Below are 115,343 nucleotides of genomic sequence, written 5' to 3' on the forward strand. Positions count from 1 at the left end.
GGAATTGCTGGCGCACCTTGTCCAGCGTATCGAGGTCGGCCGGCACGCTTTTTGGATTGGCCACTAACAATGCGGCGACGTGGACGCTCATGTCGCCGCTTTCCGACAAGGCCTTATAGGCCGGCAGCACGCCGACGGTTTTCTCGGTGGGCTTGAGCGCAAAAACCGCTTCGCCCGGTGCGGCGTTGGCGGCGGGGTCCATCCACGCCGTGATGCCGAGGCTGTTATTGAAACGTACGGCGGACTGTGCGGCTTTGAGCATGTCGGCGGCACTCGGCACCGGCATTTTCGAGGCGACCCGATCCCAACCGGCATCGACCACAAAGCCGTTGGCGTCGCCGCTGGCCAGTTTGCCGATGGTGTCTTTTTCCGCGTCGGGCAGGGTTTTCAGCAGCGCGGCGTCGATGCCGGCGCGCTTGAGCATGACGTTGTTGGCCCACGCGGTGTGGTGGTCACTGCCAATGAACACCACCGGCACGTTGGCCCATTCGCCACTGTTGAAGGTTTTGCCCAAGGCTTCGGCTTGTGCCCAGTACCTCGAACTCATGCCCGCGATGCTCAAGACATCGCCGTGTCTGGCCGTACCGTCGTCACGCCAGGTGCGCAGGTTGTTTTCCAGCTCATCGAGGGCGACGACTTCGTCTTCCATATTCGCCGAGACCATTTCCAGTCCACCGAAAATCGCGTGGGAATGGCTGTCGATCAGGCCGGGCATCAGTGCTTTGCCTTTGAGGTCGATCACTTGGGTACCGGGTTCGATCAGCGCTTTGATCTGCGCATCGCTGCCGACTTTCAGCACCTTGCCATTCTCCACGGCCAGTGCCTGAACCTTGGGTTGAGTGCGGTCAGCAGTGAAAATCTTGCCGTTGAGCAGCACCAGATCGGTAGCGGCCATGGCTTCCATCGAGGCAAAACTTACGGCGGCAGCCAACAGGCTCGGGATGAATCTTTTCATTGAAGATTTCCTTGTTATTGCGTCTGATGGCCAGATTAGTGGCTGGCAACGGCCAACAGAACGCCTCCCTCACGAAAAACGTTTTTGCCTGAATGGAAAAAGCATGGACAAGTTGGGTGCATTGAAAATGTTTGTGGTCACGGCGCAGCTTGGCAGTTTCAGTCGCGCCGCCGAGCAACTCGGCAAGACCCCGTCGGCCCTGACCAAAGCGGTCAATCACCTCGAAACGGAACTCGGCGCGCGGCTGTTCGAACGCAGCACGCGGCGGATACTGCTGACCGAGATCGGCCGGGTGTATCTGGAAACCGCACGGTTGGTGTTGCAGCGGCTGGAGGAGGCCAGCGAGGAAATCGAACAACTGCAACATGGTTTGCGCGGCAGCTTGAAAATCACTGCGCCGCTGGCGTATGGACGGGCGTTTCTCGATCAGGTGTGCGACGGTTTCTTGCAGCAATATCCGCAGATCAGCCTGCAAGTGGATCTGTGCGACGCGTTCGTCAATCTACTCGAAAGCGGTTATGACCTGGCCTTGCGCGAAGGCCACGATGACCTGCCGGGGCTGATTGCGCGGGTGGTCGGCAGCAATCGTCTGGCCCTGTGTGGCAGCCCGGAATATCTGGCGCGCAAGGGTTTGCCGGTGAACCCGCAAACCCTCGATCAGCATGAATGGCTGCTGTACCGGCATCCGTTGCTCAGCCGTGAATTCTGGTGGGCCGAGCGCGATGGCCAGCGCTTGAGCCTGGCACAACCTGCAACACCGTTATTACGCAGTGACAATTACGACCTGTTGCTGGCCAGCGCCCTGGCCGGGCGCGGTTTGCTGCACACGCCGCTGTGGAGCGCCGCGCCGTACATTGCCGACGGGCGTCTGGTGCGGGTCATGGCCGACTACGACATCGACCCGGATACCTTCGGCCCGCACATTCTGGCGGTGTACCCGAGCCATCGGCGGGCCACGGCGAAAGTCGTGGCGTTCATCGATTACATCGGCGCATTCCTCGCCGAACGCGGCCTCAACTGACACCCAGTCCTTGATCGTTCCTACGCTCTGCGTGGGAATGCCTCTGGGGACGCTCTGCGTCCAGTGACGCGGAGCGTCACGGGCTGCATTCCCACGCGGAGCGTGGGAACGATCAAGGGGTAGGCCGACCTGTGGCGCTTGTCAGGAAAATCCTACAGGAGTACAAATGTACTCCATGACGAACCTGACTCCCCGCCGTACCGCCATCCTGACCTTTATCCGCGAACGCATCGCCGAACACGGTCAGCCCCCAAGCCTCGCTGAAATCAGCGAGGCTTTTGGTTTTGCCTCCCGTAGCGTGGCGCGCAAGCATGTGCTGGCGCTCACCGAAGCCGGGTTTATCGAGGTCAATCCGCATCAGGCCCGGGGCATTCGTTTGCTCGGGCAACCGCCACGTCCGGAATTGCTCGACATCCCGGTGCTCGGTCGGGTGGCCGCCGGTGCACCGATTGGTGCCGATGCCGATATCCATAGCCGCTTGATGCTCGACCCGGCGCTGTTCTCCCGCACACCCGATTACATGCTGCGAGTGCAGGGCGACTCGATGATCGAGGACGGCATTCTCGACGGCGATCTGGTCGGCGTGCGGCGTAATCCCGAGGCGTTGAACGGCCAGATCGTCGTGGCGCGGCTCGACGGAGAAGTCACCATCAAACGTTTCGAACGTGTCGGCGACACGGTGCGGCTGTTGCCACGCAACCCGGCGTATCAGCCGATTGTCGTGGGCGATGATCAGGATCTGGCCATCGAAGGGGTGTTCTGCGGTCTGGTGAGGCAAGGCTGATGGGCGCCGTTGTTGCGTTGGATACGCTGTTCAATGGCGGCCAGGTCTGGAAGGGCCGGCCTGCGCCTCCGGCGGCCAGTCCACAACCCACCGGCCATGCTGCGCTGGACGCGGCATTGCCCAGCGGTGGCTGGCCGGAGGCGGCACTGAGCGAAATTCTGCTGGCCGGCCCCGGTGTCGGCGAACTGCAACTGGTCTGGCCGACGCTGGCGCGACTCTCGGCGGCAGGCGAGCGCATCGTGCTGGTGGCGCCACCGTTTGTGCCGTACCCGCAGGCATGGGAAAACGCCGGGGTCGATCTGCGCCAGTTGTCGGTGATTCAGGCCAGTGAACGCGATGCCTTGTGGGCCGCGGAACAATGCCTGCGCTCGGGCAGTTGCGGCGCGGTGCTGTGCTGGCCGCACAAGGCTGACGACCGCGCATTGCGGCGCTTGCAGGTGGCGGCGGAAACCGGCCAGACCCTGGCATTCGCCTGGCGACCGTTGAGCGAAGCGGTCAACCCATCTCCGGCAGCACTGCGTATCGCCATCGACGCCAAACCTGCGCAACTGCGCGTGCTCAAGTGCCGTGGCGGACTGGCGCGTACAGCGCCGATTGCCTTTGCCGTGGGGCATTGAGGTCGTCATGCGCTGGGTGTGTATTGTTTTTCCGCAATTGGCCCTCGACGCCGTGCTGCGTCAGCGGCCCGATCCCGCTGAGCCGTTGGTGCTGCTCAGCGGTCCGGCCCAGCGTCGGGTGTTGCAAGCGGTCAACCCGGCGGCACGCCAACTCGGCTTGCGCCCCGGCCAGTCGATGACGGCCGCGCAGGCCATGAGCAAAGGTTTCGCCACCGCCGATTACGAGGTGGCCGAGGTTGAACACTGGCAGCGGTTTCTCGCCGCGTGGGCCTACGGTTTCAGTGCGCAAGTCAGCGTGCATTACCCACGCACCGTGGTGTTCGAGATCGAATCCAGCCTGGGCCTGTTCGGTTCCTGGGCGCAGTTCGAAGCACGACTGCGCAAGGAACTGACCGATCTGGGTTTCCGTCATCGCATTGTCGCGGCGCCCAACCCGGCGGCCGCGCGCATTCTCGCCAACGCTTATGACGGGCTGGTGGTGCCGGACGGCGAGGCCTTGCAGCATCACCTCGGCCAGTTGCCGATCGACCGCGTCGGTCTGGAGCCGGGCGTGGCCACGGCGTTGTCGCGCATGGGCCTGCGCAATCTGAGTCAGGTGCAGAGCCTGCCCCGCCAGGCGCTGGCCCGGCGTTTCGAGGCGCCGATGCTCAAACACCTCGACACCTTATTCGGTGCGCGGCCATTGGCGCTGGAGTTTTACTTGCCGCCGGATCGTTTCGATGTGCGCATCGAACTGAATTTCGACGTGCAATCCCATCAGGCCTTGTTATTCCCGTTACGGCGTCTGACCGGTGATCTGTCGGCGTTCCTGTGCGGGCGTGACAGCGGCGTGCAGCGCTTTGATCTGCATCTGGAACACGCCGGGCTGCCGGACACCGTGATCAAGGTCGGTCTGCTCAGCGCCGAACGCGATCCGGCGATGCTCTTCGAACTGGCCCGTGGTCGGCTGGAGCAGGTGCAGGTCGAGGCACCGGTGCGTGGCTTCCGTTTGCGCGCCGAAGATCTGCCGAGTTTCGTGCCGCAGTTTCAGGAGCTGTTCGACGACCGTCCGCAGCAGACCTTGCCCTGGGAGCAATTGCGCGAACGCCTGCGCGCACGGCTGGGCGATGACGCGGTGCAAGGCCTGCGCTTTCAGGCGGATCACCGGCCGGAGTGCGCCTGGCAAAACGGCGTCGATAAACAACCGTGCTCAGGCTTGCCCAGTGTCCACCGCCCGGGCTGGTTGCTCGGCGAGCCGCAGAGCGTGCCGCAAGGTTCGGCGCGGATCCTCATGGGCCCCGAGCGCATCGAATCCGGCTGGTGGGATGGTGACGATGTGCGTCGCGATTACTACCTGATCCAGAACCGCGCCGGTCAGCAAGGCTGGGCCTATCGGGTGGTGGGCGAGGACGGTCCGTTGTGGCTGCAGGGCTGGTTTGCATGAACGCTGGCTACGCCGAACTGCACTGCCTGTCGAACTTCAGTTTTCAGCGCGGTGCGTCCAGTGCGCTGGAACTGTTTCAGCGGGCGAAAAAGCACGGCTATCAGGCGCTGGCGATCACCGACGAATGCACCCTGGCCGGGATCGTTCGCGCCTGGCAAGCGGCGAAATCCGTTGAGCTGCCGCTGATCATCGGCAGCGAGATCCGTATCGACAACGGCCCGAAACTGGTGCTGCTGGTCGAGAACCTTGAGGGTTATCAGGCGCTGTGCGGCTTGATCACCCGTGCCCGGCGGCGTACGCAGAAAGGCCAGTATCAAGTGCTGCGCGAGGACTTCAGCGCAGCGCTGCCCGGGTTGTTGGTGTTGTGGGTGCCGGACACTGTGGAGGATGTGGAGGAGGGCCGTTGGCTGAAACAGACCTTCGGCGAACGGCTGTGGCTGGCGGTACAACTGCATCGCGGGCAGGACGATCAGCGACGGTTGGCGATGCTGCTGAGTCTGGCCGCCGAGTTGCAGATTCCCGCCGTGGCCAGTGGCGATGTGCATATGCACGCCCGGGGCCGGCGTGCCTTGCAGGACACCATGACCGCGATCCGCCATCACGTCCCGGTGGCCGAGGCCGGATTGCGTTTACATCCCAATGGCGAGCGGCATTTGCGTAGCGTTGAGGTAGTGCGCGAGCTGTATCCGTCGGCATTGCTGGAGGCATCAGTGAAGCTGGCCCGACGCTGCACCTTCGATCTCGGCCAGTTGCGTTATCAATACCCCAAGGAGTTGGTGCCGGAGGGGCATACCGGCAGTTCCTGGTTGCGGCATTTGACCGAAGAAGGCATCGCCTGGCGCTGGCCGCAAGGGCCACAGGCCAAAGTGCTCAAGCAGATCGACGATGAGCTGAAACTGATCGCCGAGCTCGGCTACGAAAGCTACTTTCTCACCGTACACGACGTGGTGAGCTTCGCTCGCAAGCAGCACATCCTCTGTCAGGGGCGGGGTTCGGCGGCCAACTCGGCGGTGTGTTTTGCCTTGGGTATCACCGAAATCGACCCGGATCGCACGACGTTGCTGTTCGAGCGTTTCATGTCCAAAGAGCGCAACGAGCCACCGGACATCGATGTCGACTTCGAACACGAACGCCGCGAAGAAGTCCTGCAATACGTGTTCCGTCGTTATGGCCGTCATCGCGCGGCGCTGACGGCGGTGGTCAGCACCTATCACGCCGCCGGGGCCGTGCGCGATGTGGCCAAGGCGCTGGGGTTGCCGCCGGATCAGATCAACGCATTGGCCGATTGCTGCGGCCACTGGAGCGATGAAACGCCGCCAGTGGCGCGCTTGCTCGAAGGCGGGTTCGACCCCGACAGCCCGGTGCTGCGCCGGGTGTTGAGCCTGACCGGGCAACTGATCGGCTTCCCCCGGCACCTGTCGCAACACCCCGGCGGTTTCGTGATTTCCGAGCAGCCGCTGGACACGCTGGTGCCGGTGGAAAACGCCGCGATGGCCGACCGCACGATCATTCAGTGGGACAAGGACGATCTCGACGCAGTCGGGCTGCTCAAGGTCGATATCCTCGCGCTGGGCATGCTCAGCGCGATCCGCCGCTGTTTCGACTTGCTGCGCCGCCATCGCAATATGGATCTGAGCCTGGCGAACATCCCGGCCGAAGACAAACCGACCTACGAGATGATCAGCCGCGCCGACACCATCGGCGTGTTCCAGATCGAATCGCGGGCACAGATGTCGATGCTGCCGCGCCTGAAACCGGCGAAGTTCTATGATCTGGTGATCGAAGTGGCCATCGTCCGGCCGGGGCCGATTCAGGGCGGGATGGTGCATCCGTATCTGCGCCGGCGGAACAAGGAAGAAGAGGAAACCTATCCGTCGCCAGAACTCAAGGTGGTGCTGGAAAGAACCCTCGGCGTACCGCTGTTTCAGGAACAGGTGATGCAGATCGCCATTGTCGCCGCCGATTACAGCCCCGGTGAGGCCGATCAGTTGCGCCGCTCCATGGCCGCGTGGAAACGTCACGGCGGTCTGGAGCCGCACAAGGCACGTCTGGCCGCCGGCATGAAAAAAAACGGCTACACGGAAGAGTTCGCCGCGCAGATCTTCGAGCAGATCAAGGGATTCGGCAGTTACGGCTTTCCTGAGTCACACGCCGCCAGTTTCGCCTTGTTGACCTACGCCAGTTGCTGGCTCAAGTGCCACGAACCGGCGGCCTTCGCCTGTGCGCTGATCAACAGTTGGCCGATGGGTTTCTACAGCCCCGATCAGATTCTCCAGGACGCCCGGCGGCATCAGTTGCAGATTCGTCCAGTGGACGTGCGCGCCAGTGACTGGGATTGCAGCCTGGAACCGATCAGCGGCGCGCAACCGGCGATTCGCATGGGCCTGCGCATGATCAAGGGTTTTCGCGAAGACGATGCCCAGCGCATTGAAGCGGCGCGTGCGCGTGGGGCGTTTGCCGACGTTGCCGATCTGGGCGAGCGGGCTGCGCTCGACAGTCGGGCGCAGGCGTTGCTGGCGGATTCCGGAGCATTACGCGGCCTGGCCGGGCATCGTCACCGGGCGCGCTGGGAAGTCGCCGGGGTGCAGAAACAACTTGGGTTGTTTGCCGGATTGCCGAGCCAGGAAGAGCCTGATGTGGTGCTGCCAAAACCCAGCGTCGGCGAGGATCTGCACGCCGATTACACGACGGTGGGCACCACGCTGGGGCCGCATCCGCTGGCGCTGTTGCGGGGCGAATTGAAGGCGCTGCGCTGCCGCAGTTCGCAAGAGTTGCTCGATGTTGAACACGGGCGGCCGGTGAGCATTGCCGGTCTGGTCACGGGCCGGCAACGACCGGGCACCGCCAGCGGCGTGACCTTTGTCACCCTGGAAGACGAGTTCGGCAACGTCAACGTGGTGGTCTGGCGCGATCTGGCCGAGCGTCAGCGCCAGGTGCTTGTCGGCTCGCAACTGCTCAGGGTCGACGGGCGCTGGGAACGCGAAGGCGAAGTGCGCCACCTCATCGCCGGACGCTTGAGCGACCTGAGCCCGCTGCTCAACGGCATCCGTGTGCAGAGCCGCGACTTCCACTGATTCTTCCACCTCAGGCCAAACACAAAACCCCCTGTCTGATCGTTCCCACGCTCTGCGTGGTAACGCCTCCCGTGACGTTCCGCGTCACAGCGGACGCGGAGCGTCCGTGGCTGCATTCCCACGCAGAGCGTGGGAACGATTAATACACCGCTTTCGCGAGCAGGCTCGCTCCCACAGTGGATTTGTGTACGACCAAGCCAGCCAATTAACTGACGTCAAAAAAATCTGTCTTCAGTGATGGCACTTTGTCATAATGCCGGCCCTTTTCCGCTGCCCAGCGCTTTATCACGCCGGGACATACCGTTTTTCAAGAAGGAATACCCAGTGAGAATGATCTCCCGGATGTTGGTCTCGGGCGTTGCCATCGCCGTGCTTGGCACGCTGGCCACCACGCTCTCCGGCTGCGCCACCGAAAGCTCCCGCGCGTTGCCAGTGGCTAAAGTTGAAAGCGCCACGCAAGTCTGGACCGGTGTTCGCGTGCCAATGGCGGTGGGCAAGTTCGATAACCGCTCCAGCTACATGCGCGGGATCTTCTCCGATGGCGTCGATCGTCTAGGCGGTCAGGCCAAGACCATCCTGATCACCCACTTGCAGCAGACCAATCGCTTCAGCGTGCTGGATCGCGACAACATGGGCGAAATCCAACAGGAAGCGGCGATCAAGGGCCAGGCCCAGCGTCTCAAAGGCGCCGATTACGTGGTCACCGGTGACGTCACCGAGTTCGGCCGCAAAGAGACGGGCGATCACCAGTTGTTCGGCATTCTCGGTCGCGGCAAGACCCAGGTTGCCTACGCCAAGGTCAACCTGAATATCGTCAATATCAGCACGTCCGAAGTGGTGTATTCGACCCAGGGCGCCGGCGAGTACGCCTTGTCCAACCGCGAAATCGTCGGCTTCGGCGGCACCGCTGCCTACGACTCGACCCTCAACGGCAAAGTTCTCGATCTGGCCATGCGCGAGGCGATCAATCGTCTGGTCGATGGCATGAACGCCGGTGCCTGGAAACCGGGCAACTGAAAGCCCCCATTTGCAAGGAACAACACACCATGAATTCGATTCTGTCGCGGCCGCTGATGGCCCTGACGCTGGCCGCCAGCGCCTTGCTGGCCGGTTGCAGCAGTCCGCAAACCCTGTACCAGTGGGAAGGCTACCAGCCGCAGGTCTACGAATACTTCAAAAGCGAAACGCCGAAAGAAGCCCAGGCCGAAGCGCTGGAAGCCGATCTGCAAAAGATCCGCGCCAGTGGCAAAGCCGTTCCGCCGGGTTACCACGCACATCTCGGTCTGCTGTACCTGAGCATGGGCAAGGACGATCAGATGGTGCAGCAGTTGCGCACCGAGAAGACCCTGTTTCCCGAGTCCGGGACTTACATGGACTTTCTGCTAAAAAACGCCAAGACCGGTGAAGCCCAATGATCTCGCGCGTAGTAAAACTGTTGGGCGCAGCGCTGGCGTTGACCGTGCTCGGTGGCTGCGTCGCTCCCAAGTCCGTGGACTATTCGGCGTACAAGCAAGCCCGGCCGAAAAGCATTCTGGTGCTGCCGCCGCTGAACACCTCGCCGGACGTCAAGGCGTCGTACAGCCTGCTGTCGCAGGTGACGTTCCCGCTGGCCGAGGCCGGTTACTACGTGTTGCCGATCACGTTGGTCGACGAGACATTCCGCCAGAACGGCCTGACCACCCCGGATGACATCCATCAGGCACCACCGGCCAAGCTGAAGGAAATCTTCGGCGCCGACGCGGCGCTGTACATCACCGTGACCGAGTACGGTACGCGTTACATGGTGATCAGCAGCGAAACGGCGGTGACGGCGACGGCGAAACTGGTTGATCTGAAAACCGGCACGACGCTGTGGACCGGCTCGGCGCGGGCGTCGAGCGAAGAGGGCGGCAACAACAGTGGCGGCGGTCTGATCGGCATGCTGATCACGGCGGCGGTGAAGCAGATCATCAACAGCTCCACCGATGCCGGTTATCCGATTGCCGGTGTGGCGAGCAATCGCCTGCTGTCGGCCGGGCATCCGGCGGGCCTGCTGTACGGGCCGCGTTCGCCGAAATACGGCACCGACTAAGCCTTGAAACACTGATGCCTTTGTGGCGAGGGAGCAATCGTCCTCGCCACATCTGTTGACCCCTCGCACTGGACTCCTCTGTCCAGGTCGCCCCCCGCACTCGCACGACCGCGCTCTCATTCAACTCTTGATCAAGAACCTGCATCTTCACGCTGAAGGCGATATTCTGCGCGGCAGTTCATGCGCCCGGCTGCGCTGCCAGCATTGAAGGAGCTTTCGAATGACCGAAAAGAAACCGGAAACCACGGTCGACCGCGTCTACCAAGGGGTTTACGAGGCGATCAGCAAGCGCTCGTTGCGCCCTGGCATGAAGCTGGGCGAGGCCTCGTTGGCGGAGTTATTCAATGTCAGCCGCACGTCGGTGCGTGCCGCGCTCAAGCAATTGGAGGCCGATGGACTGGTCACTACCGAGCCCAATAAGGGTGCATCGGTGTCGTTGCCGAGCAACGAAGAGATCCGTTCGCTGTTCGAAACCCGGCGCCTGATCGAGATCGGCATCGTCACCGAACTGTGCCGGCGCAAGGACACGGCAGCGATGCAGGATCTGCGCGAGCACCTGCTGTTGGAAGACCAAGCGCACGCGGCGGGGGATCACCAACGGCTGATTCACCTGCTCGGCGAGTTCCACATCAAACTGGCGCGCAGCCTCAACAACCCGGTGCTGCTCGACTGGTTCCAGAAGCTGATTTCCCGCGCATCGCTGTACGCCGCCGCGCTGGATGACGACAGCCACGAAGCCTGCCGCGACGATGAACACTTGCGCCTGATCGAATACATTGAGGCCGGTAATCAGAGCGCCGCCATCGAGTTGACCTGCGTGCATCTCAATGGCATCGAGAAGGCGATTCTGGACGTCGCCGCGAAGATGAAAACTGGCTACCATCCGCTCAAGCACTTGATCGGGGTCTGAGTTCCGGGTAGAGCGAAATCGGCTATACCTCTAATGAAACCAATGCGTTCGGCGACGCTCGAAACACACGGGCGTTGCGTTGTATTGGGCGTCGCGGATTATCGGGCAACCACCACAGGACACTGAGTCAGTCGATGCAGTTTTTATCGGATAGCCACGGCTGTGGCGGCTGGAAAGGCGAAATGGCCGGACGCATTTGTGCGTTTGACTGGAGCGCCACTGAATTAGGTCCGTTGCAGGACTGGCCGGCCAGCCTGTGCAGCACGGTGCAGATGATGCTCGCTTCGCCGCTGCCGATGGTGATGCTCTGGGGGCATGCCGGTTACATGATCTACAACGATGCCTACTCCGAATTCGCCGGTGGCCGCCATCCGTACCTGCTGGGCTCTCCGGTGGAGCTGGGCTGGCCGGAGGTCGCCGAGTTCAACCGGCATGTGGTGGACACCTGTCTGGCCGGCGGCACCTTGTCGTATCGCAACAAGGAACTGGTGCTGCTGCGCAACGGCGTGCCCGAAGATGTCTGGATGGATCTCTATTACAGCCCCGTGGCTGACGACGAAGGACGCCCGTCCGGGGTGATGGCGATGGTGGTGGAAACCACCGAATTCATTCGTTCCGAGCGTTTGCGCCAGGCCGCCGAGGAAGCCTATCGCGCTGACAACGAGCGGGTGCGGTTGGCGCTGAATGCCGGGGCCTTGCTCGGTTCTTTCGTCTGGGACGTGAAGAACAATGTGCTGTCGGCCGATGAGCGTTTTGCCCGCACGTTTTCCTATCCGCCGGAGCATGACCTGAGCAATCTGGCGCAGCACATTGCCGAATCACGTATTCACCCCGATGACCGTGCCTGGGTACAGGAACGCGTCGCCCATTGCGTGCAGACCGGCGAGCCGTATAACGCCGAATACCGGGTGTTGCGCAGCGATGGCAGTTACCTGTGGGTTCTGGCCAGCGGCGGCTGCGAGTTCAACGAGCGCGGCCAGGCCTTGCGTTTCCCCGGCGTCCTGATCGATATCCATGAACGCAAGACCGCCGAAGAATCGCTGCTGAAATTCACCCGTAACCTTGAGCAGCGTGTGGCCGATGAAGTCGAGGCGCGCCTGACCGCCGAAGAACAATTGCGTCAGTCGCAGAAGCTCGAAGCGATTGGCGGACTCACCGGTGGCGTCGCCCATGACTTCAATAACCTGTTGCAAGTGATCGCCGGCAACCTGCATTTGCTGGCGCGCCATGAGCCGGACAACGCCAACGTACAACGGCGGGTCAGCGCCTCGCTGGCAGCGGTCGAGCGTGGCGCCAAGCTGTCGTCGCAATTGCTCGCGTTCGCCCGCCGTCAACCGCTGTCACCCGCAGTGTGCAATCCGCGGAAAATTTTCGAAGGGGTGGGTGAGTTACTGCAACGGGCGCTGGGCGAAACCATCCAGATCGACGTGCAGTTGCCGCACGAGCCGTGGCACATCAACGTCGACCGCAATCAACTGGAAAACGCCATTCTCAACCTGGCCATCAATGCCCGCGATGCGATGAAGGGCGAGGGCACCATTGAACTCAGCGCGTCCAACGTAAGGCTTGAGCGCGAGTTCTGCATCGGTAAAGGCATTCTCCCGGGGGAGTTTGTCCGCGTAGCGGTCAGCGATACCGGCGTGGGCATCCCGCCGCAGATACTCGAGCAGGTCTTCGAGCCGTTCTTCACCACCAAGGCCGACGGCCAGGGCACCGGGCTCGGCCTGAGCATGGTGTTCGGCTTCGTCAAGCAGAGCGGCGGGCATGTCGAGATCGACAGCACCGTGGGCGAGGGGACGCGGGTGCAGTTGTACTTTCCGCGCAGCCTGCGCACGATCGTTGATGAGTCGCCGAGCATCGACCCGCAGCAGCACGGGGGGCACGAGACGATTCTGGTGGTCGAGGACAACGACGCAGTGCGCGCCTCGGCGATGGAATTGCTGCGCGAGGAAGGCTATCGCGTGCTGACTGCCGCCAATGGCGATGTGGCGATGCAAATGCTGCTGGAGGGCGCCGACATCGACCTGATTTTCACCGACGTGGTCATGCCGGGGCTGATCAAGAGCTCCGACCTGGCGGCGTGGGCCAAGGTGCAGTCGCCGCCGGTGGCGGTGCTGTTCACCTCCGGGCACACTCGCGACATCATTTCGCGCAATCACCAACTCAGCCCCGACACACATTTGTTAGGTAAACCTTATGGCCCCGAAGCGCTGTTGCAGATGATTCGTTCGGTGCTCGGTGCCTGACCTGCGACAGAAGTGTTTTCAGGGGCAGGTGATTATTTGTGGTGAGGGGATTTATCCCCGATGGAGTGCGCAGCGCTCCCAAGCCGTTTTCCAGATGAACCGCCTTATCAGTATCTATGACTGCTGCGCAGCCAATCGGGGATAAATCCCCTCCCCACAAAGGTTTCACTTGCCACAAAGATCTCGGCAATTACGGAGATTGCAACTTTTCAGAAAAGGCCCGCCAATGACCTCCAAACGTTCTTCCAAAGCACCCGACGGCATGGTTCGGGTGCGCGGCGCCCGTGAGCACAACCTGAAGAATGTCGACGTCGACATCCCCCGCGATGCCCTGGTGGTGTTCACCGGGGTGTCCGGGTCGGGCAAGTCGTCGCTGGCGTTCTCGACCTTGTATGCCGAAGCGCAACGGCGCTATTTCGAATCGGTGGCGCCGTATGCGCGACGGCTGATCGATCAGGTCGGTGTGCCGGATGTCGACTCCATCGAAGGCCTGCCGCCAGCCGTGGCGCTGCAACAGCAACGCGGGACACCGAGCACGCGCTCGTCGGTGGGTAGCGTCACCACGCTGTCGAGTCTGATCCGCATGCTTTATTCCCGCGCCGGCAGTTACCCGCCGGGGCAGACGATGTTGTACGCCGAGGATTTTTCGCCGAACACGCCACAGGGCGCCTGCCCCCAATGTCATGGTCTGGGCCGGGTGTATGAAGTCACCGAAGCGCTGATGGTGCCCGATCCGAACCTGACCATTCGCCAACGCGCCGTCGCCTCCTGGCCGCTGGCATGGCAGGGGCAGAACCTGCGCGACATCCTCGTGACCATGGGCATCGACGTCGACATCCCGTGGCGCAAGTTGCCGAAGAAACAGCGCGACTGGATTCTCTTCACCGAAGAAACCCCGACCGTGCCGGTGTACGCCGGGCTGACCCCGGAAGAAACCCGCGTGGCCCTCAAGCGCAAGATGGAGCCGAGTTATCAGGGCACTTTCACTGGCGCGCGCCGCTACATCCTGCACACGTTCACGCATTCGCAAAGTGCGCTGATGAAGAAGCGCGTTGCGCAGTTCATGCTTGGCAGCCCTTGCCCGTTGTGCGGGGGCAAACGTCTGAAGCGTGAGGCGTTGTCGGTGACGTTTGCCGGGTACGACATTGGTGAGCTGTCGCAAATGCCGCTGCTGCAAGTCGCCGAAGTGTTGCGGCCGGTGGCGGCGACGAGTTACCTGGATCATGCCGAGGAAACCGGCGAGACCTTGAGCCATGCGCAGACCCGTGCAGCGCGTCAGCAACGTGTCGCCCAGGGTGCCAGTGGCCACGCCAGCGCGCCGGATGTGCGCCACACGCCGAACCTGTCACTGGAAAAGCGTCTGGCCGCGCAACGGATTGCCGAGGATCTGCTGGAGCGGGTCAGTACCCTGACCGATCTGGGTCTGGGCTATCTGGCACTGGAGCGCAGCACGCCGACATTGTCGTCCGGTGAGTTGCAGCGGTTGCGTCTGGCCACGCAATTGGGCTCGCAGTTGTTCGGGGTGATCTACGTGCTCGACGAGCCTTCTGCCGGTCTGCATCCCGCCGATGGCGAGGCGCTGTTCGAGGCTTTGCAGCGCTTGAAGGCCGAGGGCAATACGCTGTTTGTCGTCGAGCATGATCTGGAAACCATGCGCCGCGCCGACTGGCTGATCGATGTCGGGCCAGCGGCGGGCGAGAAGGGCGGGCGGGTGTTGTACAGCGGCCCGCCTGCCGGGCTGGCCGAGGTTGAAGAGTCGCAGACCCGCGCCTATCTGTTCGCCGACCAGCAGCGCCCGACACGGGCGGCGCGCAAGCCAACGGGCTGGCTGAAACTGGCGGGCATCAGCCGCAATAACCTGAGCAACCTCAGCGCCGAATTTCCCTTGGGCTGTTTCACTTCGGTGACGGGTGTGTCCGGTTCCGGCAAGTCGAGTCTGGTCAGTCAGGCGTTGCTGGAACTGGTCGGTGCGCAACTGGGACGTCCGCCTGTCGAGACTGAAACTGAAGAACCCAGTCTTGAAGACGATGCGCCGCAGGTCAGCAGCGGCCAGGTCATTGCCGGTCTGGAGTCGATCAAACGGCTGGTGCAGGTCGATCAGAAACCTATCGGCCGCACACCACGCTCCAATCTGGCGACGTACACCGGGCTGTTCGACAACGTGCGCAAGCTGTTCGCCGCGACGCCCGAAGCGCGGGCGGCGGGGTATGACGCCGGGCAGTTTTCCTTCAACGTCGCCAAGGGCCGTTGCGCGACGTGCGAAGGTGAAGGGTTTGTCAGTGTCGAGTTGCTGTTCATGCCCAGCGTGTATGCACCTTGCACGACCTGTCATGGCGCACGGTACAACCCGCAGACTTTGGCAGTTTTATGGGAAGGCTTGAGCATCGCGCAGGTGTTGCAACTGACTGTCGATGAAGCGCTGGCGGTGTTTGCCGGGCAGCCGGGTATTCGCCGTTCGCTGGAGGTGTTGCACGATATCGGCCTGGGTTATCTGCGGCTCGGCCAACCGGCTACGGAATTGTCCGGGGGCGAGGCGCAACGGATCAAACTGGCCACCGAGTTGCAGCGCAATCAGCGTGGCGCAACCTTGTATGTACTGGATGAACCGACCACCGGCCTGCATCCGCGCGATGTCGATCGGCTGTTGGAGCAACTGGATACGCTGGTGACAGCGGGGCACACGGTGATTGTGGTCGAGCATGAAATGCGTGTGGTGGCGCAGAGTGACTGGGTGATCGACATCGGCCCGGGGGCAGGGGATCAGGGTGGCAAGATCGTTGTCGCCGGCACCCCGCAGAAAGTCGCCGCCAGCAAGAAGAGCCGGACTGCGCCGTTCCTCACCCGCGCCTTGAGCCGATAACAGCGCCGACCGTTCCGCCCTCATCGCTGGCAAGCCAGCTCCCACAGTGACCGGTGTGTACTGGTATTCCAGGTACACCCAAACTGTGGGATCTGGTTTGTACTGATATTTCAGGTACACCCCAAACTGTGGGTCTGGTGTGTACTGATATTCCAGGTACACCGCAAAACCTGTGGGATCTGGTGTGTACTGATATTCCAGGTACACCGCAAAACCTGTGGGATCTGGTGTGTATTGATATTCCAGGTACACCGCAAAACCTGTGGGAGCTGGCTTGCCAGCGATAGCGGTGGGTCAGGCGCCGTCAATCGTGCGGCGAACCTTGTCGAGCAGTTCGCTGATCTGGAACGGTTTGATCAGCAGCTCCATGCCCTCGCCGAGGAATACCTGGCGATTGATCGCCGTTTCGGTGTAGCCGGTCATGAACAGGATCGGCAGTCCCTCGCGCCAGCCCCGGGCAATGTCTGCCAGTTCGCGGCCGCTCATGCGCGGCAAGCCGACGTCGCTCAGCAGCAGGTTGATCGACGGGTCATTTTGCAGACGCTCCAGCGCGGTTTCGATGTCAGCCGCCTGGGTGCAGCGATAGCCGGCATCCTCCAGCACTTCAGTGACGAACATGCGCACCGACGGCATGTCTTCGACAATCAACACATGCTCGCCGGTGCCTTGCGGATTGACCGTTACCGCTGGAATATCGACTCCGGTCGGGTCGCTGGTGGCCGGCAGCATGATCGTCACTTCGGTGCCGCGCCGGGCCACGCTGCGGATGTGCGCATCGCCGCCGGACTGGCGGGCAAAACCATAAATCGTCGACAACCCCAATCCGGTGCCCTGACCCAGGGGTTTGGTGGTGAAAAACGGATCGAACACCTTGTCGATCACGTTGTGGTCAATGCCGGTGCCGTCATCGCGCACCGACAACGCCACATAAGCGCCATCGGCCAGATTCGGATCGCCGTGGGAATACGCCGCGTAGGTACTGACCCAGATGTTGCCGCCCTGAGGCAGCGCGTCGCGGGCATTGATCACCAGGTTGAGCATTGCGCTTTCCAACTGACTCGGATCGACCAGGGCAATTGCCGGTTTGTTGGTCAGCTCAAGCTTGAGGGCAATCCGTTCACCGATGGTGCGCACCAACAGTTCTTCAAGTGAACGCACGTGTTCGTTGATATCCACTGGCCGCGTGTCCAGCGGTTGCTGGCGAGCGAACGCCAGCAGACGATGGGTGAGGGCGGCCGCGCTCATCGCTGAATTCAGCGCCGCCTCAGCGTACAGCTTGACCTTGTCCGGTCGGTCATCGGCGATGCGTTTCTGGATCAACTCAAGGCTGGTGATGATGCCGGTGAGCAGGTTGTTGAAGTCGTGGGCGATGCCGCCGGTGAGCTTGCCCAGCGCATCCATTTTCTGCACTTGCAGCAGCTGCGATTCGGCACGCGCCAGTTGCGTGGTGGTGTCGTCCAGGCGGGCCAGATGCGAACGTTCGCGATGGCGGTGTTCGGTGACGTCCTCGACGAACACCAAGCTCAGTTGTGGCGTGCGATATGGCGAAATCTGCCACTCGGTTTCGCGAATTTCACCCTGCACGCGCATGTTCAGCGTGCCTTTCCAGCGCTCGCCATCAACCAGGCGCAAACGCAGTTCATTGAGAATGGCGCCTTGTTCGTCGGCAAAACATTCGCTCAGGGTTTGTGAACCCTGGTTATCCAGAATCAGTTGGTTGAATGCGTGGTTGCACTCATGCACCTTGAGATTGGCGTCGAGCACCGCAATCGGCGCGGAAACATTGGCGAAAATCTCGCGAAACCGCGCCTCGCTTTCGCGCAGGGCATTTTCCGTGTCGCGCACCCGCAGCAGCGTGCGCAACGTCGCCAGCAGCACGTCCGGGTCGACCGGATGAATCAGGTAGGCATCGGCCCCGGCGTCGAGGCCAGTGATGATGTCGCCGGTCTGGATCGACGCGGCCGAGACGTGAATCACCGGCAGCAAAGCGGTGCGCGTGTCGGCCCGCAGGATACGGACAATGTCGAAGCCGCTCATGTCCGGCAGGTTGACGTCGAGAATCAGTGCATCGAGCGGTTCGCGCTCGATCAACGCCAGACCATCGGTACCGGTGCCAGCCTCCAGCACCTCATAGCCGTGGCGTTCCAGACGCTTGCGCAAGGCGTAGCGGGTGGCGACGTTGTCATCGACGATCAACAGGCGCATGTCACGTTTCATCGACGTTCTCCTGAGCGATCGCCAACGGAATGATCACGAAAAAGGTCGAACCGACCCCCGGTGCGCTGTCCATGCCGACCTCGCCACCCAACAGTGCGGCGAAGCGTTTGCACAACGACAGGCCCAGACCGGTGCCGCGCAGGCGTTTCTGCAAAGGCGAGTCGACCTGGGAAAAGTCCTCGAACAATGCGCCATGCAACTCGGCGGCGATACCTATTCCAGTGTCGCTGACGGCGAAGCGCACCTTATCTGCACCTTCAAGCCGCGCCGAGACCCGCACTTCGCCACGGGTGGTGAACTTCAGCGAGTTGGAAATGAAGTTGCGCAGGATCTGCGCGAGTTTCTTGTCGTCGGTGTACAGGCGCGGCAGGCCGACCGGTTCTTCGAAGATCAGGTCCACTGCCGTCGCATCGACAATCGGCCGGAACATCCCACGCAGGGCGGAGAACAGGTCGAACATGTCGAACCACGCCGGAGAAATGCTGATGCGCCCGGCCTCGATTTTCGCCAGATCGAGCAAGTCATCGACCATGTCGCTGAGTTCACGGGCAGCACTGCTGACGAACGCCACCTGTTTGTGCTGTTCGGGGCTCAGCGGCCCGTCCAGCTCGTCGGCCAGCAAGCTGTTGACGCTGAGGATCGAACCCAGCGGGGTGCGAAATTCGTGGCTCATGTACGACAGAAAGCGGCTTTTCAGATCCGAGGCCTGACGCAGTTCTTCGGCCTGAGTGTCGAGTTCGGCGTACAGCGCCAGCACGCCCTGGTTGGTTTCGTCGAGTTCTTCACGCAGGGCCGCCGTTTCGCTTTGCAGTTGCGCGATCAGCGCGGCCTGTTCGGCATTGCTCAAGTCGGGCGACTCAGCCATGGGCGGCCTCCAAGGCAACGACCAACACCGTTACATCGTCGCGCCCGCGACAGAAATCGCGGTGCAGGACGCTGGCTATCACGGCGGGATGGCGGTGCACCAGACCGGGGTAGTCTTGAAGATTCCAACGGGACTGCAAGCCGTCGCTGTACATGATCAATAAATGTCCGTTCACGTGAGCATAGTCAAAGGGCTGGGCTTTTCGGTATTGGCCGCCAACGATGCCGGGATGTGAGGCCAGACCGCGCGATTTGTCAGCGGCAATCAGACTGGCGCCGATGTTGCCGACCCCGGCAAACGTCAGGCTGGCGCGGTCGGCGCGAAACTGTGCAAACGCCACGGCGCCGCCACGGGTGCCGATCATCTCGCGGTGCATGTCTTCCATCAGCACCACCGGGGAGCTGAATGGCGCGTCGGCGAAGGCTTGCTCTCCGGCCCGACCGGCGCGCTCGGCGTCCTCGCCGTGACCGAGACCGTCAACGATCAGTGCACTGATGTCGCCACCGTGATACGCCAGATGCCAGACATCGCCGCAGGCTGGATCGTTATGCAGTGAGTGCTGGCTGACGCCGTACAGCAGATCCGCCTGGCGGTCGCTGCGCGGATACAACCGGGCGAGCAGCACGGCGCCGCGATGGTCGGCATACACGTCAAACACGTCGGCCTGGCGTGACACCGCACCCAAGCCAATGCCCTGAGTGCCACCGGTGGAAAAGCCATCGGCCAGACACGACTGCAGATCGAAACCCTTGGCCCGGTCTACCGCGATCAACTCGATACCGGCGTCGCCCTGTCGCGGCAACAACCGCAGGTGCAGTTCGCCGTGACCGGCATGCTTGAGCAGATTGCTCGCCAGCTCGGTGGCTATGAGTGCCACGCGCCCCGCATCGCTTTCACCAAAACCATGTTGTTCGGCGAGGTGTTGTGCGCTACGGCGGGCATGACCGATCTGGCTGTTGTCTTCGATCAGTAATACCTGGGTCAGTGACCCGCTGATGTTCATGTCCATCGGGTAATCGTTATGCGAGTGCCTTTACCAGGCTCGGTGTCCAGTTCGAACTCTTCGACCAGGCGTTTGGCGCCGGTCAGGCCCAGCCCCATGCCGCTGCCGGAGGTCCAGCCATCGGTCATGGCCAGTTTGATGTCGGCAATGCCCGGACCCTCGTCGCGAAAGGTCAGGCGCAAACCGACCTTGTGATCGTCATCGAGGATCTGCCAGTCCATATCGCCGCCGCCACCATAAACCATGGTGTTGCGCGCCAGTTCACTGACCGCCGTGACCATTTTGGTCAGGTCGATCAGGCGCATGCCGCACTCGGTCGCCAGTTTGCGTGCAGTCTGGCGCGCCAGCACCACGTCCTGCTCGATATGGATGGGTTGAGTTCCGCTGCTGCGCACGATCATTGCGCGAGTACTCGTTCTCGCAGCAGTTTCATCCCCCGCTCGACGTTCAGCGCCGTGCTGACGCCGGGCAGGGTCAGGCCGAGTTCGACCAGGGTGATCGCTACCGCCGGTTGCATGCCGACCAGCATGGTTTCGGCGTCCATGATTTTCGACAGCCCGGAGATCGTACTGATCATCCGGCCAATGAACGAATCGACCATGTCCAGCGCCGAGATGTCGATCAACACCCCGCGCGCCGAGGTTTTGCTGATGCGTTCGGACAGATCGTCCTGCAGGGTCAGGGCGAGTTGGTCATGCATGTCGACCTGGATGGTCACCAGCAGGAAGTCGCCCATTTGAAGAATCGGAATACGTTCCATGCTTAACCCGTCTTGACGAGGCTGACACCCAGGCGGGTCAGGGCCAGTTTCAGCGCGTCGGCCAGATTGGCCTTGGTGACCACACCTTGCAGGTCGAGGCCGAGGTGAACGATGGTTTGCGCGATCTGCGGGCGCACGCCACTGATGATGCAATCGGCCCCCATCAGGCGGATCGCCGTCACGGTTTTCAGCAGATGCTGGGCGACCAGGGTGTCGACGGTCGGCACGCCGGTGATGTCGATGATGGCGATTTCCGAACCGGTGTCGACGATGCGTTGCAGCAGCGATTCCATCACCACCTGGGTGCGTTGCGAATCAAGGGTGCCGATCATCGGCAGGGCCAACACACCGTCCCACAGCTTGACCACGGGGGTGGACAGCTCCAGCAGTTCTTCCTGCTGACGCTTGATCACCGCTTCACGGGATTTCTGGAAGGTGCGGATGGTGTGCAGGCCGAACGCGTCGAGCAGCTCGGAGACTTCCCACAGCTGTTCGGCGAGCAGCGCCGGTTGTTCTTTGTAGTGATTCTGCAGCAGGGCAAACAGCGGTCCCTTGAGCGAGAAAATGAAACTGGCGGTCTGTTGCGAATCCTGACCGAGCAGGGCGCGGCTATGCGAAAGCTTTTCGAGGAACTGCCGAGTGGCGTCCCAGCCCGGCGCATTGATGTTGGTGCCGTTGTCGCTCTCAAGACCGCTGACCACCAATTGCAGGAATTCGCTGGTCTGTTGCTGTAGGTCCTGACCTTTCAGATTGCGCGTGCCGCCGCTGGATTCCAGGCTATTGATCCATTCGCCCAGCAGCTGTGCCTGTTTGTTTTTCATCGCATCGAGTGTGCTGTTCTGCAGTGCTGCCATGTGCCTGTTGCTCCGTAGCGAATGAGGGGCCGATTTCGCAAAATTGATCGGCGCGAAGTCAATGACCGTTGCCGTTCGAAATAGTTGTTCGGTCTTGCGAGGATATTTTTGCCCGGGCGCAAGAAACGTCCCGGTAACTCTAGTCGGCATGCCAGCAAGGCGCGATGTTTTGAACGATGGCGCGGTGCCGGATTCGAATCTTCAAGGCCCGGCTGGTTTCAGTCGTGCTGGCCAAGACTTACGAGGTGCTTATGAACGAGCAACAGCAAAATCAGGCCGGGGAGCCGATCAATCGCAATGATCCGGCAATCGACCCGCAAGTGCCGGGGCAACCGGCGCCGACGCAACCTGCGAAACAGCAGGGCGACACTGACCAGGCGCAAAGTGCTGATCCGGCAGTGGATCAGAAGAATCAGCATACCGATAACGACAATGAGTTCAGTCCGGGTTTCAAGCCGAAGCCGGATCGCCCGCAACCGGGTGAGGAGACGGATGCGGATATTGATACTGATGGGGGTTAGTCGGGGTTGAAATGCCAAATGCCGCATTTTTGGATGCGGCATTTTTTTGTTCGGGTTTTGTAGTGCCAATGAAACCCAGCCCCTCACCCCAGCCCTCTCCCAATGGGAGAGGGGGAAAGGGAGCCGATTGGGGGCTTTTCAAAACCGGATTCACCTCGGTGGTTCACTTTAGTGTGCCCGCAGGAACAACGCGGTCAGTTCCCTCTCCCAATGGGAGAGGGTTAAAGGGAGCCGATTGCAGGCTTTTCGAAACCGGATTCACCTCGGTGGTTCACGTCGGTGTATTTCGAAAATACAACCCGGTCAGTCCCCTCTACCTCTGGGAGAGGGTTAGGGTGAGGGCAGGCTTTTTACTTGCTCGGATGCTTGGCCTGCAGCTCTTTTGCCGCGGCCAGGTGTTTTTCCAGCGCCGGCAACATTTTCTGCGCGAACGCCTTCAATTCAGGGGCACCCTTGACCTTGTCGTCGGTCACGGTATTGGCTTCTTTCTTGAACAGCTCGATGGTTTCTTCGTGGGCCTTGACCTGGTTGTTGGCGTAGGCCGCATCGAAGGATTCATCACGCACTTCTAGAATTTTCTCTTTGGCCTGTTTGACCAATGTGGTGGTGTCCGGTACTTCGATGTCGTGAGCCTTGGCAATCGTCGCCAGTTCGTCATTCGCCTTGCTGTGATCGGTGATCATCATTTCGGCAAACTTCTTGATGTCGGCCGACTGGCTTTTTTCCAGGGCGAGGCGGCTGGTTTCTATTTCGGCGATGCCACCGGCAGCGGCGTTATCGACGAAGTCATTGTCGGTGGCCGCGAAGGCGCTGCTCATGCCGGTGCTTAAAGCGACAGCCAGTGCCAGGTGACGCAGGTTGAATCCGTCCATTGTGTTTCTCCACGCAGTTTGTTGTGAGCGTTATGCAATGGAGGCGAGGCGACGGACAAAGGTTTTATCGCATTTGCGACAGGGCGACGAACGGACACCGCTGGTCTGACAGGTGGTCGACAGAACGGCCCGACCGAGGCCATTCTGATAACTGGTCAGCGCAATCGGTCGCGCTGGCCACCCGATCAACTGACGGAGGTGTTCCATGCCGGTTCCCCATGACCTGTTTCAGGACTTGAGCTGCACGAAGGAAGAGATCCAGCAAAAACGCACCCAGGATCCGCGACTGGATTCACTGATCAACAAGTATTCCCAGGCTGATGCCGATGTGGTCAAGGCCGAAACCGCCACCTCGGATGCTCCCAGCGACGACACACTGAAGAAACTCAAAGAGAAACGTCTGAAGGTCAAGGACGAAATCGTCAGCCATTTGCAGACCCCGACCTGACCCCATTCTGATCCGCCGACCTACGGTTGCGGATTGACTGGAACGACAGGCCCGACCGGCACCTCGAATGTTCAGAGTCCTCAATTATCGACTCTTTGCGAGGTGCCTTATGAACGATCCCAAATTTCCCAGTGAAGAGCAGGGCGCATTTGACCCCGTGCCCACCCATCCCGAACCCAACAGCCCGGCGCATACCACCGCCAATCCTGAAGAACCGGACAAGGATCTTCCCGAAGACGAAGACCCCGAAAAGTTCGACAAGTCCAGCAACTGACAGACCGCTATCGCTGGCAAGCCAGCTCCCACAAGGATCGCTGTCGTTAACAGATATTGCGAACGATCCGGTACCTGTGGGAGCTGGCTTGCCAGCGATGGCGTCAGCCAGACCAGCACATATCCGGCGGACTCACTTCAGTGCTTCAACCAACGGCAACCGCGCCATATGTGTCGCCTTCAACGAGCCGAAATACAACCAGTCCCCGTACTCGCGAACCGTGGTAATCGGCGAATAATTGCCGCTGCTGGCGTCCTGCAAATTGGCAATCACCTTGCCCTGCAGATCCAGCCCCAATACAAACCCGCGCTTCTCCACCGGTTTCGGCAGCACGGTCAGCGCTCGGACAATCATCTTGCGGACGAACGGATGGTCGGCTGTGCCATCGAGCAAGGCGTTGCGCGGCGCATACAGCGCTACCCAGAAGCGGTCGCGACCGTTGAACGCGAGGTTGTCCGGCAGTCCCGGCAGGTTGTCGATGAACAGGTCGTGGGTACCTGCCTTGGGCCCGGTCAGCCAGAAGCGGCTGATGCGATAGGCACCGGTTTCGTTGACCAGCACATAGGCGTCATCGGGGCCGAGGGTCACGCCGTTGGCGAACTCCAGTTTGTCCAGCAATACGCTGGTCTTGCCGGTCTGGAAGTCATAGCGCAACAAGCGTCCGTCACCGCCGTGTTCGATAATTGCCTCGCCGTCATGGCCATAGCCCCAACGGCTGGAGGCATCGCTGAAATAGGCGTAGTGCCCGGATTTGTCGATTGCCACGTCATCGGTAAAACCGAATGCCACGCCATTGGCGGCGGTGGTCAGGGCAATCAACTGGCCCTGAGCATCGAGTGACAGCAAGCCCTTGACCCCGTCAGCAATCACCAGCAAACCGTTGGGATGCCGCGCCAGGCCCAGCGGCCGCCCGCCGGTATCGGCCAGCACTTTGCGTTGCTGGCCATCGAGGCTGCTGCGGATCAGTCGGCCGTCATGCAGGCCGGTGATCAAAAAGTCATTTTCCAACAGTAACGCTTCCGGGCCCTCGATGTCGCTCGGCCCGACCTGCGCTGTGTTCTTCAGACGTTGATTTTCTGCATAAACGCCCTCCTTGAGCGAGGGCGCCGGTGACGGTTGCCAGGCGACCGGCTCAACCCGGGTGGGCATCAGCAGTAAAAACGCGATAACCACGGCAATCAGCAGAAATAGCACCCGCTGCCACTTCATGCGCTGGCCCTCACTGACGCCAGATACTGCGCAGCCCTGTCCCGCAACGCGAGCATTGAGGCGCAGGATTCGCGCTCGATGCGTCGTTGCAGCAACAGTCGATTGGCGATGCGCATGCCCAGGCCGTCAAAGCGATAGTCCAGGGTGCGCACGAATCTTGTGCCGTCACCTTCGGCCGCGCATTCATACGTCAGCTCCAGCGACAGGCCGTGATCACCCCGAGCCCGTGCGCACCAGCGCCGGCCCGGCAGGTATTCGGTCACTTGCCAGCGAAGATGACCTGCCCGGCCGCCGGCATGAATGTCTTCTTCAAAACCCGAGCCCGCATGCAGCGGCCCCTGCGGGCCGTCGATTTTCAGCGACGACGGGTGCCACTCGGGCCAACGGCTGACCGTGGCGGCATAGGCGAGTACGGCAATCGGTTCGCCGGCAATGTCGATCGTGTGCTGTTGACGGGTCATGGGCATTCTCGAATAACTCAAAGGGGCGACTTCCGGCTCCCAGTACAGGGTGCCGAACAGGTAGTCCATCAGCGGCAGAACGATGTTGAAATTGCGCTCCTGCATGCGCTCGCGGCGGTGATGCAGTTCGTGCAGACGGCGCATCTGCCGGATCCACGGCAGGCGCGTGAGGGGATTGGCCGGTGGCAGGTGTTCGGCGGCGTGAAACACTTCGTAGGTCAGATAGCCGAGGACCATACAGCCACCGAACAGTCCGGCGACGTTGGCGTTGACCTGCGCGATCAGCCACCACAAGGGCAGGGTAATCAGCAGCGTATGGATCACGATCAGCCACGCCGGAAACAGAATCACCCGCCAGTCGCGGGCGCTGTCGTAGGTCATGTGGCCGGGGGTGAAGAAGCTGTGATGGTCGCCGGCGTGGCGGGCGTAGAACAGTTTCGCAAAGGCTTTTTTATGGTGGCCGAGATGGCGATGGACCATGTACACGCCAAAGTTGAAGAACAACAGCGTCAGTGGCACGGTCAGCCATTCCAGCCAATGGACCTGGTCGACGCTGCTCCAGAATGCGCCGATGGCCAGCACACCGAACAGCAGCACGAAGGCGCCGTGCAGCCACGGGTTGTAGAACGGATGGATCGCCGCACGATAGCGGCTGCGAAATGCCTCGGTGGTCTGCCTCACTGCGTTCACCCGTAGGTATTGTTGTTATACCCGGCAGATTAGCCGATCCGGCCATTTGTGCAGGCCGGACCTTGAGGTCACATGCGCCATGATCCGGTGTAAAACGGCGGATTCAGCTCAATGGATTCCAGCGTTGCGACCAGTCGTCATCGGCCTCGATCACTTTGCGCAGCAGGTCGAAGGCCTGTTGCAGCGTCGCCGAGTCGCGGTCGCGGGAGTACACCAGATAGGTCGGATAGCTGAATTCAGGGGCTTTGGTCACCGGTTCCAAGGCACCGCTTTCCAGATAGGTGCGCACCACGCGGGTGCGGAAATAACCGCTGCCGCCGTGTTCAAGGATGTATTGCAGAGCCAGCGGGCCGAGGTTGAAGCTCAGCGCGGCTTTGGCTTTTTCCGGCAGGGCGGCATCGTGCTGGCGACGGAAGTCCGGGCCCCAGTCGATGTAGACGTAAGGGTCGGCGCGCTCCGGTGTGCGCACCAGAATCAGTTTCTCTTCCAGCACTTGCTCGACTTGCAGGCCGGGCCAGTATTCCGGCTGATAGACCAGCGCTGCGTCGAGCACACCGAGTTCGAGTTGGCGCAGCAGGTTTTCGCCGTCGCGGATTTCCATGCGCAGGGCATGGCCGGGAATCTTTTCACGCAGCTCCGCAGCCCAACTGAGCATCAGCGGATTGCACAGGCTGACTTCGCCGCCGATGTGCAGCACGTTGTGATAGCCCTCGGGCAGCGGCAAGTCGCGACGCGCGGCCTCCCACGTCTGCACCAGTTGATTGGCGTAGACCACGAACGCTTCGCCGTTCGGCGTCAATTTCGCTCCGGCGCGGTTGCGCACGAACAGGGTGCTGCCCAATTGGCTTTCGAGTTTCTGCACCCGGGCGGTGATCGCTGTTTGCGTGACGAAGAGCTTTTGCGCGGCGGCGGCGAGACTGCCGTGGCGGACGATTTCGAGGAAGGTACGGGCGAGGTCGATGTCCATGGGCGGGCCGGTGTTTGAGGTGCACGCATTGTAAGTGCAGCCTGACACCGCGTCATCGTTCATCGCTGGCAAGCCAGGCTCCCACAGGTTTTGCGGTGTACATAGAATCTGGGTACGCCACGGACACTGTGGGAGCTGGCTTGCCAGCGATGGGGCCCTCGTAGACGCTGAAGATCAGTCGGTCAGTTCAATCTCTTGCACCCGCGCCCAATCCTCGACCAACCGCGCCGGCGTGCCACACGCCTTGCGCTTGTACACAAAGTGCCGGCACTTTTCGGCGAAGCTGTTGCGGTTGTAAAGCATGTCTTCCTGCATTTCCTGCAACTCGCTTTCGCGGCATTGCAGGATCAGCACCTGATCAACCCGCGACTTGCGTTCACGCACCGCCGCATAGGTCGGGTCACTCAGCGTGCTGTTGGCCCGTTGCAGCAACCACAGGGAAAACTCATCCGGGCAGCGCGGGCCGATTTCCTGAACCATACCCAGTTGCCACGCCTGCACCGCGCTCACCGGCAGACACGCCTGAGTCAGCTGCTCCGCCATCGCCGGGCCGACGGCACGGGGCAGGCTGTAAGTCCAGTATTCCGAGCCATACAGGCCCATGCTCTTGTAATGCGGGTTGAGCACGATATCGGCCCGGGCAAAGACGATATCGGCGGCCAGCGCGAGCATCACACCGCCGGCGCCGGCATTGCCGGTGACGCCGCTGACCACCAGTTGCCGCGCCGTCAGCAATTCTTCACAGACGTCATCGATCGCCTGAATATTAGCCCAGGCTTCAGCGCCCGGATCCTGCGCTGCCTGAATCACATTCAAATGCACGCCGTTGGAAAAACTGCCACGCCCGCCCTTGATCAATAGCACCTGGGTGTCGCGGGACTTGGCCCAGCGCAGTGCCTCGACCAAGCGCTGACATTGCTCGGTGCTCATCGCGCCGTTGTAGAACTCGAAGGTCAGCTCGCCGACATGCCCGGATTCTCGGTAACGAATCGGCTGATACGCCTCGTCACTGAACGGCTGGCTGGCCACCGACCAGTCCAGCCTCGGCACATCGGCCAATTGATCGGCCAGCACATGCCGCGCCGGTTGCTTGAAGGTTTCTTCGCCGGGCTGCGGTTTGCGCCGCAACGAACCGATCCACACGCTGTGGTCTCCCGCCGCGACCAGTACCGCATCGTCATGCACCGCGAGAATCTCGCCGGGCAGGCCGCTGCGCGAATCCAGATGGGCGTCGTACACGTAATACTGACCGCCGGCCAGACTCGCCAGGACCCCGGGCTGGCCGTCCGCCGCATCGATGCAGCGTTTGATGAAGCGGGCGCAATCGTGCCAGCTGAAACTGCGGTCGACCTGTTTCATGTTCGGCTGCAAACGTCCGCGCACAGCGGAATTGGTGTAATCCAGCGGCACCGGTTGGAAGCCTTCGATGAATTTTTCCACCACTTCGCGAATGCAAACAATGGCCGCGTCGCTGACCCGACCGTTATACAGCTCGGACTTGCGCAGGCCCGTCGGCAGATTGAACTCGCAAGTCGCCCAGACCGGCCCGGCGTCCATTTCCTCGACCGCTTGCAGCGCGGTCACGCCCCAGCTCGACAGCTCATTGGTGATCGCCCAATCCAGAGCACTGGCACCACGATCGCCGACGATGCCCGGATGAATGATCACCACCGGGCGTTCGGTGTTACTCCAGAGTGCTTGCGGTACGCGGTCCTTGAGGAACGGGCAGATCACCAGATCGGCGCCGCTGTGCTCGATGTGTTCGCACACCGAGGCCTCGTCGGTAAACACCACGACGCTGGGCGAATGCCCGGCCTCACGCAGTTCCAGCCAGGCACGCTGGGTCAGGCCGTTGAACGCTGACGACAGCAGAATGATCTTGAGTGGTCGCATGAAAGTTCTTCCTTGAGTGGGATCAGCCGCAGGCTCCCGGTGAGCCTTCCCTGGCCTTCGATGGAGCCGGAAGAGTAATGAGTGGCCACCCGCACACCAGTGATCGAGGTCAACGTTGTGTCAGCCAATGTTTCTGGGGCGATGAAGCGTCATATGTCCAATAGTTCGCTTATGTATATTTTTTATTACTTCAAATGTACGAAGCGCTATTGCACAGTCGCGCCTGATCAGAGCCGGACGATCCCGGCAGAACGATGGTTTTTCGCAGCGGGTGGAGCCCGTTTCAGGGAGCAGGACATGGGTGGGCATAACCCGCATTACCAGATCATCGGGCAGATGTTCCAAAAGGACTATCGCTGGCTGTGCGCTGCCGTCGGCCGCACGCTGGGCTGCCCGTACAGTGCGCAGGACATCGCTTCGGAAACCTTTTTACGGGTTTTGGCATTGCCGGACCCGACGGCGATCCGCGAGCCGCGTGCGTTGTTGACCACCATCGCCCGGCGTCTGGTGTACGAGGGCTGGCGCCGTCAGGACCTGGAGCGCGCCTATCTGGAAAGCCTGGCGCTGGCACCGGAACCGGTGCATCCCTCGCCGGAAGAACGCGCGCTGGTGATCGAGGCATTGCTGGCGGTCGATCGTTTGCTCAACGGCCTATCGGCGAAAGCCAAAGCGGCGTTTCTCTACCACCAACTCGACGGTCTGACCTACAGCGAAATCGGCGAACGCCTTGGGGTTTCCACCAGTCGCGTGCAGCAGTACATGGTCGAGGCGTTCAAACGTTGCTATCAGGCGATGCAGGCATGAGGGCCGACGAAGCGGTGATCGATGAAGCGGCGCAATGGATGGCGTTATTGCAATCGGGCGAAGTCAGCCTGGGCGAGCGCGCCGCGTTCGACGCCTGGCGCACGGCCGATCCACGACACCAACAGATCATCGAGCAAATGGGCGGCGGTCTGAGCCTGCTGCGTAATCCGAGCCTGCGCGGGCTGCCGCGCAACAGTCTGCTGCACAGCCTTAACGCACCATCGAGCCGCCGCCGCTTTATCAGCGGCAGCTTGAGCGTGCTCGGTGTTGCGCTGCTGGCCGGGTTGCTCGGACGGCGCTATGGCTGGTTGCCGGAGGTGGGCGAATTGGCAACTGGCACCGGTGAGCGGCGTGATTTCACCCTGGAAGACGGCAGTGCATTGACGCTCAACGCGCGCAGTCGTGTGCTGCCTGTGTTCGATGCTCATCAACGCTTGCTCGCGCTGCGCAGCGGGGAGTTGCTGGTGGACGTGGCCAAGGATCCGGCGCGACCGTTTGTGGTCGAGACCGAACACGGTCGGATGCGCGCAATGGGGACGAAATTTCTCGTCGAGCAGGGCGAGGATGCCACGCGTTTGGTGATGCTCCATTCGCAGGTCGAAGTGGTCACCTCGGGCGGCGCGCGACAAGTGGTGGAGGCGGGGGAGAACCTGCTGTTCAACAGCCAGAACATCCTCAGTCTGCAACGCAACAAAGGCCATGAAAGTGCGTGGGTGCAAGGACGGCTGGAAGTTCGTGACCGTCCGTTGAGCGAGGTCATCGACAGCTTGCGCCGTTACCGTCGCGGCATTTTGCATGTGAGCCCAGAGGTTGCCGACTTGCGCTTGAGCGGCCTCTATCCGCTGGACGACAGTGACCAGACGCTGCAGTTGCTGGAGCATTCACTGCCGATCCGCGTCACCTGGCACAACCCTTACTGGGTCAGCATCGAACCGCGCTCGTAAATACACCGCCCGGCTGTGTAGGAGCTGCCGAGGGGGAGGTGAGTCCAGATAAAGGGATGCATCAAATTCGGTTATAGGGATATGACTTCTTGGCCTAATTGCCGACCTATAAAAAGTGCCGGCCCGCTGCTCATTCCCTGCAGACGCCTTCAACAGGGAAGCCCCTCGATGTTCTCATTCAAACAACAATTACCTCGACTGACCCTCGCCGCTGCGTTGGCGATGGGCATCAGTCCATTGAACGTTTTCGCCCAGCAACCGGCTGCCACTGTGTTCACCTTCGACATTGCCAGCGGCCCGCTCGACGAGGTGCTGCTGGATATCTCGCGGCAGACCGGCGTGCCGATTTCCTTCAGCCAGAATCTGGTGCAGGGCAAACGCAGCAGCGCCGTACGCGGGGCATTGGGTGGTCGCCAAGCGGTGGAGAAGGCATTGCTCGGCAGCGGTCTGCAAGTCGAGCAGAGCGCTCAGGGACTGAGCATCCGCGAAGGCGAAGCCGTGACTTCCGTACCGGCAAAAGTCACCACTGTGGCACCCACCACCAGCGCCGATTACCGCATGGAGAAAGTCACCGTCACCGGCTCGCGCATTGCCCGCGCACAGAGCGACGGTGCGACACCAGTCAACGTCATCACCCACGAGGAAATGGAAGCGCGCGGCTATAAAAACGTCTACGACGCCTTGGCGACCCAGACGCAAAACACCGGCATGACCCAAGGCGAGGATTACGGCAACACCTGGCAACCGGCGGCGAGTGCGCTGAACCTGCGCGGCCTCGGCCCCAATCACACGCTGGTGCTGATCAACGGCCGGCGCGTCGCCGATTACCCGACGCCGTACGATGGCAAGGTCAATTTCACCAACCTTGCGAACATTCCGTCGGCGGTCATCGAACGCATCGAAATCCTCAGCAGCGGCGCCTCGGCGATCTACGGCTCGGATGCGATTGCCGGGGTGGTCAACATCATCCTCAAAAAGCAAATCAACGGTGTCGACGTCAACCTCAAGGGCGGCACGACAGAGCGTGGCGGTGGCGACAATCAGCGCTTGCAGATCAGTGGCGGTGGCAGCTGGGGCGATTTCGACGGTCTGTTCGGCCTGGAGCTGACCCACCGCGACCCGATCTGGGCCGACGACCGTGGCTTCATGCAAAGCGGCCCGCTGGCGGACGTCGGTTATCGCCGCGACCTGACTGATAGCCGTTATCTGGGGCCGGGGTGCGGTGCCTATCAGGGCACCTTCGACAACAAACTGGTCAACAGTGGTGGCCGCTGCCGCACCGATCAGATGTACAACGATTACTGGACAATCCAGACGCAAAAGGAAAACTACGACGGCTACAGCCGCGGCACCTGGCACTTCAGCGACAGCGGAGAGGTGTTTGCCGACTTGATGTACGGCCTCGACCACATCCAGAACAACACCCGCGGCCCGACCTTCACTTCGCCGGATTTCATCAACCAGAACAGCGGCAATCTGGAGCGCTGGTATCGACGCTACGGCGAAGAGGAAATCGGTGGGCGCACCAGCAATAACAGCAAGTGGCGCGACACTTCGTGGACCGGCACCCTCGGTCTTTCCGACAAGATTGCCGACACTGGCTGGCGCTACGATCTGGCGGCCAACCGCTCGGAATATCGCAGCGTGCGGACAACCCGCTACACGCCGCTGTCATCGATTCAGGATTTCTACCTCGGCCCGCAACTGGGTACCAGCGGCGGTTACCCGGTATTCGCCCCGGACGCATCGCGCCTTGATCGGCCGCTGACGCCGCAGGAGTGGCAGCAGTTTCGCAGCAACCTGACCCAGAGCAGCAAATCGGTGTCGACCAGTTACAACGCCTCGGTCAATGGCGATCTGTTTGATCTGCCGGCAGGCCCGGTGGGATTTGCCGGCGTGCTGGAGGCGGGCAAGCAGGAATACCGTGTCGACCCGGATGACGGCCTTAACGATGGCACGTTCTATGGCGTGTCTCCCGCGCAAAGCTCCGGCGGTTCGCGCAAGCGTTATGCGGCGGGCGGCGAGTTCAGCATTCCGCTCACCGACACGATTCTGGCGACCGCAGCGGGGCGCTGGGACCAATACAAATTCAGCGGCCGCACCGAGCAACAGAAGACCTACAACCTTGGGCTTGAATGGCGGCCCGTTACCAGCCTGTTGTTGCGCGGCAGTTATGGCACCAGTTTCCGCGCGCCGGACCTGAACTACATCTATCAGTCCGACAGCAACGGTTACTACCCGGCACAGATCGACTACTACGGTTGCAGCCAGGGCGTGGAGGGCGCCTGTGATCGCGGGCGGGTCGACTACACGCAAAGTGGCACCGCCGACCTTGAATCCGAACGCGGCAAATCGTGGACCTATGGTTTTGTCTGGTCGCCGTCGCGTAACTTCGATTTCTCCACGGATTTCTGGCGTGTGGAAATCGATGACCTGCTGACCACGGTCGACGAAAACCGCTTGTTGCAGCAGGAGAACGAATGCCGCAATGGCACCCAGGACATCAACTCGGCCAACTGCCAGTCGACGCTGGCGCGTATCGACCGCAATGCCGGCAACGCCGCTGTCGACCCGAACCAATTGCAGCGCGTGCGGGTGAATGCGATCAACGCTGCCAGCGAGCGGGTCAGCGGTCTGGACTTCAAGAGCAACATTCGCTGGGGCGCCGGCCAGTACGGTGCGTTCAGCTCGACGCTGGGCTACACCCTGGTGCTGTCGCATTACTACAAGGAATCCGATGAGGCCCCAACCCAGGATTGGCGCACCTCGCGCACCAACTACGACTGGCGCAGCAAGGTCAACGCCAGCCTGACCTGGGACTATCAGCAAGCCACGGCGACGCTGATGGGCATTCGCTACGGCTCCGTCACCAATGGCGCGGGGGATGGGCGTCTGTCGCCGTGGACAGTGTTCAACGCCAGTGCGCGCTACAAACTCAATGACCGGGCGAGTGTCGGTCTGACCGTGAACAACGTGCTCAATCAGATCAAACACGACGATTCCGCAGGCTGGCCTTATTACCCGACCGGCAACTACGACCCGTACGGGCGTCAGTGGTGGCTGGATGTGAGTTATCACTTCGGCAGCTGATGGCAGGATGCCTCGCGTTTACGTCCTACGGAAAAGGCAGGGTTTTGCGACGGGTAGGGGATATTTCCGACGACTTTTTCAGGTTGGTCGTCGGAAGCGCGATCTATAGCATCAGTCATGACATTGAAGTCGCTGAGCGGCTCGAACGCTCAGACCCCAGACAAAGGATGAATGATGCGAACCCCACACATCGAGATCGAAACCCCAACGTATTCCCCTCGCCATTACTGGCGCGACGATCGCGCCCGATGCCCCATGGAGGATGTCGCGATGCCCGCAGCGAAAACGCCTCGACTCACGGGGTTGAAAAAAGTCGAAGGCAAACCTGTCGACATACTCGTGCATGGTCAGAACGTCGGTGACGATGCCACTTTGATCGTCGAGCTGACAGAACAGGGCTTTGAGCTCAGCGACGTCGTCAACATGCTGTCCACTTCCGAGCTGTACCAGCAAGGCGAGATGGTCAAACGTATCACCGGCAAATCTGTCCGAACCGTGCGCAGGCTCATGAAGGAAGGCTTGTCGGTACGGCTTGACCCGCATCAGAGTGTCGTCGCCTACCAGTATGCCTTGGTGTTGCAGATGGCTATTCGGGCATTTGGGCGTCAATCAAAGGCAGAAGAGTGGCTGCAGCAGCCCACCCCCTACCTGAACGGTTACGTGCCGTCGGAACTGACCCGGCATTCACTGGGTTTCCAGATGGTGGAGCAGTACCTTGGGCAAATCATCTACGGAGTCCACCAATGAATCCATTGCCGTGGGACGGGCAGTGGTATGCCTGGCGGCTGGACCCGGAAGTCTACGGATGCACCTGGGACAGCGGGATTGGTTCAAAGCTGAACGGGGGACGATGGAATGCCCCCGGTCGGCGAGTGGTTTATGCATCGGTCGACCCGTCGTCGGCCATTCTGGAAGTGGCAGCCAATCACAGTTTTGATGTGCTGGACAGTGAGCCTTATGTACTGACCTGTTTCGAGGTCATCAGCGACGCCAAGGTCAGAGTGGTGCAGCCGGAGGAAGTGCCGAATCCTTACTGGTTGAGCCCTGCGCGGCCTTCACCCAATCAACGGGATTTTGCCGACGCTTTACTGGCTGAACATCCGTTTGTGCTGATCCCCTCCGCGGCAACCCGGCACTCGTGGAATCTACTGGTGAGCTGCGAACTGGCGGAGGGGCAGTTCAAAATGGTCTCTCAAGAGCGGTTTGGACTGGATACCCGGTTACTCAGGGAGATGGCATCGGCATGATCTGTGCGGATTTAGTTTTTTGCATAACCTCATCACCCAACGGTCTAACACCAACCCTATAAATCCTTATTCGTCATCGCACATCCCTGCATAAACCAAAACGCAGGGATGGCTGTTCATGATCCATTTTTCACCCGTTAAATCCCCTTTGAGCCTGGCTTTGCTGCTGGCAATCAACACGCTGCCGGCGATTGCCGCCGAGAGCACTGTGACCGAGCCGACCACACAGCTGCAGCGTGTCGAAGTCACCGGCACGGCGATTCGTCGGGTCGATGCAGAAACCGCAGTGCCAGTGACGATTCTGCGCGTCGAAGAGTTGCGCGAGCAGGGCGTCACCACCACGGAAGAGCTGGTCAGTCGCATTTCCGCCAACCAGTCTTCGGTCGGCTCCGGGCGCTCGGTGGGGTCGAGCAGTGGCGGGGCGTCTTACGCGGATCTGCGCGGGATCGGCCCGAACAAGACGCTGGTGTTGCTCAACGGTCGGCGCCTGAGTAACAACGCCACCAACGCGATCAACGGATCTGGCGTTGATCTCAATACCATTCCGTTCGCCGCGATCGACCGGGTGGAAGTGCTGCGCGACGGCGCGTCGGCTTTGTACGGCACCGATGCGATTGGCGGGGTGATCAACTTCATCACCAAGACCAGTCTCACCGAAGGCCAGATCAGCACCAATTACGACACACCGACACATTCCGGTGGTGGCGAAAGCCGTAATTTCAGCGGCAGCTGGGGTTTTGGTGATTTGCAGGATGATCGCTTCAACGTGTTCGGCGTGGTCAGTTACGACAAACAGCAGCGGCTGGCCGCCGAGGACCGTGGTTACACCTACAACTACCAGCCCAATCGCGGCCTCGATTACACCTCCGGCACCGCCTCGCCGGCCAACTGGAGTCAGGGCAGCAACGCCACCAACCCGTTGGCCGGTTCCGGTTGCAACGCGCCCGGTTTGCTCTCGCGCAACGGTATTTGCCGCCAGAGCCTGTGGAACTATCTCGATCTGGTGCCGGAAACCGAAAAGACCTCGGCCTTCGCCAAAGCCACCGGCAAGCTGTCGGACGATCACAACGTCAGCCTCGAATACTTCTGGGCACGCAATGAAAACCGCACGCAGATTGGTCCGGGTACGTTGATGGGCAATCAGGTCAATCCCGGTACCACGTTCTATCCAGGTAACGGCATCACCCCGGGGCCGAACGGTTTTGCCCTCGACCCGACACAACCGGTCGATGTGAATTGGCGAGAAACCGCAGTGGGGGCGCGTCAGCATGAGGACGACAACACCGGTCAGCGTTTGCTGCTGAGTTTTGACGGCACGCTGGTGGGCTGGGACTACAACGTCGGTGCCTCGTACAACCAGAACAAAGTGGTCAACACCATTCAAAGCGGCTACGTGAATGACCGCGCTGTCAGCGCCGGCATTGCCAATGGCGTGATCAACCCGTTCGGTCCACAGACCGCCGCCGGTTCCGCGCTGTTAGCGGCCAATGCGGTGGACGGCGATTACGCCACGGCGGTCGGGCGTGTGAAGGCAATCGACGGGCGGATCAGCCGCGAGATTGGCGACTGGTTTGGTGCCGGTCCCTCAGCTCTGGCCTTGGGAGGTGAGTACCGCAAGGAAGACTTCCATCAGGATTTCGCCCAATTCGCCGGTGATGTGCAAAGCCTCGGTGTCGACCCGAACGGCAGCGTGGCCGGGGATCGCAGCGTCTCGGCCGAGTACGCCGAGGTCAACGTGCCGGTACTCGACAGCCTGGAACTGTCTGCCGCCGTGCGCCACGACAAGTACAGTGATTTCGGCAGCACCACCAACCCGAAATATTCGTTCCGCTTCCAGCCGTTCAAGGAACTGGTGGTGCGCGGTGCCTACAGCGAAGGTTTCCGTGCGCCGTCGCTGTATGAACTGTACAACCCGAACTTCACGACGTTCACCAACGCCAACTACAACGACCCGCGCCTGTGCGCTGGCGGCAACCCGAGCAACGGCGGCATCGCCAACCGCGACTGCGCGCAGCAGTTCAACCGTACCAGCGGTGGCAACACCGACCTGAGTCCGGAGACTGCGCGTAACGTCACACTCGGTTTTGTCTATCAGCCGTTCGAACGCCTGACGGCCGGGCTGGATTTCTGGTGGATCGACATCGCCAATCAGATCGCCGAGTTTCCCGAATCGGCGGTGTTTGAAAATCCCGAGCTGTACCCGGATCGCCTGATCCGCAAGCCTGATGGCTCCATTGACCACGTCGTCACCGGTCTGGCCAACCTTGGCAAGATCAAGACCAACGGCGTCGACGTCAGTTTCGACTATCGCCTGCCGACTACCCCGTACGGCAATTTCGGCATCGGTCTGCAAGGCACTTACGTCACCCGCTATGACTATCAGCAACAGCTCAAGGGCGATTACATCGACAAGCTAGGCGATTTCCGTGGCGGTGACTTCGCCTCGGCCGGCGCCGTGGCCCGCTGGCGGCACAGCCTGACCGGCAGCTGGAATTACGGCCCGTACGGGGTGGCGCTGACCAACCGTTACACCAGCGGTTATCACGATTCGGATCGCGAGTCCCACGACTACGTTGGCTCATACAACGTCTGGGACCTCGCCGGCACCTACACCTGGCGCAAGACCCTGAGCGTAACCCTCGGCGCGAAAAACCTGTTCGACCGCGAGCCGCCGTTCAGTAACCAGACCTACACCTTCCAGAGCGGCTACGACCCGAAATATGGCGACCCGTTCGGGCGGACGCTGTACACGCGGGTCAGTTACAAGTTTTAAAAATGGTCAGTGTTAGCGGGTTTTAGTCACTGATTGATCTAAAGCCTGCCCTATAAAAATCGCCGGCCTGTTGCACATCACAGGTAGGCAGGTTGTGTAGTGATTGCCAGGGCCTCATCGCTGGCAAGCCAGCTTGCACAGGAATTCGCGAGCAGCAGAAAACCTGTGGGAGCTGGCTTGCCAGCAATGAGGCCATTAGCAGCACCGTAAAAAGGGATCTGCCAATGTTCTCCAGACTCATTTTATTCAGCGCCTGTGTGCTTTTAACGCCGTTCGGTTGGGCGACCCCACAACCGGCGCTCACCGTCTACGGCGAAGCCCCCAAGTACGCCGCCGACTTCCAGCACCTGGCCTACGCCAACCCCGACGCACCCAAGGGCGGCACACTGCGCCGGTCTTCGCTGGAAAGCGGACCGTTCGATCATCTGATTCCCTACATCGACAAAGGCACCGGCGTGGCGGATGTCGACGGCTGGCTTTACGCGCCGCTGGCCTATCGCAGCAAGGATGAGCCCTACAGCGTTTATGGTCTGGTGGCGCAGCAGATGGAGCTGGACGCCGATCGGCGCTGGCTGCGTTTCTATCTGAACCCTCACGCACGTTTTGAAGACGGCTCGCCGATCACCGCCGAAGACGTGCGCTACACCTTCGAGTTGCTGACCACCCAGGGCAGTCTCAAATACCGCCAGCAGTTTCGTGACGTCGCTGAAGTGCAGGTGGAGTCGCCGACTCAGGTGCGTTTCATTTTCAAGAACAATGACAGCCGCACCTTGCCGCTGGATCTGGCGACGCTGCCGGTGCTACCCGAGCATTGGTGGCGCACCCGTAACTTCGCCGACGGTGGCGGTTTCGAGATTCCGCCGGGCAGTGGCCCCTATCGAATCAGTGCGGTGGATGCCGGACGCAGCGTGAAATTTCAACGGATCACGGACTGGTGGGCCAAGGATCTGCCGATCACTCGCGGTCTGTATAACTTCGATCATTTGAGCGTGGAATTCTTCGCCGACACCGACGTCGCGCGTCAGGTGCTGAAGGCCGGCGGCTTCGACTACAACCGTGAGTTCTCGGCGACCAGTTTCACCATCGGCTATGCCGGCGCGGCGCTGGAACAGGGCAGATTGCGCCGTGAGCACCTCGCACCCGGCGCGGCCCAAGGCACGCAGGGTTTTGTGTTCAATCTGCAAAAGCCGCAGTTTCAGGACCGCCGGGTACGGCAGGCAATCGCCATGCTCTGGGATTTCGAATGGACCAACCGGCAGATGATGCGCAGCATGTACTTGCGTCAGCGCAGCTACTTTTCACACAGCGCCTTGTCGGCCACCGAACTGCCTGATGCCGAGGAACTGAAAATCCTTGAGCCGTTGCGCGGCAAGATTCCCGACGAGGTTTTCACCCAGGTCTTCGAGGCGCCGAAAACCGATGGCAGCGGCAACATCCGCGCCGAACAACTGCAAGCGTTGAAACTGCTGGAGGCGGCTGGCTGGAAACCCCAGGGTGATCAGTTGGTCAACGCCAAAGGCGAACCCCTGCAGTTCACTTTTCTCAATGGCCAGAAGGGCTTCGAACGCTTGCTGCTGCCGTTCAAGCGCAATCTGGCGCAGATCGGCATCGGCTTCGATATCCGTCAGGTCGACACTGCGCAGTACACCAACCGCGTGCGCAATCGCGACTACGACATGATCGTCGTCGGTTACCCGGTGAGTCAGGCGCCGGGGCGCGAGATGTTCAATTTCTTTGGCGCCGACGGGGCCGACGATCCGGGTTCGAACAACTACATGACGCTGCGCGATCCGACAGTCGACGCGCTGCTCGAAGGGCTGGTACAGGCCGATAACCGCGAAAGCCTGCTGCGTCACGCCCGTGCCCTGGATCGGGTGTTGCAGTGGGGGTATTACTGGGTGCCCAACTATTACCCGCCGGGCCTTTCCACCGTTTGGTGGAACCGTTTCGGTCGCCCGGCGATTGCGCCGCTGTACGACGCCGGCCTCGACACCTGGTGGGAAATCAGTCCCACGGCGCTGACCTCGACCCAGATGCAAAACCAGCAAAAGGAGTACGCCCATGTGGGGTTATAGCCTGCGACGCCTGCTGCTGATCGTGCCGACGTTACTGGCGATTCTGCTGGTCAATTTCGTCATCGTTCAAGCCGCACCGGGTGGCCCGGTGGAGCAAGCCATTGCGCGGCTACAGGGGATTGGCGTCGGGGCTGCGGTAGGCTCCAGCCATGTCGAGAGCGTCGGCGGCGAATCCCGCGCGACTCGCGGCCTTGATCCGCAACTGGTGGCCGACATCGAGCGCCAGTATGGCTTTGACAAGCCTGCCAGCGAGCGTTTGTGGCTGCTGCTCAAGAACTACGCGCAACTGGATTTCGGGCAGAGTTTTTTTCGCGGGGCGAGCGTCACTGAGCTGATCTGGCAGAAGCTGCCGGTGACCTTGTCGCTAGGCTTGTGGGCGACCTTGATCACTTATCTTGTGTCGATTCCGCTGGGCATTCGCAAGGCCGTGCACAACGGCTCGGCGTTCGATGTCTGGAGCAGTGCGGCGATCATTATCGGTTACGCGATGCCAGGGTTTCTGTTTGCGCTGCTGCTGATCGTGGTGTTTGCCGGCGGCACGGCGCTGGACTGGTTTCCGGTGCGCGGGCTGGTCTCGGACAACTTCGCCGAGCTGTCGCTGTGGGGCAAGATTGCCGATTACTTCTGGCATCTGGTGCTTCCGGTGACAGCACTGGTGATCGGCGGTTTTGCCACGCTGACAATCCTCACCAAGAACAGCTTTCTCAATGAAATCTCACGGCTGTATGTGGTCACCGCGCGGGCCAAGGGTTTGAGTGAGCGGCAGGTGTTGTACGGCCATGTGTTTCGCAATGCGATGCTGCTGGTGGTTGCCGGATTGCCTCAGGCCTTGGTCACTGTGTTCTTTGGCGGTTCGCTGCTGATCGAAGTGATCTTCTCCCTCGATGGCCTTGGCCGTCTCAGCTACGAAGCGGCGGTGTCGCGCGACTATCCGGTGGTGTTCGGTTCGCTGTTCATCTTCACCCTGTTCGGCCTGCTGATAAAGCTGCTCGGCGACCTGTGCTACACGCTGGTCGACCCGCGCATCGACTTCACTGCGAGGGCTGCCTGATGCTGACGTTATCTCCTATCGGCCAGCGTCGCTGGGCGCGGTTCAGGGCGCATCGGCGCGGCTGGTGGTCGTTGTGGCTGTTTCTCGCGCTGTTCGGCCTGAGCCTGGGCGGCGAACTGGTCGCCAATGACAAGCCGCTGTTGGTGAGCTATCAGGGCGACTGGTACTTCCCGGCGTTCAAGCGCTACACCGAGCAGGACTTTGCCGGCGAACTGCCGTTTCAGCCGGACTATCGCAGCGCGCAGGTGCGTCAGTTGATCGAGGGGCAGGGCGGGCGGATGTGGTTCGCGCCGATCCCGTTCGGTTTCGACACGGTCAATTACGACCTCACGGAACCGGCGCCGAGCCCGCCGAGTAGCGAAAACTGGCTGGGCACCGACGATCAGGCGCGGGATGTGCTGGCACGGGTGATCTTCGGTGCGCGGGTGTCGCTGTTGTTTGCCTTGGCTCTGACCGTCGCCAGCGCGCTGATCGGCATCGCGGCCGGTGCGTTGCAGGGCTACTACGGTGGTTGGGTCGACCTCATCGGGCAACGCTTGCTGGAGGTGTGGTCGGGGCTGCCGGTGTTGTATCTGCTGATCATTCTGTCTGGGTTCGTCGAGCCGAATTTCTGGTGGTTGCTGGGGATCATGGCGCTGTTTTCCTGGCTCAGTCTGGTTGATGTGGTGCGCGCCGAATTCCTTCGCAGCCGCGGGCTTGAGTACGTGAAAGCCGCACGGGCACTGGGGGTGGGTGATGCGCAGGTGATCGTCCGGCACATCTTGCCCAATGCCATGAGCGCGACGTTGACCTACCTGCCGTTCATTCTTACCGGCGCGATTGCGACGTTGTCCGCACTGGATTTTCTCGGTTTTGGCATGCCGGCCGGCAGCGCCTCACTGGGGGAACTGATTGGCCAGGGCAAAAACAATCTGCAAGCGCCATGGCTTGGCTTGACCGCGTTTTTCGCGCTGGCGCTGATCCTTTCCTTGCTTGTTTTTATCGGCGAAGCCTGTCGCGACGCGTTTGATCCAAGGACCTGAAAATGAGCGATAACCTGATCGAAATACGCGACCTGCGAGTGGCCTTCAATGGCCAGAAAGTGGTGCACGGTATCAACCTCGACATCCGTCCCGGTGAATGCCTGGCACTGGTGGGCGAGTCCGGTTCCGGCAAATCGGTAACGGCACACAGCATCCTGCAACTGCTCGACCCGGCCATCACTCGGATCGACGGCAGCATTCGTTACGCCGGTGAAGAGTTGCTGGGCGTGCATGAGCGTTATCTGCGGCAACTGCGCGGCAATCGCATCGCGATGATTTTTCAGGAGCCGATGAGCTCGTTGAACCCGCTGCACACCATCGAACGGCAACTCGGTGAAAGCCTTGCCCTGCACAAGGGGCTGGCCGGCGCGGCTGCCCGCGCTCGTATTCTTGAACTGTTGGAACTGGTCGGCATTCAGCGCCCACGCGAACGGCTGAAGGCGTATCCGCATCAACTTTCCGGTGGCCAGCGGCAACGGGTGATGATCGCGATGGCGCTGGCGTGCGAACCGCAATTGCTGATCGCCGACGAGCCGACCACAGCGCTGGACGTGACTGTGCAGCGCAAGATTCTGCTGCTGTTGAAGCAGTTGCAGACGCGTCTGGGCATGGCGCTGTTGATCATCAGCCATGACCTTAATCTGGTGCGCACTATCGCTCAGCGCGTGGCAGTGATGCGCGGCGGTCTGATTGTCGAGCAGGCGCCTTGCGAACAATTGTTCAGTGCACCGCAGCATCCTTACAGCATTGAATTGCTCAATGCCGAACCGGGGGGTACGGCGCTTTGTCGCGATGCGGCAGAAGATCTGTTGCAGGTGAGTGATCTCAATGTGCGCTTTCGGCTGGGCGGCGGCTGGCTGCGGCCCAGGACTTATCTGGAGGCAGTGAAGGGGATTGGCCTGACGCTGCAGCGGGGCAAGACCCTGGGGATTGTCGGCGAGTCAGGTTCCGGCAAATCCACTCTGGGGCAGGCGATCCTGCGTCTGATCGATGCCGACGGCCAGATTCGCTTTCAGGGCGAGGCGCTGGAGCAACTGAGCGGCAAGCAACTGCGACCCCTGCGCAAACGCCTGCAAGTGGTATTTCAGGATCCGTTCGGCAGTCTCAGCCCGCGTCTTTGCGTGGAGCAGATCATCGCCGAAGGATTACGCGTGCACAGTGATTTGAACGCTGGCGAGCGCGAGCAGGCGGTGATCGATGTGCTCCGCGAAGTCGGCCTCGACCCTGCAACGCGTCATCGCTATCCCCATGAGTTTTCCGGCGGTCAGCGACAACGCATCGCCATCGCCCGCGCACTGGTGCTCAAACCGGACCTGATCCTGCTGGATGAACCGACCTCGGCGCTCGATCGTACGGTGCAAAAGCAGATCGTTGGGTTGTTGCGGCGATTGCAGGAGGAACACGGCTTGACCTACCTGTTCATCAGCCACGATCTGGCGGTGGTGCGGGCGCTGGCGCATGACTTGATTGTGATGAAGGACGGCGAGGTGGTGGAGCGTGGCGCGACGGATGAACTGTTTCGCGAGGCGCGCCATCCTTATACGCGAGAGTTGCTGGCAGCCTCGTTCGCTGCGCCGGATTTGCCCCTTGCAGCCAAGGACAGACTTTTATCCCTGGTCTAGATCCGGTACATTCCGCGGCTTGGCTCTCACAAGGATGTAGATGATGGCAAAACCTGCCGCCCGACTCAGTGATCTCAACGCCTGCCCGGTAACCGGCCACGGCACCAATGCAAGCACCGCCGGTTCACCCAATGTGAACATCAACGGCATGCCGGTGCTGCGCGTCGGCGACGCCACGGCCTGCGGCGATGCGGTCAGCGAAGGCATCGGCAATATCCTGATCAATGGCCAACCCATTGCATTTCTCGGCAGTGCCACCGCCCACGGCGGCATGATCATCACCGGCTCTGGCGACGTCTTCGTCGGCACTCAGGCCGGCGCCGCACCGTTCACTCCGATCGTGACGGTCCCCAAACACAGCGAACGCTTCCAACTGGTGGACGAAACCACCGGCGAAGCCATTCCCGACATGCTCTTTTGCATCGAAACCGGTGACGGCCAACGCCTTGTCGGCCATACCGACAACCACGGCAACGCCGCACGGGTGTTCACCGCCGACCCGACGTCCATTGTCGTGCAATGGGGCAAGGAAGCCGCCGCTCACCTGGATGCACTGGGCATCGCTTACTAAGGAAGGTTCAACGTGGCGACACCGGACAAGAAACAGGGCGAGACGAGCGATCAACACGCGACGACGCAGGTCAAGGGCACACTGGCGCAGGACTATGTGACTGTAGTGGGGGCATCCTACATGTCGCTATACGAGAAGGTTCGCGGCCAGAAAGGCAACAAGATGCGCTTTATCAATCAGGGCATCCGTCAACTCACCAAGTACCCGGCAGGTACTCCTAACTTCTCTGTCCAGCGTGTATTTCTGGTGTTCAAGAATGATTACCCGGATAACTTGCTGGCGGCTTTGAAAGACGTCGTGGAGAACCAACACGGTGCGCAGTATCGGGAGATGGATTCCATCTCTGGTGTTGTCGACTTCATTGCCACCCGGCAACGTCGGGGCCGGGAAATCAAACAACTGGATTTTTTCTCCCACGGTGTAGTGGGCAGTATTGAACTGGGCTACGAACTGGATAAAAACGACAGTTATCGGCTGCGTGATGCGCAGGCCCAGATGTTCAAGCCCGAGGCATTTGCTTACGGTGCCAAGATTTACTCGTATGCCTGCCGTACCGGTTTGGGTATCGACGCCGATTTCAAAGTGAATGAGGGCGAAGATCCTCATTACGAACGCAGTCTGGCGCAGATTCTGGCCAACTCGACTCAGACCACTGTTTGGGCGTTTCCACGACGCAGCAATTACGACACCACCTACGGCACGTCGGCCGAACGCGAGTCCGTGCCGGGGATTCGTAAGCAGGCGAGTAGTGATGCCCAGGCAATGGAGGCATACAGAAGTCAGAAGACTGCCTATCAGCGAAAATTGGCAGCGCATCGCAAGCAGGCGAATGATCCCACTGCGCAAATTCCTGGAGAACAGGCACCGCAGGCACCAAAACCCACGATCACTGATGAACAGCGTGATTTGATGGCGCACGACGACAGTCGGGCGTTTTATGAAAAAAAGGTTGGCTTCCCCCTTGATGCTTTAGGTGCACATCGTGATGTTCGCTCAGGTAACACGCCTGATGGTGTTCCCAAGCAACTCTGTGCCTATAAACCCATATGAAAACAAGGCTGTTATCGGGTAAACAGCGCCTTTTATGCATACTGTTGGCCGTCGTCAGCGCTGCAACACTATTTATTTACGCCAAGGAAGATCATATGTCCGCCAAAGTGATGATGTATTACGGCGCCTGGAGTCCCGAAGAAGTCCGCTTTGACGCCACTCGGTGGTTCAGCTCTGGCATGTACCGCCCGCGTTTGATGGAGACGCCGCCGCAGGCGAGTCCGTTGACAATGCTGCGTAACAAGCCGGAAAGCTTGCAGTCGATTGAAAACGACGTTCTTTTGACCAAGGTTCTGGTGGCGATCGAACAGAAATATCCGAAGGTCGACACAGAAGATCTTGTCCTGAATACCCCGGATTTGCGCCGTCAAATACGCTATGCCTACAGCGCATTCGCTGAACCGGACAAGCCAGTGGATTCCTATTGGCTGTTTGTAACGCTTCAGCACGATACCTACGTCGTCACTCTGGATTGGGACGTCAACGACAAGCAGCTGCTGACCGGAGCCATGGCTTCGCACTTGGTGAAAGGGAGTGATGAAGAAGTCGCATACCTGCAAGTACAGCGCGAGCTTGAAAAAGCGGCTGACGCAAAGCGTTGAACTGCAGAGTTTGAAAAACTCCGCAGGCGAAATTCAAATATCGAACGTAAGTCGTCGACGCAGACGTTCGCAGGTCATCGAGTGAAAAGTCATTTTTTCAGGACCAGGGTCGTTCAAGCGCTCGTGCTGCTTGCTGTCATTCTTCCGTTGAGTGTTTATCTCTACCCTTCAAGGGTTGATATGTATTACGGCGACTGGAGCCCTGAAGAGAACCGCTTTGATGCTTCCAGGTGGTTTCGCAACGGTATGTACCGTCGGGATGTTGTGAATGGCAAGGTCAGTCTCATCACCATGCAACGCACACAGCCACTAATTCTGACCTCGGCAAATAACGATGAATTGGTCGCGACGGCGATTGTTGCTCTGGAGTCTGCGGATCCCGAAGTGAGTGGCGAGTTGCTACAAAAGCACTGGCCAATGCTGGTGCCACGGACCCGCTATCGCTACAGCGCTTTTGCAGCGCCGGATCAGCCGCAGGATTATTACAACATTTACCTGAAGTATCAGGGTGAGCGGTATGTCATCACCTTCGCCCGTGATGCGCAAACCGGTGAAATCATCCCCGGTGGCAGCGTCCAGTTGATGTACCCCGACAGTCAGACCCAGATCGCCGATCGGCAGGTCTTCAAGGAGCTGGACGCCGACGGCATCCAGTGACCCTGAAACGACAAATCCCGCCAATCAGGCGGGATTTGTTTGTAAGCGAACGGCAGTCTTACGAAGGGAACAGCTCGGACAGTTTCATCGCCAGCATCATGTCGCCTTCAGCGCGCAGTTTGCCGCCCATGAACGCCTGCATGCCGTCGGTCGAACCGTCGACGATGCCTTCCAGGGTTTCGCCGTCCATCACCAGAGTGACCTGGGCGTCCGGGTTCTCGCCTTCTTGCAGCTCGCAGGTGCTGTCCTTGACGATCAGCGAGAAGTTTTTGGTCTCGTCGATGCGGAAACCGAAGACCAGATCCAGACCGGCAGCAGCGGCTGGGTTGAACTTGGCTTTCATTGCTTGTACGGCGTCAGCTACGGAGGTCATGGTTCAATCCTTATTTGGTTGATACAGCAAGGTTCACGGTAATCCGGACTCAACGAAAAGTGATGAGTTCCGGGGCCTTCAACAGTTGCAGATGTGCATGACTGTTGAAGGAGGCCAAAGCCACCTCGCGACCGCGGAACTTCAGCTGGTTGAGCGAGGTGTTGACGATTTGCCAGTTCAATTCAAAGGCCTGTCTGGCAGGCATTTGCGTAATGAGGTGGAGCAGGGCGGTGATGGTGCCACCGGAGGTAAACACGGCGATTTTCTGGTTTTTTTCCGCCTGCTCAAGGATGCGATGCAACCCGCCCCGGACTCGCTCGACGAAGCCCAGCCAGCTCTCCAGCCCCGGAGTATCGTAGGTGCCCGCCAGCCAGCGCTCGATGATCAAGGCGAAGATGCGCTGGAACTCACCACGGTTTTGCGCGGCGTTGCGCAGGATGTCGAGGGCCTCGGGTTCTTCCGGCAGCATCGCCGGCAGCAGGGCGCGAATCACCGCGTCGGCATCGAATTCGTTGAAGGCAGAATCGGTTTCCAGCGTTGGTACCGACAGGCCTTGGGCAGTGAACTGTTCCAGCGCGCTGGTGGCCGTGTGTTGCTGGCGCCGCAGATCACCCGACAGGCAGCGATCGAAGCGAATCCCCAGTTCGGCCAGGTGTTGGCCGAGGATTTCTGCCTGGCGCACACCGGTCGGCGACAGGACGTCATAGTCGTCTGCACCAAAGGAGGCCTGGCCATGTCGAATCAGATAGATGCTGCCCACGTCCGCGTCATCCCGGTACGTTGAAGGTTTGGCGAGGTTATGAGGATGATGCTGAGCTGTCAATGAAAAAACATACGCTTGTTTGAAATGCCCGTTACAGGCGTGTTGCCAGAGTTTTCACGGCTGGCCGACGAGCCGGCGCATGGGTATGCTGGAACCATTCCGCGTGTGCCGTACATCCACGCATCGTTTTAAGGAGTCTCTGTGGAGTTTTTCACCGAATACGCCAGTTTCCTGGCCAAGACCGTTACCCTGGTGATCGCCATCCTGGTGGTGCTTGCCAGTTTTGCCGCGCTGCGCAGCAAGGGGCGGCGCAAGTCGGCGGGGCAGCTGCAGGTCAGCAAGCTCAATGATTTCTATAAGGGCCTGCGTGAGCGTCTGGAGCAGACGCTGCTCGACAAGGATCAGCTCAAGGCGTTGCGCAAGGGCGAGGCCAAGTCCGAGAAAAGCGCGAAGAAGCAAAAGAACAAGCCCGAGGCCAAATCTCGCGTGTTCGTGCTCGATTTCGAAGGCGACATCAAGGCCTCGGCCACCGAGAGCCTGCGCCACGAAATCACCGCATTGCTGACCCTCGCCACGCCCAAGGATGAAGTCGTCCTGCGCCTGGAGAGTGGCGGCGGCATGGTGCACAGCTACGGTCTGGCGTCGTCGCAACTGGCGCGTATCCGCGAAGCCGGCGTGCCGCTGACGGTTTGCATCGACAAGGTCGCGGCGAGCGGCGGCTACATGATGGCGTGCATCGGCGAGAAGATCATCAGTGCGCCGTTTGCGATTCTGGGCTCGATCGGTGTGGTTGCGCAGTTGCCTAACGTCAATCGCTTGCTGAAGAAGCACGATATCGATTTTGAAGTGCTGACCGCCGGTGAGTACAAACGCACTTTGACCGTGTTCGGCGAAAACACCGAAAAGGGCCGCGAGAAGTTCCAGGAAGACCTGGACATTACCCATCAACTGTTCAAGAACTTCGTTGCCCGCTACCGCCCGCAACTGGCCATCGACGAAGTGGCGACCGGCGAAGTCTGGCTCGGCGTCGCGGCGCTGGACATGCAACTGGTGGATGAGCTCAAGACCAGCGATGAATACCTCGCTCAGAAAGCCAAACAGGCCGAGGTCTATCACTTGCATTACGCCGAACGCAAAAGCCTGCAAGAGCGCATCGGCATGGCGGCCAGCGGTTCGGTGGATCGCGTGCTGTTGAGCTGGTGGAGTCGTTTGACGCAGCAACGTTTCTGGTAAAACAGTCAGGCATAAAAAACGCCGGTCATTGACCGGCGTTTTTTTGTCCGCAGCTTTTTGTCAGCAGGGAAGGCCGAAAGCCTAGCGACGCCGGAACAGCGGCAGCGGTTCGTCAGTGGCGGCCTGATAGGTCACCGAGAAGTCCTTGAGACCTTCCAGGGCTTCGTAGGGATCTTTGTCCGCACGCACGGCAAAGGCGTCGAAGCCACAGCGGTGCATGTAGAACAACTGGTCGCGCAACACGTCGCCGATTGCCCGCAGCTCGCCTTTGAAACCGTAACGGTCACGCAAAAGACGTGCATTGGAGTAGTTGCGGCCGTCGGTGAACGCCGGGAAGTTCAACGCAATGACCTGAAACTCGGCGACGTCGTCACCGATTTCCTCGGCTTCTTCGTCGGCGTCCAGCCATACGCCCAAGCCACCGTCGCGGGCCTTGAGCATGCGGCTGTGTTCGCGCCACAGTTGCAGTGGAACGATCAGATCGTCGCAATTGCTGATCTCGTCGATGTTGAAATCCTTGGGCAGCAAGTGCCAGGTTTCGTCGACGACTTCGTTGTTCTTAATGATTCGCTGCATAGACGCGTTCCTTGAAGAGGTCGATGCCAATACGCTGATAGGTGTCGATGAAGCGCTCGTCTTCGGTACGTTGTTCCACGTACACGTCGATCAGCTTCGAAATGACGTCAGGCATGGCTTCCTGAGCGAAGGACGGGCCGAGGATCTTGCCCAGGCTCGCGTCACGGCTGGCGCTGCCGCCGAGGGAGACCTGATAGAACTCTTCGCCTTTCTTGTCCACGCCGAGAATGCCGATGTGGCCCACATGGTGGTGACCACAGGCGTTCATGCATCCGGAGATGTTCAAGTCCAGCTCACCGATGTCGAACAGGTAATCGAGGTCATCGAAACGGCGCTGGATCGATTCGGCAATCGGGATCGACTTGGCGTTGGCCAGCGAGCAGAAATCACCGCCCGGGCAGCAAATGATGTCGGTCAGCAGGCCGATGTTCGGCGTCGCGAAACCGCCTTCACGCAGCTCGCCCCACAGGGTGAACAACTGGCTCTGCTCGACGTCGGCAAGAATGATGTTCTGCTCGTGGGAGGTGCGCAGTTGGCCGAAGCTGTAGCGGTCGGCCAGATCGGCAACGGCGTCGAGCTGCTTGTCGGTGATGTCGCCTGGCGCGACGCCGGTCGGTTTCAGCGACAGGGTCACGGCCACATAACCCGGCTTTTTGTGCGCCAGGGTGTTGCGGGTGCGCCAGCGGGCGAAGCCTGGATGTTCCTTGTCGAGTGCGGCCAGCTCGGCGGTCTGGTTGTCCAGCGCCTTGTAGTCCGGATCAACGAAGTGCTTGGCCACTCGATGCAGTTCGGCTTCGGTCAGCGTGGTCTGGCCACCGCGCAGGTGTTCCATTTCCGCATCGACTTTCTGTGCGAACACTTCAGGGGTGAGGGCTTTGACGAGGATCTTGATCCGCGCCTTGTATTTGTTGTCGCGACGGCCGTAGCGGTTGTAGACCCGCAGGATGGCGTCGAGATAGCTCAACAGATCCTGCCATGGCAGGAACTCGTTGATGAACGCACCGACGACCGGAGTACGACCCAGGCCACCGCCCACCAGCACGCGGAAACCCAGTTCGCCGGCTTCGTTATGCACGGGTTCAAGACCGATGTCGTGAACTTCGATGGCGGCGCGGTCAGCGGTCGAACCGTTGACGGCGATCTTGAATTTACGCGGCAGGTAGGCGAATTCCGGGTGGAAGGTGGTCCACTGACGGACGATTTCGCACCATGGGCGCGGGTCGATCAATTCGTCGGCGGCGACACCGGCGAACTGGTCGGTGGTGACGTTGCGCAGACAGTTGCCGCTGGTCTGGATCGCGTGCATCTGCACGGTGGCCAGTTCGGCGAGGATGTCCGGGATGTCTTCCACCGCCGGCCAGTTGAACTGCACGTTCTGCCGGGTACTGATGTGGGCGTAGCCCTTGTCGTAGTCGCGGGCAATCTTGGCCATCATGCGCGTCTGACGCGAAGTCAGTTGGCCGTAAGGCACCGCAACACGCAACATCGGCGCAAAACGCTGGATGTACAGGCCATTTTGCAGGCGCAGGGGGCGGAATTCTTCTTCGCTCAGCTCACCTGCCAGATAGCGTCGGGTCTGATCACGGAACTGCTTGACGCGGTCCTCGATGATCCGCTGATCGTACTCGTCGTATACGTACATATAAGTCCTGTTCTCAGGCTTTGGGCTACTCGGAAAACGCTGCGTTTTCGCTTGCTGGAGTCCGATGGTGCCTCTGCAATTCTGCGCGCACGGCCGCGCACTCCCTAACGGAGCCGGGGCAATATACCCGTTTGCAGTTATGCGCAAAAGTGATGTTTGAGTATATGTAAAGAACCAAATCGCCTAACGAGAACTGTTATTAACTAATCCACATTTGTCGTGCGGACAATCATCGTCTTAACTGTGGACGAGTCTTTCTGCAATCACCGATAAAACCGATAAGAGGCGATGCAATGAGCAATCCGACCAAGGCAAGGAAAAGCGATAGCAGCGTTGATGCATGGGCCATATTGTTCCTGATCATTCTGGTCGTGGGGACAGCGGTATTCTGGGTCAGTCATCAGTAAACGACCCATCCGGGCCCGTGCCCGACGATTGTCGGACAAAAAACGGGATCAGGCGTCAATAGCCGGTGTCTGGATGGCTATAATGCGCGGCCATTTTTCCTTGGGCCCGGATGATTAATGTTCAAGTTTCTCCACGTCAGCTTTCTGCTGCTCGGTGCGGTGTTTTCCACCTGCGCGCGGGCGGAGTCTGTGCTGTTTCTGAACCCGGGCTCGACGCAGGAAGCCTTTTGGCTCAGCTATTCACAATTCATGCAGGCGGCCGCCCGGGACTTGGGTATCGATCTGCAAATCCTCTATTCCCAGCGCCAGCCTGAACTGACCCTGGCGCAGGCGCGTCTTGCGTTGCAGGGCCCGAATCGGCCCGATTACCTGATATTCGCCAACGAACAATACGTGGCGCCGCAGATCCTGCGTCTTGCGCAAAACAGCGGGGTAAAGCTGTTTATCGTCAACGCCGCGCTGACCCCCAATCAGCAGGCCCTGGTCGGTGAGCGCACCGACCGCATCGGCAGTCTGGTGCCGAACGACGAGGAGGGCGGTTATCTGATGATGAAGGAACTGATTCGTCTGCACCCGCCCGTTGCCGCGAATGAGCCGATTGAAGTGCTGGCGTTCTCCGGTCTGAAGATCACCCCGTCGGCGCAGTTGCGCGAACACGGCATGCAGCGCGCTTTGGCCGAGCATCCGCAGGTACGCCTGCGTCAACTGGTCTACAGCGGCTGGACGCAGCAACGTGCCTACGAACAGGCGAAACAGCTGTTCGCCCGCTATCCGAAGGTGTCGCTGGTGTGGTCGGCCAATGATGAGATGGCGTTCGGCGCAATGCGCGCGTTTTCCGAGACCGGCAAGGTCCCGGGCAAAGACGCCCTGTTCAGCGCGGTCAATACTTCACCGGCGGCTTTGCAGGCGATGGTCGACGGGCGTCTGAGTGCATTGTTGGGCGGGCACTTCACCCTGGGCGGCTGGGCCCTGGTGGAAGTGCATGACGATCAGCAAGGCGTCGATCTGAATCAGTTCGGCGGGCGTGACCGGCAGTTGCCCTTGTTGCAACTGATCGACAAAAGGCAGGCCCGGCAAATGCTGGCCATGGGTGAGTCGCCAGACTACGGCGTGAGTTTTCGCAAACTCTCGGCCAAGGGCCGCCCGGCTTCCTACCGTTATCCGTTCACCTTGCAGACCTTGATGCGCTGAAACTCGTCAAACCCCGGCGAAATGCAGCACCAGTTTGACGATGGCAAACAGCGTCAGGGCGAACACCGCCGTGAACAGAATGCCCAGCAGCACGAAATGGCTGGGCTTGCCGTGGGTGAAGTCCCTTGCCCGGTTCTTGCCGCTCTGCACGCCGAACGCTGCCGCCATCACGCTGTGCAACATTTGCCAGAAGCTCGGCGGTTTGTTGTCGACTGGATCGTCCATAAATCCCTCGTAGCGTCAGTTGTCCAGAAGAGCATAGCCAACTTGCCACTGGATGGCCTGCCGGCGCACGCCCATACAGTCGACGGGTTTCCACTCACCGTGCGATATCTATCTACCGCAGATGCGAATGTTCGAGATGGTCTGCTCTTGGCTCCACCAAAAAGGAGCGACCATGACCGTCACCTCATCCATTGCGCCAACAGTCCGGCCAGCGGCAACCCAAAGCCTGCACGGCGACTTCCTCGAACAATCCATCCCCCAATGGCTGACCGACGCTTCGACGCAAAGACGCCAGGCATTCAAGGACATTCATACAACGCTGCCACCGTGGTACCGCAACGCCGCACCTGACCAGCGCGAGGCCTTGAATTTGAGCTTCGTCGCCAGTCTTGAGGCGCAGAACCGTCTGGACCAAAGCATGGCGACGTTTCAGGACGTTGAAGCTTTCGCCCGGCCCCTGTTGATCAAGGCCCTGAAGGACCGATTCCAGCTGCAAGTGGATGTCGACAAGATCCTGCTGTGCCTGCGGCGTCCACTGGAAATCAGCATTTTCGAGATCGAACTGTCATCGTTCGAAGTGCTCAAGCTGTCGATGCTCGACGCCGCACTGCACAATTTCGAAGATTACGAATGCAAACCGGGGGCCTATCACAAGACTTCCGGGTTCGTTAAGCAAACCGCTACAACGGACACTTACGAAGCGGTGCTGGTCAACCTCAGCGTCAGCCAGTTTCTGACGTTGTGCCGCAGCCTGGACATCGGCAAGCAATACCAGGCGTATCTGAAGGGCTTCTTTTCTCCGGCCGCCACGACTGCGCCCACCGCACTTCGCGAACCGTTCATCGCCAGTCAGAAGGCAGCCCTGCGCGCCGCCGCTGAACTGGCGCTGTTGAAAAAGGACATTGAACCGGCGGACTACACGATGATCGTTTCGGTGATCAACGGCGAGAGGCATCCGTGGATGGGCCGCAAGCAGGTCTGGTTCGAAGACCTGGGCCTGATGAGAAAGCGCATGACTGGCTGCGTGGCGTTCTCGATCTGCGAAAAATATCGCTACAGCGACGAAGTGATTCTCTACGTTCCCAACGATCCCGAACATCCGCTCAAGCGCTACTGCGGCGCGCAGATGAAGCAAGAGTTCAAGCGCCTGTTCACTGCAGGAAGCGCCGCGGTCACCGGCGCAGAGCCGACCCCGTACCAACGCTTTTTCAGCCAATTCGTCCCCTACGACCAGCGACCGTACTATTTCAGCCAGTTCACGCAAAAGGCCGCCGACTCCCCCAGCGATCCGTGGCGCTCGCCCTGGCGCACGATTGTCAACGCGTTTACTCACACCGCAGCATTTACCCATATCAGGGAGCTGCCGCCCGAACGTCCGGCGAAACTTGCGCCGGCAGCGGATCCGTATCTCGCACCCTCTACCCTCACGCGCAAGGGGCGAGGCATCTGGGCGGAAAACGAGGATCTCTGGGAATACCTCTACCAGCAACATTGCGCCAAAGTGCTGGCCGATGCGCGCAGTCATGCGGTGCCGACCCAAGAGGTCGACGCCAAGGCCCGAGAGGCGAAGCTGGCCCACCTTATGGAGGTCGGTCTGCTGGGCCTGAACCTGGTGTCGATGTTCGTGCCAGTCCTGGGCGAAGTAATGATGGTAGTGATGGCCGGGCAGTTGTTGTACGAAACCCTTGAAGGTGCGGTCGAGTGGGGGGAGGGCGATCGCCGGGCAGCCAAGGATCATCTGGTGGATGTGGCAGAAAACCTCGTGCAGATTGCGTTGATGGCCGGGGTGGGCGCCGGGGTACGCAAGTTTCAGGCGGCCGAAGCACCCGCAGTGCTCGAAGATCTGCGCCCGGTGACATTGCCCAATGGCAAAACCCGGCTGTGGAAACCGGATCTGCGTGCTTATGCTTCCCCGGTGGCACTGGAGGCCAGCGGCGGTCCGAATCTGTCAGGGCAGCATCGGGTCGATGGAACAACCTACATGCGCCAGGGCGGTCAGGCTTACCAACAGTTCTTTGATGAATCACTGGGCAAATGGCGCATCAGGCATCCCTCCGATCCTGACGCTTACCAGCCATTGCTTGAACACAATGGCCGCGGTGCCTGGCGGCATACCCTGGAACGTCCTCTGCAGTGGGACCGATTGACCCTGTTGCGGCGTATGGGCCATGCCGCCGAAGAATTTTCCGATGCGCAGTTGCTCAAGGTGGCCGATATCAGCGGCGTCAGCGATAACGCGCTGCGCAAGATGCATCTGGATAACGCGCCGCCCCCACCCGAGTTACAGGACGCCATGCGTCTGTTCCGGGCCGATGCGGATTCGGCACGGGTCATCACGCAACTGCGCGGCAGCCAAGCGGTTGATTCGCTGTATCTGTACGCATTGCCGCTGGTGACGGAAATGCCGCGCTGGCCGGCCAGCCGCGTGCTGCAGGTGTTCGATGGGGATCGATTGACCGGCGAGTCGCTCACCTATGGCGCCAGCCCCCAGATTCGCGGCGCGGTCGTCAGGGCGCCGATCAGGGTGAGCCGCGCCGACATCCTGCGCGGCGACCTGACGGCACGCATTCTCGCCCAGCTCGATGAGCCTGAAATCATTCGACTGCTCGGTGAGGGCGGGGCGCGCTTGCGCTATGCCCGTGCCGAAGAATTCAGTCGGCATATTGCCGATTACGCCCGGACTCGCCAGCCGGCGATTTTCGACAGCATTTATCGCGGCACTTCGCCGGCAGACGCGCGCGTCCGATTGCTACGGAGGACCTGTCCGGGACTCGGCGATGCCGCGGCCGAGGAAATCCTCGCGCATGCCCGGCCTGAAGAAATCGAGCGGCTCAACGCCAACCGAGGAGTGCCCCTGCGTCTGCTGGAGGAGGCGCGCTGGTTTCAGCAACAGGGACGCCAGACTCGCGCTTACGCGGGGCTGCGCAGTGAAAATATCGCCACCGCCGATAGCCGGCGTCTGGCGTTGCACACCCTGCAAAACCTGCCGGGCTGGCCGGACACCGTGCGCCTCGAAGTCCGCGAGGGCAGCCAGCGCGGCGCGCTGCTCGACAGCGTCGGCAGCGAGAGCGCCCGCGACAAAAAATACCTGGTCAAAAAAGGCCAACGCTTTCAGGCCTTCGATGAGCGTGGCGAAGCGCTCAACAGCCAGCCAGACGCCGGCGACAATTTCTATGTCTCGATCATGCACGCCTTGCCCGATGACGCCCGACGCAGCCTTGCGGTGCCTGAGGTCAGCCAGAGTGCCGAGTTACGCCGCAGGATCATCGAGCATGCCGTTCAGCATCGCACTGAGGCCGTGACTCTGCTGGAACCGCAGGCCGCCTGGTTCAAACCGCCAACACGGATCAACGAACGATTGTCGGGCTACTACGCCAGTGGTCGCGGCCCTGGCTTGAACCCGCACCTGACCGTGCGCGTGCGCGATGTGTATCCGCAGTTGACCGATCAGCAGGCCAACGGCTTCATCCTCCGGCAGTTGCAGGCGGGGAAAACCGACAAGGATATTTTCAACCTGTTGCAGCACCGGCAGCGCGATTGGGACGGGCTGAATGCCGCGCTTGACCGATGGCTGGGACCTGCGCCGGAGCAGCCGTTGCGCGATGCGCCGGCACGCTCCGACGCACAGGCAACATATGAGCGCAAAACCCTGACCGCACAAGCGCTCAAGGCCTGTTGGCGCCAGGCGCCGTTGGCCGCAGAACCCGGTGCGGATCGCTTGGTGATCAGCAGTCTCGAGCCGTTGCCGGGGTTGACCACCGATTTCAGCCACATCCGCGAGTTGTCCGTGGGCGGGCGCGGGCTGACGGATGCCAATGCCGATGATTTTCTGGCGCGCTTTCCCGACGTGGAAAAACTCTCGCTGGGCGAACGCGGCAACTTTCTCGACACCTACACGGCCGGTGCGCAGCCGCTGACGACCGTACCGCATTCGCTCAGTGCGATGCGCTCGCTGAAGAACCTGCGATTCAGATCCCATGCGTTCAAGTTGGCCGCCGATTTCCCCACACGATTACAGGGACTGACGTCACTTGAAGCGCTGCACATTGAGTGCGAGGGAGTCGATCCTGCCGCCATGCACAACCTCGATCTGACGCCGCTCACGCAGTTGAAGAGCCTCACGATCGATGCGCCGGCCATGACGCAATGGCCTGCCTTTGCGCAGCACCTCCCGCAACTGGAGCGTCTGGATCTGGCCAACACCTCGATCAATGTCATTCCGCAGGCGCTGTACAGCGGACATGAAAAACTCTGGGCGGGGCTGTCGCTGGATTGGTCGAAGTTCACCCATGACGCTTTCAAACCCGCGTACGAGTACGTCAGGAATTACGCCGGGCCGTTGGGGCATCTGGTTGACCTGCCTCTGATGGTTCGCGGTTTCTGCTACGGGGAACTGGCGTTTCTGACCGGTGAGCCCGGTGTCATCAACCCCTTGCCTGAGCGGATCCTCACCCTCTGGGATACGCCCGCGACGAGGCTCGCCGCCGTAGAAGCGTTACGCGCCGAACACGCCGGGATCTTTCGCCAGTTCTATGAGCCCGGCACGTCGGCAGAACTACGCACCGCCCGGCGAGCGTTGCGCTGGACCCAGGAACCCAATGCCAGCGTTCTGCGCGCACTGGAGATCAACTGGCGCGCCGTGGTGCGAGCCCGCTATGGCTTGAATGAAAAAGTGACCCTGTTCGAATTGCCCGCATCGGGCGCGCAAATGTCGCAATTGCTGGGCTATGAAAAGATCAGCGAACTGCCGCCATTGCCGGCCGGGATTTTCGCCGATGTGACCACCTTGCGGCTGGGCTGGCTGGATGCGCCGGTCGAGCAGGTGCGCGGTTTCATTCGGGCTTTCGGCGGCACGCAAACCCTGGAAATCAGCGGCAATGGCTTGAGTGAACTGCCCATCGGACCGGGCGATCTGCCGCAACTTAGCCGTCTCGATATCTCCTACAACAGCGTAGTCGTCACGCCGCACGTGCAGAGCCAGTTCAGCCGCATGTCCAGCCTTGAATACCTGAATGCCAGCCAGAATCCGCTGACTGCCCTGGACGTCAGCGCGCTGACGAAGCTCAAGGCGCTGAACCTGCGCGCCACTGAACTCGAGGCATGGCCCGCAGGTGCCGAGCATTTGCCGCAGCTTGATTGGGCCGACCTGCGCGACAATGCCATCGACTCGTTGCCGCCAGCGGTTCTGGCCGACGATGAGGCGCTGCTCAAAACCAGCCTGAACGGGAATGCCTTCAGTCCCGAAGGCCAAGTCGCGTTGAACGCAGCGCAGCAACGCGTGGAGAACGTCAGGGGGTTGCCGGTAGGGGCGCTGCAGCGATTTGCGCTGGAACCCGTACCGGCAGATTTTCCTCCCGGCGAGACGGCCAGGTCCATCGTCGAGTACCTGTTGCCGCTGCCCCGCAGGGCAAATACCGGCACGCAGGCCTCAGGATTCGCTGAACGTCTGCAGAATCTGAATCCAGTGATCTCGCCCGCGGAAGCCGAGCAATGCATTTCGCGACTGCGCAGCGCGAGGATGAGCGACGAGCAGATCAGCAACCGTCTCGGCGAATGGCAGCAGACCAACGAGTCACTGACGCGCCAGCTCAATGGCTGGATCTTTACCCGCGAGACCCGTTCGCCCCATGCGGTGGTCAGCGCCGATGGGCGCGGATTCGCCGCTCTGAGCATTCGCGAATGCTGGCAGGACGGGGTGACAGCCCTGACCCCCGACGCCGGCCAGGAGCTCAGCCTGATGGGGCCGCGCACCGGCGACCTGCCTTCGCTGACAGCCGAATTCGACCACGTGCGGACGCTGAATCTGACGGGGTCGCGAATCACCGCGCAGGGGTCCAATGGCTTTTTGCAGGCTTTCCCGCAGTTGAGCACTTTGGTGCTCAACGGCAACGAACTGAGTGCGCTGCCGCAAGCGGTGCTCAGCATGAGCCGGCTGCAACGCCTGGAACTCAACGGCAACCAGTTCGCTGATGCGCAATCGTTGTACCGGCTGCCCGGTCGTGATCAATTGCGCTGGCTGGACGTGGGTCATAACCACCTCAATCAATTCGATGCCCGCACCTTCAATCGTCTGGAGACGCTGAATCTGGCCTACAACGGTCTGGCGCAGTGGCCGGAAGGGACGCTGGAGGCGCCGAACCTGCGGACCCTGAACCTGAGCGGCAACGATTTCAGGGTCATTCCGGATCGACTGTTGGACGGCACCCATGAGCCACTGGTTGGCGGCACGCAGCTCGCCGACACTTATCAGTTGTCGCTGATGAGCCTTGAGCAAATGCGCAATTACAGCGCTGCACACGGCGACGTTGCGGTGATGGGGATTTCGCGTCAGGAACTCGATTTGCGCATCAGCGCGATCATCAGCGACTCGGACAGCGATTTCGATTCCGACATCGATTCTCCGGGCGACAGCGACAGTGATGGCGACGATACCCATGCCAATGTGCAACCCATCGAAACCCTGCTCAATCCGTCATTCGAGGTGTCCGACTCAGCCTTGCAGCCGTGGCTCGTCGATACCCGGGCTGAAGTGCGATCCGGCAGAACCAGCCTGTGGGTGCAGCTCGCCCAGGAAGATAACCGCCAGGCGTTTTTTCACTTGCTGTCGACGCTGCGCGATACCAGTGATTTCCGCCTGTCGCGCGCCGACCTGACGCATCGCGTATGGCGTGTCATACAAGCCGCCACGGAAAACACCGAACTGCGGCAACTGTTGTTCATCAATGCCGAGACCCACGGCGCCTGTTCCGACGGGCGCATCCTGTCCTTCAGCGAACTGGAAAGCCGGGTCTATGAGTACAACGCATTGCGCGATATTCCGCGCCAGCGCCCGGAGCAGCGCGGCCGCGCCTTGCTGGATCTGTCGCGCCGGCTCTTTCGTCTGGGCCGCGTCGACCGTCTGGCAGAGCGCGCCGGGCGCGGACAGGACAGGGCAGAAGTACGTCTGGAATATCGAATCGGCATGACCTCGGGCTGGCCCGATGGGCTGGAGCTGCCGGGGCAACCCGAGCACATGATGTTCGGCAGACCGATTCGTGGGCAGCAACTGGCCCGCGCACGTGCCTCGGTGCTCGCCGACGAGGCCTCCGATGTGTTTATCGAGGATCTGATTTCGCGTGATTACTGGGAGCGGTATCTGCGCGAGCGCCATCCGGACGCATTCGATGCGGTTGAGCGCAACGCCTCTAAACGCCAGGATGAGGTCGAGGATGCGCATCCCGACAGAACCGAGGGGCCCGCTCTGGATCAGTACACGAAGGCGCTGCATGAGCTGGAGGTAGAGTTGGCCAGTGCCCGAACCGCTAATCTGATGGAGCTGTCGCGTGCAGAAATGCAGGCGCTGGCCTCGATAGGGGACGCGGTGCCACCCACGCCGCCGTCACCCCAGCCAGGCCCGTCACATCGCCAATGATTGCGCGGTTGCCCGGGCATGAGCGCGAGTTGCGCTCATGCCCGGGCCGGGTCTCAGTTGTCGTAACCCAGATTCGGTGCCAGCCAGCGCTCGGTCACACTCAGTTCCTGACCCTTGCGCGAGGTGTAGCTCTGCACCTGATCCTTGTCGATCTTGCCCACCGCGAAGTATTGCGCTTGCGGGTGAGCGAAGTACCAACCGCTGACCGCTGCCGCCGGGAACATCGCGTAGTGTTCGGTGAGGAACACGCCGCTACGGCCAGCACGCATTTCTTCGGCTTCGGGGTCGAGCAAGGCAAACAGCGCCGCTTTCTCGGTGTGATCCGGGCAGGCCGGATAACCCGGGGCAGGGCGGATGCCGCTGTATTGCTCTTTGATCAGCGCGTCGTTGTCGAGCACTTCGTCCTTGGCATAACCCCAGTGTTCTTTGCGCACCTGCTGGTGCAGCCACTCGGCGCAAGCCTCGGCCAAGCGGTCGGCGAGGGCTTTGACCATGATCGAGTTGTAATCGTCGCCAGCGTCCTGATAAGCCTTGGCGACTTCTTCGGCGCCGATGCCGGCGGTGGTGATAAAACCACCGACGTAGTCGGTCACTTCGCTGTCCTTAGGTGCCACGAAGTCGGCGAGGGAGAAGTTCGGTTTGCCGTCGGTCTTGATGATTTGCTGGCGCAGATGATGCAGCTTGGCCATTGGCTTGCCGTCATCGCCGTACAGCTCGATGTCATCGTCATGCACCTGATTGGCCGGCCAGAACCCGAACACCGCACGGGCACTGATCAGCTTCTCGTCGATCAGTTTGGCGAGCATTTCCTGCGCATCCTTGTACAGCGCGGTGGCGGCTTCACCGACCACTTCGTCTTCGAGGATGCGCGGGAATTTGCCGGCCAGATCCCAGGAGATGAAGAACGGCGTCCAGTCGATGTATTCGGCCAATACCTTCAAATCGATGTTGTCCAGCACCTTGCTGCCGGTGAACGTCGGTTTGACCGGCTCGTAGTTGGCCCAGTCGAACTGTGGCTTCTTGGCGACAGCAGCGGCGTAGCTCAGACGCTCGGTGCGAGCGCTGCGATTGGAAGTGCGTTCGCGCACGTCGATGTATTCCAGGCGGGTCTTTTCGACGAAACCGGCCTTCAATTCTTTCGACAGCAGCTGTGTGGCCACGCCCACCGCGCGCGAGGCGTCGGTGACATAGACCACGGCGTCATTGCTGTACTTCGGCTCGATCTTCACTGCCGTGTGCGCTTTGGAGGTGGTCGCGCCACCGATCATCAGCGGCAGGTGGAAGTCCTGACGCTGCATCTCACGGGCAACGTGAACCATCTCATCCAGCGACGGTGTGATCAAGCCGGAGAGGCCGATGATGTCGCACTTCTGCTCCTTGGCCACTTGCAGAATCTTCTCTGCCGGGACCATCACGCCGAGGTCGACGATGTCATAGCCGTTGCAACCGAGCACCACGCCAACGATGTTCTTGCCGATGTCGTGCACGTCACCCTTCACCGTGGCCATGAGAATCTTGCCCTTGGCTTCCGGCTTGTCGCCTTTTTCCAGTTCAATGAACGGGATCAAGTGCGCTACGGCCTGCTTCATTACGCGAGCGGATTTCACCACCTGCGGCAGAAACATTTTGCCGGCGCCGAACAGGTCGCCGACGATGTTCATGCCGGACATCAGCGGGCCTTCGATCACTTCGATCGGACGGGCGAACGACTGGCGCGACTCTTCGGTGTCTTCAACGATATGCGTGGTGATGCCTTTGACCAGCGCATGCTCCAGACGCTTGTTGACCTCCCAGCTGCGCCACTCTTCGGTCTCGGCTTCCTTGACGCTGCCGTCGCCCTTGTACTTGTCAGCGATGGCGAGGAGGGCGTCGGTGCCTTCTGGCGTGCGGTTGAGGATCACGTCTTCAACGGCGTCGCGCAGCTCGACCGGGATCTGGTCATAGATCTCCAGTTGCCCGGCGTTGACGATGCCCATGGTCAGGCCCGCACGGATCGCGTACAGCAGGAACACCGAGTGAATCGCCTCGCGCACCGGGTTGTTGCCACGGAACGAGAACGACACGTTGGACACGCCGCCGGAAGTCAGCGCGTATGGCAGTTCATCGCGGATGTAGGCACAGGCGTTGATGAAGTCGACAGCGTAGTTGTTGTGTTCTTCGATACCGGTGGCGACGGCGAAGATGTTCGGGTCGAAGATGATGTCTTCCGGCGGGAAGCCGACTTCGTTGACCAGAATGTCGTAGGAACGTTTGCAGATTTCTTTCTTGCGCGCTTCGGTGTCGGCCTGGCCGGCTTCGTCAAACGCCATCACCACCACGGCAGCACCGTAGCGCTTGCACAGTTTGGCGTGATGGATGAACTGCTCGACGCCTTCTTTCATGCTGATCGAGTTGACGATGCCTTTGCCCTGAATGCACTTGAGGCCTGCTTCGATCACTTCCCATTTCGACGAGTCGATCATGATCGGTACGCGCGAGATGTCCGGTTCACCGGCGATCAGATTGAGGAAGGTCACCATGGCCTTCTTCGAATCGAGCATCCCTTCGTCCATGTTGATGTCGATCACCTGCGCACCGGCCTCGACCTGTTGCAGGGCGACTTCCAGAGCTTCGGTGTAGTTGTCTTCACGGATCAGCCGGGCGAATTTCGCCGAGCCGGTGATGTTGGTGCGCTCGCCGACGTTGACGAACAACGAGCTGCGATCAATGGTGAACGGCTCCAGACCCGAGAGGCGGCAGGCCTTGGGAATGTCTGGAATTTCACGCGGGGCATAACCGGCCACGGCTTTGGCGATGGCTTCGATATGCCCCGGCGTGGTGCCGCAGCAACCGCCGACGATGTTGAGGAAACCGCTTTGGGCGAACTCCTCGATGACTTTCGCGGTTTCCGACGGCAGTTCGTCGTACTCGCCGAATTCGTTGGGCAGGCCGGCGTTCGGGTGCGCAGACACATGGGTGCTGGCCTTGTTCGACAGCTCTTCCAGGTACGGACGCAATTCGCTGGCGCCGAGCGCGCAGTTGAGGCCGACCGAGATTGGTTTGGCGTGGGCCACCGAGTTCCAGAACGCTTCGGTTGTCTGGCCCGACAGGGTGCGGCCGGACGCATCGGTGATGGTCCCGGAAATCATGATCGGCAGTTCGATATGCAGCTCTTCGAACACACCTTGCACGGCGAAAATCGCTGCTTTGGCGTTGAGGGTGTCGAAAATGGTTTCGATCAGGATCAGGTCGGCGCCGCCCTCGATCAGGCCTTTGGTGGCTTCGGTGTAGTTCTCCACCAGCTCATCAAAGGTGACGTTGCGGTAGCCCGGGTTGTTGACGTCAGGCGACAGCGAACAGGTACGGCTGGTCGGGCCGAGCACGCCGGCGACGAAACGCGGCTTGGCCGGGTTCTCGGCGGTCTTGGCGTCGGCGACCTTGCGGGCCAGGCGGGCGCCTTCTACGTTTAGTTCGTAGGCCAGCTCTTCCATGCCGTAATCGGCCATGGAAATGCGCGTGGCGTTGAAGGTGTTGGTTTCGAGAATGTCGGCGCCGGCATCCAGATAGGCTTTCTCGATGCCACCGATCACGTCCGGACGGGTGATCACCAGCAGGTCGTTGTTGCCTTTGACGTCACTCGGCCAGTCAGCGAAGCGCTTGCCGCGATAATCCTGCTCTTCGAGCTTGTAGCTCTGGATCATCGTGCCCATACCGCCGTCGAGTATCAGGATGCGCTCTTTGAGGGCTTGCTTGAGAGCTTGAAGGCGGACGCTGCGATCGGACATTTGGACTACTCGGAAAGACCATTACGAAGGAGCGGGATCATAACAAACCTGTGCGGTTTTGGAGCATGTGAGGCTTTTGCATGAATATCGCTCATGTTGGTACGGGCGTCATACTGTAGAATCGCGGCGTTTTTTTCAGGATCGGGATCAAGGGCATGTCGTACCGCGTCATCAGCACTGTGTTGCTGTTATTAAGCTTTGGCGCGGCGGCGCAAGAGCCCTCGATCTCGCCTTCCATTTCCTACACCCGCGACATCCAGCCAATCTTCACCGAGAAGTGCGTGGCCTGCCATGCGTGCTATGACTCTGCCTGCCAGCTCAATCTGGGCAGTGGCGAAGGCGCGGGTCGGGGCGCGAGCAAGATGCCGGTCTATGACGGCGAACGCACACAAGCGGCACCGACCACGCGCTTGTTCTACGACGCCTTCGGCAAACGCGCCTGGCAGCAGAAGGGCTTCTATTCGGTGCTTGATGCCCTGGGCAGTCAGGCCGCGTTGATGGCGCGCATGCTTGAGCTGGGGCACAAAACCCCGTTGACGCCGAACGCCAAACTCCCGGAAGACATCGTGCTCGGTCTCAATCGCGAGAACATGTGTGCGATGCCCGCCGAATTCGAGGGCTATGCCGGGGCGCATCCGAAGGAAGGCATGCCGTTGGCGGTGACCGGCCTCACCGATCAGCAGTATCAGACGTTGCAGCGTTGGCTGGCCTCAGGTGCGCCGATTGACGAGCAAGGGCTGGCGCCGAGTGCCAAAGAGGCGATGCAGATCGTTCAGTGGGAAAACCTGCTCAATGCGCCGGGCGCTCGCCAGAGTCTGGTCGGGCGCTGGTTGTTCGAGCACTTGTTTCTGGCGCACATCTATTTCAAGGATGGCGAGCCGGGGCACTACTTTCAGTGGGTGCGCTCGCGCACCCCGACAGGTCAGCCGATCGACCTGATTGCCACCCGTCGCCCCAACGATGATCCGGGCACCCAGGTGTATTACCGCTTGTGGCCGGTGCAAGGGGTGATCGTGCATAAAACCCACATCACCTATCCGCTCAGCGCGGCGAAGATGGCACGGGTCAAAAGCCTGTTCTACAACGGCAACTGGCAAGTCAGCGCGTTGCCCGGCTACGGCCCGCAAAGTCGCGCCAACCCGTTTGCCACGTTTGAAGCGATTCCGGCGCAGGCGCGTTATCAGTTCATGCTCGATAACGCCGAATACTTCGTCCGCACCTTTATTCGCGGTCCGGTGTGCCGTGGGCAGATCGCTACCGACGTGATCCGCGACAACTTCTGGGCGCTGTTCCAGGCCCCTGAACATGACCTGTACATCACCGACCCCAACTATCGCGGCCAGGCCACGCCGCTGTTGGCCATGCCGGGGCAGAACGACGATGTCGGCAGCGTTTTGAGCCTGTGGCATAACTACCGCAACAAACGAAACGAGTACGAGGCTTTGCGCCGCGACAGCTACGCCGATATTCCCGCGCCGAGCTGGTCGACGTTGTGGGCCGGCAACGACAACGCGCTGTTGAGCATCTTCCGCCACTTCGACAGCGCTTCGGTGACCAAAGGCCTGATCGGTGAAGTGCCGCAGACGATGTGGCTGTTCGACTATCCGTTGCTGGAACGCACGTATTACCAGTTGGCGGTCAACTTCGATGTATTCGGTAACGTCTCCCATCAGGCGCAAACGCGTCTGTATTTCGACCTGATCCGCAACGGCGCCGAACAGAATTTCCTGCGCCTGATGCCGGCCGATTCCCGCGAGGACTACCTCAACGATTGGTACCAGAGCAGCGGCCAGTTCAAGATGTGGCTCGACTATGAAGCCATCGACGACGACAAGCCGACCGCGCTCAAGCTCGACGAGAAAGACCCGAAATACGACTTCGCCATGCAATTGCTCGCACGTTATGGCGACCTCAATGCGCGGCCCGATCCGATCAACCGCTGTGATGGCGCGTATTGCTCGCGGCCGAACATTGATCCGGCGCTGCAAAATGCCGAACAGGCCCTCAGTCGCCTGGCTTCGCGTCCGGCCGCTGGCCTGAAAGTCATCGATCAATTGCCGGAAGCAACCATGTTGCGCATCGCAACGGCCAGCGGCAAACGCGAGGTCTACAGCCTGTTGCGCAACCGTGCCCACAGCAACGTGGCGTTTTTGCTCGGTGAGTCGCTGCGTTATCAACCGGGGCTGGATACGCTGACCATTTATCCGGGCGTGCTCAGCAGTTATCCGAACTTCATCTTCAACATCCCGACCGATCAGGTTCCGGCGTTTGTCGATGCGATGGAAAACGCCAAAGATGCCAATCGTTTCGAGAAAATCGTCGAACGCTGGGGCATTCGCCGCAGTCACCCGCAATTCTGGTTCTATTTCCACGATCTGAGCCAGTACCTCCACGAAACCGATCCGGTGGAAGAGGGCGTGCTGGACATGAACCGCTACGAGAATCTTTGATCGTTTGAGAGTGATCTGCTGTCCCAATTTCTAACTAGACCCAAATTCCCTGTGGGAGCTGGCTTGCCAGCGATGAGGGCGGCGCATTCAACATTTATGTGGCCTGACACTCCGCCATCGCGGGCAAGCCCGCTCCCACAGGGTTTAGTGGCACTTCAGGAATTGTGGACGGGAGCGGTCGATGTTGATTTCAGTGCAGGCCCTGCGTGCGCTCGCCGCGTGGACGGTGGTCTGCCATCACTTCATGCAGATTTTCTTCGACTTTGAAGCGCGAGGCCCGGTGGGCCAGTGGTTCATTGACAAGGGCGCGGTGGGCGTCGACATTTTCTTCGTCATCAGCGGTCTGGTGATTTTCCTCTCGACCGAAGACAAAACCCTGCGGCCGGGGCAATTCCTGCTGTATCGATTGTTTCGCATCGTCCCGGCGTATTGGCTGTACACGTTGCTGATGGCGTTGCTGGTGGTGTTCGCCCAGCCGTTGCTGCCGGATCAAACGGTGGATTGGGCTCATCTGCTGCTGTCGCTGCTTTTCATTCCGACCGAGAACCCCGGAGGGTATGGCATCTATCCGACGCTGAATGTCGGTTGGACCCTCAATTACGAAATGCTGTTTTACGTGCTGTTCGCCTGTGCCCTGGTATTTCGCTGGCAGGTTCGCTTGCTGGTGGTGGCGGCGCTGCTGTTTAGTGCATGCCAGGCATTCGGCTGGATCAACGAGTTTTACCGGGCGGACATCGTCTACGAATTTTTGCTGGGGATCGGCATTGGCGTGCTCTACCGTCGTGGGTGGATCGGCGCGGGATTGTGGCTACCGTTGCTGGGGATCGTCGGCGCCTTGTTGGCGATTTATCATCTGGCTCCGGCACCACGGCTGCTGAACTGGGGCGTGCCGAGTGCGGTGCTGGTGATGGCCTGTATCGCACTGGAGCGCTATGTCGAGCGCAATCGAGTGCTGAAATTGCTCGGTGATTGTTCCTATTCGGTTTATCTGATGCATGTATTGGTGCTGTCGGCGGGGGGATTTATCGCTCGACGCTACGGGATCAATCCCTATCTGATGTTCGCCGTGTGTGCGCTGGCGATCGGCGTCGGTTCGTGGTTGAGCTACGAATGGGTGGAAAAACGCAGTTACCGTTGGCTCAAGGCACGGATTGACGACGCGCCTGTCGAGAATCTTTCCCGACAAAAATACTAGGACTTTGTCCGGCGCAACGATTGGCGTAAACTCCGCCACAAGCCTGCGAGGAGTTTCCATGACCGCTATTACCATCACTGACGCCGCCCACGATTACCTGGCCGATCTGCTGTCCAAGCAGAACACCCCGGGCATCGGTATCCGCGTCTTTATCACCCAGCCTGGCACCCAGTACGCCGAAACCTGCATTGCCTACTGCAAGCCGGGCGAAGAAAAACCCGAAGATACAGCGCTGGGGCTGAAAAGCTTCACCGCGTATATCGATTCGTTCAGCGAAGCGTTTCTCGACGACGCCGTCGTCGACTACGCCACCGATCGCATGGGTGGCCAACTGACCATCAAGGCGCCAAACGCCAAAGTGCCGATGGTCAACGCCGACAGCCCGGTCAACGAGCGCATCAACTATTACCTGCAAACCGAAATCAACCCGGGGTTGGCCAGCCACGGCGGTCAGGTCAGCCTGATCGATGTGGTTGAAGACGGCATCGCCGTGTTGCAGTTCGGTGGCGGTTGCCAGGGCTGCGGCCAGGCCGACGTGACCTTGAAGGAAGGCATCGAGCGCACGCTGCTTGAGCGCATTCCGGAGCTCAAAGGCGTTCGCGACGTGACCGACCACACGCAGAAAGAAAACGCCTACTACTAAGGTGTTCGCTGCGGACATGAAAAACGGCGCCCCGTGAGCGCCGTTTTTTTATGCCTGTTTCTGCATGCACCAGAGTGATCATGGTCTGGCTACTTTGTGGCGAGGGGATTTATCCCCGATGAACTGCGCAGCAGTTCCTCTTTTTTGGGCTGCTTCGCAACCCGTCGGGGATAAATCCCCTCACCACAGGTTTTGTATCCAGCCACAAAAGTCATTCAATTCACGGTCTGTAAAGGTGAGCATGCCCAGCGCGATACAACGATGACTCGCTAAACACCTCACTCCCTAGCACCCGTCCAACCAGAATCAACGCCGTGCGCCGAAACCCTTTGGCCGCAACCTTTCCGGCAATATCCGCCAGCGTCCCCATCACCCAATCCTGATCCGGCCATGTCGCCCGGTGAATCACCGCGATCGGACAATCTGCGCCGTAATGCGGCAACAGTTCGGCGATGATCTTCTCCAGGTGATTGACCCCCAGATGAATCGCCATGGTCGCGCCATGTTGCGCCAGATTTCCGAGTTCTTCGCCGGCCGGCATCGCGGTCTTATCGGCATAACGCGTCAAAATCACGCTTTGCGACACGTCCGGCAGCGTCAGTTCGGCGCCGAGCAACGCCGCGCAGGCGGCGGTGGCGGTGACGCCGGGGATGATTTCGAATGGAATATTCAACTCGCGCAGATAGCGAATCTGCTCGCCAATCGCGCCATAAAGGCTCGGATCACCCGAGTGTACCCGCGCCACATCCTGACCTTTGGCATGGGCGGTTTTGATCAATTCGATGATCTGCTCCAGGTGTAACTCCGCGCTGTTGACCACGGTTTCAGCCTGATGACCGTCAAGCACTGCCGCCGGCACCAGCGAACCTGCGTAGATGATCACCGGGCAACTGCGGATCAGCCGCTGGCCTTTGACGGTGATCAATTCGGGGTCGCCGGGGCCGGCGCCGATGAAGTAAACAGTCATCGTTGAATCCTTTGAAAAAGAAGCACGGCAACGCTTCAGATGAAGATTGCTCATGATCGATGGCGGGGATTATCGGGATTTTACGCGGCACCGGCCAATGCCAACGTTGCCTGTGCGTATTTTTGTCGAGAAATCAGCAGTTTTGCCGGGGCCTGAATCAGTTGCTCGGCGAGGGCCAGTGCCGCGCTTTCCGCCACGCCGTAGCAACCCGTGCGTTCGTAGGCGATTTGCGAATGGTGGCTCAGTCGCTGTTGGTAGCTGGCCAGTTCTTCACTGCTGAAGTACAGCAGGGGCAGGGCCAGTTGCGCGGCGAGCTCTTGTAAACCCGGTTCATCGCGCTTCAAGTCGATGCTGGCCAAAGCCTTGACTGCCAGAAGGTCGATGCGATGAGCCTGTAAGGCTTGATCGAATAACGCGCGCAACGTGCTGGCGGGGCAGCCGCGCTGGCAGCCCAGGCCGACCACAAAGGTCGGCGCTGCGCTGTCATTGCTCATGCGTGGTATTGACCATCGCTTTTGCGGCGGAACAGCCAGGCGCTGATCAGGCCAAGAGCCAGCCAGAACGCGACGTTGGTCAGCTGCGAAGCGATTTTGAACTGGGCTTCGAGGGCTTCCGGAGCCAGCATCGAATGCACTTCCGGTTGTGGTGCGCCGATCACATGTGGCACGGCGAGAATTGCCACGCCGAGGACTTTCATCAGCCAGTGCCGGCTGAACGCAATCAGCGCCAGACCGGCAGCGGTGGAGGCGGCGGTGCTGATCCACCAGATCTGCCGCGAAGCCAGATCCGCTGCGGCAGTGCCTGGCAGTTCAGGCGGCAAGCCCAGGGTCGGCGCCAGTACGAAAGTGGCGTAACCAGCGAGGCCCCAAAGCAGACCTTGCGAGGTCTTGGTCGGCGCGCGCAGGGTGTAGAGACCGGCGAGCATCAAAGCGAAACCAACGGCCACTACCAGATTGCCGCCAGTGGTCGAGACGACGCGCTGCCAGCCGTTTTCCGGCTCCCAGGCTTCGGCATCGTGGGTGTGTGCGGCGGTGCCGGCGGCGTGTTCGTGAACTTCCGCCACAGGTTCGGCTTTCTCGAAGGTTTCGGCCTGCAGAATCAGCGGCGACACCCAGAAACTTTGCAGCAGCGTGAGGAGCAGGGCGGCCAGCAGGCCGGTGAAACCTGCGGTTTGTGCAATTCGCTTGATCATGTCGGCAGGTCTCAGTGGCACGGGAATGCGGCGCTGTGGCGGGTATCGTGCGCAGCGTTATGGACCGCTTCGATGTGCGAGAAACCGGCGAAATAGACGAGGCTGGCGCCGAGAATCGACGCGAAGATGGCGGCGGTCAGACGTTGGCTCAGCGTGCTGCTGCTGGCGATTTTGTCTGTGTTGCTGCCGGTGCTGGTGATGATCGACATGGCGCTTCCCTCTGGAGTGTCAGCGGGTGAATAGAGCGCATGAAAACCCCTGCGAGTCGGGCACGCAGAGGTTCGAACAGCGCCCGCCCACCGCGGGTTTGTTATGTTCAGCGACGCACAAATGCGCGGCTGTGTGTTATGGGCCGGTCTCCGGGCTCACGAGGGGTTGGCGTCAAGCCGACCTGCAAGCGTCACCTTCCCATGCCTTGCGGGCACAGTGGTTTTGACGCTTCGCTCGCTTACCGTTGCGGGGGCAGCACCGGACTGACATGGCTTAAGAGTAAAGCACATGATTCACCGGTTTCCCGTTTCACCCTGTGAAGGGCACCCGTAACAAGTTGTGTAGGAGAGCATGGGGGTGGGTTTTTAGTCAATTTTTTGCGGGGGTGGATCCGGTGCTGCGGTAACGGCTGCCTATGGTTCCGCCCTTACGGCGGGTCACTTTTTCCAGACGCCGAAAAAGTAACCAAAAAGGCTTTACCCTGACGTACGGCCCTCGCTGTGGCTCGGGTTCCTTCGCTGCGGGATCGATCCGGGGGTCATCGCCTCCGGTTTGCTGCGCTGCACCTCCTCTCGATGTGTTTGGCTGCGCCAAACGGTCGCTGCGCTCCCACCCCCGGATCAATCCCTCCGCTCAGCCTTCCGACGGGCGCTGAGATCAAGAGCGGTACTCGAGCTAACGCTCATTGTGTTGAGTGGTGAAGATCAAGAGCGGTACTTGAGCTAACGCTCATTGTGATGAGTGGTGAAGATCAAGAGCGGTACTCGAGGTGACGCTCATTGTGTTGAGTGTTGAGAAGCTTGCGGTCGGCTTTGGTTTTGTGTTGGATTTGCCCCTCACCCCAGCCCTCTCCCCAAGGAGAGGGAGCTGATTTTTGAGCCTTTCAGAATCTGAGTTCGACTCGGTATTTCATGTCGGCGTAGCTCTCCCAAACACCTCGGTCAGTCCCCTCTCCCTCCGGGAGAGGGCTAGGGTGAGGGGCTCTTGATCTGGCTTTTGATCCTGCTCTTGATCTTCAGGCCCATCGGCAGGCCGAGCGGAGGTGTTCATCCGGGGTAGGCGCGCAGCGCCGTTTGGCGAAGCCAAACACATCGAGAGGAGGTGCAGCGAAGCAAACCGGAGGCGATGCCCCCGGATGGACACCGTAGCGAGGGAACACTGAGCCTAGGCGAAGTGCCGTACGTCAGGGAGCAGCCCTTTTGGTTACTTTTGGGGCGTTTGCCAAAAGTGACCCGCCGTAAGGGCGGAACCCTAATCAGCAACACCCGCAGCAACGGATATACCCCCAAACCTAAATTTTTCGTCGTCTGCAAAAAGTGACCCGCCGTAAGGGCGGAACCCTAAGCAGCCATCACCGCAGCAACGGATATGCCCCCAAACCTAAAACCCAACCCCATTGACCCGCCACCACACCATGCGTAGCCTTGCGCTTTCGAGGTTCTCCGGCACAAACCGGAGCTAAGAAGGGAACGCGGTCCAAGCCGCGGCTGCCCCCGCAACTGTGAACGGTGAAATTCACTGCCACGCCACTGCCAGCTCAACCCATGAGCCAGCGGGAAGGCGCAGCGAATACCAGGCCCAAGGCCTGAACACCGTCAGCCAGGAGACCTGCCTCGTCAAAGATTCTCACTACAACCGGGCGGGGTGATCCGGTGGCGAATTCTTCCGCGCGCGTCTGCGCCGCGGATCTCGTCCCGTTTGCCCGCCACCTTGCCAAAGGGCATCCGATGAAAACACTGGCCAAACTCCCCGTCACCATCGTCACCGGCTTCCTCGGCTCGGGCAAAACCACACTGCTGCGGCACATGCTCGACAACGCTCAGGGCCGCCGTATTGCGGTGATCGTCAACGAGTTCGGCGAGTTGGGCATCGACGGTGAAATCCTCAAGCAATGCACCATCGGCTGCACCGAAGAAGAAGCCACCGGTCGCGTTTACGAACTGGCAAACGGCTGCCTGTGCTGCACCGTTCAGGAAGAATTCTTCCCGGTGATGCGCGAACTGGTTGCGCGTCGTGGCGACCTCGATCACATCCTCATCGAAACTTCCGGCCTGGCCCTGCCGAAGCCATTGGTTCAAGCCTTCCAGTGGCCGGAAATCCGCAGCGCCTGCACCGTTGACGCGGTGATTACCGTGGTCGACAGCCCGGCCGTGGCCGCTGGCACTTTCGCTGCGTTCCCTGATCAGGTCGATGCCCAGCGCAAACTCGACCCGAACCTCGACCACGAGTCGCCGCTGCACGAACTGTTTGCCGACCAACTGGCCAGCGCCGACCTCGTAATCCTCAACAAGGCCGACCAGACCAGCCCGGAAGATCTCGCTCGCGTCCGCGCTGAAGTCGCCGAAGAGTTGCCGCCAGCGGTGAAAATCATCGAAGCCAGCAACGGTCGCCTGCCGCTGGACGTGCTGATCGGCCTCGGTGCCGGTTCTGAAGAACACATCGACAGCCGCCACAGCCATCACGATCACCACCACGGTGAAGGCGATGACGAACACGATGACCACGATCACGACGCCTTCGATTCGATCTCCATCGAACTGCCGCAAGCCGACGAGAGCCTGCTGCTCGACGCGCTGACGCAACTGGTGGTCAAGCACGGCATCCTGCGCGTGAAAGGCTTCGCGGCCATTCCGAACAAGCCGATGCGCCTGCTGATTCAAGGTGTGGGCACGCGTTTCGACAAGCACTTCGACCGTCAGTGGGGCGCCGAGGAATCGCGCGTTACGCGCCTGGTGTTGATCGGTCAGGAGCTCGACGCGGCGCAACTCGAAGCGCAACTGCGCGCCGCGCTCAGCGTTTAAACCATGCACCTGCTCAGGACCCAGCCCGGCGGTTTCGTGTCGGATGACAACATTGCCGACCTTGGACAAACCCCCGCCGAGCTGGTGATCCTGTGCAGCGGCGACTCCAGTCTGGCGCTGCTCGCCGAAGCCGTGCAGCAGTTGCCCGAGGATTATCCGAGCCTGCGTCTGGCCAACCCGATGCAGGTGCAAAATCATGCTTCGGTCGATTTGTACGTCGATGAAGTGCTACGTCACGCCAAGGTCATTCTGATTTCGCTGCACGGCGGCATTGCCTATTGGCGCTACGGCGTCGAGCGTTTGATCGAACTGTCCGAGCGTGGTGTACAGGTGATTCTGGTGCCGGGTGATGATCGCCCCGATCCGGAACTCAGCGACTTGAGCACCGTCGGCGCCGAGGATCGTGATCGTCTCTGGCAATTCTTGCGTCAGGGCGGCATGGGCAATGCGCTGGATTTCTTCCGTTGTCTGGGCAACCGCTGGCTCGGCCGCGATTACGCCTGGGGTGAGCCGCAGACCCTGCCGCGCACGGCGATTTACTACCCGAACAAAAACACCGCTGCGCTGAGTGACTGGCAAGCCGATTGGCTGCCGGAGCAACCGGTCGCGGCGGTGCTGTTTTACCGTTCGCACCTGCAAGCGGCGAACACCGCGTTCATCGATGTTTTCTGTCAGCGCTTGCAAGCGGCGGGGCTTAATCCGTTGCCGATTGCCGTGGCCAGTCTGAAAGAGCCCGGCTGTCTGTCGGTCGTCGAAGATTGGCTGGATGAGGTCGAGGCAGGGGTGATTCTCAATACCACCGGTTTCGCCCAGTCCAGCCCTGAAGCGCCGCATTTACGGCCGTTTCGTCGCAATATTCCGGTGATCCAGGCCATCTGTGCCCAAGACAACGAGCCCGGCTGGCGTGACAGCGAGCAGGGCCTCGGTCCACGGGATCTGGCGATGCACATTGCCTTGCCGGAACTCGACGGGCGCATCATCAGCCGCCCGATCAGCTTCAAGGATCTGGCCTGGCGCAGCGAGCGCAGCCAGTCCGACGTGGTCTGTTATCGCGCGCAACCTGAGCGTATGGATTTCGTCGCCGAACTGGCGCGGCGCTGGATCGATCTGGCGCGGGTGCCGAATGCCGGGAAACGCATTGCGCTGATTCTCGCCAACTACCCGACTCGTGACGGACGCATCGGCAACGGTGTCGGTCTGGATACGCCGGCGGCGGCGCTGAATATCCTGCGCGCCTTGCAGGCCGAAGGTTATCCGCTCACGGCGCAGTTGCCGGAGAGCGGCACCGAGTTGATCCAGCAGTTGCTCGGTGGCGTCAGCAATGACCTCGATACGCTTGACCTGCGCCCATGCCAGCAAAGCCTGGCGATGGATGAATACCTGACCATGTTCAACGCGCTGCCTGAGGCCAATCGCGCTGCCGTGATCGAGCGGTGGGGGCCGCCGCAAAACGATCCGATGTGTCGCGGCGGGCGCATGATGATCGCTGGCCTGCGCTTTGGCCTGACCTTCGTCGGCATTCAACCTGCGCGGGGGTATCAGGTCGATCCGAGCGCGGTGTATCACGATCCGGATCTGGTGCCGCCCCACGGATATCTCGCCTTCTACTTCTGGCTGCGCAGTAACTACGCTGCCCACGGCGTGATCCACGTCGGCAAACACGGCAACCTCGAATGGCTGCCGGGCAAAGGCGTCGGGCTTTCCGAGAACTGCTGGCCGGATGCATTGCTCGGGCCGCTGCCGAATATCTATCCATTTATCGTCAACGACCCGGGCGAGGGCGCCCAGGCCAAACGGCGTACGCAAGCGGTGATCATCGATCACCTGATGCCGCCGCTGACGCGCGCCGAAACCTACGGCCCGCTGCGTAATCTGGAACTGCTGGCCGACGAATATTACGAAGCGCAACTGCTCGATCCGCGCCGCGCCCGTGAACTGCAGCGGGACATTCTGCAACTGGTGCGTGACACGCAAATCGACCGCGAGCTGCAACTCGATGCGGCGCTGGACAGCGATGCCGATGCGGCGATCTGGCTGCCGCGTCTCGATACCTATTTGTGCGACTTGAAGGAATCGCAGATCCGCGATGGGTTGCATATTTTCGGTGAGTCACCGACCGGGCGTTTGCGTATCGATACGCTACTGGCGCTGCTGCGCATTCCGCGCGGCGATGGCAAGGGTGCGCAGTCGAGTTTGCTGCGGGCGTTGGCGAAGGCGTTTGAATTGGGTTTCGATCCACTCGATTGTGCACTGGCCGATTCGTGGCTTGGCCCGCGGCCGGAGGAACTGGTATCGGTCAGCGACGAGGTTTGGCGCACCGCCGGCGATACCCGAGAACGCCTCGAATTGTTTGCCGCCGAACTGATCTCCCAGACATTGCACAACCCCTGTAGGAGTGAGCCTGCTCGCGATAGCGGTGTGTCATTCAAAACTGAATTGTCCGACCTGACGCCATCGCGAGCAGGCTCGCTCCTACAGGGGCCGCGTGGGGCTGAAGTCGACGCGATCCTCGAAAACCTGCGCGAAGTCGTCGCCCCACGCCTCGACGCCTGCGGCCCCGCCGAAATGCGCGGCCTGCTCGACGCCTTGAGCGGGCGTTTCGTCCCCGCTGGCCCGAGCGGCGCTCCTAGCCGTGGCCGTCTCGATGTGCTGCCAACCGGACGCAACTTCTACTCGGTGGACGTGCGCAACCTGCCGACCACCACTGCCTGGCGCATCGGTTTTCAGTCGGCCACGCTGATTCTTGAACGGCACTTGCAGGATCACGGCGATCACCTGCGCCAGCTCGGCCTGTCGGTCTGGGGCACCGCGACCATGCGCACGGGCGGCGATGACATTGCCCAGGCCATGGCGCTGATGGGTGTGCGTCCGGTGTGGGCCACCGGCAGCCAACGGGTCGATGACTTCGAGATTCTGCCGCTGAGCCTGCTCGACCGTCCGCGTGTCGATGTGACCCTGCGGGTTTCGGGTTTCTTCCGCGACGCCTTCGCCAACCTGATTCGCCTGTTCGATGCTGCAGTGCAAGCAGTCGCTGCACTGGACGAGCCGGACGATCTCAATCCGCTGGCCGCCAAAGTCCGCGCCGAACGCGAGGCACTGCTGCAATCGGGCCTCGATGAAGACGCTGCACGGCGTCAGGCCGGATGGCGGATCTTCGGCGCCAAACCGGGTGCCTACGGCGCAGGCGTGCAGGGCGCCATCGACGGTCGGCTGTGGCAGAGCCGCGAGGATCTGGCCGAGGTTTACCTGAACTGGGGCGCCTACGCTTATGGCGGTGCGGACGAAGGCACCGCCGCTCGCGAACAGTTCGTCCAGCGTTTGAGTCAAGTGCAAGCGGTGCTGCAGAATCAGGACAACCGCGAGCACGACTTGCTCGACTCCAACGACTATTACCAGTTCCAGGGCGGCATGCTCGCCGCCGTGGAAACCCTGCGCGGCGAAGCGGCGGCCAGTTATCACGGCGATCACAGCCAGCCGGATCTGCCGAAGATCCGCACCTTGAAAGAAGAGCTGAACCGGGTGATCCGTTCGCGGGCGGCGAACCCGAAATGGATCGACGGGGTCAAGCGGCACGGCTATAAAGGCGCGTTCGAACTGGCGGCGACGGTCGATAATCTGTTTGCGTTCGATGCGACCACGCAGTTGATCGACGATCACCAGTACGCATTGTTGGCGGACGCGTATCTGCTGGATCCGGCGACCCGGGAATTTGTCCGCGAGCATAATCCGCATGCATTGCGCGACATGACCGAACGCATGCTGGAAGCGCAGCAGCGGGGGATGTGGCAGGAACCTGGTGCTTATAAAGAGGCGCTGGAGAATCTGTTGCTGGATATAGAAGAAGAGATGTAACGCACTCAAGAACGCCACCCCCTCACCCCAGCCCTCTCCCCCAAGGGGGAGAGGGGGAAAGGGAGCCGATCTGTGTGCTGTTCAAAACTGGAGTTCGACTGGATAGTTCAGTCGTTGGACCTCAAAAGAGCACCACGGGAAAGGGAGCCGATCTGTGTGCTGTTCAAAATTTGAGTTCGACTGGATAGTTCAGTCGGTGAACCTCAAAAGAGCACCACGGGAAAGGGAGCCGATCTGTGCGCTGTTCAAACTTGAGTTCGACTGGATAGTTCAAGTCGGTGGACTTCAAAAGAGCACCACGGTCAGTTCCCTCTCCCTCTGGGAGAGGGCTAGGGTGAGAGTATTTCTACCTGACACCCTGCAACCCTCAAGCACACCAAAGACCACGAAAGAGAAAAGCCCAAATGACTGACACCCCACATTTCCCGCTCTCCGCCGTGGTCGGCGCCGATGACCTGAAACTCGCCCTGTGCCTCACCGCCATCGACCCGAAAATCGGCGGTGTGCTGATCGAAGGCCCGCGTGGTATGGCCAAATCCACCCTGGCCCGAGGCCTCGCAGATCTGCTCGCCAGCGGCCAGTTCGTCACCTTGCCGCTGGGCGCGACCGAGGAACGCCTGGTCGGCACGCTCGATCTCGATGCCGCCCTCAGCGACGGCCGCGCGCAGTTTTCCCCCGGCGTGTTGGCCAAGGCTGACGGCGGCGTGCTCTATGTCGATGAAGTCAATCTGCTGCCCGATCATCTGGTCGATCTGTTGCTAGACGTCGCTGCCAGCGGCACCAACCTGATCGAGCGCGACGGTATTTCCCACCGGCATTCGGCGAAGTTTGTACTGATCGGCACCATGAACCCGGAAGAGGGCGAGTTGCGCCCGCAGTTGCTTGATCGCTTCGGCCTCAACGTCGCGCTCAGTGGCCATACCGCGCCGACCGAGCGCGGGCAGATCATTCGCCGGCGGCTGGATTTCGACAGCGATCCACAAGGATTCTGTGCCCAGTGGGAAAGCGCACAACAGGCCCTGCGCGAGCGTTGCGAAAACGCCCGCAGCGCGTTGGCCGGCATTCCTCTGGACGATGCCGCGCTGGCGCACATCACCGAGCGTTGTTTCGCCGCCAGCGTCGATGGCTTGCGTGCTGATCTGGTGTGGTTGCGCGCGGCTCGCGCTCACGCGGCATGGCGTGGCGCCACGGCCATCGCCGAAGAGGATATCGACGCTGTCGCCGAATTTGCCCTGCGCCATCGTCGTCGCGAACAAATGCCTTCCACTCCTCAACAACCCGCGCAATCCCCGGCAAACGCGGCGGCCAGTCCGGACCCGAGCGAAGGGCAGGGCCAGTGGGGCGACATGCCGGCCCCGGCACTTGCCACCGGTGCCCGCCGCGAAGTGCCGAGCTGGCCACTGGAAAAAAAGCCCTAGGCATTCGCCCCCGGTCTGACGCGGGGGCGAATGCCAGACCCCGCGCCGGACGGTTGGATAACGGACGCCAGGGCAAACGTCATGCGGCTCGCAGTGGCGCGGTGAACTGGCCGGGAACGCTGCTTAACGGCCGCCCGCAAAGCCGGGAAGATCTGTTGTTTCAACTGCGCACTCGTTCGCCCCATGAGTTGTGGCTGGTGATCGTCGATGCTTCGGCCTCGACGCGCCGCCATCACGCGCTGCGCGATGCCAAAGGCCTGCTCGCGCAACTGTTTGATGACGCCTATCGCCAGCGTGCGCGGCTGGCGTTACTGACCGCCAGTGGCGCGGCGCCGAAGTGGCAGGTGCAGGGCTTGAAGGCGTCCAGCGGTTTGCGTGTCTGGCTCGATGCTTTGGGCGCGGGGGGCGGGACGCCGTTGCTCGCGGCACTGGCGCAGGCGCAGCAATGGCTGACGGTGCGGCGCAAGCGTTTTCCGGCCGAGCAGCAACGCTTGCTGGTGGTCACGGACGGGCGTTTGAAAGCCTGGTCAGGCTTGCCGACGCTGGATTGTCCGGGTCTGTTGATCGATATCGAACGCGGGCCGATTCGCTTGGGCCGAGCGCGGGATCTGGCGGGGGCGTTAGCAGCGGATTATCGGCACATCGACGACCTCTGATTCAGGTGTCGTCTGACCGGGCCTCAGCGCGGGCAAGCCCGCTCCCACAGGTTTTTCTGTTGACCCCAGGCATTGTGTCCGCCTCGGGAACTGTGGGAGCCGGGCTTGCCCGCGATGGCCTCCACTCGGACTCGGATCTGTTGACCACAATTCGCAGCACTGCTCTATGCTGCACCCCAGCCGCAATCACAAGGAGTGAGCGATGCGCATTCTGGTCAAGAACCCTCAGGACGACTTCCGCGTCAAAGCCTACGCAGGTACCAACGGCGTGCTGCTGGCGATGGATCTGGCCGAACCCCGGCGCAAAGGTCTGCTCGGATTCGCCATCGCAAAACAGCAAGGCGACAAGCCTTGGCTGTTTCTCTTCAACAGCCTGACCTTCCCCGGTAAACCCCACACGTTCCCGCAGTTTCACGCCACCCCCAGCGATAAGGCTCCGCTACAGAAATTCCGCTGGGCCGATTACGCGGTGAATCCGGGGATGACCATTCACTATCGCGTCCACCTCGCTTATGGCACGCCGGATGCTCCCCAACTGGGTGAGTTTCTGGAACTGACCGTCATCAGCGACGACGGTCATCCAGCCGATCAAAGCGTGATTTTCAATCGTGCCGTGGCCGCCAGTCAGGCGTTCCAGCGCAAGTTTCCCGACCTCGATGCGCAGATCAGCGCCAACAAAAACATGCCCATCGAAGCCTGGCCTGATGCGGCGCGACAATGGCTGGAGAACGGCTTACTCGCACGTTTGCTGGGGTTTATCGAGCGCGCGGTCGATGGGCAGTGGGCACTGGACATCGCCATTTACGAATATCAATTGCAAGCCATCGTCGACGCCGTGAATGCAGCCTTCGAGCGTGGTGTACGGATTCGCGTTCTGTATCACGCCCGACCCGATGACGAAGACACCACAATCAACGAGGCGAGCCTGGCCAAACTGCCCGCGTCGAGCAAGCGCGGGCGCGTCACACACAACATCTTCCACAACAAATACATCGTTCTCAGCCGACTGGATGCGGCCGGTCAACGCCAGCCCCAGGCCGTGTTGTGCGGCAGTACCAACTTCACTTCGAACGGTGTTTACCGTCAGGCCAACGTCGTGCATGTACTGGACGAGAAGGCGATGGGGGCCAGTTACCTGCAAGTCTTCGAGCAGATCTGGGCGCTGCCCGACGACGTCGGCAAGACCCGCGACTGGATCACCGAGCACAACCCGATGGACCCTGCGCAGCCACTGTTTGCCGGGTTCTCGCCGCGTACCGGCGGCGGCGATCTGCACGAGTTCGTCAAAATCATTGAAGCGGCCCGCAAGGACGTCTTGTTTGTCACGGCGTTTACGTTGCCCGATGCGGTCCTCAACGCCTTGCTCGGCCAGCCACATGACGACATTCTGCGTTATGGCCTGCAAAACACGGTCAGTCGCATCACCGGGTTCCATGCTGATCGAACGGCTGAATTCGCTGCAACCGCGTTGCTGAATACCGGTCTGGAAGGCTGGCTGCGTGAAAACATGAAAGGCCAGAAAGGTAATTTGCTGGTGCACACCAAAGCCGTGGTCACTGACTTCACCACGGACGCTCCGACCATCATCAGTGGCAGTCACAACCTCAGTGCTTCGGCCAGCAATGGCAACGACGAGAACTACCTGATCATTCGCGGTGATACCGATCTGGCCGATCGTTATGGCCTGGAGCTGTTGCGGTTTTATGAGCATTACCGCTTTCGTTATTTCGCGAAAAAACTGGCGTTGAAGCAGGTCAGTCCGTTGGCGGTGGATGACCATTGGACCAATGATTATTACGTCGAAGGCGATTTGCGCGAGCTGTCCCGATTGCGCTTTGCCGGACGTTAGTCGTTTTCTCTCTGGCCCCTTCGCGAGCAGGCTCGCTCCCACGGGTGACCGCGTTCCCATGTGGGAGCGGGCTTGCTCGCGAAGAGGTCATCAGTAACCCCCCACCTTTACGGCGTACAGATTTTGAAATGATTTCGCACTGTAGGAAAAGTCACTCCTGCCTGTACGCTTCAAGGCCTTTTTTCATTCAGGATTTACATGAACACCCTCTCGGAGCCTCCCAGTCGTACCTTTCCTTCGCGCCACGGCGCGGTCTTGACGCACTCGCAGCATCCAGTTTTCCGACACCTGACTATCGTTGATAACGCGGCTTCACAGCCTTCGCGTTGCGCTTTGCCGTGTCCGGCAGCCTGAATTCACTGAAGAGAGATAGAGACATTTTATGGAATGGTTAGCGGATCCCACGGCCTGGTTAGGCTTGTTGACCTTGATCGTGCTGGAACTGGTGCTGGGTATCGACAACCTGGTGTTCATTGCAATCCTTGCCGACAAACTGCCACCGCATCAGCGCGACCGAGCCCGAATCATCGGCCTGTCGCTGGCGCTGATCATGCGCTTGGGCCTGTTGGCGAGTATTTCCTGGCTGGTCACCCTTACGCAGCCGTTGTTCGAGGTGTTCGACAAGAGCTTCTCCGGGCGTGACTTGATCATGCTGTTCGGTGGCGTGTTCCTGCTGTTCAAAGCCACCATGGAATTGCACGAACGGCTGGAAGGCCATGTCGGCGAGCGCTCGACCAACACCGCTTATGCGCTGTTCTGGCCGATCGTCGCGCAGATCGTGGTGCTCGACGCGGTGTTCTCGCTGGACGCGGTGATTACCGCCGTGGGCATGGTCGATGAACTGGCGGTGATGATGATCGCCGTGATCATCTCCATTGGCCTGATGATTGTCGCGAGCAAGCCGCTGACCCGCTTCGTCAACGCACACCCGACGGTGATCATGCTGTGTCTGGGCTTCTTGATGATGATCGGTTTCGCCCTGACCGCCGAAGGTCTGGGTTTCCACATCCCGAAAGGCTATCTGTACGCGGCCATCGGTTTCTCGATCCTGATCGAGGTGTTCAACCAGATCGCCCGGGCCCGACGCAAACGTTCGATGCAGGGCTTGCGGCCGATACGTGAACGTACGGCCCATGCGGTGATGCGTTTGCTGGGCGGTCGCAAGCTGGCGGTGGAGGAGGTCGGCGAAGAGATTTCCGACCTGCTGGACGATGGTGACGCGCCGAGCGCCGAGCTGTTCGACCGCCGTGAGCGCGTGATGATCAGCGGCGTGCTGCAACTGGCCGAGCGGCCGATCCGCAGCCTGATGACCGTGCGCGCCGACGTCGACACCATCGATCTGGCGGACGATGCCGAGGCGATTCGCACGAAGTTGATGCACTCGTCCTACTCGCGTCTGCCGCTGATCCGCGACGGTGTGGTGGATGAACCATTGGGCTTCGTGCACAAGAAAGAGTTGCTCAAGGAATACCTGGCTGGCGCCGAGCCCAACCTGGAGCATCTGGCACGCAAGACCATCAACCTGCTCGACAGCTTTTCGATCCTCAACGCACTGGAGCAGATGCGCGCGGCGTCGACCCACATTGCTTTCGTGGTCAACGAATTCGGTGACTTCGTCGGCGTGCTGACCATGACCGACATTCTCGAATCGATTGCCGGTGAGTTGCCCGATGCCAGTGAAATTGAAGGCCCGGATGTGCTCGAAGAGCAGGGCGGTTTTATGGTCAGTGGTGCACTGAACCTTGCGCGAGTTCGCCAGCGCACCGGCTTCGGTGCCGAGCCGACCGAGGACTATCAGACGATGGCCGGGCTGGTGATGAGCTTGCTGGATCGGCTGCCGGTGATTGGCGATCGACTGGAATATGCTGACTGGCAGATGACCGTCGTCGCCGTCGAGGAACGGCGGGTAACGCGGGTCATGTTGGTGCGCGCCGCCGCATAAAAGAAGGGCAGGGCGAAAGGCCCCATCGCTGGCAAGCCAGCTCCCACACAGTTTGTGCTGAAGACGCTTTTCGCGAATTCACCCGAGTACCTGTGGGAGCTGGCTTGCCAGCGATGACAATCTGTTTGTCTGAGTCGATGCCACGAGAACTATGCAGCCTGCACGTTCAATACGGACTTCGAAGGCGTGCCCGGGTGGCAGTACGCAGAGTACGCATCGTTCGGCGCAGCCAAGGCAGATCATGCGAGCGTTTACGCGGGGCTGAGGGGGCTTTGGTCCTGCCGATATGCTCGGCGAAATCCCGTGCGAGGGTTTCTTCAGTGCCGATGCCTTTGAGGTTTTTAACCAGCCTGCCGTCCTTGTAGAACAGCACCGTTGGCGTGCCCGTCACCTGCGGATGGCGCGGCGATTCGCTGGTGTTGAGCATGTAGATATTGGCGCGATGCCGATAAGGCTCGGCGATCTGCCGGAACACCGGCCCGGCCCATTCGCACGCGGGGCAGTGTTCGTTGGCGAAGTAGAGGATCACCGGACGCCAGGTTTTCAGGGCTTTGCGGTAGGTCGGCGGCAGCATTGAGTGAAGGCCTGTCGAACTCATTGGAAACTCCTTTTCTCGCTACGTCGGCAATGCATACCCAGGACGAAGAAACGAGTCACCGTTGGCCGATGACCCCTTTTGTCAGACTTCAGTGTCAGAGCAGTTTCGAGAGCGTCACATCGCCAAAATAAGAGCCTGGGACACCAAACTCGCCATCACTGGCTTCCAGTGTGACCCTGAAAGCGATTGTCGAGATCTGTACCTCGAATTTCTCCGACAGCACTACCCACTCCGCACCGCCATGAAGGTCAAGGTGAACTGGCTCGCCTGTGGGAAGCGGCTGCACAGTGATACGAGCAGCATGGCCAGAAAGTGTTTTCACTCTGGCGAAAAGCATGAATTGTCCGCCGCCGCCAGCGCCAGTGGGAACGTCCTGACTGATTGAGTCTGGTGCAGCAATAATGCAATGACCGGTTACAAATCTCACATTCTCTGGATCGGTCGCCGTCCAATGCGCGCCTTGCTGAGAAAAATCGCCGTTCTTAATGAGATTAGCCATTACGAATATCCTTATCGGGAGTGGTTCAAGCCATGATTGGCCTGCGAAGTAGGCTCGTAAACCTGGCACTCGACAACTGTCAACTCTGACAGGTGCAGCCGTAAATCCGATGAACGGCTGTCGCTGCTCAGACGTCTTTTAATTCCCGAGTTGGGTTTGGTCGTGGACTCAATCGAGCAACCAGATGCACACAAATGTGACGTTACTTCCCATCGGGTTGCCTTCGGTAGCGCGAACCCGGGAAATGTTTCGGCAGCTTTTGCATTCCCGAATTTTTCTAACCGTTTGAACTGATTGGTTTTTCGATTCGCCGAGGATTTTGAATCAATCCTGTGGCACACTTTCTGCTGTCTATTCCGTAGTAACAAACCATGTTCCGGTATAGCGGAATAAACACCATCCTGGAGTGCTTGCCATGCATCGCCGTCCTTCGTTGTTCAAAGCGTGTGTTTTTGTTCTTGCGGCTTCGTCCGCTGCCATGGGTATGGCCCAGGCAGCCGACAGCAAGCTCGATGCGGTTCTGGCCCGTGGGAAATTGATTGTGGGCACCGGCAGCACCAATGCGCCGTGGCACTTTCAGGGCGCGGACGGCAAGTTGCAGGGGTTTGATATCGACATCGCCAGGATGGTGGCCAAAGGTCTGTTCAACGACCCGAGCAAAGTCGAGTTTGTCGTGCAGTCGTCCGATGCGCGGATTCCCAATCTGCTCACCGACAAAGTCGACATGAGCTGCCAGTTCATCACTGTTACTGCCAGCCGTGCGCAGCAAGTTGCGTTCACCCTGCCGTACTACCGCGAAGGCGTTGGCCTGCTGCTGCCTAACAACAGCAAGTACAAGGAAATCGAAGACCTGCAGACCGGCGGCGACAGCGTCACCGTAGCGGTGCTGCAAAACGTCTATGCCGAAGAACTGGTGCATCAGGCACTGCCCAAGGCCAAGGTCGATCAGTACGACAGCGTCGACCTGATGTATCAGGCGGTTAACTCCGGCCGTGCCGATGCCGCCGCCACCGACCAGTCTTCGGTCAAATACCTGATGGTGCAGAACCCTGGCCGCTACCGTAGCCCGACTTACGCCTGGAGCCCGCAGACCTACGCTTGCGCGGTCAAACGCGGCGATCAGGATTGGCTGAACTTCGTCAACACCGCGCTGCATGAAGCCATGACCGGCGTTGAATTCCCGACCTATGCGGCATCGTTCAAACAGTGGTTCGGCGTTGATCTGCCGTCGCCCGCAATCGGTTTCCCTGTCGAATTCAAATGATCCCGTGAGAGTGGGGCGAGCCCATCGCCCCGCTCAAGGTACTGCTGACCATGAACTATCAGTTGAACTTTGCCGCCGTGTGGCGCGATTTCGACACCTTGCTGGCGGGGCTCGGTCTGGGTCTTGAACTGGCGCTGGTGTCGATCGCCATCGGCTGCGTGATCGGCCTGCTGATGGCGTTTGCCTTGCTGTCAAAGCATCGCGCCCTGCGGGTGCTGGCCTCGGTGTACGTCACGGTGATCCGTAACACGCCGATTCTGGTGTTGATTCTGTTGATCTACTTTGCGTTGCCGAGCCTGGGGATCCGGCTGGACAAGATTCCGTCGTTCATCATCACCCTGTCTCTGTATGCCGGGGCGTACCTGACGGAGGTGTTTCGTGGCGGTTTGCTCAGCATTCCCAAGGGCCAGCGCGAAGCCGGGTTGGCGATTGGTCTGGGCGAGTGGCAGGTCAAGGCCTACGTCACCGTGCCGGTGATGCTGCGCAATGTGTTGCCGGCGTTGTCGAACAACTTCATCTCGCTGTTCAAGGACACCTCGCTGGCGGCCGCGATTGCGGTGCCGGAGCTGACCTATTACGCGCGCAAGATCAATGTCGAGAGCTACCGGGTGATCGAAACCTGGCTGGTGACCACGGCGCTCTATGTCGCGGCCTGTTACCTCATTGCCATGCTGCTGCGTTACCTCGAGCAGCGACTGGCGATCCGCCGATAGGAGGCTGCGATGTACCAATCACCTAGTTGGTTGCATGAGTTGTGGGTGGCGCGGGAAACGCTGCTGCAAGGTTTTTTGACCAGTGTGCAGGTGTCGGCGCTGGCAATTCTGTTCGGCACGCTGCTCGGTGTCGTCACCGGTCTGGTGCTGACTTACGGCAGGTTCTGGATGCGCGCGCCGTTTCGCTTTTACGTTGACCTGATTCGCGGCACCCCGGTGTTTGTACTGGTGCTCGCGTGCTTCTATATGGCGCCGGCGCTGGGTTGGCAGATCAGCGCGTTTCAGGCCGGCGCTTTAGGCCTGACGCTGTTCTGCGGCTCGCACGTTGCCGAGATTGTGCGCGGGGCTTTGCAAGCCTTGCCTCGTGGGCAAATGGAAGCCAGCAAGGCCATCGGCCTGACGTTTTATCAATCCCTTGGCTACGTGCTGTTGCCTCAGGCACTGCGGCAGATCCTGCCAACGTGGGTCAACTCGTCCACCGAGATCGTCAAGGCCTCGACCTTGCTTTCGGTGATCGGCGTCGCCGAATTGCTCCTCAGCACCCAACAGATCATCGCCCGAACCTTCATGACCCTGGAGTTCTATCTGTTCGCCGGTTTTCTGTTCTTCGTCATCAACTACGGCATCGAGTTACTCGGCCGGCACATTGAAAAGCGGGTGGCCTTGCCATGACTGAAGCTCAAGTTTCCAACGTTCCAAACGGCCAGCCACTGCTGGACATTCGTGGCCTGCACAAACAGTACGGCGCGGTCGAAGTACTCAAAGGCGTCGACCTCAGCATGCAACGCGGCAACGTGGTGACGCTGATCGGTTCCAGTGGCTCCGGCAAGACCACGCTGCTGCGCTGCGTGAACATGCTTGAAGAGTTCCAGGGCGGGCAGATCCTGCTCGACGGCGAGTCCATCGGCTACGACGAGGTCAACGGCAAACGCGTACGCCATGGCGAAAAAGTCATCGCCCGCCATCGTGCGATGACCGGCATGGCGTTTCAGCAATTCAACCTGTTCCCGCATTTGACGGCGTTGCAGAACGTCACGTTGGGCCTGCTCAAGGTGAAGAAAATGCACAAGGACGAAGCCGTGGTACTGGCCGAGAAATGGCTGGAGCGGGTTGGTCTGCTGGAACGCCGTAATCATTTTCCCGGCCAGCTGTCCGGTGGTCAGCAACAGCGCGTGGCGATTGCCCGGGCGATTGCGATGAACCCGAGCCTGATGCTCTTTGACGAAGTGACCTCAGCCCTCGACCCGGAACTGGTCGGCGAAGTGCTCAACGTGATCAAGGGCCTCGCCGAAGACGGCATGACCATGCTGCTGGTGACCCACGAAATGCGTTTCGCCTTCGAGGTTTCGGACAAGATCGTTTTCATGAATCAGGGGCGCATCGAAGAGCAGGGGCCTCCCAAGGAACTGTTCGATCGCCCGCAATCGCCGCGTCTGGCTGAGTTTCTGAAAAGCACGCGGTTTTAATTTTTCGTTTTGTAATCAGGAGAAATACCCATGAGCATTACGCGTTACGGCACCGGCAGCACCGCCGCTGGTGGTCAGCCACGTCCTTTCGCCCGCGCTGTTGAAGCGGATGGCTGGCTGCATGTGTCCGGGCAGGTGCCGGCGGTGGATGGCGAGATCATTATTGGCGGCATCGTCGAGCAGACCCACCAGACCATGAAGAACCTTATCGCGATTCTCGAAGAGGCCGGTTATGGCCTGGAAGACGTGGTGCGTGCCGGAGTGTGGCTGGATGATCCGCGGGATTTCAGCAGCTTCAACAAGGTGTTTGGCGAATACTTCAAACCGGAACACGCCCCGGCGCGGGCCTGTGTGCAGGCGAGCATGATGGTCGACTGCAAGGTCGAGATTGATTGCATTGCGTACAAGAAGAAGGCTTGAGTCAAAGGCTCTCCCTCACCCTAACCCTCTCCCGGAGGGAGAGGGGACTGATCTCTATCGATGCAGACTCCAGCGTTTGTCAGCTAGTCATGCATCGATACGGTCAGGCTCCCTCTCCCCCTGGGAGAGGGCGGGGGGTGAGGGTGACGATCCAACTGACACAACTTCACGAGCCCGTTACCATCCCGGCAACTTTTATGGGAACCACTGACATGACCGAAGACACCATCAAGCGCCGGGCCCGTGGTCTGGACCGGGCGTTCGATATCCTCGATTTCCTCAAGGAAATCGGCCAGCCGCTGCGTCCCAACGACATCGCCAACGGTATCGGCAGCCCGAAATCCACGGTCTACGAACTGGTCGCTTCCTTGCTGGAACGGCGGATTCTGGAACCGGTGGGCAAGGACGGTCACGTCTATCTCGGCCGTCAGTTGTATTTCCTCGGGCAGGCGCATTTGCGTCATTTCGACCTCAGTCGCGAGGCCGATCACGCTTTGCAGGAGATCGTCAGCCAGACCCGCGAGACCGCGCAGATGTGCCTGCTCAACGGGCGCAAATACACGGTGGCGTTGATGAAGGAGGGCGAGCGGCATTTCCGCATTTCTTCCGACATCGGCGAAAACGCGCCGATCCCGTGGACCGCCTCCGGGCGCCTGTTGCTGGCGCATTTGAGCGACCAGCAGATCATCGACCTGATCGACGAAGACGACTACATCCTGCCCGACGGCGAACGCTTGCCGCTGGAACGCTTTCTGGCGGAAATCCGTCAGGCCGGCATCGACGGATTCTTTTCTTTCGACAGCGTCGCCGACACCTTCACCCATTGCTTCGCCGCCCCGGTCAAAGACCTTTACGGCGTGGCCATCTGCACCCTGTGCATCGTCGCTCCACGGGCCGATGCGAAGAACAATTACAACGACTATCGCCGGGTACTGATCGAGAGCGCCAACAGCCTCGCCCGGCGGATCAACGAATAATCGCGACTGCCTGCGGCCGCGAATGAACGCGAGGAGTTTGACCATGACGACTGCCATCAATACTGCTGTGGAAAAGGGCGACGCCGCCATCGGCGCGCACCTGGTGCGTGACGTCAGCCTGCCGGCGCTGGTGCTGCACCGCGAAGCACTGGAGCACAACATTCGCTGGATGCAGAAGTTCGTCAGCGACAGCGGCGCCGAACTCGCGCCTCACGGCAAGACCAGCATGACCCCGGCACTGTTCAAGCGTCAGCTCGACGCCGGCGCGTGGGGCATCACCCTCGCCAGCGCCACCCAGACCCGCGCTGCTTACGCCCACGGTGTACGGCGGGTGCTGATGGCCAACCAATTGGTCGGCACACCGAACATGGCGCTGATTGCCGATCTGCTCGCCGCCCCGACGTTTGATTTCTATTGCATGGTCGATCACCCGGACAACGTCGCCGATCTTGGCGCTTACTTCGCCTCGCGCGGCGTGAAGCTCAACGTGATGATCGAGTACGGCGTAGTCGGCGGCCGTTGCGGTTGCCGCAGCGAGCAGGAAGTCATCGAGCTGGCCAAGGCGATCAGCGCGCAACCGGCGCTGGCCCTGACCGGTATCGAAGGCTATGAAGGCGTGATTCATGGTGATCACGCGGTCAGCGGCATTCGCGAATTCGCCGCGTCACTGGTGCGTCTGGCCGTGCAGTTGCAGGACAGCGGCGCGTTTGCCATCGCCAAACCGATCATCACGGCTTCCGGTTCGGCGTGGTACGACCTGATTGCCGAATCGTTCGAAGCGCAGAATGCCGGCGGCCGCTTCCTCAGCGTGTTGCGTCCGGGCAGCTACGTGGCGCACGACCATGGTATCTACAAAGAAGCGCAATGCTGCGTGCTCGACCGTCGCAGCGATCTGCACGAAGGCCTGCGTCCGGCGCTGGAAGTCTGGGCGCACGTGCAATCGCTTCCCGAGCCTGGGTTTGCAGTGATTGCCCTGGGCAAGCGTGATGTCGCATTCGATGCCGGTCTGCCGGTGCCGTTGTTGCGTTACAAAGCTGCAATGGTGCCAGCGGTGGGCGAGGATGTCGGTGCGTGCAAGGTCACGGCGGTGATGGATCAGCATGCATTCATGACCGTAGCGCCGGGGGTTGAACTGCGCGTGGGCGACATCATTTCCTTCGGCACTTCGCACCCGTGCCTGACCTTCGACAAGTGGCGTGTGGGATTGCTGGTGGACGAGCAGTTGTCGGTGATCGAAAGCATGGAAACCTGTTTCTAAGTCTCGAAACCGTGTAACGGCCATCGCTGGCAAGCCAGCTCCCACAGTTTTTTGGTGTACACAACATTTGTGAACGACCGAAACCCTGTGGGAGCTGGCTTGCCAGCGATGAGGCCAGACCAGACACCATCGATCAACCAGAGACACCACAAGATGACCAGCCTGAGCCCATTGGGCCCCAACACCCCGCGCATCGCCCTGATCGGCGAATGCATGATCGAACTCCAGCAGCGTGCCGACGGCAGCCTGCAGCAAAGCTTTGGCGGCGATACCCTCAACACCGCCGTCTACCTGTCCCGCGCCTTGGGCGACAAGGCTCAGGTCGACTACGTCACGGCGCTGGGCGATGACAGTTTCAGCGACGCCATGTGCGCCAGTTGGGCCGACGAAGGCATCGGCCTGCAAAGGGTGCAACGCCTGCCCGGGCGGCTGCCCGGCCTGTATTGCATCCAGACCGATGCCAATGGCGAACGGCGTTTTCTCTACTGGCGCAACGAAGCCGCCGTGCGCGATTGCTTCACCACGCCGGCCGCCGAACCGATTCTGGCCGCGCTGGCGGATTACGATGTGCTGTATTTCAGCGGCATCACCCTGGCCGTTCTTGGTGCCCAGGGCCGCGACCGTTTGATCCAGACCCTGATCGAAGCCCGCCAACGCGATGCGCGGATCGTCTTCGACAACAACTACCGGCCCCGTTTGTGGGCGTCACCGGAAGAGGCACGGGCGGCTTACCGCAGCGTTCTTCCGCACATAGACCTGGCGTTATTGACGGTGGATGACGAGCAGGCACTGTTCGGTTTTGCCGATTGCGCTGCGGTATTCGAGGCTTACGCGCAGATCGGCACGCCGGAAGTGGTGCTCAAGCGCGGCGCCGAAGCATGCCTGATCCGCTGTGATGGCGAAGCGTTTGAAGTGCCGGCGCAGAAGGTTGAAAAGGTGGTGGACACCACGGCGGCGGGGGACTCGTTCAGTGCGGCGTATCTGGCCAGCCGTCTGATGGGTGGCAGTCCGGCCGAGGCGGCAGAGGCAGGGCATCAGTTGGCCAGTCGGGTGATTCAAGTGCCGGGGGCATTGATTCCGAAATAGGCGGTGAGTGGCCGCTTGTTGCGCAATCGATTCGCGGGCAAGCCCGCTCCCACATTGGAATACGTTCTCCTGTGGGAGCGGGCTTGCCCGCGATGGGGTCCTAAAGACAACCCTAATCCCGGTAAAACACCTGCACCAGGTGATAACCAAACTTGCTCTTGATCGGCCCATGCACCGTGCGCAAGGGCTTCTTGAAAATCACCGCATCAATCGCACCGACCATCTGCCCCGGCCGCACTTCACCCAGATCACCGCCGCGCTTGCCGGACGGGCAGGTCGAGTATTTCTTCGCCAGCACATCAAACGCTTCGCCCTTGGCAATGCGTTGTTTGAGCTGTTCGGCCTCTTCGGCGGTTTTCACCAGAATGTGGCGGGCTTGGGCTTTCATCTTGCGGTACCTGATAACGGGGTGACGGCGGGGCGCGGATTATGCCTCAACTCAAGGCGTTTGGCTGATCATCGTGCGGATCTTGCTGGCCAGCAGTTCAATCGAAAACGGTTTGGCCACCATGTCCATGCCATCCTCCAGGAAGCCCTGACGCTCGGCGGCATTCTGCGCATACCCGGTCATGAACAGCACTTTGAGCGTCGGGCGACGCTGGCGGGCGATCTCTGCCAGTTGCCGACCATTCATGCCCGGCAGGCCAACGTCGGTGACCAGCAGATCCACGCGCAAATCCGATTCCAGCAGCGGCAGGGCGGTCTTGGCGTCTTCCGCTTCATGAGCCTGGTAACCCAGGCTCTTCAACAGATCGGTGACCAGCATGCGCACCGCCGGGTCATCTTCGACCACCACCACGGTTTCACCTGTTGCAGTGGGTGACGTCTGCTCGATCGGCTCGACAGACGGGCATTCAGGCTCGATGCCATGCAAACGCGGCAAGTACAGGCGCACGCAAGTGCCCTGGCCCGGCAAACTGTCGAGGCTGACATGGCCGCCGGATTGCTGGGCAAAACCATAAATCATCGACAACCCGAGGCCGGTGCCCTGGCCGATGGGTTTGGTGGTGAAAAACGGATCGAAGGCCTTGGAGCGCACCGAAGGCGTCATGCCGGTGCCGTTGTCGCTGACCGCCAACATCAAGTAGTCGCCAGCCTTGACCGGTTCCAGCGTCGTAAGGTCACTGCCATCGAGATAGACGTTGGCCGTCTCGATCAGCAGCTCACCGCCCTCGGGCATGGCGTCGCGGGCGTTGATCACCAGATTGAGCAGGGCATTTTCCAGTTGGCTGACATCCGTGCTGACCGGCCACACGTCTTCGGCCAGACGCAAGGTGAGTTCGATCGGATCGCCCTTGGTGCGACGGATCAGATCCTCCAGCGAATGGATCAGCTCGTTGACGTTCAGGGTCTTGCGATCCAGCGACTGGCGCCGCGAAAACGCCAGTAAACGGTGAGTGAGGGCGGCTGCACGGTTGGCCGAGGACACCGCTGCTTCGGTGAAACGGCCGATCTCGTCGGCCCGACCATTGGCGATATAGCGTTGCATCAGGTCGAGGCTGCCGATGATCCCGGTGAGCATGTTGTTGAAGTCATGGGCGATGCCGCCAGTGAGCTGGCCGACCGCTTCCATCTTCTGCGCATGGCGCAACGCATCTTCGGCGCGCTCACGCTCGAACATCTCGTTCTGCAAACGTTGATTGGCCTGCGCCAGTTGATCCGTGCGGGCACTGACTCGCTCCTCAAGGGTCTCGTTGAGATTGCGCAGTGCTTCTTCGGTCTTTTTACGTTCGGTTTCGTCGATCACGAAAATGTAGAAACCGTTGACCGCGCCATCGGGGCCGTGACGCGGCAAGTAATTCATCAGCGCATGCCGGGCGCTGCCGTCACGGTGATGGGTATAGAGGCTGAACGAGCAGGGGCGGCCAGCCAGCGCTTCGGCGATATACGCTGCGCGCAGAAAATAGGCCTCTTCGCCGATCACTTCGCGAATCGTGCGGCCGTACAACTCCTGCGGAGTCAGCCCGTACCAGTCGAGATACGCCGCGTTGTTCAGGCGAAAACGTTCTTCGTGGTCGACGTAACTGATCAGGATCGGCATGGCGTTGATGATCAACTGCAGCTCGGTCTGGCTTTGGCGCAACGCCTGTTCGGTATGTTTGCGTTCGGTCAGATCCAGGGCAGCACCGAGGAAGCGCATCGGGCGGCCATGGTGATCCTTGTAGCAGCGCCCGCGGGCAAACACCCAACGCTGTTCGCCACCAGGCAGCAACAAGCGGTATTCCTCCGCATATTCAGTGCCGTGAGTGATGCAATGCTTGATGCTGCGGGCGACCAGCGCGCGGTCTTCGGGATGCACGCCGTGCAGGTAATCGCTGATGGGCAACTGCGCGGCGCGCGCCGGATCGATCCCGTGCAACTGGGCGAAGTGGGCGTCGGCAATGAAGCGATCTTCGCCGATGTCCCAGTCCCAGGTGCCGACTGCATCAGTTGCGGCAAGCGCCAGTTGCAGGCGCTCTTCGGTTTCGCGCTGGGCCTTGAGGCTGTCATCGGAGCGTTGTTGCAGTTCCAGCGCGATGCGCCGGCGCTCGTTGGTTTCGATGGCGGTCACCAGAATCCCGGCGACTTGCGCGCTCTCATCGCGGATCGGACTGTAAGTCAGATCAAGCCAGAAATCCGATTCCTTGCCCTCACGCTGCAAGGTGAAACGCCGCTCACTGTAGGTGCGCACCTGGCCTTGTAGGACGGCGCTGTAAATCGGGTCAGTAAAGTCTCGAAGTTCTGGCCATATCTGGTGCGCAGGTTGTCCGAAAGCGTGCGGATGCTTGCTCCCGGCGAGCAGGGCAAAGCCGTTGTTGTAGATCTGCGTCAGCTCCGCACCCCACAGCAGCAACATCGGCATCGGCGAGTGAATCACGATGTCCACCGCGGTTCGCAAGCTCTGCGGCCAGGTGCCAGACGCGCCCAACGGAGTACGACTCCAATCCGTTCGGGCGATCAATACTTGGGCATCGTCGGTGGTCGGTACAGCGTTCATTACATCAGTCCTGAGCATCAGTCGGTGAGACGGCGTCTACTATCCTAGTTCGGTAGACGCGGTTTGGCCCCTTGCGTCACGGCGCGGGCCCTCTCTGTTCATTGCAAGCTTCACGGGTGCTTTTTGTCATGGAAATCGACGCACTGCTTAAACAACTGGCAAGCCGGCACGGTTCGGACCTGTTTCTGTCCACGGGCGCGCCACCCAGTGCGAGGTTCGACGGCGTGCTCACGCCGCTAAGCGAGCAACCCTTCAAACCCGGCGAGGTGGCGACTGTCGCCACCTCACTGATGGACGCCGAGCAGCGCCGGGAGTTCGACCGGGATCTGGAAATGAACCTGGCAATCTCGCGTACCGGGATTGGCCGCTTCCGGGTCAACATTTTCAAACAGCGCAATGATGTGTCGATCGTGATCCGTAACGTCAAACTCGACATCCCGCGTTTCGAAGATTTGAAGTTGCCGGCCATACTGCTTGAAAACGTGATGCTCAAACAGGGCCTGATCCTGTTTGTCGGCGCCACCGATTCCGGTAAGTCGACATCATTGGCAGCGCTTATCGACCACCGCAATCGCCATAGTAGCGGGCACATCGTCACCATCGAAGACCCGATCGAGTACATCCACCGGCATCAACGTTCAATCATCAACCAGCGTGAAGTCGGCGTCGACACCCGCAGTTTTCACGCCGCATTGAAGAACACTCTGCGCCAGGCGCCGGACGTGGTGCTGATCGGCGAAATTCGTGACCGCGAAACCATGGAGCATGCGCTGGCGTTTGCCGAGACCGGGCATCTGGTGCTTTCAACGCTGCATGCAAACAATGCCAATCAGGCGCTGGACCGGATCACCAACATGTTCACCGAAGAGCGTCGCCCGCAGTTGTTGCATGCGCTGGGCAACAATCTGAGGGCCTTTGTCTCACAGCGGTTGGTGCGCACGCTGGACGGACAGCGCAGGGCCGCGGTCGAGGTCATGCTGGGTACACTGACAGTGACGGATCTGATTCGTCGAAACGAATTCACCGAGTTGAAGGGCATCATGGAGAAGTCTGCCGAGCTTGGCATGCAGACGTTTGATGCCGCACTGTTTGCGCTGGTGGTGGAGAAAGTGATCAGTGAGGAAGAGGCGCTCAAACATGCGGACTCGGTAAACAACCTGCGGTTGCGTTTGAAATTGCATGACGATGCCGGCCCCGGGTTGCCGCCATCCTCCTCGGGTGAGTGGGGATTGATGGACTAGAGGATCAACAGCTCAATTCACTTCTGTCGCGAAATTGTTCTAACGCTTGCGGGTTGGCCAGTGCATCAGTGTTTTTCACCGGTTCCCCGTGCACCACGTTTCTCACGGCCAGTTCCACGACCTTGCCGCTGATGGTGCGCGGAATATCCGTGACCTGAACAATCTTCGCCGGTACATGACGGGGTGTGGTGTTCGCGCGGATCACCTGACGGATCTGCTCCTGCAGGGGTTCATCCAGTGCAACGCCATCCTGCAACCGCACAAACAGCACCACGCGTACGTCATCCTGCCACTGCTGCCCGATCGCCACGCTGTCGAGCACTTGCGGGACTTTTTCCACCTGCCGATAGATCTCCGCTGTACCAATGCGCACGCCGCCGGGATTGAGCACGGCGTCGGATCGACCGTGAATCATCATCGCGCCGTGGGGCAGTTGTTCGGCGTAATCGCCTTGCGCCCAGACGCCGGGGAACAGGCTGAAATAGGATCTGCGCAGTTTTTCTCCGTCGGCATCGTTCCACAAACCGATCGGTATCGCCGGGAAATGCCGGGTGCAAACCAGTTCGCCTTTCTCGCCGATCAGCGGTTGGCCGGCGTCATTCCACACCTCAACCGCCATGCCCAGACTTTTGCCCATGATTTCGCCGCGACGTACCGCCGACAGCGGATTGCCGTTGACGAAGCAGGAAACGATATCGGTGCCGCCGGACATCGAGGCCAGGCAGACGTCGGGTTTGAAGTCGCGGTAGACGAAGTCGTAGCTCTGCGGTGACAGCGCCGAACCCGTGCAAAGCAAGGTTTTCAGATGGCTCAGATCGTGGCTTTCGCGAGGCTTGAGGCCGCTGCTCTCCAGCGTCGCGAGAAATTTCGGGCTGGTGCCGAAGACACTGACACGTTCGTCCTGAAGCAGATCCGGCAAGCGCTGTTCGTCCGGATGAAACGGCGAGCCGTCGTAAAGCACCACAGCACTGCCCACCGCAAGCGCCGAGACCAGCCAGTTCCACATCATCCAGCCGCAAGTGGTGTAGTAGAACAGGCGATCGCCGGGGCCGAGGTCGACATGCAGCCCGTGTTCCTTGACGTGTTGCAGCAGGACACCGCCGGTGCTGTGCACGATGCATTTCGGCACGCCGGTGGTGCCGCTGGAATACAGCACGTATAGCGGATGCGCGAACGGCACCGGCACGAAATGCGGCTCGCCGCCGGATTGGTAAAAATCCTCCCACAGCGTGACATCCGCCTGTGTCTGGTAATTCTTCACGCGAGCCTGCGGGCGCGAGTAGGGCACGATGATCAACTGTTGCAGCGTCGGCAGTTGCGCCAGAATTTCATTGAGCTTGGTTGTCTGGTCGATCTCTTTGCCAGCGTAACGATAACCGGCGCAGGTGATCAGCACCTTCGGCTCGATCTGGCCGAAGCGGTCGATCACCCCGTGGGTGCCGAAGTCCGGAGAGGAACACGACCAGATCGCTCCGAGGCTGGTGGTCGCCAGCATCGCCACCAGCGTCTGCCAGGTATTGGGCATGCATGCCGCCACCCGGTCGCCGAGGCCAACGCCCGCTGCTTGCAGACTGGCTTGGAATCCTGCGACCTGACTGGCCAGTTCGGCCCAGGTCAATTGCTCGCGCTGACCGTTCTCCGCCACGCTGATGACCGCAACGGCATCGTCGCGCCGCCGCAACAGGTGTTCGGCGAAGTTCAGGGTGGCGCCGGGAAACCATTCGGCACTGGGCATTTTCGTGCCTTCACGCAGGACCGCGTCGGGTTGGGTATGGAAGCTGATGCCGAAAAAATCGACGATGGCCTGCCAGAACGCTTCACGCTGATCGATGCTCCACTGGTGCAGGGCAGGGTAGTCTTCAAGGTTCAGCGAATGGCGCTGATTGACCAAGCGCCGGAACGTGTCCATGCGCGAATGGGCGATACGGTTGGCGTCGGGTTGCCAGAGGATGTCGGACATCGTTTGCCTCTTGTTATCTGATTCACGCACAAAGTCAGGATCACACAGGGTCAGTTGAAGATTTACTGCGCCAGCCACCCACCATCAATATTCCACGCCGCCCCGCGCACCTGACTACCAGCCTCGCTGCACAGGAACAACACCAGTTCACCCAGATGCTGCGGCGTGACGAACGCCAGTGACGGCTGCTTCTCGGCCAGCAAATCGTGTTGCGCCTGCTGTGGATCGACACCCGTGGCAGCACGGTCGTCGATCTGCTTTTGCACCAGCGGCGTCAGAACCCAGCCCGGGCAGATCGCGTTGCAGGTGACGTTGCTGGTCGCGGTTTCCAGACCGACCACTTTGGTCAGGCCGATCACCCCGTGTTTCGCCGCAACGTAAGCAGCCTTGCCGGTTGAGCCGACCTGACCGTGCACGGAGGCGATATTGATGATTCGGCCCCAACCCTTGGCGCGCATGCCCGGCAAACTCAGGCGCGTGCTGTGAAACACCGACGAGAGGTTGATGGCGATGATCGAGTCCCAGCGCTCGATCGGGAACTCTTCAACGGCGGCGACATGCTGGATGCCGGCGTTGTTGACCAGAATGTCGACGCCGCCAAATTCGCGCTCGGCGTAGTCGACCATGTCGGCGATCTGCGCCGGATCGCTGACGTCGGCCGGGTGATGGCCGACCTTGCCGCCGAACTGCGCGACCTCGGCAATCACCGGGGCAGCATTGCCGAAACCATTGAGAATCACGTTGGCCCCGGCCTTTGCCAGCACGAGGGCAATGCCCAGACCGATGCCGCTGGTGGAGCCGGTGACCAATGCAGTCTTGCCAGAAAGAGTCGTCATGAATGCCTCACACAATGCCAGTGGCGTAGAAAGTGCCGATCACTACAAAAACCGCCAGGGTCTTGATCAGCGTAATACAGAAAATGTCTTTATAAGCTTCGCGATGGGTCAGGCCGGTGACCGCCAGCAGCGTGATGACCGCGCCGTTGTGCGGCAGGGTGTCCATGCCGCCGCTGGCCATCGCGGCCACGCGGTGCAGCACTTCCAGCGGAATGTTCGCTGCGTGTGCCGCGCTGATGAACTGCTCGGACATCGCCGCCAGCGCAATGCTCATACCGCCCGAGGCAGAGCCGGTGATACCGGCCAGCAACGTCACGGTGATGGCCTCGTTGACCAGCGGATTGGGGATTTGCTTGAGCCAGTCGGCCAGCACCAGAAAGCCCGGCAGCGACGCAATCACCGCGCCGAAGCCGTATTCCGAAGCGGTGTTCATCGCCGCCAGCAGTGCACCGCCGACCGCACTTTTGCTGCCCTCGGCGAGTTTGCTGCGAATCGCCTGAAAGCCGAACGCCAGCACCATCAGAATCCCGACCAGCAATGCCGCCTGCACCGCCCAGATCGCCGTCAGTTTGGCGATTTCGGTGGTGACCGGTGTGGCCATGCCCGGCAGTGCGAGGCTGTGGGTCTTGCCGTACCACTGTGGAATCCACTGGGTGAACAACAGGTTCATGATGCCCACCGCCAGCAGGGGCGACAGCGCAATCCATGGGTTCGGCAGCTTCAGGTCTTCGGCGGTTTCCGGTTCGTTGCGCAGCTCGGTGCCATAGCCTTCACCGGCGCGCTGGGCCTTGTTGCGTTGGCGCTGGAGAAACAGCATGCCGGCGCAGAACACGAAGATCGTGCCGATCACCCCCAGCCACGGCGCCGCCCATGCAGTGGTGTTGAAGAAGGTGCTGGGGATGATGTTCTGGATTTGCGGCGTGCCGGGCAGGGCATCCATGGTGAACGAAAACGCGCCGAGGGCGATGGTGGCCGGGATCAGGCGTTTGGGAATATTGCTCTGGCGAAACATCTCTGCCGCAAACGGGTAGACCGCGAACACCACCACAAACAGCGAAACGCCGCCGTAGGTGAGCAGGGCGCAGACCAGGACGATCACCAGCATCGCCTGCTTGGTGCCCAAGAGGCGAATCGCTGCCGCAACGATCGAACGCGAGAACCCCGAGAGCTCGATCAACTTGCCGAACACGGCGCCGAGCAGGAACACGGGAAAGTACAGCTTGATGAAACCGACCATTTTTTCCATGAACACCCCGGTGAAGGCAGGGGCGACGGCGGAAGGGTCGGTGAGCAGGACCGCGCCGAGGGCGGCGATCGGGGCGAAAAGGATGACGCTATAGCCACGGTAGGCCGCCAGCATCAGCAGCGCGAGGGCTGCCAGGGCAATGATCACACTCATGGTGTGTCTCTCCGGAATTGTTATTTTTGTGGTTGAAACGGGTGTAGGAGAGCGCTTAGCGAGTTTTGTGCCAGATAGGTAAGCTATTGAAATATATGGATTTAATGGGGTTTCTGGAGGGCGGGAAAATTAAATTGTCTCTGTATAGAGATTTTTTTTTGATTTGCTGACGTCATCGCTGGCAAGCCAGCTCCCACAGGAACTGTGATTAACCTGTGGGAGCTGGCTTGCCAGCGATGCTTTTGATGGTGTCTTTTTTTTGAGAGAAAAGTCTCTTTATTGAGACTCGGCGATTCCCAGTGCCACCATTTTTTTGTACAGGGTCGAGCGTCCAAGCCCCAGTCGAGCCGCTGTCTCCGGCACCTTGCCTGCGCATTGCGCGAGGGCAGATTGAATCAACTGCCGGTCAAATCGTTCCCGCGCCTGAGCGAAGGTTTCTTCGGTCAGCGCTTCAACCATCGGTGCCGAGGTTCGCTCCACCGGGGAAAACGTGCCAATGGCCGCGCGTATGTCATTTTCCGTCAGCATCAGGTCGTCACTGAGCAGCGCCGCCCGTTCCAGCACATTGCGCAACTCGCGAATATTGCCCGGCCAGGCATGCTGGCCAAGCAGGGCCAGCGCTTCGCGGTTCAGTTCATGCTGGCTGCGCAGCTCTTCAAGAATGGCTTCGCTGAGCGCTGGCAGGTCATCCAGTCTGTCCCGTAACGGCGGCACATTGATCGGCAACACGTTGAGTCGGTAATACAAGTCGGCGCGGAACTCGCCGCGTTTGATCGCCGCTTGCAGATCCGTTGACGTGGCGGCGATCACCCGCACATCGCTCTGAATCACTTCGTTGGAGCCCACAGGCTCGAACTCCTTTTCCTGCAGCACGCGCAGCAGTTTGCTTTGCAGTGGTAGCGGCATGTCGCCGATTTCGTCGAGGAACAACGTGCCGCCCTGAGCGATTTGCAGTTTGCCGGTGCGGCCCTTGCGATCGGCCCCGGTGAAAGCGCCTGGCGCTGTGCCAAAAAATTCCGCTTCCAGCAGGGCTTCGGGAATCGCCGCGCTGTTGATGCTGACAAAGGCTTTGTGCGCCCGGGGCGAGGCGCTGTGGATGGCCTGGGCCAGCAACTCTTTGCCGGTGCCGGTTTCGCCGAGCAGCAACACCGGGGACTCGGCGCTGGCACTGCGCCGAGCACGGCGTTTGACTTCGAGGCTGGCGGCGCTGGTGCCGATGAAATGCGCAAAGTTGTATTTGGTCTGTCGCGCCCGCAGCAATGAACGAGTCGACGCCAGTTCTTCCTGCATGCTCAGATAACGCTTGAGCATCGGCGAGAGGGTGCGCAACTCATCGAACAAGGCAAAACCGATGGCGCCGATCACGCTGCCGGCGTCGTCGTGAATCGGCAGACGCATGACCACCAACGGCTCTTTTGGCGTGTCCTGCATGTCGAGCAAGATCGGCCGGCCGGTGCGCACCACTTCGCGCAAGAGACTGCCGGGGATCACACTTTCACACGGCTTGCCGATGGCGCCTGCGGCGGATTCCAGACCAAACCGTCGCGCATAGCGCTCGTTCATCCAGACGATGTTGGCATCGCGATCGACAATCACCGTGCCTTCGCTCGATTGCTCGATGATCTCGAACAACGAGCGGATCGCCAGGGTGCGAACCCGTTGGTAGTCCTTGAGGCTTTCGGTGGTGTTCATGAAGGCTGATCCGCAGTTTTGGTTGACAGTGCCGACGCCATCGCTGGCAAGCCAGCTCCCACAGTTTTTCTGGTGAGCACAGTATCTGTGAGCGACCGAAAATCCTGTGGGAGCTGGCTTGCCAGCGATGGCCGCGACTCGGTTTCAAATCGAGTGCCGATTATGCCTACCCCGGATGCGCCGCCGCCAACAGCTCTTTGGTGTACGGATGCTGCGGCGAATCAAACACCTCGTGACTGGCCCCGCGCTCGACCACTTTGCCGTCCTTGATCACGATCATGTCGTGCGCCAACGCGCGGACCACCGCGAGGTCGTGACTGATGAACAGATAGGTCAGACCATGTTTCTCCTGAAGCTGGCGGAGCAGGGCGACCACTTGTTTTTGTACCGTGCGGTCGAGTGCCGAAGTCGGTTCGTCCAGCAGGATCAGCGCCGGTTTCAATACCAGTGCCCGGGCGATGGCGATGCGTTGGCGCTGACCGCCGGAAAACTCGTGGGGGTAGCGATGGCGGCTTTGCGGATCCAGGCCCACTTCTTTCAGTACGCGGATCACTTGCTCATCGCATTCATCGGCGGTGGATTCGCAATGCACTTCCAGGCCTTCGCTGATGATTTGCGCCACCGACATTCGCGGGCTGAGGCTGCCGAACGGATCCTGAAACACCACCTGCATCTGCCGCCGCCACGGGCGTAGCTGTTTCTGGTTGAGGCCATCGAGCGCTTCGCCCTGGAAGCGGATGCTGCCTTTGGAATCGAGCAGCCGCAGGATCGCCTGGCCCAGCGTCGACTTGCCTGAACCGGATTCACCGACAATGCCCAGGGTCTTGCCGCGCTGGATGTTCAGGCTGATGCCATCCACTGCGCGCAGGTATTGTTTGCGTTGAAACAGCCCGCCGCCGACGACGAAATCAACCCGCAGATCATCGACTTCAAGCACGTTTTCACGCTCATCCCGGGGCAGGGCTTCACCCTCGGGTTCGGCGTTGAGCAGAACGCAGCTGTAAGGATGTTTCGGTTCGGTGAACAGGGTTTCGCAGGGCGCTTGCTCGACGATCTCACCGGCCTTCATCACACAGACGCGCTGAGCAATGCTGCGCACCAGATTGAGGTCGTGGCTGATCAACAGCAGCGACATGCCCAAGCGTTGTTGCAAGGATTTGAGCAGCAGCAGGATCTTGCGTTGCACGGTGACGTCGAGGGCGGTGGTCGGCTCGTCGGCGATTAACAGCTCCGGTTCGCAGGCCAGTGCCATGGCGATCATCACCCGTTGCCGTTGTCCGCCAGACAGTTGATGCGGATACGCCTTGAGCCGTTCCTCGGGTTTCTGGATGCCGACGAGGCCAAGCAGTTCAACAATCCGTTGTTGCGCCGCTTTGCCACCGAGGCCCCGGTGCAGCAACAGGGTTTCACCGATCTGCTTTTCGATGGTGTGCAGCGGATTGAGCGAGGTCATCGGCTCCTGAAAGATCATGGCGATGCGATTACCGCGCAGCGCGCGCAAGACCTTGGGGGCAGCCCCGACCAGTTCCTGCCCGCGATAGCGAATGCTGCCGGTGGTTTGCGCTTCCGATTCGGGGAGCAATTGCAGAATCGAATGGGCAGTTACCGATTTGCCCGAACCGGATTCGCCGACCAGGGCCAGGCACTCGCCGGCGCGAATATCCAGGCACAGGTCGCGCACCACGGTCTGGCCATGGAAGGCGACATTGAGATTTCGGATTTCAATCAGGTTGTCAGTCATGGCTACGCTTCAGGATCGAGGGTCGAAGGCGTCACGCAACGCTTCGCCGATGAACACCAGTAAAGAAAGAATCAGCGCCAGAGTGAAAAACGCTGTCAGCCCCAGCCAGGGTGCCTGCAGGTTCTGTTTGCCCTGGCCGATCAGTTCGCCCAGTGAAGCACTGCCGGCCGGCATGCCGAAGCCGAGGAAGTCCAGCGCCGTTAGCGTGGAAATGGCTCCGGTCAAAATGAACGGCAAATAACTCAACGTCGCATTCATGGCGTTTGGCAGGATGTGCCGGACAATCACTTTGCGGTCAGTCAGGCCCAAGGCGCGCGCGGCTTTGACGTATTCCAGATTGCGCCCGCGCAGGAACTCGGCGCGCACCACGTCGACCAGTGCCAGCCAGGAAAACAACGCCATGATCCCCAGCAGCCACCAGAAATTCGGCTCGACGAAACCGGAGAGGATGATCAGCAGATAGAGCACCGGCAATCCCGACCAGACTTCCAGCAGGCGTTGCCCGAGCAGGTCGACCCAGCCCCCGTAGTAGCCCTGCAAGGCACCGGCCGCGATACCGATCAAGGCGCTGACAAACGTCAGCATCAACGCAAACAGAATCGATACCCGCGCGCCGAAAATCACCCGGGCCAGTACGTCCCGCGACTGATCGTCGGTGCCCAGCCAGTTGACTGCAGTCGGCGGGCTCGGTGCCGGTTTGTTGAGGTCATAGTTCGGCGTGTCGTCGCTGAACGGAATCGGCGGAAACAGCAGCCAGCCACCGTCCTTGCGGATCAGGTTCTGCACATAGTCGCTGCGGTAATCGGCCTGGAACGGCAGTTGCCCGCCGAACTCCTGCTCGGTGTGGCGTTTGAAGACCGGGAAATACCATTGGCCCTGGTAGCTGACCACCAACGGCTTGTCGTTGGCGATCAACTCGCCACCCAGCGTGACGACAAACAGTCCGATGAACAGCCACAACGACCACCAGCCACGGCGGTTTTTCTTGAAACGCTCGAAGCGGCGACGACCCAACGGCGAGAGCTTGAACATCAGGCATTCCTCGCGGCGAAGTCGATGCGCGGATCGACGAGGGTGTAACACAGGTCGCCGATCAGTTTTATCAGCAGGCCGAACAGGGTAAAGATGAACAGCGAGCCGAACACCACCGGATAATCGCGCGACACTGCCGCTTCGTAGCTCATGCGGCCGAGGCCGTCGAGGGAGAAAATCACTTCGATGAGCAAGGAGCCGGCGAAGAACACGCTGATGAACGCCTGGGGAATACCCGACACCACCAGCAGCATGGCGTTACGGAATACGTGGCCGTAAAGCACGCGACGCTCGCTCAAGCCTTTCGCCCGGGCAGTGACGACGTATTGGCGGGTGATTTCATTGAGAAACGAGTTCTTGGTGAGGATGGTCAACGTCGCAAAACCACCGATGACCAATGCCGTCACCGGCAAGACCAGATGCCAGAAGTAGTCGGCGATCTTGCCCAGGGTCGACAGCGATTCAAAGTTGTCCGAGACCAGGCCGCGCACCGGGAACCAGTTCAGCGAAGTGCCACCGGCAAACACCACGATCAGAAACATCGCGAACAGGAACGCCGGCATTGCGTAGCCGATGATGATCGCCGTGCTGCTCCAGATATCGAAATGACTGCCGTGATGTACAGCCTTGCGGATGCCCAGCGGGATTGAAACCAGATAGGTAATCAGCGTCGCCCAGAGACCGAGGGAAATGGTAACCGGCATTTTTTCCAGGATCAGGTCGGTGACCGTTGCGCCACGGAAGAAGCTCTTGCCGAAGTCCAGTTGCGCATAGTTCTTGAGCATCAGCCACAGGCGTTCATGGGCCGGTTTGTCGAAGCCGTACTGTTTTTCGATGTCCTTGATCAGTTGCGGATCAAGGCCACGGCTGGCGCGCGATGTGCCGCTCATGGTTTCGCTCGAACCGCCGCCGACATTGCTTCCGCCAATGCCTTGCAGGTGCGCGATCGCCTGCTCGACCGGGCCACCGGGCGCCGCTTGAATGATGACGAAATTGACCAGCAGAATAATCACCAGCGTCGGAATGATCAGCAGCAGGCGCCGCAGTATGTAACCCCACATCAGCGTGGTCCTCCGGGTCTGCCACGGGCGATTTTTTCAGCCGTCATCTGTTGATTGGTCAGCGGCGTGCTGCTTATTTCCCACCAGCTCTCGATGGCTTCGTCGTTGCTGGCCTGCACCGACGGAATGCCGAAACGGTTCCACCAGACTGTCGAGGTGCCCGGCGGGTAGTAATTGGGGATCCAGTAGTAGTTCCATTGCAGCACCCGGTCCAGCGCGTGGGCGTAGTGCAGCATGTCGGATTGGGTCGAGGCGCGGATCAGGCCATTGATCAACATGTCGACCGCCGGGTTTTTCAGCACCATGTAATTGTTGGCGCCCGGATCGTTGGCTGACGCCGATCCGAAGTAATTGAGCAATTCGCCGCCCGGAGAGGTGGTGACGGGGTAGCCGGTGACGATCATGTCGTAGTCGCGGCTCATCAAGCGGTTGACGTACTGCGAGGAGTCGATGCGGCGGATATTGAGGTCGATGCCGATCTGTTTCAGTGTGCGTTTATATGGCAGCAACAGGCGGTCCATGCCGTTCTGACTGACCAGGAAGGTGAAGCTCAGCGGTTCGCCCTCGGCATTCACCAGTTGATCGCCATCCGGTGTCCACCCGGCCTGCTCAAGCAGTTCAAGAGCCTGCAATTGTTTGTCGCGGATCAGGCCGCTGCCATCGGTTTTCGGCGCCTCGAAGACTTTTGTGAAAACTTCGTCGGGAACCTGTCCGCGCAGCGGTTCAAGGATTTTCAGCTCTTGGGCATCGGGCAGTTCTCGCGCCGCAAGGTCGGTATTGGAAAAGTAGCTTTGCTGGCGGATGTACAGGTTGCGCATCATCTGCCGGTTGCTCCACTCGAAATCCCAGAGCATCGCCAGTGCCTGACGCACGCGACGATCCTGGAACATCGGTTTTTGCAGGTTGAACACAAAGCCTTGCGCCGATTGCGGTGCTTCGGTGGCCAGATGCGCCTTTTGCAGGCGGCCGTCGCTCAGGGCGGGGCTGTCATAGCCGATCGAATAACCGGTGGCGGAGAACTCGCGGTTGTAGTCATAGGCACCGCCGCGCAGCACTTGTCGCGCAACATCGGTGTCGCCGAAATACTCGATGCTGAAGTGGTCGAAATTGTACAGGCCGCGGCTTACGGGCAAATCCTTGCCCCACCAATCGGGATTACGTTCGAACGTGATGCTGCGCCCCGAGTCGACTTTGCCGACGCGATAGGGGCCACTGCCCAGTGGCGGTTCGTATCCGCCACCGCCAGCGAAATCGCGACTCTTCCACCAGTGTTCGGGGAATACCGGCAGGGTCGCGATATCAAGTGGCAGGGTGCGGTTTTCGTTGCTTTTGAAATCGAAGCGCACGGTCAGCGGCGCTTCCACTTCGACACCTTTGACGTCGGCGAACTGAGTGCGATAACGCAGGCTGCCCTGGGTCATCAACAGGTCGTAGCTGTAGCGCACATCTTCGGCGGTGATCGGTTTGCCGTCAGCGAAGCGGGCCTTGGGATTGATGAAGAAGCGCAACGACAGACCGTCGTCCGAGCGCTCCATCTTCTGTGCGACCAGACCGTAAACGGTGTAAGGCTCGTCCATCGAGCGCTGGGCCAGCGGCGAATACAGCAGGCCGTCGATCTGGGTGACACCGATGCCCTTGTCTATATAAGGAAGCACATGGTCGAAGTGACCGATTTCGATCGCCGAGCGGCGCATCGTCCCGCCTTTGGGGGCTTGCGGATTGGTGTAGTCGAAGTGACTGAAGCCTGCGGGGTACCTGGCAGGTTCGCCATACACGGTCAACGCATGTTGCGGTGCAGCGTTCACACCGGCGGCGCCCGACAGCAGGGCGAGGGCGGTGAGCATCAATGTGGGGAAAACCAGTCGCATTGTCAGCCTTGGAACGGGTAGTCGATATGCGCAAGTTGTACGCGAGAGGCGCGCCAGTCGCCAGTCGTATGTGTTGCTGAAATACAACGGCCCACCAAAAGGCGGGCCGTTGGCACAGCAATCAGACGATGGATCAGTCCTGACGGCTGGTGACTTCCAGCAGGTGATAACCGAACTGGGTCTTCACCGGGCCTTGCACGACGTTGATTGGCGCGCTGAACACGACAGTGTCGAATTCCTTGACCATCTGGCCAGGACCGAACGAGCCCAGATCACCGCCCTGACGGCTGGACGGGCAGGTGGAGTTGGCCTTGGCAACTTCGGCGAAATCAGCTCCGCCTTCGATCTGGGCCTTGAGTTCGTTGCACTTGTCTTCGCTGGAAACCAGGATGTGGCGGGCAGTGGCTTTAGCCATGGGAAAACTCTCCAATCTATTTCAGTAAAGTGCGGAGCCTACCGGATTCAGTGGGCGAATTCTCGGCAAAGTTCCGTTCGTTTGTCAGCAGCCTGTTCAGAGATTCACTGCTCGCAGGCGCGCGGCATGTTCGACGTAAAGCGCAATCGGGTCGAGCAGGCTGGCGACGGTGCCGGCACTGCGGCGCAGAGTGCTCAAGTGGTCCAGCGGATAGTCGGAACGGATAACCTGGCCCAAATGCGAGCTGAAGCGCCCGACGAAGCCGTCATTCTGATCCCCTTCGGTCATGAAATATTGCGAGAGCGCCTGACAGGCGCCTTGAATCGGGTCGAATGATGGCAGGCCTGTTGCAGGCAGGACGCCGCTCCAGGAGTAATAGCGCACACCATTGACCTGTGCGGCACCTTGCCCGCCCCACGTGTGGGGCAGGCCTTGCGGAAACCTGTCGTTGAAGGCACCCACGCCCTCGGTTGTCAGTGCATTGAGTGCCGCCAAGGCGTTCTGCGGCAGGGTGGGGCTACCACTGACCAGCGAAATGAAATCAGCGAACAGTGTCGCCACGTTTTGCGCCACAACTTCCGGCAGTCGGCCCGGCACCAGCGCCTTGCGCAGGAAGTCAGCCAGTTCCGAGCCGTGGTTCGGGCCACTGACCGATGTCACCGAGGCCACGCTGTGTGGCGCAAGCGCCGCAGCATAGCGAGCGGCCAATGCTCCCTGACTGTGTCCGATGAGGTTGACTTTGGCGGCTCCTGTGCCTCTCAGGACGCTTTCGATTTGCTTCAGTAGTTGCTCACCTCTTACTTCGTTGTCGTGAGTGGCGGAGAGGTGGGGAACAAACACTCGGCTGCCTGCTGTTTTCAGAGCGTCCTTGACCTCATGAAACAGCTCGAAATGGCCGATACGCTCGAATCCGAACAGGCCGTGTACCAAAAGCACGGGATAACGAGTTGTAGCATTCCGTTGCATGTTCTTACCTTTTTCGCAGAAGTTCATTGGGGAAATCTGTGGGTCACTCTAAAACACCCGTCCCGCTGAGGAAGTACGAAGAGGCTTCACTTGGCCGTTGAATATGGACTAGGGGCTGTACGACGTTTCGGATACATGTGAAGTCCGAATCGGAAGTTCTGGCCGTCTTACGCCTGCAGTGAGTCGATTTTGCGTAGGTTGCCTACTGCGCTCGTAGCCTTTGCGTCATGTATGCGGCGTATTGGGCTGATATCGGTTGCATCAGCAATCTCGTTCAATGTGGGCTGTCGACGCCGTCATGAAGGCAGCGTTTTGTCCAAGGAGTCGAGCCACGAATGAACACCCATGAAATCGAGTTTTGCTACCGGATGCGCCACCCCGTCAGCCCCTGCACAACAAATCAGCTATTGCCTGCCGCAACACTCGACTCACTGGAGGGCGATGTGCTCGACCCTTCGCTGAGTCAGGTCGTCGTTCGTATTGCTCCTTATACAAATATGGCGTGTGGAGATCGGTTGCTGCTGAGCTGGGAGGGTCTGGATATCGAGGGCTTTGTTTACCAGCATGAAAAGGTTCGCTATGTCAGCGCGGCGCAAGTTGGCAAAGACGTCATTTTCGTGATCAAAGGCATGCACGTTGCCGCTTTGGATGGCGGCGCTCTGGATATCTACTGGACGCTTGCCAGCGCGGGTCTGCCCGAGCCCGCATTGTCTGCGCCCCTGCAATTGACTGTGGGAGATATGCGTGCGCAGTTGCTTGCTCCGCAGGTCGAGGGAGCAATAAGCGGGACACTGGATCCGGCACGGGTGGTGGAAGGTGTACTCGTCACTCTCCAGCCGTACGGCAAAATGGCGGTAGGTGACCAGGTGTCGTTGATGTGGTCTGGGGACGCCTCGCCGTTGGCGTTCAGCGATCGATTGAAGGTCGAGGCCTTTGCTGTCGCAGAAACCCTTTCCTTCTGGGTACCTGCCGAGTACATCGCAGCGCACCTCGGTGGCGAGGTGACGGTTCGTTACCGAGTCGAGCAGGCGAATGGTGCGGTTCGCGAGTCCGATACTGCGAGAGTTCTCGTCACCCCGTTCTTGCAAAGCGAGCTGGACGCGCCCGATGTGCTTGAGGCAGAAGATGGCGTGCTGTTGGCAGAGGATTCAACTGATGGCGTCACCGTGGTGATCGGCAATGCCCGGACCCAGGAGGGTGAACTGGTCTATCTCAAGTGTGACGGTGATTTTTTCAGTCACAGGGATGATCGCGACATCACTCGGGAAACCGCAGGGAAACCGCTGATTTTTATCGTTCCACAGCGCTTCTGGCGCGAACACCAGGGATCGACTGTACGTGTTTCCTACACGGTAGAGCGATTGGACGATGTCAGTCAGCCTTCCGCGGCGACACAGGTGCGTGTAGAGGCGTAGGTTGAACCTGGCCCACCCTCCGATTCTCTGCTGAACCGGAAGGTGGGCCGTGCGATCAGCCTCTGGTGCACGCGCCAAGACGTCGAGCTGCCTGGAGCAGAAGTTGCTCCGTTGCGCTGAAACCCAGGCAACCATCGGTAATCGAAACGCCGTAACGCAGCGATGCACTCAGCGGCTGACAGCCCTCGAAAAGATGAGACTCCAGCATCATGCCGATCAGTGAGCGATCACCCTGCAAGCGTTGCTCCAGGACCTCGTTGAAGACTCCCGGCTGGCGCAATGGATCCTTGCCGCTGTTGGCGTGGCTGCAATCGACCATGATGCGGCTGGGGATTTTCAATCGGTTCAGGTCAGCGTGGATTCTGGCCACGCTCTCACGATCATGGTTGGGTCCGTGGTGCCCGCCGCGCAACACCAGGTGAGTATCCGGGTTGCCTGGCGTTTGAATAATCGCCGGGTGTCCCTGACTATCGACCCCGAAATGCCGATGTGGATGGGCTGCCGAACGCATGGCGTCAACCGCAACGGTCGCTCCGCCGTCGGTACCATTCTTGAAGCCCACCGGCATGCTCAGGCCGCTGGCCATTTCACGATGTATTTGTGATTCGGTGGTACGTGCACCAATGGCCACCCAACTGAGCAGGTCATCGAAGTAACCCGCAGCCATGGGTTGCAACAGTTCGGTGGCCACTGGCAAACCGAGGCGGATCATTTCCAGCATCAGCTCGCGGGACAGTGTCAGGCCGCCGGCCATGTCGTCACTGCCATCCAGGTGCGGGTCGTAGGCCAGACCTTTCCAGCCGACGGTGGTGCGCGGTTTTTCGACATAGGCACGCATCACCAGCAGCATCTCGCCGCTGACGGCTTCAGCCAGTCGGGCGAGCTTGCCAGCGTATTCAAGGGCGGACTGAGGATCGTGGATGGAGCAAGGGCCGACGATTACCAGCAGGCGCTGGTCTTCACCATTGAGAATCGCGCGAACCGCTTGGCGGTGGGCGGCGACTTGTTGGCTCAAGGCGTTGCTCAATGGCAACTGCTGTTTGAGTTGCAACGAGCTGGGCAGACGCAGGGTCAGTGCTTCGTTGGCGGAATTGAGGGTGGACAGCGGCAGAGCAGAAACGGACGAGTTCATATTCGGTCTTCCTGGGCAGGCGGCGGGTTGTTCCCGCTCGCTCAGCCCTACTGGGGTGTTCGACAATTGGCCGTATTGGCTACATGGGCGTGTTTGCCACCTGTGGGTGACCGATCGGAGGTGGCAGGCTGTCCCGAGCGGAGGCTGGTAAATCGCCAGGCGCTAAAGCTGTCGTAACGGTAATAAGTGGCGTAGTTCATTTTGTGAATCCTCAAAAGTTCTGGTGTGTTGCGGAAAAAGTCTGGGCCTGAAAAAACAAAACCCCCGATCGGGAAGCCGACCGGGGGTTGAGAAATCTCTGGTAGGCGACCCGTTTTCATGGGCGCCGTGTTGGTATCAGGCGCGCCAGTGGCTAAACCAATACCCAAAATAAAAGCTGACCGGAGCGCAAACGTCGTTCACCCGGGCAGCCGTAACCGAGCGCATGGCGCTGACGGCAAGAAGCTGTGAAAGGGCGTTGAACATGGTCTGTCTCCGATGAATGCGCCGAGCTTACTAGAGCCCGATATGCCTCAGCAATCAGAAATTGCTATCGCGTGAGCAACAAAACGCCTATTGCTTGAGCGCAGCGTCAGTTGTGCCACACTCGGCACTTTGCCTGATGACCATGGAAGAATCATGTCGACACTGACCATTGCCGCTGCCCAGGCAACCTCCATTGCCGGTGATCTTGCCGCCAACATTGCTCGCCATATGCGCTTCATCGAAGCTGCAGCGGGGCAGGGCGTGCAGCTGCTGGTTTTTCCGGAGTTGTCCCTGACGGGCTATGAAGGCGAGGAGGCTGCAGCATTGGCCGTCGACCCGCAAGACGCAGTCCTTCAGCCGTTGCGCGAAGTTGCTCGTGAGCTTGGCATAACGACGGTCGTCGGTATGCCTGTCCGGTTGGAAAATCATCCTGGAGTGTTGATTGGTGCTCTGATTCTCGGTGCTGATGGCTCGCTCGTGGTGTACAGCAAACAGCATTTGCACCCGGGCGAAGAGCTTGTTTTCGCCCCTGGGTTCGGAGGGCCTGCCCTGGACATCGGCAACCACAAGGTTGCGCTGGCGGTCTGCGCCGATTTTTCCCACGCCAGTCACGCGGCTGCGGCGGCTGAACAAGGGGCTGACCTGTACGCAGCAGGCGTATTGATCAGCGAAAAAGGTTACGCGGCAGACACCGCGCTGCTTCAGGGTTATGCACGGCAACACGCGATGGCCGTGTTGATGGCCAACCACGGTGGCCTTACTGGCGGATGGCAGTCGGCAGGGCGCAGCGCGATATGGTCCGAAAACGGTTCATTGGTCGCTTCCGCGCCGGGAGTGGGTGACCTTTTGCTGGTTGCCCAACGAGACGCCGGAACCTGGCAGGGGCGGGTCGTTCCTGTGATGGCGGGCTGAATGACATTCCAGTTGCGGAAAGCGGCGCCAGAGGATCTGGCATTTTCACGCAATCTCACTTGCCAGAACATGCTGCGTTACTACATTCATCATGATCTGTTGTGGCAGGACGAAGCATTCGACGTAGCCTGGTCGGGACGCGAGAACTGGCTGATATTGCGTGATGATGTGGCGATAGGTTTTTCAGTCTCAGCCGGGACAGGCGGGCGTTATACATTCGTGAACTGCAGATTGCTCAAGCCTTTCACCGCCAGGGCGCGGGTTCCTGGGCGATTGATCAGGTTATCGGCATGGCCCAGGAAGAGCTGCGGCCGGCTTTGCGCCTGACAGTCTTCGAAAACAATCCGGCGAAACATTTGTATGAAAGAAAAGGACTACACGTACAAGGCGAGGACGAGTGTTTTCTGCGAATGCAGCTGGATATCAGTACACCTGTGCTCTGAAACCCACGGCCGGCAAGCCTTCGATGATGAATTGAAACTTTTTAAATGCTGCTTGCCGCTAGGTCTGTCGGGCACTTTTTGCTAAGGTGTCCGGCATCCCAATAAGACCATATCGCGAGGTGTCTGCTTGATTAGGGTGCTAGTGGTCGATGACCATGATCTCGTTCGTACAGGCATTACACGGATGCTGGCCGATATTGATGGCTTGCAGGTAGTGGGCCAGGCCGAGTCCGGGGAAGAATCCCTGATCAAGGCCCGAGAGTTGAAACCCGATGTGGTCCTGATGGACGTCAAGATGCCTGGCATCGGCGGCCTGGAAGCCACGCGTAAACTGCTGCGCAGTCACCCTGACATCAAGGTGGTCGCGGTTACTGTATGTGAGGAGGACCCTTTTTCTACTCGCTTGCTGCAAGCCGGCGCTGCGGGTTATCTCACCAAGGGTGCCGGGTTGCCGGAAATGGTGCAGGCCATTCGGCTGGTGTTTGCCGGGCAGCGCTACATCAGCCCGCAGATTGCTCAGCAGTTGGCGATCAAGTCCTTTCAACCGTCCAATGATTCTCCGTTCGATGCGTTGTCCGAGCGAGAAATCCAGATCGCGTTGATGATTGTCGGCTGCCAGAAGGTTCAGATCATTTCCGACAAGTTGTGTTTGTCGCCGAAAACCGTGAACACCTATCGCTACCGTATTTTCGAGAAGCTTTCGATCAGCAGCGACGTCGAGTTGACGCTGTTGGCGGTTCGTCACGGCATGGTTGATGCCAGCCTCTGACCATGACTGAAGCATTCGATTCCAGCGCCTTCCTGTCGACCGTCAGCGGGCGCCCCGGCGTGTATCGCATGTTCGACAGCGATGCGCGTCTCTTGTATGTCGGCAAGGCCAAGAACCTCAAGAAACGCTTGGCGAGTTACTTTCGCAAGACCGGTCTGGCGCCGAAAACCGCTGCGTTGGTCGGTCGCATTGCGCAGGTCGAAACGACCATTACCGCCAACGAAACCGAAGCGCTGTTGCTTGAGCAGACGCTGATCAAGGAATGGCGGCCGCCGTACAACATCCTGTTGCGCGACGACAAATCCTATCCTTACGTGTTTCTCTCGGACGGACAGTTTCCGCGCCTCAGCATCCATCGCGGGGCGAAAAAAGCCAAAGGCAAATATTTCGGGCCTTATCCGAGCGCGGGTGCCATTCGCGAAAGTCTGAGCCTGCTGCAAAAGACGTTTTTCGTCCGACAGTGTGAAGACAGCTATTACAAGAATCGAACCCGCCCGTGCCTGCAATATCAGATCAAGCGTTGCAAGGCGCCTTGCGTCGGTCTGGTCGAGCCTGAGGTTTATGCCGAAGACGTGCGTCACTCGGTGATGTTTCTCGAAGGGCGCAGTCACGCACTGACCAATGAGCTGTCCACGGCGATGGAAGAGGCAGCGATCAACCTGGAGTTCGAACGCGCCGCTGAGTTGCGCGATCAGATTGCATTGTTGCGCCGCGTTCAGGATCAACAGAGCATGGAGGGCGGCACTGGCGATATCGACGTCATCGCTGCATTCGTCAACCCGGGTGGTGCCTGCGTCCATTTGATCAGTGTCCGTGGCGGACGCGTATTAGGTAGCAAAAACTTCTTTCCGCAGGTCGGTATCGAAGAGGACGTATCGGAAGTCATGGCCGCGTTCCTTGGCCAATACTTCATCAGCAGTCCGGAACGCGACTTGCCGAGTGAACTGATTGTCAACGTCGTACACGAGGATTTCCCGACGCTGATCGAAGCGATTCATGAATTGCGTGGCCGGGAACTGGCCATCAGTCATCGGGTGCGGGGCACGCGCGCACGTTGGCAGCAACTCGCTGTCACCAATGCGGAGCAGGCGTTGGGCGCGCGGCTGGCCAATCGTCAGCACACCGCGGCACGCTTTGAGGCCTTGGCTGAAGTACTGAAGCTGGATGAGCCTCCGCAGCGCTTGGAATGCTATGACATCAGTCACTCCAGTGGTGAGGCGACGGTCGCGTCCTGCGTGGTGTTTGGTCCGGAAGGTGCAATCAAGTCGGACTACCGTCGCTATAACATCGAGGGTGTCACGGCGGGGGATGACTATGCCGCCATGCATCAGGCCTTGACGCGGCGTTTCAGCAAACTCAAGGACGGCGAGGGCAAGTTGCCGGATATCTTGCTGGTCGACGGCGGCAAGGGGCAGCTATCGATGGCCCGTGATGTTCTCAACGAACTGGCCGTGCCGGACCTGATCTTGCTGGGT

91 protein-coding genes, 1 pseudogene and 2 riboswitches (2 of these 94 cut by a window edge) are annotated in these 115,343 nt (G+C 60.2%); of the genes and pseudogenes, 54 read left to right on the forward strand and 38 right to left on the reverse strand.

Going from position 1 to position 115,343, the window contains the following annotated elements:
• Positions 1-955: the 5' portion of an amidohydrolase gene (locus ACIONG_RS04470; protein ID WP_401297012.1), read on the reverse strand. Its footprint begins 788 nt before the window's first position; only the first 955 of its 1,743 coding nucleotides appear in the window; the start codon lies at positions 953-955; its stop codon lies off the left edge, out of view.
• A gap of 103 nt (positions 956-1,058) precedes the next feature.
• Here ACIONG_RS04470 and ACIONG_RS04475 point away from each other — a divergent pair, with 103 nt between their 5' ends.
• The 11 genes from ACIONG_RS04475 (at position 1,059) to ACIONG_RS04525 (ending at position 15,961) form a co-directional block, all read left to right on the forward strand.
• On the forward strand, positions 1,059-1,976 hold the full coding sequence (locus ACIONG_RS04475) for a LysR family transcriptional regulator (protein WP_103302400.1): 918 nt from the start codon (positions 1,059-1,061) through the stop codon (positions 1,974-1,976).
• Between the two features lie 166 nt (positions 1,977-2,142).
• The gene (gene lexA, locus ACIONG_RS04480; protein ID WP_103302399.1) at positions 2,143-2,760 is read left to right on the forward strand and encodes a transcriptional repressor LexA; all 618 of its coding nucleotides are present in this window, start codon (positions 2,143-2,145) and stop codon (positions 2,758-2,760) included.
• The gene (imuA, locus tag ACIONG_RS04485; protein WP_053120911.1) at positions 2,760-3,377 is read left to right on the forward strand and encodes a translesion DNA synthesis-associated protein ImuA; all 618 of its coding nucleotides are present in this window, start codon (positions 2,760-2,762) and stop codon (positions 3,375-3,377) included. The genes lexA and imuA overlap by 1 nt, the downstream gene beginning before the upstream one ends.
• A gap of 7 nt (positions 3,378-3,384) precedes the next feature.
• Positions 3,385-4,800, forward strand: a complete 1,416-nt coding sequence (locus ACIONG_RS04490) for a Y-family DNA polymerase (protein ID WP_401297016.1) — start codon at positions 3,385-3,387, stop codon at positions 4,798-4,800.
• The gene (locus ACIONG_RS04495) at positions 4,797-7,874 is read left to right on the forward strand and encodes an error-prone DNA polymerase (protein ID WP_401297018.1); all 3,078 of its coding nucleotides are present in this window, start codon (positions 4,797-4,799) and stop codon (positions 7,872-7,874) included. The genes ACIONG_RS04490 and ACIONG_RS04495 overlap by 4 nt, the downstream gene beginning before the upstream one ends.
• A gap of 330 nt (positions 7,875-8,204) precedes the next feature.
• Positions 8,205-8,891: a CsgG/HfaB family protein gene (locus ACIONG_RS04500; protein ID WP_177431358.1), complete on the forward strand. Its 687-nt coding sequence runs from the start codon at positions 8,205-8,207 to the stop codon at positions 8,889-8,891.
• A 29-nt stretch (positions 8,892-8,920) separates the two neighbouring features.
• Entirely contained in the window at positions 8,921-9,289 is a 369-nt protein-coding gene (locus ACIONG_RS04505) for a DUF4810 domain-containing protein (RefSeq protein WP_103302395.1), read from the forward strand.
• Positions 9,286-9,945 (forward strand): DUF799 domain-containing protein, encoded by a 660-nt coding sequence (locus tag ACIONG_RS04510; RefSeq protein ID WP_103302394.1) that lies wholly within the window; start codon positions 9,286-9,288, stop codon positions 9,943-9,945. Before ACIONG_RS04505 ends, ACIONG_RS04510 begins: the two co-directional genes overlap by 4 nt.
• Positions 9,946-10,165: 220 nt before the next feature.
• Positions 10,166-10,855, forward strand: a complete 690-nt coding sequence (locus tag ACIONG_RS04515) for a GntR family transcriptional regulator (RefSeq protein ID WP_401297020.1) — start codon at positions 10,166-10,168, stop codon at positions 10,853-10,855.
• A 134-nt stretch (positions 10,856-10,989) separates the two neighbouring features.
• On the forward strand, positions 10,990-13,101 hold the full coding sequence (locus tag ACIONG_RS04520) for an ATP-binding protein (protein WP_401297022.1): 2,112 nt from the start codon (positions 10,990-10,992) through the stop codon (positions 13,099-13,101).
• 226 nt (positions 13,102-13,327) lie between these two features.
• Positions 13,328-15,961, forward strand: coding sequence for an excinuclease ABC subunit A (locus ACIONG_RS04525; protein ID WP_401297024.1), 2,634 nt, complete (start codon positions 13,328-13,330; stop codon positions 15,959-15,961).
• 294 nt (positions 15,962-16,255) lie between these two features.
• Here ACIONG_RS04525 and ACIONG_RS04530 read toward each other — a convergent pair whose 3' ends face one another.
• From ACIONG_RS04530 to ACIONG_RS04555, 6 genes are read right to left on the reverse strand one after another with little or no spacing between them, the layout of a single operon-like run.
• Positions 16,256-18,178, reverse strand: coding sequence for a response regulator (locus ACIONG_RS04530; protein WP_401297026.1), 1,923 nt, complete (start codon positions 18,176-18,178; stop codon positions 16,256-16,258).
• The gene (locus tag ACIONG_RS04535) at positions 18,168-19,043 is read right to left on the reverse strand and encodes a sensor histidine kinase (protein WP_401297028.1); all 876 of its coding nucleotides are present in this window, start codon (positions 19,041-19,043) and stop codon (positions 18,168-18,170) included. Before ACIONG_RS04535 ends, ACIONG_RS04530 begins: the two co-directional genes overlap by 11 nt.
• Positions 19,036-20,046 (reverse strand): ATP-binding protein, encoded by a 1,011-nt coding sequence (locus ACIONG_RS04540; protein WP_401297191.1) that lies wholly within the window; start codon positions 20,044-20,046, stop codon positions 19,036-19,038. The genes ACIONG_RS04535 and ACIONG_RS04540 overlap by 8 nt, the downstream gene beginning before the upstream one ends.
• Positions 20,043-20,447 carry an anti-sigma regulatory factor gene (locus ACIONG_RS04545; protein ID WP_103302388.1) on the reverse strand — a complete coding sequence of 135 codons (405 nt, stop codon included), beginning with the start codon at positions 20,445-20,447 and terminating at the stop codon, positions 20,043-20,045. The genes ACIONG_RS04540 and ACIONG_RS04545 overlap by 4 nt, the downstream gene beginning before the upstream one ends.
• Complete coding sequence (locus ACIONG_RS04550; RefSeq protein WP_103302387.1) at positions 20,444-20,806, reverse strand: STAS domain-containing protein; 363 nt, start codon at positions 20,804-20,806, stop codon at positions 20,444-20,446. Before ACIONG_RS04550 ends, ACIONG_RS04545 begins: the two co-directional genes overlap by 4 nt.
• 2 nt (positions 20,807-20,808) lie before the next feature.
• Positions 20,809-21,660: an STAS domain-containing protein gene (locus ACIONG_RS04555; protein ID WP_212809168.1), complete on the reverse strand. Its 852-nt coding sequence runs from the start codon at positions 21,658-21,660 to the stop codon at positions 20,809-20,811.
• Between the two features lie 251 nt (positions 21,661-21,911).
• On the opposite strand from ACIONG_RS04555, the gene ACIONG_RS04560 reads away from it, so the two are divergent.
• Complete coding sequence (locus ACIONG_RS04560) at positions 21,912-22,181, forward strand: hypothetical protein (RefSeq protein ID WP_401297031.1); 270 nt, start codon at positions 21,912-21,914, stop codon at positions 22,179-22,181.
• 350 nt (positions 22,182-22,531) lie between these two features.
• Here ACIONG_RS04560 and ACIONG_RS04565 read toward each other — a convergent pair whose 3' ends face one another.
• Positions 22,532-23,053 (reverse strand): DUF4142 domain-containing protein, encoded by a 522-nt coding sequence (locus ACIONG_RS04565; protein WP_401297033.1) that lies wholly within the window; start codon positions 23,051-23,053, stop codon positions 22,532-22,534.
• Between the two features lie 205 nt (positions 23,054-23,258).
• On the opposite strand from ACIONG_RS04565, the gene ACIONG_RS04570 reads away from it, so the two are divergent.
• Together ACIONG_RS04570 and ACIONG_RS04575 are read left to right on the forward strand one after the other, a co-directional pair.
• Positions 23,259-23,501, forward strand: coding sequence for a DUF465 domain-containing protein (locus ACIONG_RS04570; protein WP_212809167.1), 243 nt, complete (start codon positions 23,259-23,261; stop codon positions 23,499-23,501).
• 109 nt (positions 23,502-23,610) lie between these two features.
• Positions 23,611-23,775, forward strand: coding sequence for a hypothetical protein (locus ACIONG_RS04575; protein ID WP_177431347.1), 165 nt, complete (start codon positions 23,611-23,613; stop codon positions 23,773-23,775).
• A gap of 132 nt (positions 23,776-23,907) precedes the next feature.
• Here ACIONG_RS04575 and ACIONG_RS04580 read toward each other — a convergent pair whose 3' ends face one another.
• The 4 genes from ACIONG_RS04580 to ACIONG_RS04595 all read right to left on the reverse strand — a co-directional run bounded on the left by ACIONG_RS04580 (position 23,908) and on the right by ACIONG_RS04595 (position 28,995).
• Entirely contained in the window at positions 23,908-24,984 is a 1,077-nt protein-coding gene (locus ACIONG_RS04580) for an SMP-30/gluconolactonase/LRE family protein (protein WP_401297036.1), read from the reverse strand.
• Positions 24,981-26,126 carry an SRPBCC family protein gene (locus tag ACIONG_RS04585; protein ID WP_401297038.1) on the reverse strand — a complete coding sequence of 382 codons (1,146 nt, stop codon included), beginning with the start codon at positions 26,124-26,126 and terminating at the stop codon, positions 24,981-24,983. The genes ACIONG_RS04580 and ACIONG_RS04585 overlap by 4 nt, the downstream gene beginning before the upstream one ends.
• 112 nt (positions 26,127-26,238) lie before the next feature.
• The gene (locus ACIONG_RS04590; protein WP_103302381.1) at positions 26,239-27,102 is read right to left on the reverse strand and encodes a LysR family transcriptional regulator; all 864 of its coding nucleotides are present in this window, start codon (positions 27,100-27,102) and stop codon (positions 26,239-26,241) included.
• 174 nt (positions 27,103-27,276) lie between these two features.
• Positions 27,277-28,995: a hydrogenase maturation protein gene (locus ACIONG_RS04595; RefSeq protein ID WP_401297040.1), complete on the reverse strand. Its 1,719-nt coding sequence runs from the start codon at positions 28,993-28,995 to the stop codon at positions 27,277-27,279.
• A 297-nt stretch (positions 28,996-29,292) separates the two neighbouring features.
• Between ACIONG_RS04595 and ACIONG_RS04600 the strand changes: the two genes are divergently transcribed.
• The 14 genes from ACIONG_RS04600 (at position 29,293) to ACIONG_RS04665 (ending at position 46,503) form a co-directional block, all read left to right on the forward strand.
• Positions 29,293-29,799, forward strand: a complete 507-nt coding sequence (locus tag ACIONG_RS04600; RefSeq protein WP_401297042.1) for a sigma-70 family RNA polymerase sigma factor — start codon at positions 29,293-29,295, stop codon at positions 29,797-29,799.
• Entirely contained in the window at positions 29,796-30,743 is a 948-nt protein-coding gene (locus ACIONG_RS04605) for a FecR domain-containing protein (RefSeq protein ID WP_401297044.1), read from the forward strand. Before ACIONG_RS04600 ends, ACIONG_RS04605 begins: the two co-directional genes overlap by 4 nt.
• A 168-nt stretch (positions 30,744-30,911) precedes the next feature.
• A complete protein-coding gene (locus tag ACIONG_RS04610) occupies positions 30,912-33,833 on the forward strand; it encodes a TonB-dependent receptor domain-containing protein (RefSeq protein ID WP_401297045.1) in 2,922 nt (973 codons plus the stop codon).
• A 270-nt stretch (positions 33,834-34,103) separates the two neighbouring features.
• Positions 34,104-34,580, forward strand: coding sequence for an antitoxin Xre/MbcA/ParS toxin-binding domain-containing protein (locus ACIONG_RS04615; RefSeq protein WP_401297193.1), 477 nt, complete (start codon positions 34,104-34,106; stop codon positions 34,578-34,580).
• Entirely contained in the window at positions 34,577-35,080 is a 504-nt protein-coding gene (locus ACIONG_RS04620; RefSeq protein WP_103302377.1) for an RES family NAD+ phosphorylase, read from the forward strand. Before ACIONG_RS04615 ends, ACIONG_RS04620 begins: the two co-directional genes overlap by 4 nt.
• Positions 35,081-35,198: 118 nt before the next feature.
• Positions 35,199-37,853: a TonB-dependent receptor gene (locus tag ACIONG_RS04625; protein WP_212809161.1), complete on the forward strand. Its 2,655-nt coding sequence runs from the start codon at positions 35,199-35,201 to the stop codon at positions 37,851-37,853.
• 224 nt (positions 37,854-38,077) lie between these two features.
• Positions 38,078-39,928, forward strand: coding sequence for an extracellular solute-binding protein (locus ACIONG_RS04630; RefSeq protein ID WP_401297048.1), 1,851 nt, complete (start codon positions 38,078-38,080; stop codon positions 39,926-39,928).
• Positions 39,915-40,979 carry a microcin C ABC transporter permease YejB gene (locus ACIONG_RS04635; protein WP_315446978.1) on the forward strand — a complete coding sequence of 355 codons (1,065 nt, stop codon included), beginning with the start codon at positions 39,915-39,917 and terminating at the stop codon, positions 40,977-40,979. The genes ACIONG_RS04630 and ACIONG_RS04635 overlap by 14 nt, the downstream gene beginning before the upstream one ends.
• Positions 40,979-42,001 carry an ABC transporter permease gene (locus ACIONG_RS04640; protein ID WP_401297050.1) on the forward strand — a complete coding sequence of 341 codons (1,023 nt, stop codon included), beginning with the start codon at positions 40,979-40,981 and terminating at the stop codon, positions 41,999-42,001. The genes ACIONG_RS04635 and ACIONG_RS04640 overlap by 1 nt, the downstream gene beginning before the upstream one ends.
• 2 nt (positions 42,002-42,003) lie before the next feature.
• Entirely contained in the window at positions 42,004-43,623 is a 1,620-nt protein-coding gene (locus ACIONG_RS04645) for an ABC transporter ATP-binding protein (protein WP_103302372.1), read from the forward strand.
• 43 nt (positions 43,624-43,666) lie between these two features.
• Positions 43,667-44,194 (forward strand): PAAR domain-containing protein, encoded by a 528-nt coding sequence (locus tag ACIONG_RS04650; RefSeq protein ID WP_103302371.1) that lies wholly within the window; start codon positions 43,667-43,669, stop codon positions 44,192-44,194.
• A gap of 12 nt (positions 44,195-44,206) precedes the next feature.
• Positions 44,207-45,244, forward strand: a complete 1,038-nt coding sequence (locus ACIONG_RS04655) for a hypothetical protein (protein ID WP_103302370.1) — start codon at positions 44,207-44,209, stop codon at positions 45,242-45,244.
• A gap of 95 nt (positions 45,245-45,339) precedes the next feature.
• Positions 45,340-45,846 carry a hypothetical protein gene (locus ACIONG_RS04660; protein WP_103302369.1) on the forward strand — a complete coding sequence of 169 codons (507 nt, stop codon included), beginning with the start codon at positions 45,340-45,342 and terminating at the stop codon, positions 45,844-45,846.
• Positions 45,847-45,927: 81 nt separating this feature from the next.
• Complete coding sequence (locus ACIONG_RS04665; protein WP_401297053.1) at positions 45,928-46,503, forward strand: hypothetical protein; 576 nt, start codon at positions 45,928-45,930, stop codon at positions 46,501-46,503.
• Positions 46,504-46,561: 58 nt separating this feature from the next.
• On the opposite strand, the gene ACIONG_RS04670 is transcribed toward ACIONG_RS04665, so the two are convergent.
• Together ACIONG_RS04670 and ACIONG_RS04675 are read right to left on the reverse strand one after the other, a co-directional pair.
• Entirely contained in the window at positions 46,562-46,876 is a 315-nt protein-coding gene (locus ACIONG_RS04670) for an SCP2 sterol-binding domain-containing protein (RefSeq protein ID WP_103302367.1), read from the reverse strand.
• A 49-nt stretch (positions 46,877-46,925) separates the two neighbouring features.
• Positions 46,926-47,636 (reverse strand): histidine phosphatase family protein, encoded by a 711-nt coding sequence (locus tag ACIONG_RS04675; protein ID WP_103302366.1) that lies wholly within the window; start codon positions 47,634-47,636, stop codon positions 46,926-46,928.
• 204 nt (positions 47,637-47,840) lie between these two features.
• On the opposite strand from ACIONG_RS04675, the gene sohB reads away from it, so the two are divergent.
• Positions 47,841-48,872 (forward strand): protease SohB, encoded by a 1,032-nt coding sequence (sohB, locus tag ACIONG_RS04680; RefSeq protein ID WP_401297055.1) that lies wholly within the window; start codon positions 47,841-47,843, stop codon positions 48,870-48,872.
• An 81-nt stretch (positions 48,873-48,953) separates the two neighbouring features.
• Here sohB and ACIONG_RS04685 read toward each other — a convergent pair whose 3' ends face one another.
• Together ACIONG_RS04685 and ACIONG_RS04690 are read right to left on the reverse strand one after the other, a co-directional pair.
• Positions 48,954-49,448, reverse strand: a complete 495-nt coding sequence (locus tag ACIONG_RS04685) for a DUF934 domain-containing protein (protein WP_095189786.1) — start codon at positions 49,446-49,448, stop codon at positions 48,954-48,956.
• Positions 49,432-51,090, reverse strand: coding sequence for a nitrite/sulfite reductase (locus tag ACIONG_RS04690; protein ID WP_103302364.1), 1,659 nt, complete (start codon positions 51,088-51,090; stop codon positions 49,432-49,434). The genes ACIONG_RS04685 and ACIONG_RS04690 overlap by 17 nt, the downstream gene beginning before the upstream one ends.
• 524 nt (positions 51,091-51,614) lie before the next feature.
• Here ACIONG_RS04690 and ACIONG_RS04695 point away from each other — a divergent pair.
• Positions 51,615-52,688 (forward strand): ABC transporter substrate-binding protein, encoded by a 1,074-nt coding sequence (locus ACIONG_RS04695; protein ID WP_401297057.1) that lies wholly within the window; start codon positions 51,615-51,617, stop codon positions 52,686-52,688.
• 6 nt (positions 52,689-52,694) lie between these two features.
• Here the strand turns inward: ACIONG_RS04695 and ACIONG_RS04700 are convergent, their stop codons facing one another.
• Positions 52,695-52,913 carry a DUF2970 domain-containing protein gene (locus ACIONG_RS04700; RefSeq protein WP_042559414.1) on the reverse strand — a complete coding sequence of 73 codons (219 nt, stop codon included), beginning with the start codon at positions 52,911-52,913 and terminating at the stop codon, positions 52,695-52,697.
• A gap of 172 nt (positions 52,914-53,085) precedes the next feature.
• Between ACIONG_RS04700 and ACIONG_RS04705 the strand changes: the two genes are divergently transcribed.
• A complete protein-coding gene (locus ACIONG_RS04705; protein WP_401297059.1) occupies positions 53,086-60,324 on the forward strand; it encodes an NEL-type E3 ubiquitin ligase domain-containing protein in 7,239 nt (2,412 codons plus the stop codon).
• A 53-nt stretch (positions 60,325-60,377) separates the two neighbouring features.
• Here the strand turns inward: ACIONG_RS04705 and metH are convergent, their stop codons facing one another.
• Positions 60,378-64,088: a methionine synthase gene (metH, locus tag ACIONG_RS04710; RefSeq protein WP_401297061.1), complete on the reverse strand. Its 3,711-nt coding sequence runs from the start codon at positions 64,086-64,088 to the stop codon at positions 60,378-60,380.
• A gap of 155 nt (positions 64,089-64,243) precedes the next feature.
• Between metH and ACIONG_RS04715 the strand changes: the two genes are divergently transcribed.
• From ACIONG_RS04715 to nfuA, 3 genes are all read left to right on the forward strand, one after another.
• The gene (locus ACIONG_RS04715; RefSeq protein ID WP_401297063.1) at positions 64,244-66,538 is read left to right on the forward strand and encodes a fatty acid cis/trans isomerase; all 2,295 of its coding nucleotides are present in this window, start codon (positions 64,244-64,246) and stop codon (positions 66,536-66,538) included.
• A 181-nt stretch (positions 66,539-66,719) separates the two neighbouring features.
• On the forward strand, positions 66,720-67,733 hold the full coding sequence (locus ACIONG_RS04720) for an acyltransferase family protein (RefSeq protein WP_401297065.1): 1,014 nt from the start codon (positions 66,720-66,722) through the stop codon (positions 67,731-67,733).
• Positions 67,734-67,791: 58 nt separating this feature from the next.
• On the forward strand, positions 67,792-68,376 hold the full coding sequence (gene nfuA, locus ACIONG_RS04725; RefSeq protein WP_003225494.1) for a Fe-S biogenesis protein NfuA: 585 nt from the start codon (positions 67,792-67,794) through the stop codon (positions 68,374-68,376).
• Between the two features lie 220 nt (positions 68,377-68,596).
• On the opposite strand, the gene cobM is transcribed toward nfuA, so the two are convergent.
• From cobM to ACIONG_RS04745, 4 genes are all read right to left on the reverse strand, one after another.
• Positions 68,597-69,343: a precorrin-4 C(11)-methyltransferase gene (gene cobM, locus ACIONG_RS04730; protein WP_401297067.1), complete on the reverse strand. Its 747-nt coding sequence runs from the start codon at positions 69,341-69,343 to the stop codon at positions 68,597-68,599.
• 80 nt (positions 69,344-69,423) lie between these two features.
• On the reverse strand, positions 69,424-69,837 hold the full coding sequence (locus ACIONG_RS04735) for a cobalamin biosynthesis protein (protein ID WP_315446999.1): 414 nt from the start codon (positions 69,835-69,837) through the stop codon (positions 69,424-69,426).
• The gene (locus ACIONG_RS04740; protein WP_401297070.1) at positions 69,834-70,535 is read right to left on the reverse strand and encodes a CbtA family protein; all 702 of its coding nucleotides are present in this window, start codon (positions 70,533-70,535) and stop codon (positions 69,834-69,836) included. Before ACIONG_RS04740 ends, ACIONG_RS04735 begins: the two co-directional genes overlap by 4 nt.
• A gap of 11 nt (positions 70,536-70,546) precedes the next feature.
• Entirely contained in the window at positions 70,547-70,744 is a 198-nt protein-coding gene (locus tag ACIONG_RS04745) for a CbtB domain-containing protein (RefSeq protein ID WP_401297072.1), read from the reverse strand.
• Between the two features lie 123 nt (positions 70,745-70,867).
• Positions 70,868-71,091: riboswitch (cobalamin riboswitch) on the reverse strand.
• A 1,072-nt stretch (positions 71,092-72,163) separates the two neighbouring features.
• Positions 72,164-72,376: riboswitch (cobalamin riboswitch) on the forward strand.
• 96 nt (positions 72,377-72,472) lie between these two features.
• On the opposite strand from ACIONG_RS04745, the gene cobW reads away from it, so the two are divergent.
• The 6 genes from cobW to ACIONG_RS04775 all read left to right on the forward strand — a co-directional run bounded on the left by cobW (position 72,473) and on the right by ACIONG_RS04775 (position 83,263).
• The gene (cobW, locus tag ACIONG_RS04750) at positions 72,473-73,546 is read left to right on the forward strand and encodes a cobalamin biosynthesis protein CobW (protein ID WP_401297074.1); all 1,074 of its coding nucleotides are present in this window, start codon (positions 72,473-72,475) and stop codon (positions 73,544-73,546) included.
• A 3-nt stretch (positions 73,547-73,549) separates the two neighbouring features.
• Positions 73,550-77,398 carry a cobaltochelatase subunit CobN gene (gene cobN, locus ACIONG_RS04755; RefSeq protein WP_401297076.1) on the forward strand — a complete coding sequence of 1,283 codons (3,849 nt, stop codon included), beginning with the start codon at positions 73,550-73,552 and terminating at the stop codon, positions 77,396-77,398.
• A 404-nt stretch (positions 77,399-77,802) separates the two neighbouring features.
• Positions 77,803-78,816, forward strand: a complete 1,014-nt coding sequence (locus ACIONG_RS04760; protein WP_401297078.1) for an ATP-binding protein — start codon at positions 77,803-77,805, stop codon at positions 78,814-78,816.
• A gap of 53 nt (positions 78,817-78,869) precedes the next feature.
• Positions 78,870-79,472, forward strand: a complete 603-nt coding sequence (locus tag ACIONG_RS04765) for a VWA domain-containing protein (RefSeq protein WP_315448155.1) — start codon at positions 78,870-78,872, stop codon at positions 79,470-79,472.
• 202 nt (positions 79,473-79,674) lie between these two features.
• The gene (locus tag ACIONG_RS04770) at positions 79,675-81,321 is read left to right on the forward strand and encodes a phospholipase D-like domain-containing protein (RefSeq protein WP_401297080.1); all 1,647 of its coding nucleotides are present in this window, start codon (positions 79,675-79,677) and stop codon (positions 81,319-81,321) included.
• 382 nt (positions 81,322-81,703) lie between these two features.
• A complete protein-coding gene (locus ACIONG_RS04775) occupies positions 81,704-83,263 on the forward strand; it encodes a transporter associated domain-containing protein (RefSeq protein ID WP_401297082.1) in 1,560 nt (519 codons plus the stop codon).
• 166 nt (positions 83,264-83,429) lie between these two features.
• On the opposite strand, the gene ACIONG_RS04780 is transcribed toward ACIONG_RS04775, so the two are convergent.
• Positions 83,430-83,861 carry a thioredoxin family protein gene (locus tag ACIONG_RS04780; RefSeq protein ID WP_401297084.1) on the reverse strand — a complete coding sequence of 144 codons (432 nt, stop codon included), beginning with the start codon at positions 83,859-83,861 and terminating at the stop codon, positions 83,430-83,432.
• A 94-nt stretch (positions 83,862-83,955) separates the two neighbouring features.
• Positions 83,956-84,360 (reverse strand): hypothetical protein, encoded by a 405-nt coding sequence (locus ACIONG_RS04785; RefSeq protein ID WP_401297086.1) that lies wholly within the window; start codon positions 84,358-84,360, stop codon positions 83,956-83,958.
• Between the two features lie 415 nt (positions 84,361-84,775).
• Here ACIONG_RS04785 and ACIONG_RS04790 point away from each other — a divergent pair, with 415 nt between their 5' ends.
• The 8 genes from ACIONG_RS04790 to ACIONG_RS04825 all read left to right on the forward strand — a co-directional run bounded on the left by ACIONG_RS04790 (position 84,776) and on the right by ACIONG_RS04825 (position 91,544).
• Positions 84,776-85,624, forward strand: a complete 849-nt coding sequence (locus ACIONG_RS04790; RefSeq protein WP_401297088.1) for a transporter substrate-binding domain-containing protein — start codon at positions 84,776-84,778, stop codon at positions 85,622-85,624.
• Positions 85,625-85,674: 50 nt separating this feature from the next.
• Positions 85,675-86,337 (forward strand): amino acid ABC transporter permease, encoded by a 663-nt coding sequence (locus ACIONG_RS04795; protein ID WP_059405928.1) that lies wholly within the window; start codon positions 85,675-85,677, stop codon positions 86,335-86,337.
• Between the two features lie 9 nt (positions 86,338-86,346).
• On the forward strand, positions 86,347-87,009 hold the full coding sequence (locus ACIONG_RS04800; protein ID WP_103302346.1) for an amino acid ABC transporter permease: 663 nt from the start codon (positions 86,347-86,349) through the stop codon (positions 87,007-87,009).
• Positions 87,006-87,803, forward strand: coding sequence for an amino acid ABC transporter ATP-binding protein (locus tag ACIONG_RS04805; RefSeq protein ID WP_401297091.1), 798 nt, complete (start codon positions 87,006-87,008; stop codon positions 87,801-87,803). Before ACIONG_RS04800 ends, ACIONG_RS04805 begins: the two co-directional genes overlap by 4 nt.
• Before the next feature lie 30 nt (positions 87,804-87,833).
• The gene (locus ACIONG_RS04810; protein ID WP_103302344.1) at positions 87,834-88,223 is read left to right on the forward strand and encodes a RidA family protein; all 390 of its coding nucleotides are present in this window, start codon (positions 87,834-87,836) and stop codon (positions 88,221-88,223) included.
• A gap of 212 nt (positions 88,224-88,435) precedes the next feature.
• Positions 88,436-89,200 carry an IclR family transcriptional regulator gene (locus tag ACIONG_RS04815; RefSeq protein ID WP_103302343.1) on the forward strand — a complete coding sequence of 255 codons (765 nt, stop codon included), beginning with the start codon at positions 88,436-88,438 and terminating at the stop codon, positions 89,198-89,200.
• A 43-nt stretch (positions 89,201-89,243) separates the two neighbouring features.
• Positions 89,244-90,458: an amino acid deaminase gene (locus ACIONG_RS04820; RefSeq protein ID WP_401297094.1), complete on the forward strand. Its 1,215-nt coding sequence runs from the start codon at positions 89,244-89,246 to the stop codon at positions 90,456-90,458.
• A 153-nt stretch (positions 90,459-90,611) separates the two neighbouring features.
• Complete coding sequence (locus ACIONG_RS04825; protein ID WP_212809137.1) at positions 90,612-91,544, forward strand: sugar kinase; 933 nt, start codon at positions 90,612-90,614, stop codon at positions 91,542-91,544.
• A 112-nt stretch (positions 91,545-91,656) separates the two neighbouring features.
• On the opposite strand, the gene ACIONG_RS04830 is transcribed toward ACIONG_RS04825, so the two are convergent.
• Together ACIONG_RS04830 and ACIONG_RS04835 are read right to left on the reverse strand one after the other, a co-directional pair.
• A complete protein-coding gene (locus ACIONG_RS04830) occupies positions 91,657-91,932 on the reverse strand; it encodes a peptidylprolyl isomerase (RefSeq protein WP_025112520.1) in 276 nt (91 codons plus the stop codon).
• Positions 91,933-91,983: 51 nt separating this feature from the next.
• Complete coding sequence (locus ACIONG_RS04835) at positions 91,984-94,521, reverse strand: PAS domain-containing protein (protein ID WP_315448133.1); 2,538 nt, start codon at positions 94,519-94,521, stop codon at positions 91,984-91,986.
• A 128-nt stretch (positions 94,522-94,649) separates the two neighbouring features.
• On the opposite strand from ACIONG_RS04835, the gene ACIONG_RS04840 reads away from it, so the two are divergent.
• Positions 94,650-95,762 carry a PilT/PilU family type 4a pilus ATPase gene (locus ACIONG_RS04840; protein ID WP_401297097.1) on the forward strand — a complete coding sequence of 371 codons (1,113 nt, stop codon included), beginning with the start codon at positions 94,650-94,652 and terminating at the stop codon, positions 95,760-95,762.
• A gap of 4 nt (positions 95,763-95,766) precedes the next feature.
• Here the strand turns inward: ACIONG_RS04840 and ACIONG_RS04845 are convergent, their stop codons facing one another.
• The 10 genes from ACIONG_RS04845 to ACIONG_RS04890 form a co-directional block, all read right to left on the reverse strand.
• The gene (locus tag ACIONG_RS04845; protein WP_401297099.1) at positions 95,767-97,722 is read right to left on the reverse strand and encodes an acetoacetate--CoA ligase; all 1,956 of its coding nucleotides are present in this window, start codon (positions 97,720-97,722) and stop codon (positions 95,767-95,769) included.
• 62 nt (positions 97,723-97,784) lie between these two features.
• On the reverse strand, positions 97,785-98,558 hold the full coding sequence (gene hbdH, locus ACIONG_RS04850) for a 3-hydroxybutyrate dehydrogenase (RefSeq protein ID WP_401297101.1): 774 nt from the start codon (positions 98,556-98,558) through the stop codon (positions 97,785-97,787).
• A 7-nt stretch (positions 98,559-98,565) separates the two neighbouring features.
• On the reverse strand, positions 98,566-99,957 hold the full coding sequence (locus tag ACIONG_RS04855; RefSeq protein ID WP_401297102.1) for a GntP family permease: 1,392 nt from the start codon (positions 99,955-99,957) through the stop codon (positions 98,566-98,568).
• A gap of 276 nt (positions 99,958-100,233) precedes the next feature.
• Positions 100,234-101,649, reverse strand: a complete 1,416-nt coding sequence (locus tag ACIONG_RS04860) for a sigma-54-dependent Fis family transcriptional regulator (protein WP_212809133.1) — start codon at positions 101,647-101,649, stop codon at positions 100,234-100,236.
• 166 nt (positions 101,650-101,815) lie between these two features.
• Positions 101,816-103,390: an ABC transporter ATP-binding protein gene (locus ACIONG_RS04865; RefSeq protein ID WP_401297105.1), complete on the reverse strand. Its 1,575-nt coding sequence runs from the start codon at positions 103,388-103,390 to the stop codon at positions 101,816-101,818.
• 9 nt (positions 103,391-103,399) lie between these two features.
• Positions 103,400-104,422: an ABC transporter permease gene (locus ACIONG_RS04870; protein ID WP_103302334.1), complete on the reverse strand. Its 1,023-nt coding sequence runs from the start codon at positions 104,420-104,422 to the stop codon at positions 103,400-103,402.
• Positions 104,422-105,483: a microcin C ABC transporter permease YejB gene (locus ACIONG_RS04875; RefSeq protein ID WP_103302333.1), complete on the reverse strand. Its 1,062-nt coding sequence runs from the start codon at positions 105,481-105,483 to the stop codon at positions 104,422-104,424. Before ACIONG_RS04875 ends, ACIONG_RS04870 begins: the two co-directional genes overlap by 1 nt.
• Positions 105,483-107,351, reverse strand: a complete 1,869-nt coding sequence (locus ACIONG_RS04880) for an extracellular solute-binding protein (RefSeq protein WP_401297107.1) — start codon at positions 107,349-107,351, stop codon at positions 105,483-105,485. Before ACIONG_RS04880 ends, ACIONG_RS04875 begins: the two co-directional genes overlap by 1 nt.
• Positions 107,352-107,484: 133 nt before the next feature.
• Positions 107,485-107,766: a peptidylprolyl isomerase gene (locus tag ACIONG_RS04885; protein ID WP_007912303.1), complete on the reverse strand. Its 282-nt coding sequence runs from the start codon at positions 107,764-107,766 to the stop codon at positions 107,485-107,487.
• Positions 107,767-107,862: 96 nt separating this feature from the next.
• Complete coding sequence (locus ACIONG_RS04890; RefSeq protein WP_103302469.1) at positions 107,863-108,732, reverse strand: triacylglycerol lipase; 870 nt, start codon at positions 108,730-108,732, stop codon at positions 107,863-107,865.
• Between the two features lie 335 nt (positions 108,733-109,067).
• On the opposite strand from ACIONG_RS04890, the gene ACIONG_RS04895 reads away from it, so the two are divergent.
• A complete protein-coding gene (locus ACIONG_RS04895) occupies positions 109,068-110,147 on the forward strand; it encodes a hypothetical protein (protein WP_401297109.1) in 1,080 nt (359 codons plus the stop codon).
• 55 nt (positions 110,148-110,202) lie between these two features.
• On the opposite strand, the gene ACIONG_RS04900 is transcribed toward ACIONG_RS04895, so the two are convergent.
• Positions 110,203-111,279, reverse strand: a complete 1,077-nt coding sequence (locus ACIONG_RS04900; RefSeq protein WP_103302330.1) for a 3-deoxy-7-phosphoheptulonate synthase — start codon at positions 111,277-111,279, stop codon at positions 110,203-110,205.
• A 336-nt stretch (positions 111,280-111,615) separates the two neighbouring features.
• Positions 111,616-111,744: a hypothetical protein gene (locus ACIONG_RS04905; RefSeq protein ID WP_401297111.1), complete on the reverse strand. Its 129-nt coding sequence runs from the start codon at positions 111,742-111,744 to the stop codon at positions 111,616-111,618.
• A gap of 153 nt (positions 111,745-111,897) precedes the next feature.
• On the opposite strand from ACIONG_RS04905, the gene ACIONG_RS04910 reads away from it, so the two are divergent.
• From ACIONG_RS04910 to uvrC, 4 genes and pseudogenes are all read left to right on the forward strand, one after another.
• Positions 111,898-112,656, forward strand: a complete 759-nt coding sequence (locus ACIONG_RS04910) for a carbon-nitrogen hydrolase family protein (RefSeq protein WP_212809127.1) — start codon at positions 111,898-111,900, stop codon at positions 112,654-112,656.
• Positions 112,657-113,099, forward strand: a pseudogene (locus ACIONG_RS04915) (GNAT family N-acetyltransferase). It begins immediately after the preceding gene.
• 127 nt (positions 113,100-113,226) lie between these two features.
• A complete protein-coding gene (uvrY, locus tag ACIONG_RS04920; protein WP_401297114.1) occupies positions 113,227-113,868 on the forward strand; it encodes a UvrY/SirA/GacA family response regulator transcription factor in 642 nt (213 codons plus the stop codon).
• A gap of 2 nt (positions 113,869-113,870) precedes the next feature.
• Positions 113,871-115,343 carry the 5' portion of an excinuclease ABC subunit UvrC gene (uvrC, locus tag ACIONG_RS04925; RefSeq protein WP_212809125.1) on the forward strand. The gene runs 351 nt beyond the window's last position, so the window shows 1,473 of its 1,824 coding nt (coding positions 1-1,473); it begins with the start codon at positions 113,871-113,873; its stop codon lies beyond the right edge, outside the window.

Origin of the sequence: Pseudomonas sp. NPDC087817, assembly GCF_044742875.1 — a bacterium.
Taxonomy (GTDB): Bacteria; Pseudomonadota; Gammaproteobacteria; order Pseudomonadales; family Pseudomonadaceae; genus Aquipseudomonas.

Coding starts and splice junctions, on each gene's coding strand:
- ACIONG_RS04475 (WP_103302400.1), top strand. CDS start 1,059: ATGGACAAGTTGGGTGCATTGAAAATGTTTGTGGTCACGGCGCAGCTT.
- lexA (WP_103302399.1), top strand. CDS start 2,143: ATGTACTCCATGACGAACCTGACTCCCCGCCGTACCGCCATCCTGACC.
- imuA (WP_053120911.1), top strand. CDS start 2,760: ATGGGCGCCGTTGTTGCGTTGGATACGCTGTTCAATGGCGGCCAGGTC.
- ACIONG_RS04490 (WP_401297016.1), top strand. CDS start 3,385: ATGCGCTGGGTGTGTATTGTTTTTCCGCAATTGGCCCTCGACGCCGTG.
- ACIONG_RS04495 (WP_401297018.1), top strand. CDS start 4,797: ATGAACGCTGGCTACGCCGAACTGCACTGCCTGTCGAACTTCAGTTTT.
- ACIONG_RS04500 (WP_177431358.1), top strand. CDS start 8,205: ATGATCTCCCGGATGTTGGTCTCGGGCGTTGCCATCGCCGTGCTTGGC.
- ACIONG_RS04505 (WP_103302395.1), top strand. CDS start 8,921: ATGAATTCGATTCTGTCGCGGCCGCTGATGGCCCTGACGCTGGCCGCC.
- ACIONG_RS04510 (WP_103302394.1), top strand. CDS start 9,286: ATGATCTCGCGCGTAGTAAAACTGTTGGGCGCAGCGCTGGCGTTGACC.
- ACIONG_RS04515 (WP_401297020.1), top strand. CDS start 10,166: ATGACCGAAAAGAAACCGGAAACCACGGTCGACCGCGTCTACCAAGGG.
- ACIONG_RS04520 (WP_401297022.1), top strand. CDS start 10,990: ATGCAGTTTTTATCGGATAGCCACGGCTGTGGCGGCTGGAAAGGCGAA.
- ACIONG_RS04525 (WP_401297024.1), top strand. CDS start 13,328: ATGACCTCCAAACGTTCTTCCAAAGCACCCGACGGCATGGTTCGGGTG.
- ACIONG_RS04530 (WP_401297026.1), bottom strand. CDS start 18,178: ATGAAACGTGACATGCGCCTGTTGATCGTCGATGACAACGTCGCCACC.
- ACIONG_RS04535 (WP_401297028.1), bottom strand. CDS start 19,043: ATGGCTGAGTCGCCCGACTTGAGCAATGCCGAACAGGCCGCGCTGATC.
- ACIONG_RS04540 (WP_401297191.1), bottom strand. CDS start 20,046: ATGAACATCAGCGGGTCACTGACCCAGGTATTACTGATCGAAGACAAC.
- ACIONG_RS04545 (WP_103302388.1), bottom strand. CDS start 20,447: ATGATCGTGCGCAGCAGCGGAACTCAACCCATCCATATCGAGCAGGAC.
- ACIONG_RS04550 (WP_103302387.1), bottom strand. CDS start 20,806: ATGGAACGTATTCCGATTCTTCAAATGGGCGACTTCCTGCTGGTGACC.
- ACIONG_RS04555 (WP_212809168.1), bottom strand. CDS start 21,660: ATGGCAGCACTGCAGAACAGCACACTCGATGCGATGAAAAACAAACAG.
- ACIONG_RS04560 (WP_401297031.1), top strand. CDS start 21,912: ATGAACGAGCAACAGCAAAATCAGGCCGGGGAGCCGATCAATCGCAAT.
- ACIONG_RS04565 (WP_401297033.1), bottom strand. CDS start 23,053: ATGGACGGATTCAACCTGCGTCACCTGGCACTGGCTGTCGCTTTAAGC.
- ACIONG_RS04570 (WP_212809167.1), top strand. CDS start 23,259: ATGCCGGTTCCCCATGACCTGTTTCAGGACTTGAGCTGCACGAAGGAA.
- ACIONG_RS04575 (WP_177431347.1), top strand. CDS start 23,611: ATGAACGATCCCAAATTTCCCAGTGAAGAGCAGGGCGCATTTGACCCC.
- ACIONG_RS04580 (WP_401297036.1), bottom strand. CDS start 24,984: ATGAAGTGGCAGCGGGTGCTATTTCTGCTGATTGCCGTGGTTATCGCG.
- ACIONG_RS04590 (WP_103302381.1), bottom strand. CDS start 27,102: ATGGACATCGACCTCGCCCGTACCTTCCTCGAAATCGTCCGCCACGGC.
- ACIONG_RS04595 (WP_401297040.1), bottom strand. CDS start 28,995: ATGCGACCACTCAAGATCATTCTGCTGTCGTCAGCGTTCAACGGCCTG.
- ACIONG_RS04600 (WP_401297042.1), top strand. CDS start 29,293: ATGGGTGGGCATAACCCGCATTACCAGATCATCGGGCAGATGTTCCAA.
- ACIONG_RS04605 (WP_401297044.1), top strand. CDS start 29,796: ATGAGGGCCGACGAAGCGGTGATCGATGAAGCGGCGCAATGGATGGCG.
- ACIONG_RS04610 (WP_401297045.1), top strand. CDS start 30,912: ATGTTCTCATTCAAACAACAATTACCTCGACTGACCCTCGCCGCTGCG.
- ACIONG_RS04615 (WP_401297193.1), top strand. CDS start 34,104: ATGCCCGCAGCGAAAACGCCTCGACTCACGGGGTTGAAAAAAGTCGAA.
- ACIONG_RS04620 (WP_103302377.1), top strand. CDS start 34,577: ATGAATCCATTGCCGTGGGACGGGCAGTGGTATGCCTGGCGGCTGGAC.
- ACIONG_RS04625 (WP_212809161.1), top strand. CDS start 35,199: ATGATCCATTTTTCACCCGTTAAATCCCCTTTGAGCCTGGCTTTGCTG.
- ACIONG_RS04630 (WP_401297048.1), top strand. CDS start 38,078: ATGTTCTCCAGACTCATTTTATTCAGCGCCTGTGTGCTTTTAACGCCG.
- ACIONG_RS04635 (WP_315446978.1), top strand. CDS start 39,915: ATGTGGGGTTATAGCCTGCGACGCCTGCTGCTGATCGTGCCGACGTTA.
- ACIONG_RS04640 (WP_401297050.1), top strand. CDS start 40,979: ATGCTGACGTTATCTCCTATCGGCCAGCGTCGCTGGGCGCGGTTCAGG.
- ACIONG_RS04645 (WP_103302372.1), top strand. CDS start 42,004: ATGAGCGATAACCTGATCGAAATACGCGACCTGCGAGTGGCCTTCAAT.
- ACIONG_RS04650 (WP_103302371.1), top strand. CDS start 43,667: ATGGCAAAACCTGCCGCCCGACTCAGTGATCTCAACGCCTGCCCGGTA.
- ACIONG_RS04660 (WP_103302369.1), top strand. CDS start 45,340: ATGTCCGCCAAAGTGATGATGTATTACGGCGCCTGGAGTCCCGAAGAA.
- ACIONG_RS04670 (WP_103302367.1), bottom strand. CDS start 46,876: ATGACCTCCGTAGCTGACGCCGTACAAGCAATGAAAGCCAAGTTCAAC.
- ACIONG_RS04685 (WP_095189786.1), bottom strand. CDS start 49,448: ATGCAGCGAATCATTAAGAACAACGAAGTCGTCGACGAAACCTGGCAC.
- ACIONG_RS04690 (WP_103302364.1), bottom strand. CDS start 51,090: ATGTACGTATACGACGAGTACGATCAGCGGATCATCGAGGACCGCGTC.
- ACIONG_RS04695 (WP_401297057.1), top strand. CDS start 51,615: ATGTTCAAGTTTCTCCACGTCAGCTTTCTGCTGCTCGGTGCGGTGTTT.
- ACIONG_RS04700 (WP_042559414.1), bottom strand. CDS start 52,913: ATGGACGATCCAGTCGACAACAAACCGCCGAGCTTCTGGCAAATGTTG.
- ACIONG_RS04705 (WP_401297059.1), top strand. CDS start 53,086: ATGACCGTCACCTCATCCATTGCGCCAACAGTCCGGCCAGCGGCAACC.
- metH (WP_401297061.1), bottom strand. CDS start 64,088: ATGTCCGATCGCAGCGTCCGCCTTCAAGCTCTCAAGCAAGCCCTCAAA.
- ACIONG_RS04715 (WP_401297063.1), top strand. CDS start 64,244: ATGTCGTACCGCGTCATCAGCACTGTGTTGCTGTTATTAAGCTTTGGC.
- ACIONG_RS04720 (WP_401297065.1), top strand. CDS start 66,720: ATGTTGATTTCAGTGCAGGCCCTGCGTGCGCTCGCCGCGTGGACGGTG.
- nfuA (WP_003225494.1), top strand. CDS start 67,792: ATGACCGCTATTACCATCACTGACGCCGCCCACGATTACCTGGCCGAT.
- cobM (WP_401297067.1), bottom strand. CDS start 69,343: ATGACTGTTTACTTCATCGGCGCCGGCCCCGGCGACCCCGAATTGATC.
- ACIONG_RS04735 (WP_315446999.1), bottom strand. CDS start 69,837: ATGAGCAATGACAGCGCAGCGCCGACCTTTGTGGTCGGCCTGGGCTGC.
- ACIONG_RS04740 (WP_401297070.1), bottom strand. CDS start 70,535: ATGATCAAGCGAATTGCACAAACCGCAGGTTTCACCGGCCTGCTGGCC.
- ACIONG_RS04745 (WP_401297072.1), bottom strand. CDS start 70,744: ATGTCGATCATCACCAGCACCGGCAGCAACACAGACAAAATCGCCAGC.
- cobW (WP_401297074.1), top strand. CDS start 72,473: ATGAAAACACTGGCCAAACTCCCCGTCACCATCGTCACCGGCTTCCTC.
- cobN (WP_401297076.1), top strand. CDS start 73,550: ATGCACCTGCTCAGGACCCAGCCCGGCGGTTTCGTGTCGGATGACAAC.
- ACIONG_RS04760 (WP_401297078.1), top strand. CDS start 77,803: ATGACTGACACCCCACATTTCCCGCTCTCCGCCGTGGTCGGCGCCGAT.
- ACIONG_RS04770 (WP_401297080.1), top strand. CDS start 79,675: ATGCGCATTCTGGTCAAGAACCCTCAGGACGACTTCCGCGTCAAAGCC.
- ACIONG_RS04775 (WP_401297082.1), top strand. CDS start 81,704: ATGGAATGGTTAGCGGATCCCACGGCCTGGTTAGGCTTGTTGACCTTG.
- ACIONG_RS04780 (WP_401297084.1), bottom strand. CDS start 83,861: ATGAGTTCGACAGGCCTTCACTCAATGCTGCCGCCGACCTACCGCAAA.
- ACIONG_RS04785 (WP_401297086.1), bottom strand. CDS start 84,360: ATGGCTAATCTCATTAAGAACGGCGATTTTTCTCAGCAAGGCGCGCAT.
- ACIONG_RS04790 (WP_401297088.1), top strand. CDS start 84,776: ATGCATCGCCGTCCTTCGTTGTTCAAAGCGTGTGTTTTTGTTCTTGCG.
- ACIONG_RS04795 (WP_059405928.1), top strand. CDS start 85,675: ATGAACTATCAGTTGAACTTTGCCGCCGTGTGGCGCGATTTCGACACC.
- ACIONG_RS04800 (WP_103302346.1), top strand. CDS start 86,347: ATGTACCAATCACCTAGTTGGTTGCATGAGTTGTGGGTGGCGCGGGAA.
- ACIONG_RS04805 (WP_401297091.1), top strand. CDS start 87,006: ATGACTGAAGCTCAAGTTTCCAACGTTCCAAACGGCCAGCCACTGCTG.
- ACIONG_RS04810 (WP_103302344.1), top strand. CDS start 87,834: ATGAGCATTACGCGTTACGGCACCGGCAGCACCGCCGCTGGTGGTCAG.
- ACIONG_RS04815 (WP_103302343.1), top strand. CDS start 88,436: ATGACCGAAGACACCATCAAGCGCCGGGCCCGTGGTCTGGACCGGGCG.
- ACIONG_RS04820 (WP_401297094.1), top strand. CDS start 89,244: ATGACGACTGCCATCAATACTGCTGTGGAAAAGGGCGACGCCGCCATC.
- ACIONG_RS04825 (WP_212809137.1), top strand. CDS start 90,612: ATGACCAGCCTGAGCCCATTGGGCCCCAACACCCCGCGCATCGCCCTG.
- ACIONG_RS04830 (WP_025112520.1), bottom strand. CDS start 91,932: ATGAAAGCCCAAGCCCGCCACATTCTGGTGAAAACCGCCGAAGAGGCC.
- ACIONG_RS04835 (WP_315448133.1), bottom strand. CDS start 94,521: ATGAACGCTGTACCGACCACCGACGATGCCCAAGTATTGATCGCCCGA.
- ACIONG_RS04840 (WP_401297097.1), top strand. CDS start 94,650: ATGGAAATCGACGCACTGCTTAAACAACTGGCAAGCCGGCACGGTTCG.
- ACIONG_RS04845 (WP_401297099.1), bottom strand. CDS start 97,722: ATGTCCGACATCCTCTGGCAACCCGACGCCAACCGTATCGCCCATTCG.
- hbdH (WP_401297101.1), bottom strand. CDS start 98,558: ATGACGACTCTTTCTGGCAAGACTGCATTGGTCACCGGCTCCACCAGC.
- ACIONG_RS04855 (WP_401297102.1), bottom strand. CDS start 99,957: ATGAGTGTGATCATTGCCCTGGCAGCCCTCGCGCTGCTGATGCTGGCG.
- ACIONG_RS04860 (WP_212809133.1), bottom strand. CDS start 101,649: ATGAACACCACCGAAAGCCTCAAGGACTACCAACGGGTTCGCACCCTG.
- ACIONG_RS04865 (WP_401297105.1), bottom strand. CDS start 103,390: ATGACTGACAACCTGATTGAAATCCGAAATCTCAATGTCGCCTTCCAT.
- ACIONG_RS04870 (WP_103302334.1), bottom strand. CDS start 104,422: ATGTTCAAGCTCTCGCCGTTGGGTCGTCGCCGCTTCGAGCGTTTCAAG.
- ACIONG_RS04875 (WP_103302333.1), bottom strand. CDS start 105,483: ATGTGGGGTTACATACTGCGGCGCCTGCTGCTGATCATTCCGACGCTG.
- ACIONG_RS04880 (WP_401297107.1), bottom strand. CDS start 107,351: ATGCGACTGGTTTTCCCCACATTGATGCTCACCGCCCTCGCCCTGCTG.
- ACIONG_RS04885 (WP_007912303.1), bottom strand. CDS start 107,766: ATGGCTAAAGCCACTGCCCGCCACATCCTGGTTTCCAGCGAAGACAAG.
- ACIONG_RS04890 (WP_103302469.1), bottom strand. CDS start 108,732: ATGCAACGGAATGCTACAACTCGTTATCCCGTGCTTTTGGTACACGGC.
- ACIONG_RS04895 (WP_401297109.1), top strand. CDS start 109,068: ATGAACACCCATGAAATCGAGTTTTGCTACCGGATGCGCCACCCCGTC.
- ACIONG_RS04900 (WP_103302330.1), bottom strand. CDS start 111,279: ATGAACTCGTCCGTTTCTGCTCTGCCGCTGTCCACCCTCAATTCCGCC.
- ACIONG_RS04905 (WP_401297111.1), bottom strand. CDS start 111,744: ATGTTCAACGCCCTTTCACAGCTTCTTGCCGTCAGCGCCATGCGCTCG.
- ACIONG_RS04910 (WP_212809127.1), top strand. CDS start 111,898: ATGTCGACACTGACCATTGCCGCTGCCCAGGCAACCTCCATTGCCGGT.